Below are 114283 nucleotides of genomic sequence, written 5' to 3'. Positions count from 1 at the left end.
CTACGACCACATGCTCAACGCGCTGGCCAAGCACGCGCTGCTCGACCTGCACGTGAACACGGTCGGTGACCTCGAGATCGACGCGCACCACACCGTCGAGGACACCGCGATCGGCATCGGCCAGGCCTTGAAGGAGGCGCTGGGGGACAAGCGCGGGATCCGCCGGTTCGGCGACGCGACGGTGCCGCTCGACGAGGCGCTCGTACATTGCACGGTGGACCTGTCCGGACGCCCGTACTGCGTGCACACCGGTGAGCCGGACGGACAGGTGTACGCGATCATCGGCGGCGACTACGCCGGGTCACTGACCCGGCACGTGTTCGAGACGCTCGCGTTCAACGCCGCGATCTGCATCCACATCCGGGTGCTGTCCGGCCGGGACCCGCACCACATCGTCGAGACCCAGTTCAAGGCGTTCGCCCGGGCGCTGCGGGCGGCCGCCGAGCCGGATCCGCGGCAGCCGGGGATTCCCTCCACCAAGGGTGCCCTGTGACGAAGAAGGTCGTCCTCTTCGACTACGGCTCCGGCAACATCAGGTCGGGGGAGCGGGCGCTGCAGCGCGTCGGCGCGGACGTCACCGTGACCTCCGACTTCGACGAGGCGCTGAACGCCGACGGACTACTGGTCCCCGGCGTCGGCGCGTTCGAGGCCTGCATGACCGGCCTGAAGGCGGTCCGCGGTGACGTGATCGTCGACCGTCGGCTGAGCGGCGGCCGCCCGGTCCTCGGTATCTGCGTCGGCATGCAGATCCTGTTCGCCCGCGGCATCGAGCACGGCGTCGAGACCGAGGGCTGCGCCCAATGGCCCGGCACCGTCGAGCGCCTCCAGCCCGAGACCGGCGAGCCGGTCCCGCACATGGGCTGGAACACCGTCGACGTCCCGGCCGGCACCACCGTCTTCGAGGGCATCGAGAAGGAACGCTTCTACTTCGTCCACTCGTACGGCGTCCGCAGCTGGCAGCTGACCGACACCCGGGAGTCGGTGACCCCGCTCGTCACCTGGACGACGTACGGCGGTGACCGCTTCGTCGCGGCCGTCGAGAACGGCCCGCTGACCGCGACCCAGTTCCACCCGGAGAAGTCCGGCGACGCGGGCGCCGGCCTGCTGGCCAACTGGGTCCGCTCGCTCTGACCCGGTCGCGGCGACTCATGCGGTGGGGGTGAGGACGGCTCGGGCGCGCTGGTATGGGATGGGTCACGGCGGCACGGACGTGTCGCCGTGATCGAGGGGTGTGGTCGGCGATGGGTGGGATCAGCAGCACCACGGGACGGGCGGCCGTCGATATGGCTGTCACACCGCGGTTCACCAGAGACAGCGTGATGGCGGTCCCCAAGGACCGGATGCCGGATCAGGAGATGCTGCCGCAGTCGGCGTACCAGATCGTCCGGGACGAGGTGATGCTGGACGGCAACGCCCGGTTCAACCTGGCCACATTCGTGACCACGTGGATGGACGACGAGGCGGACCGGCTGTACGCCGAGACGGTCGACAAGAACATGGTCGACAAGGACGAGTACCCGCAGACGGCGGAGATCGAGAGCCGGTGCGTGCTGATGCTCGCCGACCTGTGGAACGCGCCGGACACCGCCGACGCGATCGGGACGTCGACGACGGGCAGCTCCGAGGGCTGCATGCTGGGCGGCCTGGCGCTCAAACGGCGCTGGCAGCACGCCCGGCGCGCCGCGGGCAAACCCTTCGACCGGCCCAACCTCGTGATGGGCCAGAACGTGCAGGTCGTGTGGGAGAAGTTCGCCGAGTACTGGGACGTCGAGCCGCGGTACGTGCCGCTGGAAGGCGACAATCTCTACCTGACTGCCGACCGGGCCCTGAGGTTCGTGGACGAGAACACCATCGGCGTGGTGGCGGTTCTCGGCTCGACGATGGAAGGCAGTTACGAGCCGGTCGCCGAGATCTGCGCCGCCCTGGACGACCTGGAGCAGCGGACCGGGGTGTCCGTGCCGGTCCACGTCGACGCCGCGTCCGGTGGCTTCGTGGCGCCGTTCCTGCAGCCGGACCTGGTGTGGGACTTCCGGCTGCCGCGGGTGGCCTCGATCCAGGCGTCCGGGCACAAGTACGGGCTCGTCTATCCCGGCGTCGGCTGGGTGTTGTGGCGGCACAGCGTGAACCTGCCCGAGGAACTCGTCTTCAGGGTGAACTACCTCGGGGGGAACATGCCGACGTTCGCGCTGAACTTCTCCCGGCCAGGGGCACAGGTGCTGCTGCAGTACTTCCAGTTCCTGCGGCTCGGCCGGGACGGTTACCGGCGCATCCAGCAGACCTGCCAGGACGTCGCCGTCCACCTCAGCGACGCGATCAACAAGATGCCCGAGTTCGAGCTGGTCTCGGACGGACGGGACCTGCCGGTGTTCGCGTTCCGGATGGCCGACGGCATCACCAAGTACACGGTGTACGACGTCTCCCGGAAGCTGCGCGAGCGGGGCTGGCTGGTGCCGGCGTACACGATGCCGCCGAACCGGGAGGATCTGGCCGTCCTGCGGGTGGTCGTGCGCAACGGGTTCAGTCACGACATGGCCGACATGTTCCTGCGTGACCTGCGGGTCGCGGTCGAGTGGCTCGACGGGCTGGTGGCTCCGATGCCGCAGGAGAAGTCGCCGGCCGGCTTCCATCACTGACCACCTGAGCGGCAGCGACCGATGATGTCCTGGGCCGCCGGCTTCCGGGCTCGCCAGTTCGTCCGGCAGAGCCTGTGGGTGGTCCCGCTGCTCGGTGGCGTGATCGGTGCGGTGCTGTCCGATATCGACCGGAGGTTCGAGGACCGGATCACGCTGCCGCCCGGGTGGTCGTACTCCGTGGAGACCGCGAGCAGCGTGTTGTCGGCCGCCGCGGCCGCGATGATCGGGCTGATCGGCTTCGTGGTCACGATCGGCGTGCTGGTCGTGCAGATGGCGACCGGCACGCTGTCGCCCCGCTTCATGCGGTTGTGGTACCGCGACCGGCTGCAGAAGTTCGTCCTCGCGGCGTTCACGGCCACCTTCACCTTCACCTTCTCGCTGCTGCGCCAAGTGGAATCCGAGAGCGTCCCCGACCTGGGCATCACGATCGTCGGGCTGGCCGTCGCCGCCGACCTGATCCTCCTGCTGGTGTACTTCGACCGCTTCGTGCACGCGCTCCGGCCGGTCGCCGTCGCGGCGGCGATGGTCAAGGCCGGTCTCGCGATCGAAGCCGAGCAGGACGGCCTCACCACGACGGCCGACCACTGGGACGGGCGCCGTACGCCGGACGCACGGGTGCCGGCGCCCCGGTCGGGCGCCATCCAGGACATCGACATCCCGGGCCTCGTCCGGTTCGCGGCGGCCCGCGACCAGGTCTGCGTCGTACCGCACACGATCGGTGACTTCGTGACCGTGGGGAGTGTGCTGATGGAGGTCCACGGCACGGCGAGCGAGACCGACCTGCGCCGGCTCGCGGGAATGGTCTCGCTGGGCCGGGAGCGCACGATCGACCAGGACCCGGCGTTCGCGCTGCGCATCCTGGTCGACATCGCCATCCGCGCTCTGTCACCGGCGGTCAACGACCCCACCACGGCGACCCAGATGCTCAACCACATCGGCGCCCTGTTGCTCGGGATCGGATCCTCCGAGCGCGCCTTCCGGGGCACCGCCCTCGACGCCGACGGACGGGTCCGGCTGGTCGTCCGGACCCGCGAGTGGGCGGACTACCTCGACATCGCGGTGACCGAGATCCGTCGGTACGGCGCCACCTCGCCGCAGACCTGCCGCCGGTTGCGCGCCCTGCTCGAGGACCTGCGCGCCGGGGTGCTGCCCGAACGCCGGGCGGCCGTACAAGACCAGCTCGACGCCCTGGACCGGGCCACCGACGCCGCGTTCGCCGACCCGTTCGAGCGGTCGCTGGCCAGGCTCAGCGACCGGCAGGGCCTCGGCACCGCCCGATCCGGCGAGTCCTCCGACGCCCGCCGTTTGATCGGCCCAGCGGGCTGACCGAGGACCTCACCACAGCCCGTCACGACTGGCCAGGCTCCTCGGCCTGGCGGGCGAGTCTGTGGTCGAGGGCGACGGCGATCGCGGGGAAGACCAGGACCGACAGGACGCCGGCGCCCACCAGCGCGGCGGCGTTCTCGGGGAGCATGTGGCCGGTCTCGAGTCCGATCTGGCTGAGGGCGACGAGCAGCGGCAACGCCGTCGACACGATGAAGACGAGTTCGAACCGTCTCGTCCGGGGGAGTGCGGACCGGTACACGACCAGCGTCGGGAGGCCTCGGACGGTCAGCAGCAGGAGGAAGAACAGGAACAACCGCCCCGGGGCGTCGACGATGGACTCCACGTCGAGCCCCATCCCCGACGAGACGAAGAAGATCGGGATGAAGAAGCCGTAGCCGACGGCGTCGAGCTTGTGGTCGAGCGCCCCGAGCTCTCCGGGCGCCCACCGGCGCAGGACGAGGCCGGCCACGAAGGCGCCCAGGACCACGTCGAGCCCGAAGTCGTTGGCGACGACGAGCAGGAGCAGCAGCAACGCGACGGTCCACCGCAGTGTGGTCTGCGATGTCGCGTGCTCTCCCTCGGCCAGGATCCGGGCGATCCGGCCACCCCGCCCCAGCCTGGGCAGCACACTCAGCAGCAGTGCGAGGAGGCCCATCGCCGCGATCGAGATGAGCCCGACGAACCGGCCGTGCGACCCGAGGAAGATCGCGATCGCCACCACCGGCAGGAACTCCCCGACCGCCCCCGCGGCCAGGATGTACGAGCCGAACGACCCGCGCAGCATGTTGTTGTCCCGCAGGATCGGCAACAGCGTGCCGAGCGCCGTCGTCGTCAGCCCGAGGGCGACCGGTACGAACGCCTTCACGACGCCGAGCGCCGCGAGCCCGCCGACGATCGCACAGGCCAGCGTGATCGTGACCAGCCACCCGGAGACGGCGAGCCGGCCGGCCAACTGCCGGAAGACCGTCAGGTCCAGTTCGTAGCCCGCCAGCAGGAACAGGAATCCCAGACCGACGTTCGCGAGCAGTTGGATGCTGCTCGGGTCGGCCAGGTCGAGGACGTGCGGCCCGACGACCACACCGCCGAGAATGAGCACCACGACCTGAGGAACCCGCAGCCGGCCCAGCAACCCGACGAGCACCGGTGTCACGGCTGCCACCACCGCGACCACGAACAGGCTGGTCAGTCCCGAACCGAGATCAGTGCTCATCTGACCAGACTGACCGCGCTTGCGGGCCGCCGACTCCCTCAGGCCGGACGACCGCACCCGGTGGCGGGGTGGGTTCCTGACACGCGTTCTCTTGCTGTTAGTGAGTCGTTTACCGTACGTTCACTGGCGACCACTGCTTGTACCGAAGCTAGGAGGCCGCCCGTGTCCGAACTCCAGTCCAACTCCCTGTCCAGGCGTCAGTTCGTCGGCCGTGCGGCCGCGGCGGGTGTTGCGGTCAGCCTGGCCGGCTCGGTCGAGGCGCTCTACACCGCGCAGCCCGCGCTCGGGACGTCCGGCCCGAAGATCGGCTACGGCCCGCTGATCGAGGACCCGGACGGCATGCTCGACCTGCCGCGCGGGTTCGGCTACAAGATTCTGTCCCGCGAGGGCACGGTCCGGCCCGACGGGCTGAAGATCCCGAGCCGGTTCGACGGCATGGGTGCCTTCGCGGATCGCGACGGCGGGTCCCGCCTGGTCCGCAACCACGAGTGCAGCCCGACCTCGGCGATCAAGGTGGTCGCTCCGGCCGAACGCACGTACGACCCGGCCGGTGCGGGCGGGACCAGCACGCTGGTCGTCGACCGGCACAACGCGGCGACGAAGGAGTTCGTCAGCCTTGGCGGTACGGCGATCAACTGCTCCGGTGGCATCACCCCGTGGCGCACCTGGCTGACCTGTGAGGAGACCGAGCTCAAGGCCGGCGAGAGCGGTTACACCAAGGACCACGGCTTCATCTTCGAGGTCGATCCGTACGACGACCGCCGCAACGTGAACCCGACTCCGCTGAAGCCGATGGGCCGCTTCCAGCACGAGGCGGTTGCCATCGACCCCTCGACCGGCATCGTGTACGAGACCGAGGACGCGTTCGTCGCTCCGCTCGGCGGCTTCTACCGGTTCCTGCCGAACCGCCCGCGCGGCGGCTGGGGCTCGTTGCGGGCCGGTGGGGAACTGCAGGCGATGCACATCCCGGACCTGCCGGACCTGTCCGTGGTCCAGGAGGCCGGCGCGCTGTTCCACGGCGTGCAGTGGGTGAAGGTCCCGGACCCGCTGGCGACGACCGAGTCGGTCCGGGCGCAGGACTACGCCAAGCCGATCACCGGCGGCTACAAGCTCGAGGGCTGCTGGTGGGGCACCCGGGACCGCTGTGTGTACTTCGTCTCGTCGTTCGCCCGGACCGAGCTCGGCCCGAAGGTGGACCACGACGGACAGGTCTGGCGGTACGACCCGCGGAAGCGGACGCTGCGGCTCGAGGTGATCTTCACCCGGCCGGCCCCCGGCTCGGACAACCCGGAGTTCGATGCCCCGGACAACATCACGATGTCGCCGTACGGCGGGCTGATGATGTGCGAGGACGGGCTCGGCGACCAGCACATCCTCGGCACCACCGAGGACGGCCAGGTGTTCAAGTTCGCCCGCAACCGGGTCAACCTCGGCACCCCGGAGGAGCCGGAGTACGGCGAACTGTCCGGGGCCGGGTTCTCCGCCGACGGCCGGACGATGTTCTTCAACGTCTACAACCCCGGCATCACGTACGCCATCACCGGGCCGTGGCGCCGCCGGCGGTAAGCACTACGAGGTGAACGCCCGGCTCGCGATCGGGTCGCGAGCCGGGCCTGCCCTGCTTCCTACTGGGCGACTTTGAACAGGTCGTTCAGCTGGGTGTTGAGTTTCGTCAGCGAGCTGACCGGCGAACTGCCGATGTAGACGGCGTCGAAGCGTGGCGCCATCAGCGCCGCGATGTCGGCCGCGTTCGTCGTCACCGGGAACAGGAACGTCGTCTTGTCCACGACCTGCTGGGTGAACGGCGTGACGTCGAGCTTGCGCTCGGACTTGTTGTAGGCGATCGCCAGTTCGGTCCCGGCCGGCCGGGCCGGGAAGACGACGCCGGACTGGCCGATGATGTTCTGGCATTCCTCGCCGGACAGGAACTTGACCCACTTCGCGGCGTTCTCGGGCTGCTTCGACAGCGTGGTGACCGAGTCGGCCAGGCCGTTGAACATCGACGCTCGCTTGCCGCTCGGCCCGATCGGGGTCGGCGCGAGCCCGATGTCCAGCTTCTTCCCGGCGGAGTCGGTGAGCTTGGTGAAGGTGGAGATCATCCACGACCCGCTGAGACCGAGCGCCGCCGTACCGGACTGGATCTGCTTGTCCGTGCCGATCGCGTTCGCGCCGCCGATCTCCTCGAAGCTGGGCATGTACCCCTTCTGCACCAGGCCGAAGTACCAGCTCAGGGTGTCCTGGAGGGCCGGCTGGTCGAGGTTGAACCTGGTGCCCCAGGGGTTCTTGTCGGTGGCCTCCCAGCCGGCGCTGCCGGTGAACGCCGACCACTGCGTCTGGCCCCAGCCACCGCCGCCGGAGCCCTCGGAGGCGAGACCGTGCGTCTTCACGTCGGACTTGTCGAAGCCCGGCTCGTCACCCCGGACGCCCTTGCCGTCGATGGTGAGATGTGCGACCAGCTTCTCGAACGTGCCGCCGTCCTGGGGATTCCAGGTGAGGTTCTGCAGGTCGGCGGGATCCACGCCGGCCGCCTTGAGCGCCGCTGCGTCGTAGAAGATGGCGATCGTGTCCCAGTCCTTGGGTGCGCCGTACCGCTTGCCGTCCTGGCCCTTCCACAGTTCGGCCAGGCCCTGCTGGTAGTCGTCGTCCTTGATGTCGCTGGTCGGGCCGAGGTCGTCGAGCGGGCGGAGGACCTTCAGGTCGACGTACTGGGCGAACTTCGACAGGTGGTCGGTGAAGACGTCGGGTGCGGTGTCGGCGATGAAGCCGGCGGTGAGCTTGGACCAGTAGGCGTCCCAGCCGTACTGCGAGATGTGGATCTTCAGGCCGGGGTTGGCCTTGGCGAACGCGTCGGCGCACTTCTGATAGCCCGGCTGCTGCGCCGAGTCCCACAGCCAGTACTCGATGCTGCCGTTCGCGCTGCTGCCGGTGGTGCCGCCGCAGGCGGTCAGGGCCGCCGCGGTGAGCAGGGCGACCGCGGTGCGGATCCGGTGCCGGAAGGTGATCATGCCCGCCTCCTCACTTGATCCCGCTGAAGCCGATGGAGTTGACGATGCGCTTCGCGAAGAGCATGAAGAGCACGAGCATCGGAAGGGCGGCGACGAGCGTGGCGGCCATCAGGCCGGACCAGTCCGGGCCGGTCTGCGGCGTCTGGGACTTGAAGACGCCGAGCGCGACGGTGAGGACGCGCGATCTGTCGGTGTAGCTGACCATCAGCGCCCAGAAGTACTCGTTCCAGGCGGCGATGTAGGTGAGGATCGCCAGCGTCGTGATCGGCGCGACCGACATCGGCAGGATCAGGCGGAAGAACACCCGCACCTTGGAGGCGCCGTCCATCAGTGCGGCCTCTTCGACCTCGCGGGAGATGCCGAGGAAGAACTGGCGCAGGAAGAACACCGCGAACGGCGTCATGAACATCGTCGGCAGCGCGATCCCGAGCAGGGTGTCGACCAGACCGAGCTGCTTGACCAGCACGAAGTTCGGCAGCAGCGTGAAGATCGCCGGGATCATCAGGCCGGCCAGGAAGAACGCGAAGAACTTCTCGCGGTGCTTCCACTGCAACCGCGCGAACGCGTACGCCGCCATCGCGGAGAAGAACACCTGGCCCGCGGTGATGAGCGTGGCGACGACGACGGAGTTGAACAGGTAGCGCCAGAAGTTGATCGCCTGCCCGGCGCCACCGGCGTCGATGGCCTCCTGTCCGGTCTGCAGGCCGAAGACCCGCTCGAAGCCGCCGGTCGAGGGCTGCACCGGCAGCAGGTTGTCGGAACCCGCGTAGAGGGCGTTGTTGCTGGACAGCGCGGTGCGCAGCATCCAGTAGAAGGGGAAGAGACTCACGAGGATCACGAGGATCATGAAGGTCCAGGCGAGCGCGCGACCGGCGCTGAACCGGTGCGGCTCGCGCGGGGTGGCCACGCGTTTCGTGACAACTCCGGGTGCCGGGGCGGTGACCTTCGGGGTGGTGTCGGTGGTCATGGTTGCCTCCTCACGCCAGGTCGGAGGACTCGGCGCGGGTGAGCCGGTACTGGAGGAACGTCACGATCACCAGGACGGCGAGCAATGCCACCGACATGGCCGACGCGTAGCCGAACTGGAACCGGCTGAACGCGACGTCGTAGATGTAGTACTGCAGCACCCGGGACGAATCGACCGGTCCGCCGCGGGTCGCGATCGCCACGGTGTCGAAGACCTGGAACGAGCCGACCACGGTGATGATCAGCACCAGCGAGAGGATCGGGCGCAGCAGTGGCACCGTGATGCTGCGGAACATCCGGACCTCGCCCGCGCCGTCGATCCGGCCCGCCTCGTAGACGGTCTCGGGGATCATCTGCAGGCCGGCGAAGATCAGCAGCGCGGTGTAGCCGACATGCCGCCAGACATTGATGAAGGCGATCGTCGGGATGACCCAGGCGCTGTCGGACAGGAACGGGATCCGGTCCAGGCCGATCGCGGCGATGATGGTGTTCCCGATACCGAGCTGGTAGTCGAGGATCCAGAGGAAGACCATCGCGGCCACCACGTTCGAGACCAGGAACGGCGTGAGGACGATGCCGCGCAGCCAGGTCCGTTTGGTCAGCCGCTGCATCATCACCGCGATGACCAGCGCGAACACCGTCTGGAAGCCGATGTTCAGGATCACGTAGTAGAGCGTCACCTTCAGGGCGTTCCAGAACACCGGGTCCTGGACCATCCGGACGTAGTTGTCCAGGCCGTTGAACTCCGGCGGCGTGAGCAGGTTGAACTTCGTGAAACTGAGGTAGATCCCGCGCAGGGTCGGCCAGACGAGAAAGACGCCGAAGCCGATCAGGGCGGGAAGGATGAACAGCAGCGCGAGACGGGTGTCATCGCGCGGACCGCTCCTGGCGCGACCGGTCTTGGCCGGTCGGCTCGTGGTCGTGGTGGACATAGCTCTCCTTTCCCGGGGGACTGCGAGCCGGGTCCAGGGCTATTTCCAGTCAGATTGAAAATAAGCCCATGACGGTCGGTGTGACAAGGGTCACAGGACCACTTTGTAAGCTGGGCGGATGGTGACTGGCACGTCGGAACGACCGGCCGGTGGGCGGGGCCTGACGGCGGGAGAGCTCGCCGTCACCCGCCAGCTGCTGATCCACGGCCCCGCGACCCGGGGGGACCTCGGCGATCGGCTCAACCTCTCCTACGCGTCGATGTCCCGGCTGGCCCGGTCCCTCATCCTCGGCGGCATGGCCACCGAGGACCTCGAGCCCGCGGCCGCGATCGGCCGGCCCCGCCAGATCCTGACCGCGGTGCCCAGTGCCCGGCACGTCGTCGGCGTCAAACTCACCGGCGACACCGCCTACGGCGTGGTCTGCGACATGTTCGGCGAGGTCAAGGCGACCACCAGGGCGGCTCTGCCCCCGCCTGACGAGGACGGTGCCGTGCCGGTTGCGGCCACCGTGAAGCTCGTTGCCCAGCTGGCGACCAGGCTCGCGCCTAAGGTGCCGTCGGTGGATGGCATCGGTGTGGCGGTCGGCGGGGTGATCGCGGGCCGTTCGGTCGTCCGGGAGGGGACGTTCCTGGGCTGGAACGACGTGGACCTCGGTGGATCGCTGCGGGACCGGACCGGCCTGCCGATCATCGTCACCAATGACGTCACCGCGCTGGCTCGCGAGCAGCTGTGGTTCGGTGCCGGCCGCACCCACTCGACCTTCGGCATCGTCACCGTCGGCGCGGGTCTCGGTGTGGGTGTCGTCCGGGAGGGTGTCGCCGTCGAGGAGTTGATCGACAACGGACATCTGCTGGCGCACTCACCCGTCGACAGCAGCGGGCCCCGGTGCGGCCTCGGCCACCGCGGATGTGCGGCGGCCTATCTGAACCGGGAGGATCTCGAGCGCCACGCCTCGGCGGACGCCGGCCACCCGGTCACCCTGGCCGGCCTCGTACGGGCCAGGGCCGGCGATGACCAGGCCGCCACCCGTCGGCTCGACGACGCCGCCCGGGCACTCGGACACATCGTGGCCTCGTTCGCGGGAGCGCTCCAGACGACCTGCATCGTGCTGGGTGGCGAGGACGTCGCCGCCTTCACCGCTTCGCCGGCGCTGCGGGAGACGATCGAGGATCGGCTCCGCCCGGGGCCGTTGGAGACCCAGCGGTGCGCGCTCGAGCTCGTAACCACCCCGCTGACCTTCACGGACTGGGCCCGGGGTGCCGCGGTAGCAGGGATCCAGCACGTCCTCGGCGCCTAGAACGCGGCTCGCGCGCTGTCAGTTCGCCACTGAACGGGCGAGCGCGTCGACATACGTCCAGGCGCCGTTCTCGCGGACGAAGCGGCTGTTCTCCTGCTGGTGGGCGGGGTGACCGTCGACCAGGTAGTTCGCGCGGAACTCGACGGTCCCCTCGGAGTGGAAGGCGCTGCCGCCGGTGCTGCCGAGGATCTCGAGGCCGGTCCACTGGATGCCGTCGTCCAGCCGGAGCTCGGACGGGCGGGTCGTGGAGTGCCAGGTGCGGAGGAGGTACGGCGCGTCGCCGACGACGAAGGCGCTGTACCGCGAGCGCATCAGCTGCTCTGCAGTGGCTGCAGCCGTCCGTCCTTGGTGCAGGCTGCCGCAGCAGTCGGCGTAGGTGGCGTCGAGGCCACACGGGCAGGATCTGGCCATCTCACACCGCGCCGGGGAAGGCGACCGGTGCGCCGCCCCAGGCGATCTGGGCGCGCGCCGATGACAGCAGGCTCTCGATCGCGAAGCTGCGGACGGCCGGCTGCTCGGCCGCCTCCACCAGATCGCCGTAGACGGCTGCCACGCGCCGCTCGATCAGCAGGAGCAGGGCTGTGGCGCTGGCGGCGTTCGTGACCGCCTGCGGCAGGTCGTACGCCGGGTCCGCGGCGACCGGGGTCTCACCGGCGGCGACGACCAGCGCGCTGAGGTGGTCGCGGTTGCTGCGGTGCTGTTCGTAGGACTCCGTCGCGGCCCCGAAGCGGGCGCCACTGAGCTTCCCGCCCGCCACGCCCACGCCGTACAGGGCGGCGTGTTCGCCGGCGAGTGCGGCCTGCAGGGCTTCCAGCTGGTTCACGACGCGTCCTTCTTCTTGGGGGTCAGCGTGGTTGCCAGCTGGGTCTCGGCGGCAGCGATCATCGCCAGGAGCCGGGCCGGGGCGCCGGAGAGTCTGGCCGCCGCGGCCGCGTGGGCGGTCGCCGCGGCCTTCTCCTGCCGGGACAGGGCGACAAGCGCGGCCGACGACGTACTGGGGACGGTTGGCGCCTTGCCGGCCGTCGCCGTGACTCCGGCGGTTTCCTTGAGCTTGGCCAGGTGACTCGCGTGGTACTTCGCGCCGGCCGCGAGCTGGGTGCGGAGCGCGGGGAACTTCCGGCTCAGCGCGGCGAAACCGAGCGACAATTGGGTCACCTGGGTGGCCGCCGTACTGAACGCGGCGACGAACGCCGGGTCGACGGCCGGTGTCTCCTCGGCCGGCCGGTCCGACGAGGAGGGGTTGACGGCACCCGGCGTGCTGCCGGTCGGGTCGTCCTTGCACCCGGCCAGGGTGGTCGCGGCGGGCACCAGGGCCGCGGTCACCAGAACGGCGCGGCGGGTCACGCGGCGGGGCAGGCGGGGTTCGATCGGCACGGCGGAACGATACCTGGTGACGCGCCGGTGACCGCCGTGGGACGAGCCGGTGGCGCGGACACTGCGACCGGCCGGATATGGTGGGCTACTGCCCTTGACCGCACGGCCAGGGGTGGAACGGGTGCACAACTGGAGAGAGGCAGGTCTACCTGTGAGCCGAAAGACTGACCACACGGACACCACGAGCCTCGAGAACTTCCTGCGGCCGATCGTCGAGCAGTTCGGCTGCGACCTGGAGGCCGCCGACATCGCTCCGGCCGGCCGCCGCCGGTTGCTGCGCGTGCTCGTCGACCGCGACGGGGGCATCAGCCTGGACGACGTCGCCGACGTCACCCGGGCGATCTCCAAGGCACTCGACGCCGACGACATCATGGGCGAAGGCGCTTACACACTGGAGGTCTCCAGCCCCGGTGTGGACCGGCCGCTCACCCTGCCCCGGCACTGGCGGCGCAACGTCAGCCGGCTGGTCGCGGTCACGCTGACCGCCGGGGACAAGCTGACCGGCCGGATCAAGTCCGCCTCCGAGGAGGCGGCCGAGCTGGACGTCGACGGCACGCGGCGGACCGTCGCGTACGCCGACGTGGCGAAGGCCAAGATCCAGATCGAGTTCAACCGGGCTGCCGGCAACGACGAAGAGGAAACACCTGCCGACGGCACGGTGGAGGAGAACTGACATGGACATCGACATGGCCGTGCTGCGGTCATTGGAGCGGGAGAAGGACATCGCCCTCGAGGTCGTCGTCGAGGCGATCGAGGCGGCCCTGCTGGTCGCGTACCACCGGACCGAGGGGGCCCAGCAGCACGCTCGCGTCGAGCTGGACCGCAAGACCGGGCACGTGACCGTGTTCGCGCGGGAACTGGCCGAGGACGGCACCCTGGCCCGCGAGTACGACGACACCCCGGCCGACTTCGGCCGGATCGCGGCCACCACGGCCAAGCAGATCATCCTGCAGCGGCTGCGCGACGCCGAGGACGAGGTCCGGTACGGCGAGTTCTCCGGCAAGGAGGGCGACATCGTCTCCGGCGTGGTCCAGCAGGGCCGCGACCCGCGCTCGGTGATGGTCGACCTCGGCAAGATCGAGGCGGTGCTGCCGGCGCCGGAGCAGGTGCCGGGGGAGAAGTACGAGCACGGCTCCCGGCTGCGGGTGTACGTGGTGGGTGTGCGGAAGGGCTTCAAGGGCCCGCAGATCACGGTCAGCCGGACCCACCCGAACCTGGTCAAGAAGCTGTTCGCGCTCGAGGTCCCCGAGATCGCCGACGGCACCGTGGAGATCACCGCGATCGCCCGCGAGGCCGGTCACCGGACCAAGATCGCCGTCCGGACCCTGAACCCGTCGGTGAACGGGAAGGGTGCCTGCATCGGCCCGATGGGCCAGCGCGTGCGCAACATCATGCACGAGCTGCACGGCGAGAAGATCGACATCATCGATCACAGCGACGATCCGGCCACCTTCGTCGGGAATGCGCTGTCCCCGGCGCAGGTTACGTCTGTCGAGGTGGTGGACGCCGCCGCGCGTGCCGCGCGGGTGGTCGTCCCCGACTATCAGCTCTCGCTCGCGATCGGCAAGGAAGGGCAGAACGCCCGCCTGGCCGCCCGGCTGACCGGGTGGCGGATCGACATCCGGCCGGATACCGATGTGACTCGTGAGAACGAGAAGGTAGACTGATCTCTCGGTCGGTCGACTGAGTCGCAACCACACCCTGAGGAACGCGTGACAGTGACTACAGACGCGCGCCCTGGCAGAGCCCGGGAGCGCACCTGTATCGGGTGCCGGAAGCGGTCCGGTCCGGCTGACTTGCTGCGGATGACGGTTTCCGGAGGGCTTGTCCTCCCGGATCCCGATCGTCGGGCACCCGGCCGCGGGGCGCATCTGCACCCGGTGGCCGAGTGTTTCGACCTCGCCGAGCGGCGTAAGGCGTTTCCGCGGGCCTTCAAGATCCCCGGTCCGCTTGACCTGGCGCTCGTGCGGGCACAGGTTGCGCAGCGCAGTACCGAAAGCAGCACCGAAAGTGCGGCCACCAGGCCGCCCGCGACGACCGTCGCGACGACATGAAGGCGGGTCATCGACTCATGACCACTCGATGAGTGTCTACCGATGAGTGCAATGCGATGAGCACGTACGTCAACTAACGGTCCGCGCCCAGGCTCGGACCAGAGGGAGAGTAGTGGCAAAGGTCCGGGTCTACGAGCTCGCGAAGGAGCTCGGAGTTACCAGCAAGGTCGTTCTGACCAGACTGAACGACATGGGCGAGTTCGTCCGGTCGGCATCCTCGACGATCGAGGCACCTGTCGTCCGGCGGTTGGCGGAGGAGTTCGAGAAGAACCCGCCGAAGAAGCGCGCGGCCAAGAAGGCCGCCGCGAGTACGTCTGCCGCGCCGCAGGCGACCGCACCGGTCGCCCCTGCCGAGCCGGCCAGGAAGACCGCACCGAAGGCCCCGGCCGAGCGCACCGCGCCGGCCGCTGAGGCGACCCCGGTGCCAGTCGCAGAATCCCCGAAGGCGGAGGCGCCGGTGGCCCAGAAGGTGGAGTCGGCTCCGGCTCCGGTCAAGTCGGTCCCGACCCCGGGCGTGAAGCCCGGGCCGCGTCCTGGCCCGAAGCCGGCGCCGCGGCAGGAGACCGCTCCGGCCGAGACCGCTCCGGCGGCCAAGGCGGAGACTCCGGCCGCGCCGTCGTTCGAGGCTCCGGCCGCGAAGGCCACGCCGGCCGCTCCGGCGCCGGCCCCGGCGCCCGCTCAGCCGGAGACTCCGGCCGCGCAGCGTCCGGCAGCCGAGACGTCGGCCCGTCCGGGTCCGCGTCCGGGTGGCTCGGGTTCCGGCCCGCGTCCGGGTGCGCCCCGGCCTGGCGGCCAGGGCAGTGCGCCCCGTCCGGGAGCCCCTCGCCCCGGTGCGCCGCGGCCAGGTGGCCAGGGTGGTGCGCCGCGTCCGGGTGCGCCGCGTCCGGGCAACAACCCGTTCAGCTCGACCCAGGGCATGCAGCGCGGTGGCGCTCGCCCCGGTCCGGGCGGTCAGGGTGGCGGATCCGGCCAGGGTGCGAGCCCGGCCGGGATGGCGCCGCGTCCGCCGCAGGCCCGCGGTGGCGACAGCCGTGGCGGTAACGACCGGCCGCGCCCGAGTGGTGTGCCCGGCGCGCCGCGCCCCAACCCGGCGATGATGCCGAAGTCCTCGGCCGGTACGTTCACCGGCCGTCCGTCCGGTCCCGGCGGTGGCGCGGGTGGCGGCGGCGGTGGCCGCGGCCGTCCCGGCGGCGGTCCGGGTGGACCGGGTGCCGGTCCGCGCAGTGGTGGCGGCGGCGGTGGCGGTGGCTTCCGTCCCGGTGGCGGCGGCCCCAGCGGCCCGCCCGGTGGCGGCGGTGGCCGCCCGGGTCCGGGCAACCGCGGTCGTGGCGGAACGCAGGGTGCCTTCGGGCGTCCGGGTGGTCCGGCGCGTCGTGGTCGCAAGTCGAAGCGGGCCAAGCGCCAGGAATTCGACAACATGCAGGCTCCGGCCGTCGGCGGCGTGCGCGTCAAGCACGGTGACGGCGAGGTCGTGCGCCTTGCTCGCGGTGCGTCGCTGACGGACTTCGCCGAGAAGGTCGGAGTCGACCCGGCGTCGCTGGTGCAGGTGCTGTTCCACCTCGGTGAGATGGTGACCGCGACCCAGTCGGTCAACGAGGAGACGCTGCAGCTGCTCGGCACCGAGCTGAACTACGACGTGCAGATCGTGTCCCCGGAGGACGAGGACCGCGAGCTGCTGCAGTCGTTCGACATCGACTTCGGCTCCGACGAAGGCGACGAGGGCGACCTGGTCAAGCGGCCGCCGGTGGTGACCGTGATGGGTCACGTCGACCACGGTAAGACCAAGCTGCTGGACGCGATCCGGATGGCCAACGTGGTCGCCAAGGAAGCCGGTGGCATCACCCAGCACATCGGTGCGTACCAGGTGACGACCGAGGTCGACGGCGAGCAGCGGGCCATCACCTTCGTCGACACCCCGGGTCACGAGGCGTTCACCGCCATGCGTGCCCGTGGTGCGCAGGCCACCGACATCGTCATCCTGGTGGTCGCGGCCGACGACGGCGTGATGCCGCAGACGATCGAGGCGCTGAACCACGCCCGGGCGGCGAACGTCCCGATCGTGGTCGCGGTGAACAAGATCGACGTCCCGAGCGCGGACCCGGCCAAGGTGCGCGGTCAGCTGACCGAGTACGGCCTGGTTCCCGAGGAGTACGGCGGCGACACGATGTTCGTCGACGTGTCGGCGAAGTCCCGGATCAACATCGAGGGGCTGCTCGAAGGCGTCGTACTGACCGCGGACGCGGCACTCGACCTGCGGGCCAACCCGAACATGCCGGCCCAGGGCATCGCGATCGAGGCCAACCTCGACAAGGGCCGTGGTCCGGTGGCGACCGTGCTGGTGCAGCGCGGCACGCTGCGGGTCGGCGACTCGATGGTGGCCGGACCGGCGTACGGCCGGGTCCGGGCCATGCTCGACGAGCACGGCGACCCGGTCGAGGAGGCGACGCCGTCGCGTCCGGTCCTGGTGCTCGGTCTGACCGCCGTACCGGGTGCGGGTGACAAGTTCCTGGTCGTCGACGACGACCGGATGGCCCGGCAGATCGCCGAGAAGCGCGAGGCTCGCGCTCGGGCGGCCGCCAACGCCAAGCGTCGTGCGCGCCGGACCCTCGAGGACTTCATGGCCTCGATGGAGAAGGGCGAGACGCAGGAGCTGCTGCTGATCCTCAAGGGCGACGTGTCCGGTTCGGTCGAGGCCCTGGAAGACGCCCTGGTCCGGATCGAGGTCGGCGACGAGGTCAACCTGCGCGTCATCGACCGCGGCGTCGGTGCGATCAACGAGAACGACGTCAACCTGGCCATCGCGTCGAACGCCGTCATCATCGGCTTCAACGTGCGGCCGGCGGGCAAGGCCGGTGACCTGGCCGAGCGCGAGGGCGTGGATGTCCGGTACTACTCGGTCATCTACGCGGCGATCGACGACATCGAGGCGGCCCTGAAGGGCATGCTGAAGCCGATCTACGAGGAGGCCGTCCTCGGCCAGGCGGAGATCCGCGAGATCTTCCGCTCCTCGAAGGTGGGCAACATCGCCGGTTGCTGGGTGACCAGTGGACTCATCCGCCGCAATGCCAAGGTCCGGTTGATCCGGGACGGCGCGGTGGTGGTCGACAACACCGAGCTGTCGTCGCTGAAGAGGTTCAAGGACGACGCGTCCGAGGTCCGCGAGGGCTTCGAGTGCGGTCTGACGGTGAACGGCTACAACGACATCAAGATCGGTGACATCGTCGAGTCCTTCGAGCTCCGCGAGAAGCCGCGTAACTGACAGCAGTCGGTGCCCGGGTCCTCCGGGCACCGGAGTAACGTCCGGAGAGGCGGTTGTCTCTCCGGACGTTACTTGTGAATGAGGGAGTGAGCCCTGATGGGTGAAGCAAGGGCGAAGCAGCTGGCCGATCGGATCCAGGTGCTCGTCGCCGAGCTGCTCGAGCGCCGGGTCAAGGACCCCCGGCTGGGCTTCGTCACCGTGACGGACGCCCGGCTGACCGGCGACCTGCGCGAGGCCAGTGTCTTCTACACCGTGTACGGCGACGAGCAGGCGCGGGCGTCGACCGCCGCGGCCCTGGAGTCCGCGCGCGGCCTGATCCGCAGCGAGGTCGGCAAGGCCCTCGGCCTGCGGCACAGCCCGAGCGTGGCGTTCTTCCTGGACGCCGTGCCGGAGACCGCCGGGCACATCGAGGAGCTGCTGGCCAAGGCCCGGATGGCCGACGCCGAGGTGGCCAAGTCCGCCGCGGGCGCCAAGCCGGCCGGGGACGCGGACCCGTACAAGCACAAGGACGACGACGAGGACGAGCAGGACTGAGCGCTGCGTTGAGCACTGACTTCACCCCGTCCTCCGACGGCATCGTCGTCGTCGACAAACCGGGCGGGATGACCTCGCACACCGTCGTCGCCCGGATCCGCCGGCTGGCCGGCACCCGCAAGGTCGGCCACGCCGGCACGCTCGACCCGATGGCCACCGGCGTACTCGTCGTGGGCCTGAACCGGGCGACTCGGCTGCTGGGTCATCTCCAGCTGGCGGACAAGTCGTACGACGCGACGATCCGGCTCGGTGCGACCACGACGACGGACGACGCCGAAGGTTCGGTGCTGACCACGGCCTCGGTCGACGGTGTCACGGCCGAGGCGATCTCGTCGGCGGTGGCGGGTTTCCGCGGCGAGATCTCGCAGGTCCCGTCGAAGGTGTCCGCGATCAAGGTCGACGGGCGTCGCGCGTACGAACGCGTCCGGGCGGGCGAAGAGGTCGCCCTGAAGGCGCGAGCCGTCACCGTGTCGCGGTACGACATCCTCGACGTACGGGCGTCTGCCGACGGGATCGACGTGGATGTCTCGGTGGATTGCTCCAGTGGGACGTACATCCGGGCGCTGGCTCGCGACCTCGGGGCCGAGCTCGGTGTCGGTGGTCACCTGACGGCACTTCGGCGTACCCGGGTTGGTGCTTTCGGCCTGGCCGGGGCGCACACGCTCGAGGCGCTGGCCGACGACTTCGCGTGGCTGCCCATCGCGGACGTTGCCGCCGGCACCTTCCCACGGTACGACGCCGACGCCGACCAGGCCGCCGCCATCCGCACCGGGCGGCCGCTACCCGGCCTCAAACTCCAGCCCGGCCAAACCGCGATGTTCGACCCCACCGGGACTTTCCTGGCCCTCTACGAACCCCACGGGCCTCTAGCCAAACCCACGGCTGTTTTCGTCAGCTGAGGTTCGTCCCCTCGCGGTCGGCACGCGCGCTCCTGCGTCGCGTGCTACGCCGTCCGCCCCACCCACCCCCTGACTAGCTCGCGGGCTATCGCCTGCGGGTTGGCGGGCTGCCGCCCGCCGGGTCCGCGGCTGCCGCCGCCGGGTGTCCGGCTGTCGCCCGGAGCTGCGGGCTGCCGCCCGCGGTCAACCACCCGGCGAACCGCGGTTGCGGAGGTGACTGCACTTCCCGGCTCGCGTGGTGAGCCCGTCGCGGCCGGCACGCGCGCTCCTTCGTCGCGTGCTACGCCGTCCGCCCCACCCACCCGCTGGTTAGTTCGCGGGCTATCGCCTGCGGGTTGGCGGGCTCCCGCCCGCCTGGTGCCGGGCTCCCGCCCGGAGTCGCGGGCTGCCGCCCGCCTGGTGCCGGGCTCCCGCCCGGAGTCGCGGGCTGCCGCCCGCCTGGTGCCGGGCTCCCGCCCGGAGTTGCGGGCTGCCGCCCGCGGTCAACCACCGGCGAACCGTGGTTGCCGAGGTGACTGCACTTCGCGGCCGGCGTCGTGACGCCAGTTTTCGGCTGCCGCCGCCGGGTTTCGGGCTGTCGCCCGGAGGTGCAGGCTGCCGCCTGCGGTCGACCTCTCCCGCGGAACGCGGCTGGTGTGAGTCCGCCGGTTTGCGGGGCTGCTCCTGCCGCGGCGCGGCGACTCGAAGGGCGACGCCGGGCCGGGTTGCGGGCTGCCGCCGCCGGCCGTCGCCCGGGTTGCGGGCATCCGCCGGAGTCGACCTCCTCCCACGGACCGCGGTGCTCCGAGCCCTCGGGCCACTGGACGTGGGAGGGGAAGCGTGGGTACTTGAGTTGTATGGGTGTGCGTGGTGGGGATGGCGGGGACGAACAGCGGGCCGAGTTCGGCACAGTCGCGACGTGGACGGCTGACGCTGTGGCGGAGCTAGGTGATGAGTACGCGATCGTCGCCGGATGTCGCGGCAGCGGGGATCCCGCGCTGCTGGACTGGCTCGCCCGGTCCTGCGGCGTTGGACCCGCGGTGTCCCTGGTCGACGTGGGCGCCGGTGTCGGTGGCGCGTCCGCGTGGGCTGCCGCGGAGTACGGCGTACGTCCAGTGCTGGTCGACCCCATGGAAGACGCCTGCCGGGCGGAGCGCCGGATCTTCGGGCGTACGGCGATCTGTGCGAGCGGTGACCACCTCCCGTTCGGCGACGGTGCGTTCGACGTGGCCTGGTGCATCGGAGTGCTCTGCACCGTGCACGACAAGCTCGCGGTGCTTCGGGAGCTTAGAAGGGTCGTGCGGTGGGGTGGTTCGGTCGGCTTGCTGGTCCTGGTGGCTGAGCCTGGACTGCACAGCGAGCTGCCGCGAGGGAATGAGTTCCCAAGCCTGGACGAACTCGGCGATCTGCTCGGGCAGACAGGGCTCAGCGTCCGCGAGTTGACCGAGGCGCTGGGGGGCGAGCCCGCGGAGTGGCGGCAGAAGGCGGAGCGCATCGACGAGGTGCTGACGAAGGCCCACGGTGACGACCCGCGCTGGCAAGAGGCTGAGGAGCAGTCCAGCAGGCTCGCGCACCTGCTGACGACCCGGCAGCTCACCCGGCGGCTCGTTCACGCCGTGAAGTCCTGAATCTTGTCGGTCCGGCGTTCTACCGTCGGGGGATGAGATACGGGTTCGTGATGGCGGCTGGGGATGCGCGGGCGGCGGCCGAGTTGGCTGCGCTGGCTGAGGAGCACGGGTGGGACGGGTTCTTCGTGTGGGAGTCGATCTGGGGGATCGACGCCTGGGTGATGCTCGGGGCGGCGGCGATGACGACCGAGCGGATCCGGTTGGGGACGATGCTGACGCCGTTGCCGCGGCGGAAACCGTGGGATGTGGCGGGGCAGACGTCGACGGTGGACAACCTGAGCAACGGGCGGGTGACGCTGGCGGTCGGGCTCGGGGTGGCGGGGGAGGAGCGGTTCTGGTTGTTCGAGGACGATCCTGGGCGGAAGGTCCGGGCCGAGCTGATGGACGAGTCGCTGGAGATGCTGCAGTACCTGTGGCGCGACGAGCCGTTCGAGTACGCCGGTCAGCACTACCGCTCGAAGAAGATCCCCGAGCTGATGCCGCCGGCCCCGCCGCCACCGGTGCAGCAGCCGCGGATCCCGACCTGGGTGGTCGGCGCCTGGCCGCGACCGAAGTCGATGCGCCGGGCCGCGCTGCAGGACGGCTGGCTGCCGAACTACATCGTTCCGCCCGGCGGTCAGCCCGGCGAACTGACGCCGGAGCTCCTCGCCGAGGGAGTCGCCTGGATCCGCCGCGAACGTGCGGCCCACGGCCTGACGATGGACGGGTACGACGTAGTCGCCGAAGGCACCACCTCCGCCGAAGACCCCAACCCCGCCGACACCGTCCGCCCCTGGTCCAACGCCGGCGCCACCTGGTGGATAGACGCCGACTGGTCCTCAATGGACCCCACCACAGCCCGAGCCACAGCCGAACGCCGCCTAAAAGCCGGCCCACCCCGCATCGAGTGAGCCGGCGCACCACATTGAGTGGGGCGCGGTCCGCGTTGTGTGAGCCGTGGTGCGACATTGAGTGGGGCGTGGCGCGCATTGTGTGAGCCGTGGTGCGACATTGAGTGGGGCGTGGCGCGCATTGTGTGAGCCGGGGTGCCACATTGAGTGGGGGCGCGGCCCGCATTGAGTGAGCCGGGGCGGGCTCGGGCCATCGCTCGCCGGCGGCCGTGCTTGGGCCGGTGCGGGTTTGGCGGGCTGCCGGGGTTGCAACTGGGGGTTAGGAGCCTCGGAGGAGGGCTATTTGGCCGAAGTGGGCGGTGGAGTCGTGTAGTTGGCCGGTCAGGCGTTCCTCGACTGTGTGGGTGTTGCCGAGAGTCGGGCTTGTGACGAGGCGGTGGAGGTCGTCGTCGGAGGCGGACGGCAGGTAGTTCTCGGCGAGGCCGTGGGTGGCGTCGAGGTAGGCGAGGACGACCTCGACCGCCGGGCTGCGGAAAGCGGCGGCCTGCTCGGGTGTGTGGCCGAAGCCGGTGTCTGCTGGATCGGCGGTGCGGTTGAAACGAGCTGCCCAGCCGGCGGAGAGCCACAGCTGTGGGCGATCGACGAGCTCGGACAGGTTGCGGTCTTGGCCTCGGGCGATGTGCCAGGCGAGCCAGCCGACGCTGTTGCAGCCGGGAAGCGGTCGGTCGTCCAGCTGCTCGGGCGTCGCCCCGTCGAGAGCCGTCCGAAGATCGTCGCGCACGAGCCGAAACGACCGGAGCATCATCCCTTGCCATTGCCGTTCCACTCTCGACTCCCTCCGTCGCGGTGTTCGGGCGGACGATAGCTGCCCACCGACTGGCTACCCTGGTGGGGTGCGTTCTCGTCCGACATTGCAGTGGGCTCCCGGGCCCGAGGTGCTGGCGTTGGAGCCTGGTGCGGCGGATGTCCGGCCCGTCGCGGACATCGTGGCCGGTGGAAACGTCGTCGTACTGAGTGGAGCGGGGATCTCCACCGAGTCGGGCATCCCGGACTACCGGGGTGAGACGGGCAGCCTGCGGACGCATACGCCGATGACGTACGGCGACTTCGTGGCGAGCGAGTCCGGACGGCAGCGGTACTGGGCCCGCAGCCACCTCGGCTGGCGCACGATCGCGCGGGCGGCACCCAACGACGGCCACCGGGCGGTCGCGGCGCTTCAGGCCCGCGGTTACCTCAGCGGCGTGATCACCCAGAACGTCGATGGCCTCCACCAGGCCGCCGGCGCCCGCGACGTGATCGAGCTCCACGGGAACCTCGACCGCGTGATGTGCCTCCAGTGCGGGACGACCTCGGCCCGCGAGGTGCTCGACCGTCGCCTCCGCGGCGCGAATCCGGAGTTCGAGGCCGAGGTGACGCGGATCAACCCTGACGGTGATGCGGAGCTCCCCGCGGAGGCGGTCGGTGGCTTCCGGCTGGTCGACTGCACGGCGTGCGGCGGCGTACTGAAGCCCGACGTCGTCTTCTTCGGCGAGAACGTGCCGAAGAACCGGGTCGAGCGCTGCTACCGGCTCATCGACGACGCGGACGCCGTCCTCGTCCTCGGCTCGTCCCTCACCGTCATGTCCGGCTTCCGCTTCGTCCGCCACGCCGCCAAGTCCGGCACCGAGGTCCTGATCATCAACCAGGGCCTGACCCGCGGCGACCCGTACGCCACCCACCGCATCAACCTCCCGTTGGGCCAGGCGCTGACCGAGCTCACCGGGCGGTTGTGAACACCACCGGGCCGAGCCACGCGTGAGGTGGCTCGGCCCGGGGTCCGCCGTACGGATTGGAAAGGGTCAGCGTTGCGCGCTGGTCCGTAGGCGGTTCAGGGAGGCCTCGAGGGCCTGGGGAGAAGCGGAGGCCTGGCGAGCCAGCGCACGGGCGTGCGCGGCCCACTCCGACTGCTCCGCAGCGGTGACGACGGCCGGCTTGCCGACCAGCGTCTTGTAGATCAGGGACGCGACGCCGGCCTGGCCTTCGTAGCGGGGGTGGTAGTTCAGCGCCCGGAGCAGGTTGATGTCCTTGCCCTGGATCCACGCCTGGCCGTCCGGCGCGCAGGCGTCGTGCCCGGTCGACGGGCCGAAGGTGTCGACGTACGTCGCTCCGCCCGCCGCGGCAGCCGCGGACACGGCGGAGTTCAGCGCCTGCTCGATCGAGTAGAGGTAGCCGTAGTCGCCGTCGGCGAAGGGCAGGATCGACGGGCAGGTGCCGTGCTCCGGCGCGATCTTCGGGTAGCCGATCAGCAGGATCGTTGCCTTCGGCGACCTCGCCTTGATGCCCTGGACAACGATCGCGATCCGCGTCTGCGTCTCCGCGATCTTCGCCTTCAGCGTGTCCACGCCGTTGACCGTGAAGTGCGCCTCGCACGGCGCACCGGTCGGATCACTGGCCCGCAACCCCGGACACGTGCCGACGATGTCGCCGAACACGCCGAAGTCGTTGCCGCCGATCCCGAGCGTGACCAGATCCGTGTCCGGCGTCAGCGCGTCGAACTGCGGCGCGGCCGTCCCGATCGGCGTGCTCTGCGGTTGCGTCATGTTCGTCGTGTCGGCCCCACCGCAGCTCACGTCGGTGAACCGGTAGATCCTCAGCGCGGCCGCCAGCATCTTCGGATAGTTGCTGTACGAGCGCGCGCACCCGAGCGACAGCAGGTCCGGCAAGGGGACGAGCGGCGCCGATGTGTACGAGTCGCCGAGCGCGACGTACTTGGTGAACCTGGGCGCGGCGTCGGCCTGAGCGACCGGGAGCCAGCCGGCCAGAACCAGGGACGCGCAGGCGGCGACCAGACGGCGTAGCTTCACAGGACCCTCCCCAGGCTCGGGCGTTGCGGGCCCCACCCTAGGTTGAGTCACCACCCGATCACAAGGGGTGATCGTGGACCTGCTGCGCGGAACGCCACCGCGACATGGAATCCTGCTGTCATGCGTGTCTGGCACGGTTTGGACCAGGTGAGCCCGGAATTCGGGCCGGCGGTCGTCACCATCGGCAACTTCGACGGCGTACACCGAGGGCACCAGGAGGTGCTCGCGCACGCCAAGGCGCGGGCGGCCGAGCTGGGTGGCCTGCCGGTCGTCGCGCTGACGTTCGACCCGCACCCGATGCGGGTCCTGCGGCCGGATCACGCGCCGCTGATGCTCAGCGAGCCCGAGGAGCGGGCCGAGCTGCTCGGCCGGCACGGCGCGGACGCCGTGCTCATCCTCCCGTTCACCAAAGAGGTGTCGGGCTGGTCGCCGGAGGAGTTCATCGAGCGGGTGCTGGTCGGCGCTCTGCACGCGAAGGCGATCGTGGTCGGCGAGAACTTCCGCTTCGGTCACAAGGCCGCCGGCCACGTGGACACGCTGGTCGCGGCCGGCGCCAAGGACGGGTTCCAGGTCGAGGGCCTGAGCCTGGCCGGCGACGCGCAGCCGTGGTCGTCGACGTACATCCGGGAGCGGATCGCCGAGGGTGACGTCGAGGCCGCCGCCGAGGCGCTCGGGCGGCCGCTGCGGGTCACCGGAGTGGTCGTCGAGGGGGACAAGCGGGGTCGCGAGCTCGGCTACCCGACCGCCAACCTCCCCGCCGACCCGACGGCCGCGGTCCCGCTGGACGGCGTGTACGCGGGCTGGCTGACCGTGCTCGAGCCCGCTGCCGGCGGGCCGTCGTACGCCGAACGCCTGCCGGCCGCGATCAGCGTCGGCAGCAACCCCACCTTCGACGGCGTGGACCGGCGGGTGGAGTCGTACGTGCTGGATCGCGACGACCTGGAGCTGTACGGCGCCCGGATCGCGGTGGATTTCGTCGCCCGGCTGCGCGGTACCCAGATCCGTTTCGACAGCATCGACGAGCTGCTGGTCCAGATGAAGGCCGATGTCGACGGCGCGCGCCGCATCCTTACCCAGAATTAGGGTGACGCGTCCACGGACTGATACCCTTGGCGCTGCCGTCTGAACGGCCGCGGACCGAGAGTGCTCGGGTGAAGAATGCCCCGGTGCGCCGCGCAACGGAAATCGAGAGGAACTCCGTGTCATCTGTTGATGCCGCCACGAAGAAGAAGATCATGGGTGAGTACGCCCTGACCGAGGGTGACACCGGGTCCCCCGAGGTCCAGGTCGCGCTGCTGACGCACCGCATCGCGCACCTCACCGAGCACCTCAAGGAGCACAAGCACGACCACCACAGCCGTCGTGGCCTGCTGCTGCTCGTCGGCCAGCGCCGCCGGCTGCTGAACTACCTGGCGAAGAAGGACATCAACCGCTACCGGTCCCTGATCGAGCGGCTCGGCCTTCGCCGATGACGTCGCGAGGAGCGGCCCCCGAGTCCGGGTGGCCGCTCCTGGCGTATCCGCGCCCGGTGCCGAATCATGGGTGCGGGTCACAACTGAACACCGACAACTGAAGACAGAAGCACGCAAGACGTACGAGGCGACGCGAAGCGCGTGGCGGGAGGACGACCGGTCCTCGGTAGTGGCTTTCGGGTGGCGACAAGACACCCGCGGGCCTCGATCGAAGACCGGCACCCCGGAAGCTCGCGCCTCGCAGTCGTCACACTGCTAGAGAGGGGTATCCCGTGTCGGGATCCACAAGCGCGCCCATGGAGGGCGCAGAGTTCGCTGAAGCCGTCATCGACAACGGCAGCTTCGGCACCCGCACCATCCGCTTCGAGACGGGCCGTCTGGCCCAGCAGGCCGCCGGCTCCGCCGCGGCCTACCTCGACGGCGACACGATGGTGCTGTCGGCCACCACGGCCAGCAAGAAGCCCAAGGACCAGTTCGACTTCTTCCCGTTGACGGTGGACGTCGAGGAGCGGATGTACGCCGCCGGCCGGATCCCGGGCTCGTTCTTCCGCCGGGAGGGCCGCCCGTCCGAGGAGGCCATCCTGACCTGCCGGCTGATCGACCGCCCGCTGCGGCCGTCGTTCGTGTCCGGCCTGCGCAACGAGATCCAGGTCGTCATCACCGTCCTGGCCCTGAACCCGGACAAGCTGTACGACGTCCTCGCGATCAACGCCGCGTCGATGTCGACCCAGCTGGCCGGCCTGCCGTTCTCCGGCCCGATCGGCGGCGTCCGCGTCGCGCTGATCGACGGCCAGTGGGTGGCGTTCCCGACCCACACCGAGCTCGAGGACGCGGTCTTCGACATGGTGGTCGCGGGCCGGGTGACCGAGACCGGTGACGTCGCGATCATGATGGTCGAGGCCGAGTCGACCCCGGGCACCTTCGAGAAGGTCGCCTCCGGTGTGCAGGCGCCGACCGAGGAGATCGTGGCCGAGGGCCTCGAGGCCTCCAAGGCGTTCATCAAGACGCTGGTCGAGGCGCAGGCCGACCTGGCCGCGCGGGCCGCGAAGCCGACCGGTGAGTTCCCGGTCTTCCCGGACTACCAGGACGACGCGTTCGCCGCGGTCGAGGCCGCTGCCTCCGAGGAGCTCGCCCAGGCGCTGACCATCGCCGGCAAGCACGAGCGCGAGGACGCCACCGACGCGGTCAAGGCCGCCACGGTGGACAAGCTGGCCGCCGACTTCGAGGGCCGCGAGAAGGAGCTGTCCGCGGCGTTCCGGTCGCTGACCAAGAAGCTGGTCCGCCAGCGCGTGCTCAAGGAGAAGGTCCGCATCGACGGCCGCGGGCTGGCCGACATCCGGCCGCTCAAGGCGCAGGTGCGGGTGCTCCCGCGGGTGCACGGTTCGGCGCTGTTCGAGCGCGGCGAGACCCAGATCCTGGGTGTCACCACGCTGAACATGCTGCGGATGGAGCAGCAGCTGGACACGCTCTCCCCGGAGACGCGCAAGCGCTACATGCACAACTACAACTTCCCGCCGTACTCGACCGGTGAGACCGGCCGGGTGGGTTCGCCGAAGCGCCGCGAGATCGGTCACGGCGCGCTGGCCGAGCGGGCCCTGGTGCCGGTGCTGCCGTCGCGCGAGGACTTCCCGTACGCGCTGCGTCAGGTGTCCGAGGCGCTCGGCTCGAACGGCTCCACCTCGATGGGTTCGGTCTGCGCCTCGACGCTGTCGCTGCTGTCGGCCGGTGTGCCGCTGAAGGCGCCGGTCGCCGGTATCGCGATGGGCCTGATCTCCGGCGAGGTCGACGGTGAGACGCAGTACGTCGCGCTGACCGACATCCTGGGCGCGGAGGACGCGTTCGGCGACATGGACTTCAAGGTCGCCGGCACGAAGGACTTCGTCACCGCCCTGCAGCTGGACACCAAGCTGGACGGCATCCCGGCCAGCGTGCTGGCCGGTGCGCTGACCCAGGCCAAGGACGCCCGCCTGACGATCCTGGACGTGATGGCCAAGGCCATCGACGCGCCGGGTGAGATGAGCGAGTTCGCGCCGCGGGTCATCTCGGTGAAGGTCCCGGTCGACAAGATCGGCGAGGTCATCGGCCCGAAGGGCAAGATGATCAACCAGATCACCGAGGACACCGGCGCCGACATCTCGATCGAGGACGACGGCACCGTCTACATCGGCGCGACCGACGGTCCGTCGGCCGAGGCGGCCCGGGCCGCGATCAACGCGATCGCGAACCCGACCATGCCGGAGAAGGGTGAGCGCTACCTGGGCACGGTCGTGAAGACGACCAACTTCGGTGCGTTCATCAGCCTGCTGCCGGGCAAGGACGGCCTGCTGCACATCAGCAAGCTGCGTCCGCTGGCCGGTGGCAAGCGGGTCGAGGCGGTCGAGGACGTCCTGTCCGTCGGTCAGAAGCTGCAGGTCGAGATCGCCGAGATCGACGACCGCGGCAAGCTCTCGCTGATCCCGGTCATCGAGGGCGATGAAGGGGACAAGAAGGCAGACGACAAGTCAGCAGAGAAGGCTGCCGAGTCCGCCGAGTGATTCGAGCAACCACCAGCACACTGCTGAGCCCGGAGGCGGGCGGTCCGGTGAAACGGACCGTCCTGCCCTCCGGGCTTCGTGTGCTCTCCCAGTCCGTCCCCGGCTTCCGTTCGGTCACGTTCGGAGTCTGGGTCGGCGTCGGCTCCCGGGACGAACCGGAGCAGTTGGCCGGCGCCACGCACTTCCTCGAGCACCTGCTGTTCAAGGGCACCGAGCGCCGTGACGCGCTGGAGATCTCGTCCGCCATCGACGCGGTCGGCGGCGAGATGAACGCGTTCACCGGCAAGGAGTACACCTGCTACTACGCCCGGGTGCTCGACTCCGACCTGCCGCTCGCGGTCGACGTCATCTGCGACATGATCACCTCCGCCACGCTGACCAGCGAGGACGTGGAGAGTGAGCGCGACGTCATCGACGAGGAGATCGCGATGCACGCCGACGAGACGTCGGACCACATCCACGATCTGTTCGCCGAGCAGCTCTGGGGCAGGTCCCCGCTCGGCCGCTCCATCACCGGTACGCCGGAGTCCGTCGCCGGACTGACCCGCCAGCAGGTCGTGGGGTGGTACCGCCGGCGCTACAAGCCGTCCAACATCGTCGTCTCGGTCGCCGGGAACGTCGACCACACCGACGTCGTCCGCCTGGTCCGCAAGGCTTTCGAGCGGCACTGGGTGACAGCCGACGCCGAGCCCGCGCCACTACGAGGTGGTGCCGTCAGAACGATTCCGACGTACGGCGGGGTGCAGGTCCACCGGCGTGACGCCGAGCAGGCGCACCTGGTGCTCGGGATGCCCGGCCTGGTGCGCAACGACGACCGGCGCTACGTCGCCGGTGTGCTGCACGGGATCGTCGGCGGCGGGATGTCGTCCCGGCTGTTCCAGGAGGTCCGGGAGAAGCGCGGCCTGGCGTACTCGGTCTTCACCTTCGGTTCGGCGTACGCCGACTCCGGCATGGTCGGCGTGTACGCCGGCTGCCTGCCGAAGAAGGCCACCGAGGTCCTCGACGTGGTCCGGGCCGAGCTCCAATCGATTGCCAGCGGCAACATCACGCCCGACGAGCTGCTCCGCGGCAAGGGCCAGATGCGCGGCTCGGTCGTGATGGGGCTGGAGGACACCGGCGCCAAGATGACCCGGATCGCCAAGGCCGAGCTCGTCTACGGCGAGCTGCCCAGCGTCGACGACATCCTGCACCGGATCGACGCCGTCACCCTCGACGACGTCAGCCGGCTGGCCGCCGAGCTGTACGCCGGCGCCCCGGCCCTGACCGTGATGGGCCCGTTCGACGAGGACACCGCCGCTTTCACGCTCTGAGCAGGATCGGCAGGGTCTGGTACCCACGCAGGACGAGTCTGTCGCGGCGGGTCGGCTGTCGGCCGGGGTCTGCCGACAGACCGGGGAATCGGTCGAGGAGGCGGGGCAGCGCTACGGCGGCTTCGAGCCGGGCCAGGTTGTTGCCGATGCAGATGTGCGGGCCGGCGCCGAAGCTGAGAGGTTTGCTGCCGGCGCGGCCCGGATCGAAGCGATCGGGATGCGGGAACCGGGCGGGGTCGCGGTTGGCTGCCCCGAGCAACAGCATCACGTCGCTGCCTCGGGGGATGCGGACGTCTTCGGCCGCGAGGCCGTCGGCGCGAGCGACCCGGGTCGTGACCTGCACCGGTGACTCGAACCGCAGGACTTCTTCGACGAAGGCTGCTGTCGTGATCCGGCCGGACCGCAGCCCCGCCGCGAGATCCGGGCGGTCCAGCAGGATCGCGAGACCGTTTCCGAGCAGGTCCGTCGTGGTCTCGAAGCCGGCGACCAGCAGCAGGATCAGATTCGCCAGCAACTCCTGGTCGGACAGGCGGCCGTCCTCCGCGTCGCGTGCTGCCACCAACGCGCTGACGAGGTCGTCGCCCGGCGCCCGGCGACGTTCGCCGATCAGGGGAGTGAAGTACCGTCCGAGCTCGCGGGCCGCCTCGTCGGCGGGACCGTCCGCCTCGCCGGCCAGTTCCAGCGCCGCGGTCAGCTCGGCTGCCAGTGGGCGGAAGCGGGCGCGGTCGGCGGCGGGGATCCCGAGCAGTTCGCAGATGACGGTGACCGGCAACTGGAAGGCGAAGCGGTCCATGAAGTCGACCGTGCGGCCGTCGGCTCCGGCCTCGGCGAGCCGGTCGACCAGCGTGTCGACCGCGGCCACGATCGACGGTTCGAGCGCAGCCACCCGTCGCGGTGTGAACACCTGGGCGATCAACGAGCGCATCCGGCCATGATCCGGTGGGTTGGTCCGCAGAATCGACCGCTCCATCAGGCGCAGCGCGGCGCCGGCGGTCGGGTCGGCGGCCGGTGCGCGCAGCCTGGGGGCCGTGTCCGGCAGGCCGAAGCCAGGGCTCCGGAGCACCTGGTTGACGGCCGCGTAGCCGGCCACGAGGAAGACGCTGTCGGTGACGGCCAGGACCGGGCCGATCCGGTGGGCGGCGGCGTAGAGCGGGAAAGGATCGGCCCGCCCTGTCGGCGACAGCAGGGCCTGGACGATCGTGGCCGCGCTGTCGTCAGGAGTTTCGGCGCCGGACGAAGTCATCAGCCGGCCTGGTCGAGGTTGGTGGTGGCGGCGCGGCCGAGGAGGACGTAGCCGACGGCGTACGCCGTTGCGCCGGCGACTTCGAACAACTGGATGAGCCCGAACCGCGGCCCGGACGTGAAGATGAACAGCCCGCCGATCGTGTAGACGGTGGCACCCACGCCGAGCAGCACTCCGGCCCAGCGCAGGCCGTGCCTGCCGAGGGTGCGGGCGAGCCAGACGTACCCGAGCGGGAAGACGAGCAGGGCCGGGAACACGATGAGCGCTGCGGGCGTGTCGAGGTCGGCCGGCTCGTGCACCAGGCTCGGTGCGTACTCGGCTCGCACCGGGTTGTGCGACCCGTCGAAGACGATCAGGGCGAACCACAGCAGCGTGCCGGTCAGAGCGGCGTACCAGGACCGGAGGTCTCCGCGCCCGGTGATCTGGGTGCCGAGCGCGATCACACTGGCCAGGCAGATGACCTGCAGCAGCAGGCCCGCCGCCTGGATGTCATGCGTGAGGCCGTAGCGCTCGCCGACGGCCGCGATGCTCCACCCGTCCCGGGCCGGATGCAGCAGCGTTCCCAGCCAGAAGACCGGCCCGCCGGTGAACGCGGTCAGTCGCGCTGTGGTGCGGAGGAGCCGGCGTGTGCTGCCGGAGTGCGCAAGGGTTTCGCTCATCGGTCGTGGTTCTCCCAGTCGGTCACAAGTCACTAGAGTGTTCCTCTAGTGGATCACTAGAGGGACACTCTAGTCAACTGATAGGCTGAGGCCATGAACCCCTCGGCCGGCCCGGCCACCTCGAGAGCGGACAAGGCGCGCGCCAACCGGCGCCGGATGCGTGCGGCGGCGCTGACGCTGTTCACTGAGCGCGGGTACGCCGCGACCTCGATGCAGGCCATCGCCGACGAAGCCGGCATGGCGGTGCAGACGCTCTACTTCACGTTCCGCACCAAGAGCGCACTGCTCAAGGAGATCCTCGACGTCGCGGTCGCCGGCGACGAGGAACCCGTGCCGACCCTCGAGCGGCCGAGGGTGCGGGCCGCGATCGCCGGCCCCGATCCGGTGCTGCAACTGCGGGAGCTGGCGCGGCTGTCCCGCGAGATCTACGAACGCGTCGCACCCGTGCTCCAAGTGGTCGCCAGCGCCGCGTCCGCCGACTCCGACCTGGCGGAACTGTGGGAGACGAACAACACCCAGCGCGCCGTGGTCATGGCGGAGTTCATCGGCGCTCTCGCGGCGAGAAATCCACTTCGCGACGGCGTCGACACGGCCACGGCGATCGACATCGCCCTCGCCTTGCAGAGCCCCGAGATGTACCAGTACCTCACCATCCGCCGCGGCTGGAGCCCCAGCCGGTGGGAGCAGTGGACAGCCGACGCACTGATCACGCAGTTGCTCCCCATCACCGGATCCTGAGGACCTCGACAGCCCCCGTGACTCGGGAGCACACTGGCCGGTGACAGCGACCTGGGGGACTCGGGGGCGGGAGCTGGTCATGAGCACTATTACTTCGGAGATTCAGGCACTCGGTGCGGACTTCCGTGGGGAGCTGATCCATCCGGGCGAGCCGACGTACGACGAACACCGGAAGGTCTGGAACGGGTCGATCGACCGCAGGCCGGGGCTGATCGCCCGGTGTACCGGGGTCGCCGATCTCCGGTCGGCGCTGGCGTACGCGCGTCGTACCGGTGGGCCGGTCGCGGTCCGGGGAGGCGGGCACAGTTTCCCCGGCCACTCGACCTGCGACGGCGGCATCCTGCTGGATCTCTCGCTGTTGAAGGGCATCCGGGTCGATCCGGTACGACGTACTGCCCGGGCGCAAGCCGGTGTGCTGCTCGGTGAGCTGGACCGCGAGACCCAGGCATTCGGTCTCGCCACCCCGTCGGGGATCGTGACGCATACCGGTCTGGCCGGTCTGACGCTGGGCGGCGGGATCGGGTGGCTGATGCGCAAATACGGGTTGAGTATCGACAACCTGATCTCGGTCGACGTGGTCACTGCCGAGGGCGAGCTGGTCACCGCGAGCGAAGACGTCAACGCGGACCTGTTCTGGGGCATCCGTGGTGGCGGCGGGAACTTCGGCATCGTCACCGAGTTCGAGTTCCGGCTGCACCCGGTCGGCCCGATCCTGTACGCCGGTCTGGTGGCGTGGCCGATGGAGCGGTCGCCGGAGTTCATGCGCTTCTACCGCGACTGGATCACCGACGTACCCGACGAGCTGACCACCGCGGTGATCCACCGATGGCTGCCTGCCACACCGACGATCCCGACCGAGTTGCAGGGGCGCCCGGTGGTGGCGGTCGTCGCCTGCTACGCCGGACCGGTCGAGGACGGCGAGAAGGCGGTGGCGCCGCTCAAGGCGTTCGCGCCGCCGCTGCTGGACACGGTGACACCGAAGCCGTACCTGGAACTCCAGTCGATGCTCGACCCGAGCTTCCCGCACGGCCGGTGGTACTACATGCGGGCGTGTGACGTCGCCGAGCTGACCGACGACGTGATCGACATCGCGGCCGCCCGCGGTCTCGCGATCGACTCGCCGTACACGGCGTACCCGATCTTCCACCTCGGCGGCGCGATCTCCCGGGGGCCCGCGGACAGCACGGCGTTCGGCGGGCGGGGGAACGGGCACACGATCAACTTCGTCGGGGTCACGCTCGGCCCGGACGGCTTCGAGGAGCAGCGCGAGTGGGTCCGCGACTCGTGGCGCGCGATGGAGCCGCACCAGTCCGGCGTCTACGTCAACTTCCTCACCGACGAGGGCACCGACCGGATCCGCTCCGCCTACGGCGCCGCGACGTACGACCGCCTGCAGACCCTGAAGCGGAAGTACGACCCGGGCAACCTCTTCCACCTGAACCAGAACATCCCGCCCCTGTGAGGGGGTACCGTCGATCTCGTAGTCGCGTCACCACGTGATCTGCCTCTGGATTCCTCGCCGAACGGAATCGCACGCACTTGACGGCCCGACGTGAACCGCGCTGAGACCCTCAGCGCGGCTCCGGCCTGCCTTGCGTGAAAGAGGATCCCCGTGCTGCTTCCGCTTCAGGACGCCGTCCGCACCGCCCGCGATTCCCTGTCCGACGCCGTCCGGGTCACCCCCGGCTGGCTCCTGCGTGGTCACCGAGCTCGAAGCCAGTCAGGCGGCGACGGAACCGATGAGCGGGGTCGCGTCGCCGCCGGTCTGGTCACTGCCTTGCTGTTCGGGGGCGCTCTGCTGGCGCTGGTTGCGGGCGGTGCCTCCGGGGGAGCGGCCGCCGCCGCGGTCGTCGGAACCATCTCCGGACTGAACGCGATTCGCTTGTGTGGTTACGCTTTCGGCTCCATCGTCACCGCGGCACCGCAGGACCGGCGGTACCGTCGCTTCGTCGGCAGTGTCCCGGTGACGCCGCCGCAGCGCGTCGTGCCGGACGTCGAATCCGTTGCCCTCGACAACGTCAGCTTCAGCTATCCGGGCGCGGCCGGGCCGGCGTTGCGCGGAGTCTCGATCGAGGCCCGGCGGGGTGAGATGGTCGCGCTCGTCGGGGTGAACGGCGCGGGGAAGTCCACGGCGGTCAATGTGCTGGTCGGTGGCCTGAGCCCGGATTCCGGTCGGGTGCTGATCGACGGGCGCGACGCGGCTTCGGATCGTGACGTCCGGGCCGCGTTGGCGGACACTTTCGCCGCGGACTTGCGGCTCGACACGCAGTTGGGTCAGCAGTGGGGCGGCACCGGGATCTCCGGTGGGCAGTGGCAGCGGCTCGCGCTGGCCCGGATCCACCTGCGCAACGCCGGCGTCTGGATCCTCGACGAGCCCACCTCGGCCATCGACGCCGAGGCGGAGCGCGAGATCTTCGCCGGGTTGCGCCGTACCAAGGACACCCGCGTCACGATCGTCGTGTCGCACCGGGCCTGGACCTTGCGGGAGATGGACCGGATCTACGTCATCGACGACGCGTCGGTGGTGCGGTGCGGGACGTATCCGGAGCTGATGGCGCAACCGGACGGCCGGTTCGCCCGGCTGTTCGCAGCCCAGGACGCGTCCTGAGTGCGCACTTGTGTGCATACAACAGTTTTGGCCGAAATCTGACCTGACGTCTGATGACTCAGGACGGTTATGTGATTAAGGTAGGCCGGTTCTGCCGCATCGCTGGCTGGTCGTCTGAGGTCTTAGGAAAGTAACGCTCACGTTACGCGCCGCCGCTTTGTGCCTGACAACGTTGACATGCGCAGTTTCGACCAGCCACGATGACGCTTGATCCGCCCGCCTAGCGGCCCTCCCGCCGAGGAAGTTGGTTTGACTGTGCGACGTCTGACTGGGGTTGTGGGGGTGGCACTCGGTCTCGCACTGGTGCTCGCCTCCTGTGGTGACGGGAAGTCCGGAGGTAGCTCCGGCGGTGGTGCGAAGAGCGAGGTGATCGCGATCGCCGCCGACCCGCTGGAGTACATCAACCCGCTGAACGAGAACGGCAGTCCGGGGATCCAGGTCGCGATGGCGATGTTCGCCCCGCTGGTCACCACCGACCCGAACTCGGGCAAGCTCGAGAACGTGATGGCCGACTCGGTCACGCCGGACAAGACCAGCCAGACCTGGACGATCAAGCTCAAGCCCGGCAACACGTTCCAGAACGGCCAGCCACTGACCGCGAAGGACTACGTGGACAGCTGGAACATGACCGCGCAGGGCTCGAACGCCTGGAAGAACAATGGCTTCTTCTCCAAGGTCGAGGGGTACGAGGCGCTGAACCCGCCGACGGCGGACGGTGCCACCCCGAAGCCGACCGCGGTGAAGACGCTGAGCGGCCTGAAGCAGGTCGACGACCTGACCTTCACGGTCAAGCTCAAGGTGCCGTTCTCGCAGTTCGGCCTGACCCTGCAGTACCTCGGCCTGGCCCCGCTGCCGGAGGAGGTGCGGAAGAACCCGGACGCGTACAAGCGCAAGCCGATCGGCAACGGCCCGTACAAGCTGGCCGCCGACTGGAACGCCGGTGACGACATCAAGCTGGCGAAGTGGGACGGCTACAAGGGCCCGAACGCGCCCGAGGCGGACTCGATCACCTACCGGTTCATCCCGAACGCGGACACGGCGTACAACGAGTTCCTGGCCGGCAACGTGGACTTCACCGACGTGCCGTCGACCAAGGTGCAGAGCTTCAAGACCGACGCCCCGGACAAGTGGGTGACCAGTGTCAGCTCCGGCGCGAACTACCTGGTCTTCCCGGCCTGGGACCCGCGCTACAAGAACCCGAAGCTGCGGCACGCGTTCTCTGAGGCGATCGACCGGAAGGCGTTCGCCGACCTGGTCGGCCTGTCCGAGCCGGCCAAGGGCCTGATCGCGCCGGACATCGCCGGCTACCGCGACAACGCCTGCAAGTACTGCGATTTCGACGCGACCAAGGCCAAGCAGCTGCTGCAGGAGGCCGGCGGCTTCTCCGGCACGGTCAACATCAGCTACAGCACCACCTCCGCGACCGGTCAGATCTTCGCCGAGGCGATCGGCAACATGCTGCGGCAGAACCTCGGCCTGACCGTGAAGTACACCGGCAAGCAGGGCTCCGAGATCACCGAGCTGGCCGACACCCGCAAGCTGGACGGTCTGCGGTTCGGCGGCTGGGGTCACGACTACCCGTCGATCGAGGACTACCTGACCCCGATGTTCAAGTCCAACGGTGACGCGAACTTCGCCGGCTACAACAACCCGGCGCTGGACGCGATCCTGGCCAAGGGCGACGCCGAGCCGGACCAGGACAAGGCAATCAAGCTGTACCAGCAGGCCGAGGACATCGCGCTCGAGGACATGCCGCTGATCCCGCTGTACACCAAGTCGAACGCCTACCTGCACTCGGACAAGATCGAGCCCAGGGTGTCGAAGTACGTCGGGGTGTCGGCGCTCTACGCGACGTTCAAGTGATCCGGTTCGTCCTGCGCCGCGTGCTGGCGGCGGTCCCGATCGGGCTGATCGTCACGCTGGGGGTCTTCGCGCTCGTCTTCGCGATGCCCGGAGACCCCCTGCGGGAACTGGCCGGCGACAAGCCGATCCCGGCCGCCGTGCTGGCGGCCAAGCGGGCCCAGTTCCACCTCGACGATCCGTTCATCATCCAGTACCTGCTGAGCATGAAGGACATCCTCACCGGCCATTTCGGGACCACGTTCGCGGGCGCGGACATCGCCGACCAGCTCCGGCTGCGGATCCCGGTGACGCTGAAGCTGACCCTGCTGGCGAACGCGTTCCAGTGGACGCTGGGGCTGTTCTTCGGGATCTACGCCGGCTTCAAGCGGAACGGGCTGATCGACAAGTCGTTGCTGCTGGCAACACTGGTGCTGCTCGCGGTGCCGGGGCTGGTGGCGTACTTCGCCGCGCAGTACCTCTTCGGCGTCGAGCTGAAGTGGTTCCCGGTGTCGGGCGTGCTGGAAGGGTTCCCGCGCTCGTACCTGCTGCCCGCGCTGGTGATCGGCGTCCTCGGGTTCGCCGGTCTGGCCCGGCTGATGCGGACGTCGATCGTGGAGACGGTGAACGCCGACTTCGTGAAGACCGCCCGGGCGAAGGGACTGGGGGAGCAGCGGGTGCTGTGGGCGCACATCCTGCCGAACGCGCTGCTCCCGATCGTCACCTTCATCGGGATCGACCTGGCCGGGATGTTCGGCGGGGCGATCATCACCGAGAGCATCTTCAACCTGCCCGGGCTCGGCCAGTTCATGTTCCAGGCCATCAAGCTGAAGGAGGGTGGCGTCGTGGTGCTGCTGTCGACGCTGGCGTTCATCTCGTTCATCGTGATCAACCTGCTGGTCGACCTCCTGTACGGCGTCCTGGATCCGAGGGTGCGCAATGTCTGAGATCCAAGCTGTTGTCGGTGCCGAAGCCCAGGAGCTCGGCGACGGCCGCACGCTGTCGAACCGGGAGCTGCTGCGGGCGCTGCTGCGCAAGCCGCAGTTCGTCGGCTGCAGCCTGTTGCTGGTGCTGTTCTTCCTGATGGCCGCGGTGCCGAAGCTCTTCACGTCCGCCGATCCGCGCTTCTGCGAGTTGGCGAAGAGCCGGCAGAGCCGGAGCCCGGGACACCCGTTCGGGTTCGACATCCAGGGCTGCGACTACTTCGCCAACGTGATCTACGGCGCCCGCCCGTCCGTGCTGGTCAGCATCTGCGCGAGTTTCGGCGTGTTCCTGCTGGCCGGGACGTTCGGGTTGCTGGCCGGCTACTTCCCGGGCTTCGTCGACGGCCTGATCTCCCGGACCGCCGACGTGCTGTTCGCGGTACCGGGCATCGTGGTGCTGATCGTGATCCTGAACTCGGTCCCGAACCGCAGCATCTGGATCATCGTCGGCGTCATCCTGCTGATCGGCTGGCCGGGCGGCATGCGGTTGATGCGGGCCACGGTGTTCTCGGTCCGCAACCGCGAGTACGTGCTGGCGGCCCGGTCGATCGGCGTACCGCCGGTGCGGATCCTGCGCAAACACGTGTTCCCGAACGCGATGGCGCCGCTGCTGGCGATGACCACCCTGGGCATCGGCGGCATGGTCGGCCTGGAGGCCGCGCTGACCTTCCTCGGCGTCGGGCTGCAACCGCCGTCCATCTCGTGGGGATCGCAGTTTGGCGTCGCGGCGTCGTACCGCGATACGCCGCACCTGTTCATCTGGCCGGCGTTGTTCATCTCCACGATGACGATCTCGTTCATGATCATCGGCGACTCGATCCGGGACGCCCTCGACCCGAAGTTGCTCCGATGACGAAAAACACTGGTGAAGTACTGCTCAAGGTCGACGACCTGACCGTCGAGTTCGAGACGCCGCGCGGCCCGGTGCGGGCCGTGGACGGGGTGTCGTGGCAGGTGCGGGCCGGGGAGACGCTGGCGATCCTGGGGGAGTCGGGGTCGGGCAAGAGCGTGTCGACCCAGGCGCTGACCGGGATCCTGGAGATGCCGCCGGGCCGGATCGTCTCGGGTACGGCGGAGTACCGCGGTGCGGACCTGATCGGGATGACCGTGAAGGAACGGCGCAAGATCGTCGGCGACCGGATCACCATGGTGTTCCAGGACTCGCTGTCGGCGCTCAACCCGGTCCAGTCGGTCGGCACCCAGATCGCCGAGTGCTACCGGGTGCACCGCGGGATGTCCAAGCGGGACGCGCTGAAGCGGGCCGCGGAGATGCTCGACCAGGTCCGGATCCCGGCCGCCGCGAAGCGGGTGCGCGACTTCCCGCACGAGTTCTCCGGCGGGATGCGGCAGCGGGTGATGCTGGCGATGGCGCTCGCTCTCGATCCCGACGTACTGATCGCGGACGAGCCGACCACGGCCCTCGACGTCACCGTGCAGGCGCAGATCCTGGAGCTGATCGCGGAACTGCAGGCCGAGCGGCACATGGGGGTGGTTCTGATCACCCACGACCTCGGCGTGGTGTCGGACGTCGCGGACAACGTGGTCGTGATGTACGCCGGCCACGTGGTCGAGCGGGCGTCCACCGCGGAGGCCCTGGAGTACCCCGTTCATCCTTATACCGAAGGGCTTCTGGGCTCGATGCCGTCGGCGGACCTGAAGGGTCAGGAGCTGCCGACCATCCCCGGTACGCCGCCGTCGCTGCGGGCGATCCCGTCCGGGTGCGCGTTCCGGACCCGGTGCCCGCACGCGATCGACGACTGCGCCCACGAGGTGCCCCCACTGCTGACTGTCGGTCCGGGGCGGGATGCCGCGTGCCTCCGGCGGACGTCGATCGCGGAACGAGAGGCGGTCTGATGGCCGAAGAGTTGCTGGTGGCAACGAATCTGGTCAAGCACTACGACATCAGCCCGGCGCTCAGCTTCGGCACGAAGACGCTGGTCCGGGCGGTCGACGGCGTCGACCTGACACTGCGCAAGGGCGAGTCGCTCGGCATCGTCGGCGAGTCCGGCTGCGGGAAGTCCACGCTGGTCCGGTTGCTGGCCGCGCTGGAGAAACCGACGGCCGGGCAGCTGTCGTACGGCGGTGTCGACGTGAGCAAGCTGAAGGCCCGGGAGCTGCGGCGCTGGCGTCGCAACGTGCAGGTGGTGTTCCAGGACCCGTACTCGAGCCTGAACCCGCGGATGCGGGTCGGCGAGATCGTGGCCGAGCCGCTGGAGGTCCACCCGGACGTCTCCAGGGGTACGGACCACCGGTCCCGGGTGCGCGAGCTGCTCGAGCTGGTCGGACTGCGCGCCGAGGACGAGACGAAGTTCCCGCACCAGTTCTCCGGCGGCCAGCGTCAGCGGATCGGGATCGCGCGGGCGATCGCATTGAACCCGGATGTGCTGCTGTGCGACGAGCCGGTGTCCGCGCTGGACCTGTCCGTCCAGGCCCAGGTCGTGAACCTCCTCATGCGCTTGCAGCGTGAGCTTGGTCTCAGCATCATCTTCGTCGCCCACGACCTGTCCGTGGTCCGGCACGTCGCGGACCGGGTCGCGGTGATGTACCTGGGCAAGGTCGCCGAACTGGGCGAGCACCAGCAGGTGTACGACGTACCCGCGCACCCGTACACGCAGGCGCTGCTGTCCGCCGAGCCGGGCCTGGCCAGGCAGGGCCGGAAGCGGATCGTGCTGGCCGGTGACCCGCCGTCGCCGGTGATGCCGCCGTCCGGTTGCCGGTTCCACACGCGCTGCCTGCGGGCGGAATCCCGCTGCGGCAGCGAGGAGCCGCAGTTGCGCGAGATCCCGTCCGGCCAGACCGTTTCCTGTCACTTCGCGGAGGATGCCCAGGCCGCCTACACGCCAGCCTGGACAGGGTCGGCTGTGGAGTGATGGCCTAGGGTTGCCGCCGTGAGTGCAATCCCGATGACCCCGAAGAACAGGCAGTTCGTGCTGCTGATCGGGGTCATCGTGGTCGCGGGCGGGCTGTCGGCGTGGTGGATCCTGACCGCCGGACGGGCCGCCAACGAGGGTTTCGACATCACCGACGAGGGCTACTATCTGCTCTCCTACCGGTGGTGGGACAGCAATCCGCTGGCGCTGACCGGAGTGCAGTACCTGTACGGCCCGGTGTTCGAGTGGCTCGGGTACGACATCGTCCGGTTGCGGTTGTTCCGGCTGCTGACGGTGGTCGTCGTCCATCTGCTCTTCGGGTTCAGCTTCATGCGCTGGCTGCGCGGCCGGCGGCCCGGGGCGGCGCCGACGAAACTGTGGGAGCTGGCCGGGATGGCGGTCATCCTGGCGGCCGGCGGGATGTGTTACAGCTGGTTGCCGCAGTCACCCGGTTACAACGATGTCGTTCTGCTCGGTGCGCTGACGCTGGTGTCGTGCGTGCTGTGGATGGCGACAGCGGTCGATCGCGGCCGGCCGGTGCCGTTCTGGCTGCCGCTCGCGGCCGGTCTCGTCATCGGTGTGATGGTGCTGGCGAAGTGGACCTCGGTCGTGGTGATCGGCCTGATCGTGGTCACCGCGGTCGTCGTCCTGGCCGGTCAGGGCCTGCGGACCGTTGCCCGGGGCATCCTTTTCGCCGTCGGCGGGCTGGGGCTGGCGGCGCTGGCCGTGCAGTTGTTCGTGGTCCGGCTGAACGTCGCGGTGCCGGGGATCCTGACCGTGAACAGGTTCATCGCGGGAACGTCGTACTCGCCGACGGAACTGCTGCACTTCTACTGGAGCAGTGGTCTGGACCTGCTCGGACGGACGCTGCGCGCTCACGGGCTCCTGCTGATCGCGGTCGCCGTCGCGGTGATCGGCCGCTGGCGCTGGGTGCGCTTCGCCGCCGCCGCGCTCGCGCTGGTCGCCCTCGTCCTGTCGGTACGACGGGTGATTGTCGACGGTGCCGCACTCGGTGGATCACAGCACACCGCGGACTACGCGGTCACGCTGCTGGCCGCCGTACTGGTCGCTGTAGTGGCGGCCGCCGTCGCGGTCGTCGCCGGGCGGGTCGGAGTGACGGATCGCTCGCTGCTGAGCTGTGAGAACGTGCGTGGCTGGGTGATCCTCGGGCTGCTCGTGGTGCTGCCGATGATCCAGGCGTTCGGGACGAACACGCCGCTCTACACGATCGGCTTCAACGCGTTCGCCGCCTGGGCCGCGGTGATGATCGCGGTGGTGACCGGCATCTGGGCGACGCCGGTCCTGGCCCGCGTGACGGTGGGGATCGTCACCGTGGCATCGCTGGTGGCGGCGACCTCGATCGCCTACACCGGTCTGTTCCGCTACCCGTACCGATCGGTCGGGCATGCGGAGCTGACCGCGCCGGCGACCCAACCGGCGTTGAAAGGGCTCTATCTGCTGCCCGCCGCCGAGAGCAACTTCACCGAGCTGGCGACCCGGCTCAAGCCGTACACCGGAACCCCCGGCCGGCCGATCCTCGCCTTCGACAAGATGGCCGGCCTGGTGCTGATGCTGCAGGGCAAGCCGCTCGGCGAGGCGTGGGTCGCGCCGAAGGAGCGGGCCCGGACCGCGGCCGGGATCGAGGAGGTCTGCCGGGACGGCCGGCCGTGGCCCCCGGACCGCCCGCCGGTCATCATCCTCAACCGGCAGATCTCCGACGTCGAGACCACCGCGCTGCAGGCCTGCGGGCTGGACTTCCAGGCCGACTACCGGCTGCTCGCGCCGAAGCAGCAGACGATGGACGTCCAGGTCTGGGTGCCCGCGGGCGAGGGGCCGACGAAGACCCCCTGACCGGATGAGATCCTGGTGCCCTCGATCTCCAATCGGAAGGGTGCGCATGATCAAGGTCGGTGTGCTGGGGGCCAAGGGCAAGATGGGCGCTCAGACGTGCCTCGCCGTGGAGGAGTCCGCCGACTGCGAGCTGGTTGCCCGGCTCGACCAGGGCGACAAGCTCGAGCAGCTGACCGAGGCCGGTGCGCAGGTGGTGGTGGACTTCACCCGCCCCGAGGTGGTGATGGACAACCTGGCCTGGTGCATCGAGCACGGCATCCACGCCGTCGTCGGCACCACCGGCTTCGACGACGAGCGGCTGGCCACGCTGCGCTCGCAGCTGGACGCCAGCCCGGGCACCGGCGTACTGATCGCGCCGAACTTCTCCATCGGTGCCGTCCTGATGATGCAGTTCGCCGCCAAAGCCGCGCGGTACTACGAGTCCGTCGAGATCGTCGAGCTGCACCACCCGGACAAGGTGGACGCTCCGTCCGGGACAGCCCGCCGTACGGCGGAACTGGTCGCCGCCGCCCGCCGGGAGGCCGGGGCCGGCCCGATCCCGGACGCGACCACCACCGCGCTGGACGGCGCGCGAGGTGCGGAGGTCGACGGGATCCGGGTGCACGGGGTCCGGCTGCGCGGCCTGGTCGCGCACCAGGAGGTCCTGTTCGGTGACGAGGGGGAGACGCTGACGATCCGGCACGACTCGATGGCGCGGGTCTCGTTCATGGCCGGCGTCCTGCTCGGCGTCCGCCGGATCGTCGACACGCCCGGCCTGACCGTCGGCCTCGAGCACTTCATGGACCTCGCCTGACATGACCGCGAAGCGTGCGGCGATGGTGCTGGCGGTTGTCTTCGTCGCGTACGCCGTACTGCTCGGGTGGCGTGGGGTGTTGCTGATCGGGACCGGCGATCCGGTCGCGGTCGTGCTCGGGATCGCGGTCCTGGTGATCCCGGTGCTCGGGGCGTACCTGGTCTGGCGCGAGCTACAGTTCGGCCGCCGGACCGAGGCGCTGGCTCACGAACTGGAGGCGGCCGGCGGGCTGCCGGTGGACGATCTTCCGCGCCGCCCGTCCGGCCGGATCGACCGGGCCGCGGCCGACGCTGCCTTCGTCAAGTACAAGGAAGAGGCGGAAGCGGCGCCCGACGACTGGCGGGTCTGGTTCCGGTTGTCGACCGCCTACGACGCGGCCGGGGACCGGCGGAGGGCCCGCGCGACGATGCGGACCGCGATCGCCCACCACGACAATCCGGCGGGCTGAGTGGCTGCGAGTTATCTGGGAGTTGGCTGTGAACCACACTGAGGTAACTGACAACACAGGGCGAAACGGGATAGTTTCAGGGCAAGGCTATGTGGCAGCCGCCACATAGGGGTCGGAGACTGGGTGGAGCCGTCCTGTGCCATCAGACGGGTCTCGCCGCGGCTCGGACGACGTGCAGGGGGCGGGTTTCGGTGGCCTGCTGCGCCGGCACCGGCGTGAGGCCGGGCTGTCGCAGGAGGGGTTGGCCGAACTCGCCGGCTTGAGTGTCGACGCGATCGCGGCGTTGGAGCGGGGTCGTCGGCGCGCGCCGCGCGCACACACCCTGCGCCTGCTCGCGGACGCGCTCCGGCTCGATGACCCGGGCCGGGCGCAGCTCACCGCGGCAGCTCGCCGCGAGTCCGAGAGCGCGCGGCCGCCGATGCGCCAGCCACCCGCCCCGCCGAACCAGCTCATCGGCCGCACGACCGAGCTGACCGCCACCAAACGCCTGCTCGGGCAGCGCATCACTCGCCTGCTGACGCTGACCGGGCCCGGTGGTGTGGGCAAGACGCGTCTCACCATGGCGGTGAGCAGTGAACTCGTGGACAGCTTCCAGGACGGTGTCTGCTGGGTGCCCCTGGCCTCGCTGAACGACCCGGCCGCCGTCCTGCCCGCCGTCGCGGCCTCGACCGGCCTGCACCTGCTGGAGAGCACCCGGCTGGTCGAGGAGATCGCCGAGCAGATCGGCCGCAGCCAGATGCTGCTGGTCTTCGACAACTGCTCGCACGTCGTCGCGACCGTCGGCCAGATCTCCGCCGCCCTCCTGGAGTACTGCCCGAACCTCTCGATCCTCGCCTCCAGCCGCGAGCTCCTCCGGGTCCCGGGCGAGAGCGTGTACGTCGTGCCCGCGCTCGGGCTGCCGCACGACGAGGACCAGCTGGAGTCGTCGGCCGCGATCCGGTTGTTCGTCGAGCGGGCGACCGCCCGCGGCTACGACCCGACCGGGCAGATCGACCAGGTGGCCCGGGTGGTCCGGCGGCTGGAAGGCATGCCGCTCGCGATCGAGCTGGCCGCGGCCCGGACGAACGTGATGACGATCGAGGAGCTGGCGACCGAGCTGGAGACGTCGTTCGGCATCCTGGCCGGCGGCTCCCGGACGGCGTCACCCCGGCAGCAGTCCATGTACGGCGCGATCGAGTGGAGCCACGCCCTGCTCACGCCGGCCGAGCGGGACGTGTTCGCGCACCTCTCGGTGTTCGTCGGTGGCTGGACGCTGAGCGCGGCCGCGACGGTGATGTCAGGCCAGGCGGCGCCGGGTCCGTTGGAGCGGGCCGAGGCGCTCGACCTCACCGGCCGGCTGGTGGACAAGTCGCTGATCCGGGTGACCCGCCGGCACGGCGTCGCGCGGTACTACATGCTCGCGGTGATCCGGGAGTTCGCCGCCGACCGGCTGATGGCGGCCGGGAAGTCGGAGGAGGCCGCCAACCGGCACGCGCAGTACTACATCAGCCTGGCCGAGCAGGCCGAGGGCGAGCTGCGCGGTCCGAACCAGGCGGACTGGCTCGAACGGCTGGACGGCGAGCTGTACAACATGCGCTCCGCCATGGCGTGGGCGTTGCGGACCAGGTCGGTCAGCGAGGCACTGCGACTGTCCGGCGGCCTCTGGCTGTTCTGCTACCTGCGCGGGCACTATGCGGAGGGCAGTCAATGGCTGGAACGCGCCCTGGCCCTCGGGGACTCGGTGCCGGCCGAAGAGATCGACGGTCTGTCCGCTGCGTGTGCGAAGGCCAACCTGGGCGCCGGGATGCTCGCATTCCTGCAGTGCGAGTACGACGCCGCGTCCGTACGGCTGCAGACCGCGCTGAGGCAGTACAAGGAGCTCGAGGACGTCGCTGGTACGGCGCTCGTGCTGCAGCGGCTCGGTGGTGTCGCGCGGGAGCGTGGTGACTACTCGGCCGCGGAAGACCTGTACTGCGAGAGCTACGACCTGTACGAGAGCCTCGGCGACCGGTCCGGGATGGCGTGGGCACACAACCACCTGGGATTCGTGGCCTGGCTGCGCGGCGATCTCGAGATCGGTGCGCGGCGCTGCGGGCGAGCGCGGGACAGCTTCCGGGTGATCGGTGACGGCGAAGGGCTGGCCTGGTCGCTGATCAGCCTCGGCACGATCGCGCAGTACGGCGGGGAGCTGGTCGAGGCCGAGGATCTCCTGCAGGAGAGCCTGGCGTTGTCGCAGCGACTCGGCTACCGCGAAGGTGTGGCCTGGTCGCTGAACCAGCTCGGCATCGTGGAACGTCGTCGCGGGCTGACCGAGCGCGCCGTCCATCTGCTGGACGAGAGCCTGGCCGAGCATCGTGATCTGGGTGATCGGTGGCGGTCGGCCAGTGTGCTCGAGGAGCTCGCCGCCGTCGCCCAGCAGCGCGGCCGGACCGAGTACGCGGCCTTCCTGCTGGGTGCCGCGGACGGCGTCCGGGAGGTCATCGGCGCACCGGTGCCGGAGATCGAGAAGGCCGACTGTCAGGCCACTCGGGCGGCGGTGGAAGCGGCGCTCGAGCGGAGAGCCTTCCGCACGGCCTGGTCGGCCGGGAGAGCGGCTCCGCTGGCGGCAGTTGCCGATGGCTACCCGCCACCGGCTTCGAGTCACAACCCGAACCGCACCGGCGGCCGGCTCTAGCCGACGCACAAAAAGATCCGATCAGCAGTCCACCAGGGCTGCTGATCGGTTCAAGGTGCCTCGCGGAGCACCACGACCTGGGGGATCGACGGTACCCCGCGAGGGATCTGGAAGCGCGGGCCCGAGAATGCGTGACCCGACCGGCTGTGTCTCTGTCTGACCCCCCAGGCAGTCCCCCCACCTCACAGCCGGCCAAGCCACGTCGGCGATGGTCACCGTCGTCGAGCCCTCCCAGTCGACGCCCGGTTCCTCCGCGCTGACTCAAGGTTGTCGAAATCACGCTGTGTCGCACAGGGACGGAACCCTGACATCCCCCTGACAAATTTGTCCTGACAACGAAAGCCCGAGCGGATTTTCGCCGTCGGTGATCAGAATCTGCCCGAGCGTAGGGGGAAATCGGTGGAAATTCACCGGGATTTCGGTCGGTTCAAGCGTTCGCTCGGCGGTCAGTGCAGATATCCCGAGACGGCCTTTGTGAATCCCGCGATCCGGCGCAGCGGCGTGCCCTCGGCGTACCCGTTCCCGGTGCCCTCCTCGAGCTCCGGCGCCGGCATGCTCGGAGCCGGGATGCCCTCGCCGGCGCAGCTGGTGTCCTTGGCCGGCGCGGTCCCGGTGGTGAGGAAGGTGTTGATGATCTTGTCCGCGCACTTGTTCACGCCGCCGTAGACCCCGTGGTCGCCCTCGCGGGTGACGGTGAGCAGACGCGATCCGGCGTACCGCTGGTGGGCCGCGACGGCGAGTCCGTAGTTCGTCGCCGGGTCGTGCACCGACTGCACCATCAACGTGGTCGGCAATCCCTGGCCGGTCGGCGTCGGCATGGTCAGGTTGGGGCGGTCCCAGTAGAAGCACGGGTTCTCGCTCATCGTCCAGCCGAGCAACGGGTAGTGCGGCCCGAGCCGGCCGGCCAGCTGCTCGCCGTACTCGCGTCCTTGTGGCCAAGGTGTGTCGTTGCAGGTGACCGCGGTGAACGTCGCGCTCTCGGCGTCGTCCCCGACGAGCCGGCCGAGTTGGCGCAGGCCGACCGTGCCCCGGTTCGCGCGCTGGACCAGCTCGTGCTGGCGGGCCGGCGACAGCGCGTCCACCTTGCGTTGCGCGGCCTGGGCACCGCCCTTTGTCTGGGTCGCGGAAAGGTCGCGGAGGAATGCCAGATCGATTGCCAGCGAATAGAAGTCGAGCTTTGTATACATATCCCCGGAGACGATGTTGTCCAGGGTGTTCTGGTCGTAGCTGACCTTCACCGAGCCGTCCAGGAACTCCTCGACCGCCGGCTGCCTTTTCAGCGCCGCCCGCAACCGCTCGTAGGTCCGGATGACTGCGGACGGTGACCGGCCGAGGTGCAGCTGGTCGTCGTACTTCGCCGCCCACGGCGCGAAGTCCTCGCGGAACCGGCGCTCGAACGCCTGCGGCTGGGCGGTGAAGGTGGTGATCCAGGGCTGCGTGAAGTCGGTGTTCGAGTCCAGCACGAAGCGTCCGACGTGCTGCGGGAAGTAGGTCTGGTAGTACGCCCCGAGCCAGGTCCCACCGGAGTACCCGACGTAGTCGATCTTGTCGAAGCCGAGCAGCTGCCGGATCAGGTCCATGTCCTGCACGGTCTGCGCGGTGTTCACGTAGGGGAGCAGGCCGCGGGACACGCGGTCGCAGTACGGCTGGCTCAGCCGGGAGGCCTCGGCGATCAGGTCGAGGTTCCACGGGTCCCGGTCGCGCGCGTCCATCGAGTAGCCGGGCGAGCCCTCGCACGTCACGTTAGTGCTGTCACCGGTGCCGCGCGGGTCGAACCCGACGGCGAGGTGGTCCTTGGCCAGCGCCGACTGACTGGCCAGGTACGGCGCCATGCCGAGCCCGGCGCCACCCGGTCCGCCCGGGTTGCCGAACACGACCCGGCTCGGCCTGCCCTTGGCCGGCGCGACCTTGCTGACCGCGATCTGGATGTCGTTGCCGGAGTACTGGTTCGCCCAGTCGCGCGGTGCGGTGATCTTGGCGCAGTACGTCCGCAGCTCCCTGTCCCCGCACTGCGTCCACGCCGGTCTCTGCTTCAGGTACTTGTTGGCCACCGGATGCGCCCGGTCGACCACAGTCGCCTGTTGCATCGAGGCGGTCGCACCAGACCCCGGCACGACGAGAACAGCAGCAACGGAAAGACCGAGGGCTGCTCCGATCATCACCCGCCTACTGCGCGGCGCTCGGTGGGCGCCTCGCCGCACTGGAGAGAAGGTCACGATGCTCCGCATCGAAACCTCCTCTCCAGCACGCCGATGCACTCCACCGAGCACCTGCTCGCGACGGCGGGTGATGATCGGAGCAGCCCTAGACCGACGGTCAGGGTGAGGTACTTCATGCAGACTCCAGCGGATGGCCTTGCGTAATCGGACCGTTGCAATCTGTCATGGGTGCCTGCGACGGTCGAGCACCACCCCCGGCTCGTCGCCGATCCGCTGGATGCTATGGAGTCAGGCCGGGCAGGAAGTACGCGAGGATGCGGACCCGCCGGCTGTCGGCCGGGGGCTCGGTGCGGTTCAGGTAGGGCTTGAGCAGGATCTCGAGGTCGGCCTGGATGGTGTTCAGCTCGTCCGCCGTCACCGACAGTCCGGCGTTGAACAGACCGGCCGCCCGGGCCCAGTCCAGCTCGAGTTGCGGCTCGGTGTTCTCCACCCAGTCGCGCGGCGTCTTCTCGTAGCCGAGCAACATCGCGTTGGCCAGCTCCCGGGCCGCGACCTGGACCTCCTCGGGACCGGACTCGGGCACCTCGAAGTAGATCCCGCGGCCCACGGCCCGCCAGCCGTCGCCGTCCGGCACGACCAGTCCCACCTCGACGAGCTGCTCGACATGCGCATGGGCCGGTTCGGCGTCGATCCCGAGGTGGGCGGCCAGTTCGGCGACGGTCGCCGTACCGTGCCGCGTCAGCCGATCCATCAGCGCGAGCCGCACCGGATCGGCCAGTGCGCGCATCGCCGCCGCCTCGGTGAGCACCATGTCCCCGACGTCGTTCACCTCTACCTGCGTCATGCGGGCAAGAGTGCCATCCGCGGGGGTTGTCCGGTCAGACCTCGAGGCCGGTGTGGGTGCTGATGTGGTCGGGGATCGGGTCGTGCCGGTCGCCGGTGGTGGGGATGCCGGCCGGTTCGATGACCACGATCGAGGCGCCGGCGTCGGAGAACGGCCGGTGGTAAATGCCGCGCGGGACGACGAACACCTGCCCGGGGGACAGGGACACGACCCGTTCGTCCGGGTCGCGGAGGGCGATGCTCAGTTCGCCGTCGAGGACCAGGAAGAACTCATCGGTGGTGTCGTGCACATGCCAGATGTACGAGCCGGCCACCTTGGTGACGCGGACGTCGTAGTCGTTGATGCGCGCGGCGATCCGCGGGCTCCAGAGGTCGTCGAAGGTCTTCAGCACGGCGTGCAGATCGGTCGGTTCAAGGCTCATGCATCCAGTCTTGCCGGGTGCATCGCGAAGGCGTGAGTGCTAGAAATGGCAGATGCCGAAAGAATCCTCGCACCGCGTCGCCGTCCTCGTCGACCACGGCTCGAACCCGTTCGAGCTCGGCGTCGCGACCGAGTTGTTCGGCCTGCGCCGGCCGGAGCTGGACCGGGAGTGGTACGAGTTCACTCTGTGTACGCCGGACCCCGCGGTCCGCATGAGCTCCGGCTTCTTCACGCTGACCGGCGTCGGCGGGCTCGATGAGGCGGAGCGGGCGGACACGCTGATCGTGCCGAACCGTCCCGATCCCGAGGTGCCGCCGTCGGCCGCCGTACTCGATGTCGTACGGCGGGCCGCCGACCGGGGAGCGCGCTTGGTGAGCTTCTGCACGGGGTCGTTCACGCTGGCGGCGGCCGGGGTGCTGGACGGGCGGAGGGCGACGACGCACTGGCGATGGGCCGATCTGTTCCGGCAGATGTACCCACAGGTGGAGCTGCAGCCGGATGTGCTGTTCGTTGACGATGGCAACGTTCTGACCGCGGCCGGGAGTGCGGCGGCGCTCGACCTCGGCCTGCACCTGATCCGGCGCGACCATGGCGCCGAGGTGGCGAACGCGGTCAGCCGGCGCCTGGTGTTCACGGCGCATCGCGACGGCGGGCAGCGGCAGTTCATCGACCAGCCGGTCCCGGTGGTCGGGGACACGTCGCTGGCGCCTTTGCTGGAGTGGGCGCGGGGGCGGCTCGGAAGTCCGCTGACGGTCGCGGACATCGCGTCGTACGCCGCGGTGAGTCAGGCGACGCTGCACCGCCGGTTCCAGGCCGAGTTGGGTACGACGCCCTTGGCCTGGCTGACCGGCGAGCGGGTGGCACTCGCCTGCCGGCTGCTCGAACGCGGCGAGGTCAGGCTCGAGACGATCGCCCGGACCTGCGGCCTGGGGACGGCGGCGAACCTGCGGATCCAGCTGAAGCGCGGGACCGGCCTGACGCCGAGCGACTACCGCCGGCGCTTCGCCTTGAGGTCAGTCAGCTGAGGGTCAGTCAGCTGAACCCGGATCGGTGTGGAGGCGGATCTGCTTGATCCGCACCGACTCGTCGCCGTACAGGTCCAGCTCGCGGTGTGCGCCGTCGGGAGCCCACCCGGCCTCGGTGTAGAACGCGCGCAGTACGTCGTCCGTGGAGTTGACCCACACCGTCACGCGGCTGAACCCGTCGGCGCGGATGGTGTCGACGACCGCGTTCAGCAGCCGCGAGCCGTGACCGGCGCGGGTGGCCTCCGGCTGGATGGCGAGCTCGGCGATCAACGCGTCCCGCTGCGGGTCCGCGTCCGGGTCGTCGGACGCCGTGATCGCGGCGAACCCGACCAGTGTCCGGCCGGCCAGCGCGACCATCACCCGGTTGCGAGCCTCGCCCGGTGCGAGCAGTGCGGCCCGCCACTGGGCCGCGAACTGCGCCGGGTTGAGATCGGCGAGCACGTCCGCCGGCAGCAGACCGGCGTACGACGTCCGCCAGGCCGCGACCTGGATCTCGCCGATCGCGTTCGCCTCGGCCGGCAGCGCGAGCCTCACGCTGGTCTCCGCCACCGGGGTGTCACCAGAGAGATCGGAGAGGTTGGCGGGTTCCGGCACGCCGAAGTCACTCATACCCGCCATCCTCCCAAGTCAGTAGACGAGCCGCCGCAGCAGGGTCTCGGCCGGACCACGGTACGAGCGCCTGCTCATCGCGTAAGCGCCGATCACCGAGACGATCCACACCGCGATCGCGCAGAGGAAGGCGGTGTATGCCGTGCTGCCGAAGCGGAGGTCCAGCGTGAAGGGCGCCAGTAGGACCATCCACGAGACCGACTGGAACAGGTAGCCCGACAGGGATCGCTGACCCAGTGCCGAGATCGCCTTGATCGGCAGCGAGAGTGTGGTGATGCGTGCGGCCAGTAGCCCGAGCAGAGCGACGTACCCGGGTCCGCCGAACATCCCGCTCAGGTGGGACAGGTAGCTCAACGAATCGACCGCGGACTTGTCGACGTGCAGCCAGCCGGCGCCGACCAGTGCGAGCGGCAGTCCGCCGAGGAGGGTGATGCCCAGCCCGACGACCGCGACGCGGGTCAGCAGAGTCTTGTGGGCGCCCGGGTTCTCCAGGATCTGCTGGCGGGCGGCCCAGATGCCCAGCCAGACGACCATGATGAAGCCGACCACGCTGGCCGTGTGCATCGGGTACTCGTGCAGGCGGTCGATCATGCTGGCGCCGTACGACGAGGCGGCCAGCGACGGGTTCGGGTCGTTGGTGAGTGCGTGTGCCGGGCCGGAGCTGTTCAGTACGGCGATGACGGACCGGGCCGCGGTGGCGAGGACGTAGATGAGCTCGAGGGCCCAGATCCCCAGGATGATCCGGTGGACCTTGTCGCCGCGGTTGAGCAGGAACAGCGTGCAGATGATGCCGACGATGCCGTAGGCGCCGAGGAAGTCGCCGAAGTAGAGCAGCGTCGCGTGGACCAGGCCGAAGGCGATCAGCCAGGCGTTGCGTTTGAGCAGGATCCGCCGGACGGCGCAGGTGGTCGCGCCGGACGACCGCTGCCGCCGGGCCAGCTGCACCAGGCTGTAGCCGAACATCACCGCGAACACCGGGTAGGCCCGGGCGTCCACGAAGGTGAGCTTGAGGAAGTTCAGCACGCGTTCCAGGCCGTGCGGTGAGCTTTCGACGCCGGGCTGGCCGGCGAAGGCGAAGTTGGCGCTGTTGGCCAGGCCGATCAGCAGCAGCATCGCGCCGCGGATCAGGTCGGGTGCGAGGGCGCGTTCCTTGCCGGTGACCGGTCCGCGATGGTCGGCGGCCGGGAGGGTCTGCGTGGTCACGGGGAGTCCTTTCGGAAAACTGTGTAAGCCTTGAACTGAATCCTCCCGGCGGGCGCGTCCCGGCCCCAGCGCGTTGCCACCACTTCCGGGGGTGGGGTTAGCACCACCGTCCGACTTTGTGACACTTGCCCGGCGATCTGGACAGAAGGTGTCACATCTCGGCTATGCTGGCCGGCATGGACAGCTTCCAGGCGACCATCGACGCCGACGGCCGGATCGAGCCGCGGGACGCGATGCCGGAGGGGTACCGCAAGACCCTGATCCGGCAGATCGCGCAGCACGCGCACTCCGAGATCATCGGCATGCAGCCGGAGGGCAACTGGATCAGTCGCGCGCCGTCGCTGCGCCGCAAGGCGATCCTGATGGCCAAGGTGCAGGACGAGGCCGGCCACGGGCTGTACCTGTACGCCGCCGCCGAGACCCTCGGCGTGGACCGGGCCGACCTGCTCGACCTGCTGCACAGCGGCCGGCAGAAGTACTCCAGCATCTTCAACTACCCGACCCTGACCTGGGCCGACATCGGCGCGATCGGCTGGCTCGTCGACGGCGCCGCGATCGTGAACCAGGTCCCGCTCTGCCGCTGCTCCTACGGGCCGTACGCGCGGGCGATGGTCCGGGTCTGCAAGGAGGAGTCGTTCCACCAGCGGCAGGGGTTCGAGATCCTGTACACGCTGTGCAACGGCACCCCGGCGCAGAAGGCGATGGCGCAGGACGCGCTGGACCGCTGGTGGTGGCCCTCGCTGATGATGTTCGGTCCGCCGGACTCCGCGTCCACCCACTCCGAGCAGTCGATGGCGTGGGGGATCAAGCGGCACAGCAACGACGAGCTGCGCCAGCGCTTCGTCGACATGACCGTCCCGCAGGCCGACGTCCTCGGCATTCGCGTTCCGGACGACGGCCTGTCCTACGACGAGGAGTCCGGGCACTACCGCTTCACCGAGCCGGACTACACCGAGCTGTACGACGTGGTGAAGGGCAACGGCCCGTGCAACCAGCAGCGGCTCGCGCATCGGGTGAAGGCGCACGAGGACGGCGCATGGGTTCGTGAGGCCGCGGCCGCCTACGCGGCCAAGCAAGCCGCTCGCAAGGAGAGTGCAGCATGATCGAGCCGCTGTGGGAGGTGTTCGTGCGGTCCCGTCGTGGGTTGTCGCACACGCACGTCGGCAGCCTGCACGCGCCCGACGCGACGATGGCACTGCGGAACGCGCGTGACGTCTACACCCGCCGCCAGGAAGGTGTCTCGATCTGGGTGGTGCGGGCCGCGGACATCACCGCGTCCAGTCCGGACGAGAAGGACGAGTTCTTCGACCCGGCCGCCGACAAGGTCTACCGGCACCCGACCTTCTACCAGGTCCCGGAAGGCGTCGAGCACCTGTGAACGACCTGTTCGTCTACACGCTCCGGCTCGGTGACGACGCGCTGATCTCCGCGCAGCGCACCGCCGAGTGGATCGCGGCCGCCCCGCAGCTCGAGGAGGACGTTGCCCTCGGCAACATCGGGCTGGACCAGCTGGGCCAGGCCCGGTCGCTGCTGCAGTACGCCGGAGTCGTCGAAGGGGCCGGTCGCTCGGAGGACGATCTCGCCTACTTCCGCGACGAGCGTGACTTCCTCAACGCGCAGCTGTGCGAGCTGCCCAACGGTGACTTCGCCCATGCGATGGCCCGCCTGCTGTACTTCGCGACGTACCAGCAGTTGCTCTACGAAGAGCTGCTGAAGTCCGCGGACGAGACGCTGTCCGGCGTTGCGGGCAAGGCGGTCAAGGAGGTCGCGTACCACGTCGACCACGCGACCCAGTGGGTGCTGCGACTCGGTGACGGCACCGAGGAGAGCCACCGACGCATGCAGGCCGGTCTGGACGCGCTCTGGCCTTACACCGCCGAGCTCTTCGAGTCCGACGACCTGGTACGTCGTCTGCCGGTCGCAGTGGACCCGTCGACGTTTCAGGACGAGTGGACGCGTCGGGTCACGGCAGTCATCGACGAATCCACGTGCAGCCGGCCGGAGGCGTCGTACCAGCACACGGGTGGTCGGACTGGTCGTCACACGGAACACCTCGGGTATCTGCTGGCCGAGCTGCAGCATGTGGCTCGCTCGCATCCGGGGGCGACATGGTGACGGACACGGCGATCCTCGAAGCGGTCGGTGAGGTCGCCGACCCGGAGGTGCCGGTGCTGACGATCGCGGACCTCGGAGTGCTGCGTGGCGTCCGCCATGACGGCGATGAGGTGGTCGTGACGATCACCCCGACGTACTCCGGCTGTCCGGCGATGGACGTGATTCGCCACGAGGTCGAGCTGACGCTTCAGGCCCTCCACGTGGACGGGAGAGTGGAGACCGTGCTGTCGCCGGCCTGGACGACGGAGTGGATGAGTGAGGCGGGCAAGGCCAAGCTCACCGAGTACGGCATCGCCCCGCCGACCGGTCGTCGCGCTGTGGGTGGGCCCGTCCTGCTGTCGTTGACGATCCGGTGCCCGTTGTGCGGCTCGCCCGACACCACGGAGCTCAGCCGCTTCGGCTCCACTTCCTGCAAGTCGCTCTGGCGGTGCAACTCCTGCCGTGAGCCCTTCGATCATTTCAAGGCGTTGTGATGACGACGACTGTGGCGCCCCGGCGGAGGGCGGTCTTTCATCCGCTGAAGGTGGCCGCGATCGAGGCGATCACCGACGACTCGGTGGCGATCACGTTCGCCGTACCGCCGGAGCTGGCGGGGGAGTACGAGTTCAGCGCGGGTCAGCACCTGACGATCCGCCGTTCGGGTGACGATGTCCGCCGGAGTTACTCGATCTGCTCGCCCGCGGGATCAGGCGTACTCCGGATCGGCGTGAAGCGGATCCCGGGCGGCGAGTTCTCGGCGTACGCCGCGCACGACCTGAAGGTCGGCGACGAGCTCGAGGTGATGACCCCGCTCGGCCGGTTCGGTACGACGTTCGACCCGGCGAACGTGAAGCACTACGCCTTCGTCGCCGCGGGGAGCGGGATCACGCCGGTGCTCTCACTCGTCGCGACGATCCTCGCGGTCGAGCCGTCCAGCCGGGTCACGTTGCTCTACGGCAACCGGACCGCCGGGTCGGTGATGTTCGCCGACGAGCTGGCCGACCTCAAGGACCGGTACGCCGAGCGCCTGCACCTGGTGCACGTGCTGTCGCGGGAGTCGACCGAGGTGGAGCTGTTCAGCGGCCGCATCGACGCGGACCGGTTGCAGCGGATGTTCGCGACGATCCTGCCGCTCGAGACCGTCGACGAGTGGTTCCTGTGTGGGCCGTACGCGATGGTCGTCGGCGCTCAGGAATTGCTGCTGGGGGAGGGCGTGGCACGCGAGCACGTGCATGCCGAGCTCTTCCATGTCGGCGACGAGGCCCCGACCGCTCCGGTCGAGGAGGCTCCCGCCGACGAGAACGCGGCTCAGGTCACGGTGATCCTGGATGGCCGGCGCTCGACGTTCGCCCTGGCCGAGCACTCGAAGGCGGTCCTGGACGCGACTCTCGCCGTACGCAGCGACGCACCGTTCGCCTGCAAGGGCGGCGTCTGCGGCACCTGCCGGGCCAAGGTCCTGGACGGCTCCGTGCGGATGGACACCAACTGGGCCCTCGAGCCGGACGAGATCCGCGCCGGCTACGTCCTCACCTGCCAGTCCCACCCGACCACGCCCGAAGTCACCCTCGACTTCGACGCCTGACAGCGCCCGGCCTCCCCTGAAGGCCGGTCGCTGAACTCAGGGGGATCAGTCCGTGCCGGACTCCATCGCGGCCCGGTCGAGGAGCTCGTCCTCCTCGGTGGCCTCGCCCCGGGAGGCGATCGCGTCGGCGCCGCCGGTCGGCATCGCGCCGATCAGGTCGGTGGACGACGCCAGCGCGGGGTTCGACGTCCCGAACATGCCCAGGCTCGCGTACTGCTCCAGCTTGGAGCGGGAGTCGGCGATGTCCAGGTTCCGCATGGTCAGCTGACCGATCCGGTCGACCGGGCCGAACGCCGAGTCCTCGATCCGCTCCATCGACAGCTTGTCCGGGTGGTAGCTGAGCGACGGGCCGGAGGTGTCCAGGATCGAGTAGTCCTCGCCGCGCCGGAGCCGCAGCGTGACCTGGCCGGTCACCGCCGTACCGACCCAGCGCTGCAGGGACTCCCGCAGCATCAGCGACTGCGGGTCCAGCCAGCGGCCCTCGTACATCAGCCGGCCGAGCTTGCGGCCCTCGTTGTGGTAGCTGGCCAGCGTGTCCTCGTTGTGGATCGCGTTGACCAGCCGCTCGTACCCGGCGTGCAGCAGTGCCATCCCGGGCGCCTCGTAGATGCCCCGGCTCTTGGCCTCGATCACCCGGTTCTCGATCTGGTCCGACATGCCCATGCCGTGCCGGCCGCCGATCGCGTTCGCCTCCAGCACCAGGTCGACCGCGGAGCCGAACTCCTTGCCGTTGATCGTCACCGGCCGGCCCTGCTCGAACCCGATCGTGACGTCCTCGGTCTCGATCACCACCGACGGGTCCCAGTGCTTCACACCCATGATCGGGTCGACGGTCTCGAGCCCGGTGTCGAGGTGCTCCAGCGTCTTCGCCTCGTGGGTCGCGCCCCAGATGTTGGCGTCGGTGGAGTAGGCCTTCTCGGTGCTGTCCCGGTAGGGCAGGTCGTGGGCGACCAGCCACTCCGACATCTCCTTGCGGCCACCCAGCTCGTGCACGAACTGTGCGTCCAGCCACGGCTTGTAGATCCGCAGCTGCGGGTTGGCCAGCAGGCCGTAGCGGTAGAACCGCTCGATGTCGTTGCCCTTGAAGGTCGACCCGTCGCCCCAGATCTGGACGTCGTCGTCGAGCATCGCCCGGACCAGCAGCGTGCCGGTCACGGCCCGCCCGATCGGGGTGGTGTTGAAGTACGTGCGTCCGGCCGAGCGGATGTGGAACGCGCCACAGGCCAGCGCGGCCAGCCCCTCCTCGACCAGCGCGGCCCGGCAGTCGACCAGCCGGGTGATCTCGGCGCCGTACGCCGTGGCGCGGCCCGGGACCGACGCGATGTCGGGCTCGTCGGCCTGACCGAGATCGGCGGTGTAGGTACAGGGCACCGCTCCTTTGTCGCGCATCCACGCGACCGCGACCGACGTGTCGAGACCTCCTGAGAACGCGATCCCGACCCGCTCACCAACCGGCAATGACGTAAGCACCTTGGACACAGGAAAAGTATGCACCCCTCTGCATGATTATGCAAAGCGGGGTGGTGCCAGCGTGGCTGCTGTGACCAGTGGGGTCCGGCTGACAGGATGGGAGCCGGCAGGGAGGGAGTGAGGCGCCGAATGATGGGGCGATCCCACGCGTTGTCCGGATGGTGTGCGGGGCTGGCGGTGGCACCGCTGATCGGGCTGACGTCGGTGGCGGAGGTGGTTCCGTTCGCCGCGGCGACCGCCGGGTACGCGTTGGTGCCGGATCTCGACCATCCGGGCGCGAGTGCCTCCCGGTTGCTCGGACCGCTGACGCGGGCGGTCTCGGCGGTGGTCCGCGCGTTCTCCGGTGTCCTCTACAGCGTGACCAAGGGGCCGCGGGACGAGGACAGCACCGGGAAACACCGGCACGCCACGCACACCCTCGCTGCCGCGATCCTGCTCGGCGTACTCGCGGCCAGTCTCGGCGACCGCGGGAAGTGGGCGGTCCTCGCGGTGGCCGTCACCGGTCTGGTCCTGGCCGCTGATGCGCTCGGCGACTGGATCGTCCTGGCAGTGCTCGGCGCCGCGGGCTGGTCGGTCGCCGGTACGGCACTCCCCGGGACGACGGCGGCCGACGCCGTCCAGGCCGGTCTGACCGAGACCGGCGGCTGGATCGGGATGGCGGTCGGCCTCGGCATGTTCGTCCACTGTCTCGGCGACAGCCTCACCCGCTCCGGCTGCCCGTGGCTCTTCCCGCTCCCGATCCGCGGCGAGACCTGGTACGAGCTCCGCCTGCCGCGAGCCCTCCGCTTCCGCACCGGCGGTTGGGTGGAGAACGCCGTGATCGCTCCCGCTCTGGTGCTCGGCGGGCTGCTCCTGCTACCCGGGGCACTGCCGATCCTGCGGCAGGTGTTCGACGCGATTCTGTCGACCACCTCGGTCTGGATCGCCGGTAGCCAGTGAATCGAACCCCTCGGGACGGCGTCTGGATGGTCAGCCGCGGTGTGCTGCTGAGAGTGGTGGAACCTCGTGGGTGGCTGGCGAGGGGTAAAGGAGGCTCGGCCACCCACGAGGGCTTGTTGGGTCAGCTCCCGGCGTCGGGGGCGACCAGTTCGGGCAGCTTGGCGTCGAAGAGCTGCGCGAACGTCAGGCTCGGCAGGATGTGGCCCTGGTTCGCGGCGCCGGTCACGACGCTGTAGGCCCACTCGGCCGAACGCAGCCGCTGGTTGGGAGTGCCGTGGTGACCGAGATCGGCGAAGTTGCAGTCGCCGATGCCGTAGAAGACCTGGTTGAAGAGCTGCACCCGCTTCCACTGCATGCTGGCGCCGCGCGAGTGGGACAGGAAATAGACACTGAAGGCATCAGCCATCAGCTCGGTACGGCGGGTTGCCTCCGGCCCCGTGAGCGGGGAGTCGAACAGGTTGTCCTCGTACTGCACGTGGTGGCCGAACTCGTGCGCCAGGATCGCCTGCGGTGCGACGTCGCCCAGCCCGATGGCCTGGTAGGCCTGCATGATGCCGTCGCCCATCACGATCTGGTCCGGCAGAGCCGCCAGCGCCGGGTTCGGGTCGCCCACGCCGGTGAACGCGTAGGCGTTCAGGCTGAGCAGCGGGTGGTTGCGGAACTTCGGCTGCTCGGCCCAGGTGGCGAAGAGATTGGCGAAGTACGTGGAGTCGAAGTCGGACCGGTTGTAGATCGTCCGGAAGACCTGGTAGATCGCAGTGCGGTCGGCCAGGATCGCGCTGTGCATCGGCACCATCCCGATGTCGCCGGACCGGATGTCCCAGAAGTTCTTCACGTCGCGGAACGTGTGCGTGACCGCGGTGGTGAACTCCCCGTTCAGCCCGTACGGCGAATCCGCGGGCGTGGCGAGCATGCTGCCGTAGCCGGCCAGGTTCGACAGCGCTGCGGCGAACGCGTAGACCCTGTCCAGGATGGTCCAGTCCGCGATGGTGCCGGCCACCCAGTCCGTGAGCGCGGTGTTGGGCGAGCACGCGTAGTCCTCCGGATCGAGCGCGTTGAGGATCGCCGCCGTCGTGGCCGGCGCATCCCCGAGCCCCAGCCGTTCCGCGTTCGCAGCAGCGGCGTCGGCGACCTCCGGGGTGAGCAGCGCCCGGGCCTGCTCGAGGAGCGAGCCGGACTGTTCGGTGGCGACGACCTGAGCCGTGGTGGTCGCGGTCGAGGCTTGTGCGGGGGCGATCGACAGTGCCGTCAGGCCGAGGGTTGCCAGCGCGACCGGCAACGCGAGGTATTTCTTCATGACGCTCCTAGGGGTTCGCCGGGTGGGACGGCGCGACGAGTGGCGGGGATTTCGATCAGTATTCGCCGAGCTCCGGCCCGGGGTCTCGCGTTCTGGCTGGCATGATCCGGCATGGCAGATTCCTGACGCTGACACCGCTGTGCCGCGACTGCGTGGGTTGTGGACCGAAAATGTCACCGGAGAGTGAGGGTTACACCACGAAAAGTGTTCGCAGAACTTTTTCCGGATTTTTTTCGCGGAAGCTGTAACGATCACTGAGGCAGCCCCGATAGGACGAGTGAGCCTGGTGGCTGCCCGGACCCCCGAGCGGACAGCCACCAGGCCTACTCATTTCTCCTGGGCTGCGGAGCGGTAATCTGACCCCCATGTCCTCGCCAGCTTCTTCCGTCTCGTCAGCGCCGCCGTTCGGGCGGCTGACGACGGCGATGATCACTCCCTTCCGGCCCGACGGATCGCTGGATCTCGACGCCGCGCAGAAGGTCGCCGGCTACTTGGTCGACCGCGGCAACGACGCTCTCATCATCAACGGCACGACCGGTGAGGCGCCGACCACTTCGGACGCCGAGAAGGTCCAGCTGGTGAAGGCGGTGCTCGACGCGGTCGGCGACCGGGCCAAGGTGATCGCCGGCGTCGGCACCAACGACACCGCGCACACGGTCGAGCTCGCGAAGCAGGCCGAGGCCGCCGGGGCCGACGGCCTCCTGGTCGTCACGCCGTACTACAACAAGCCTCCGCAGGACGGGCTGCGCGCGCACTTCACCGCGGTCGCCGACGCCACCGGCCTGCCGAACGTGCTGTACGACATCCCCGGCCGGGCCGGGGTGGAGATCAAGTCCGAGACCCTGATCGCGCTCGCCGCGCACCCGCGGATCGTCGCGGTGAAGGACGCCAAGGGCGACCTGGCCGGCACCACCAAGGTGCTGGCGAACACGGATCTGTTCTACTACTGCGGTGCCGACGAGCTGAACCTCGCCATGCTGGCGATCGGCGCGGTCGGCATCGCCAGTGTCGTCGCGCACGTCGCGAGTCCGGAGTACCGGCGACTGATCGACGCCGTGGTGGCCGGCGACCTCGCCACCGCACAGGAGATCGATCGACGGCTGGTGCCCGCCGTCGAGACGATCATGACCAGGACCCAGGGCGCCATCATGGTGAAGGCCGCGCTCAAGCTGGCCGGCGTCATCGAGCACGCGACACTCCGGTCGCCGTTGGTTGAGGCGACCGCCGAGCAAGTGGACTGGCTCACCACCGACCTCAAGACGGCAGGACTGATTGCATGAGCCATCCTCATCCAGATCTCGACGCGCCCGGACCACTCGCTCCGGGCGCTTTGCGGGTGATCCCGCTGGGCGGCCTCGGTGAGGTCGGCCGCAACATGACGGTGTTCGAGTACGACGGCAAGCTGCTGATCGTGGACTGCGGCGTACTCTTCCCCGACGAGAACCAGCCCGGCGTGGACCTGATCCTGCCGGACTTCCAGCCGATCCGGGACCGCCTCGACGACGTCGTGGCCGTGGTCCTGACGCACGGCCACGAGGACCACATCGGCGGGTTGCCCTACCTGCTGCGTGAGCGGGGCGACATCCCCGTGATCGGCTCGCAGCTCACGCTCGCGCTGCTCGAGGGCAAGCTGAAGGAGCACCGGCACCGCAACGTGCCGCAGCAGACCGTGGTCGAGGGCGAGAAGCTGCAGATCGGGCCGTTCGTCTGCGAGTTCGTCGCGGTCAACCACTCGATCCCGGACGCGCTCGCGGTGGCGATCAAGACGCCGGCCGGCCAGGTGCTGCACACCGGCGACTTCAAGATGGACCAGTTGCCGCTGGACAACCGGATCACCGACCTGCGCGCGTTCGCCCGGCTCGGCGAGGAGGGCGTCGACCTGTTCATGGTCGATTCCACCAACTCCGAGGTGCCCGGCTTCACCACCCACGAGCGCGACATCGCCCCGGTCCTGGACCGGGTCTTCACCAACGCGAAGAACCAGCGCATCATCGTCGCCTGTTTCGCCTCGCACGTGCACCGGGTCCAGCAGGTGATGGACGCCGCGGTGAAGCACCGCCGCAAGGTCGCGTACGTCGGCCGCTCGATGGTCCGCAACATGGGTGTGGCCCGGGATCTCGGCTTCCTGAACGTGCCCGGCGACACGCTGATCGACATGCGCGAGCTGGACAACTACCCGCCGGAGCAGGTCGTGCTGGTGTCGACCGGTTCGCAGGGCGAGCCGATGTCGGCGCTGTCCCGGATCGCGGCCAACGACCACCACGTGGTCCAGATCCAGCCGGGCGACACTGTCGTACTCGCGTCGTCCCTGATCCCGGGCAACGAGAACTCGGTGTACCGGGTGATCAACGGCCTGACCCGGCACGGCGCGAACGTCATCCACAAGGGCAACGCGCTCGTCCATGTCTCCGGGCACGCCAGCGCGGGCGAGCTGCTGTACTGCTACAACATCGTCAAGCCGCGCAACGTGATGCCGGTGCACGGCGAGATCCGGCACCTGCACGCGAACGCCGACCTGGCCATCCAGACCGGCGTACCGCGGGAGAACGTGGTCGTCGTCGAGGACGGCGTGGTGGTCGACCTGATCGACCGTAAGGCGGTCGTGGCAGGCAAGGTGGACTGCGGGTACGTGTTCGTGGACGGGTCGACCGTCGGCGACATCACCGAGACCTCGCTGAAGGACCGCCGGATCCTCGGCGACGAGGGTTTCATCTCGGTCATCGCTGTGATGGACTCCGTTACCGGCAAACTGACGGCCGGGCCGGAGATCCAGGCGCGCGGGTTCGCCGAGGACGACACTGTCTTCGACGACCTGAAGCCGCGGATCGAGGCGGAGATCGAGAAGGCGATCGGCAGCGGGGTGGACGACATGTACCAGCTCCAGCAGGTGATCCGCCGGGTGGTCGGCAAGTGGGTCAGCGACACCCACCGCCGCCGCCCGATGATCATTCCGGTCGTCGTCGAGAGCTGAGCAGGACCACACGGGAGAGAAGGGCCGGCGATGACGATCAGCGGTGTGAACGGTGCGGGCCAGCGCCGGCCCACGATGAAGGAGGTCGCGGCCCGGGCCGGGGTCGCCCTCAAGACCGTGTCCCGGGTGGTGAACGAGGAGCCGAACGTCAGCCCGGAGCTGACCGCCAAGGTCCAGGCCGCGATCAAGGAGCTCAACTACACCCCGAACGAGAGCGCCCGGATGCTGCGCCGCGGCAAGACCGGGACGATCGCCGTGGTGATCCGCGACATCGGCGACCCGTTCTTCGCGTCCCTCGGCCGCGCGGTCGAGCTGTGGGCCCGGTCGTCCGGGTCGGTGGTGATGATCGGCCTGACCGACGAGGACCCGGAGCGCGAGCGGGAGGTCTGCCTGGAGTTCGTCGCCCGCCGGCCGGACGCGCTGATCATGGCGCCGATCGGGGAGACCCAGGAGTACCTCGCGCCGCACGTCGACGCGGGCATGGCCGTCGTCACGATCGACCGGCCGGCCCACGGGATCGAGGCGGACGCCGTACTGGCCGACAACGCGGGCGGTATCGACCAGGCGATCGACCACCTGGTCCGGCAGGGCCACCGGCGGATCGCCTACCTCGGTGACGACGAGCGGATCTTCACCGCCCGCGAGCGCGTGGTCGCCTACCGGGCCGCGATGGCCCGGCACCGGATCGAGGTGGACGAGGACCTGGTCCACCTGTCCGAGCCGACCACGGAGGGCATCGGCATCACGCTGTCCGCCGTACTGGACCGGCCGGAGCCGGCCACGGCGTTGCTGTCGGCAAACAACATGACCACCGCCGAGGTGCTCCGCGGCCTGGCCGGCCGGCGGGACAGGGTCGCGCTGGTGTCCTTCGACGACCTCGCCCTCGGCGACCTGCTCAGCCCGGGCCTGACCGCGGTCGCGCAGTCGGCCGACGTGATGGCCCGGACGGCGATCCAGCTGATGACCGAGCGGCTCCCGGAGCCGCACCGGCCGGGCCGGACCGTGCGCGTGCCGGTCAAACTGACGATTCGGGGCTCAGGCGAGATCCCACCGGCGGGCTGATGGTCCGCAGCTGCGCCGCCAGCGGGCAGTCGAACGGATCGCGCGCCCTCAACCCGACGTTGTTCAGGTAGCCGACGACGATCCGGTACGACGTGAACAGGCCGACCTCGGTGTACTTGATGCCGTGCACGGCGCAGTACTCGCGCACGATCGGCTGGACCGCCTTGAGGGTCGGCCTGGGCATGCTCGGGAACAGATGGTGCTCGATCTGGTAGTTCAGGCCGCCCAGGGCGAAATCGGTCAGGACGCCGCCCCGGATGTTCCGCGACATCAGGACCTGGCGTCGCAGGAAATCGAGTTTCATGCCCGCCGGGACGAGCGGCATCCCCTTGTGATTGGGCGCGAACGCGGCACCGAGGCAGACGCCGAACACCGCGAGCTGCAGGCCGAGGAAGGCGCTGGCCTTACCGACCGGGAGCAGCAGGTAGAGCGCGGCGACGTAGCCGCTGATCCTCGACACCACGACCGCCGCCTCGACCCGTTCCAGCCGGCTCGCGTCGCGGCGCAGCAGGTGCCGCAGGCTCGATGCGTGCAGGCCGATCCCTTCGAGCGTGAGGAGCGGGAAGAAGAGCCAGCCCTGCCGCGCCGCGATCCACCGGCCCAGCGGCCCGCGTTTCGTGACCGCGCCCGGGGTGAACGCGATCGCATCGAGCTGGACGTCGGGATCCTTGTCCACCTGGTTCGGTGCCGCGTGGTGCCGGGAATGCTTGTTCCGCCACCAGCTGACGCTCATGCCGGCGATCGCGCCCGCCAGAATGCGTGCCGTCCAGTCGTTGCGGGCCGCCGAGTCGAAGATCTGCCGGTGTGCGCTGTCGTGACTGAGAAAGGCGACCTGGACGAGGACCAGCGCTAACGCGGCGGCCAGCAACAGCTGGTACCACGAGTCGCCGAGGAGGATCATCCCCGCGGCGACCGCGAGCAGAGCGGTGAGGACGAGGCTGAACCGCGTGACGTAGTAGCCCTGGCGGCGCCGCATCAGGCCGAGTTCGCGCACCGTCCGGAGGAGATCCGTGTAGAGGCTGACGTACCGCTGCTGGGCGCTCACCAGGTCATCATCAAGACCTGGCATGACGCCCCGCGTGCGGTGAGATGGACCGGTGAGGTCGCCTTGGCAAAGTGCTAGCCCCGCAACTGCGCCGCGAGCGGGCACTGGAACGGGTCCCGGGCTTTGAGCCCGACGTTGTTCAGGTAGCCGATGACGATCCGGTACGACGTGAACAGACCGACCTCGGTGTATTCCACCCCGTGGAGCTGGCAGTACTCGCGGACGATCGGCTGAACGCGCCGGAGGGTCGGCCGGGGCATGCTCGGGAACAGGTGGTGCTCGATCTGGTAGTTGAGCCCACCGAGCGCGAAGTCCACCATCACGCCGCCGCGGATGTTGCGGGACATCATGACCTGGCGCCGCAGGAAGTCCAGCTTCATCGTGGCCGGCACGAGCGGCATGCCCTTGTGGTTCGGCGCGAACGAGCCGCCCAGACAGATCCCGAACACGGCCAGCTGCAGCCCGAGGAACGCTCCGGCCTTGCCGATCGGCAACAGGATGAGCAGCACGGCCAGATAGCCGCCGAGCCGGCTCAGCACGATCGCCGCCTCGACGCGCTCGACCGAGCTCGCTCCTTTGCGGAACAGATGACGCAGGCTGGCGATGTACAGGTTCAGGCCCTCCAGCGTGAGCAGCGGGAAGAACAGCCAGCCCTGGCGGCGGGTGAGCCAGCCGCTCAGGCCCTTGCGTCCGGCGAAGTCCGCAGGCGTGAAGGCCACGACGCCGGCGCCGATGTCGGGGTCGTGGTCGAGCTGGTTCGGTGCCTGGTGGTGGCGGCTGTGTTTCGAGCGCCACCAGCTCGCACTCATGCCGACCAGTCCACTGGCCAGCAGGCGCGCGGTCCAGTCGTTCCAGGCCGCGGACTGGAAGATCTGCCGGTGCGCACTGTCGTGGCTGAGAAACGCGACCTGGGTCATGACCAGCGCCAGGGCCCCGGCCATCAGCAGCTGCAGCCAGGAGTTGCCGAGCAGGGCGACGCCGGCCCAGACCCCGGCGAAGGCGGCCGCCACCAGGCCGATGCGGGTCCAGTAGTAGCCGTGCCGCCGGCGGAGCAGGCCGAGCTCGCGGACGGTCCGGGCGAGGTCGGTGTAGAGATTCGTGTACCGCTGCTGCGGTCCCTGCGGATGGTGGTCGTCCGCGACCAGCTGTGACATGACAAGGCCCCATTCCGGAGTGCATCGGGTCGATGCGCTACCAGGTCCGGGGCAGCGCCACGAACAGAGTGGCTAGTGCCCTCAACGGAACCATGCCGGCGTCCCGCAGGCAAGTCGCTAGCGGGTCAGCACCGCCGACGTGTCGAGCGAACCGTCGAGTACGCCGTCCGCGACGACGGCGAGCCGCTGTCCCGTACCTCGTGCGTACGAGCGCATCGCGGTGAACGCCTGCGCCGGAGTCAGGCCGGCGCGCTCGGCCAGCATCCCTTTTGCCTGCTCGATCAGCACTCTGCTGTTCAAGGCGTGCTGGAGCTGCTCGGCCAGCACCTGCTGACCGCGCACCTCTCGCTCGTGCAGGAGCCCGATCGTGGCGATGTCCGCCAGCGCCTGGCCCAGGGTGACGTCCTCCTCGCCGAGTGGCTCGGTGCTGGACCGGAACAGATTGAGCGCGCCGATGACGTGTCCGCGAAGCCGGAGCGGGAGGGCGTGGGCGGAGGCGTAACCGCCGGCGGCCGCCGCTTCGGCGAACTCGGGCCAGCGGCGGATGTCGACGTTGACCACCGGCTGGCCGGTCCGGAAGCACCCCGGGCACGGACCGTCGTCCTGCTGCAGCTCGAAGAGCTCGAGCAGCTCGGCCTGGTCGTCCGACGACGCCATCACCCGGAGGACGCCGTCCTCGTCGGCCAGCATCAGGCCGGCCGCGTCGACATCCAGCAGTTCGACGGTCACCTCGGCCAGGCTGCGGAGGAAGTCGACCAGATCGAACTCCGCCACCAGCGTGTCGGCAAGCTCGATGAAGACCTGCGCGATGCGGTGTTCCCGTCTCATTCCCAGCGTTCCCTCTCGACCCGGCGACTCCTCCCATTGTCCCGCCCACGGGCGATTTGGCACCCAGTTCCCCCGCACGTCACCTGACTGTCATCAGCGGAGCGCACCTTCGGCTCATGAACCTGAGCCGCCGCCAGCTCTTGGCCGCATCCACCGTCGCCGGCGCGACCCTGGCCGTCCCGGGAGTCGCCACCGCGGCCCCCTCCGTGGTCCGTCGGGACCGGCCCGCGCTGCCCTCCGGAATCATGTCCGCGGACGTCACCCCGGGCTCCGCCGTCGTCTGGTCCCGCACCGACCGCCGGGCCCGGCTGGTCGTCGACCTGACCAGCCATGGCCGCTTCGACCGCGCGGTCCGCCTGCGCGGCCCGATCACCGGTCCGGACCAGGACTTCACCGCGCAGCTGCCGCTGAAGGGCCTGCGCCCGGGGCAGCGCTACGACTACCGGATCGCCTTCGAGGACGCCGACGGCCGCCGCGGCGAGTCCCTCGAGGGTTCCTTCAGTACGCCGGGACGCAACCGACCGGTCTCCTTCGTCTTCACCGGTGACACCGCCGGCCAGGGCTACGGCATCAACCCGGACCTCGGCGGCATGATCGCGTACAAGGCGATGCACGACACCCGGCCCGACTTCTTCCTGCACTCCGGCGACAACATCTACGCCGACGGCCCGATCGCGGCCGAGCTGAAGGTTGCCGACGGCACCATCTGGCGGAACGTGGTGACCGAGGAGGTGTCGAAGGTCGCCGAGACCCTGGCCGAGTACCGCGGCCGGTACAAGTACAACCTGCTCGACCACAACGTCCGCGACCTGTACGCCGACGTTCCGCTGGTGGCCCAGTGGGACGACCACGAGACGCTGAACAACTGGTACCCCGGCGAGATCCTCACCGACGACCGCTACACCGAGAAGCGCGTCGACGTACTGGCCGGCCGGGCGAAGCAGGCCTTCCTCGAGTACCTCCCGATGGAGCACGTCGCGGGCCGCAACCGGATCTACCGCAAGGTGAGCTACGGCCCGCTGCTCGACGTCTTCTGCCTGGACATGCGGACCTACCGCGGCCCCAACCCCACGCCCGGCACCGTCGGTCCGGTCGCGATGCTCGGCGCCGAGCAGGCCGCCTGGCTGGTGCGCGAGGTGGCCGCGTCGAAGGCGACCTGGAAGGTGATCGCCAGCGACATGCCGCTCGGCCTGCTCGTGCCGGACGGCCCGTTGATCGAGGCCGTCGCCAACGGAGTCCCCGGTGCGCCCGGCGGCCGCGAGCACGAGATCGCCTGGGTGCTGAGCCAGTTCAAGAAGCGCAAGGTCCGCAACGCGATCTGGCTGACCGCCGACGTGCACTACTGCGCGGCGCACCACTACGACCCGTCCCGCGCGGCGTTCACCGACTTCGACCCGTTCTGGGAGATCGTCGCCGGCCCGGTCAACGCCGGCACGTTCGGTCCGAACGCGCTCGACAGCACCTTCGGACCGGAGGTCGTGTTCTCCAAGGTGGCGGACTTCCCGAGCCAGTCACCCGCGGCCGGCAACCAGTTCTTCGGTCACACCAGCATCGACCCGCGGACCGGTGTCTTCACGGTCTCGCTGCGGAACCTGTTCGGCACGGTCCTGTGGACGAAGGACATCGCCCCGGCCCATCACTGAGGGCCCGTCGTACTCACCTGGCTCCGGCGCCTGTGCGGGATGCCGCCCACCGGAGCCGGTGAGTACGACGCTCAGCGTCCGAGGAACTCGAGCACGTGGCCGGCCACCGCGTCCGGGTGGTCGTCCACGACGAAGTGCCCCGCGCCGGGGATCTCGATCACGTCCCCGAACGTGGCCTTCACCACCCGGTCGTCCGCGCCGATCAGCACGCGGGTCGGAGTCGCCACCTGCTGATCGCGGTACTTCCCGCGCATCGCGCGCAGACCCACCGGCTGGATGAAGGTCCGGTACAACGCCGACCCGGCCCGCGCCCGGGCGGGATCGGCGAACTGGCTCGCGAAGAGCTCGACCAGGTCCTCCGGCATCGACGTCGCGTGCGCCCGCAGCATGTGCCGCGGCAGTCGTCGGGCCCGAAGTGCCCACGGACCCAGGCCCGGCCACGGCAGGATCAGGTTGAACCATCCGTACCGCAGTGCACGGCCCGCGAACCCTCGATCGAACGTGGCGTTCAGCGGCGGAACGGACATCGCCAGATGGTCGCGGAGGCGATCCGGGTGGTTCAGGCAGAGCAGGAATCCGACGATCGAGGACCAGTCGTGCGTCACCAGATGCACCCGGTCGAGGCCGAGTTGGTCGAGCAGCGCGAGTACGTCGGCCTGCAGCTGACCGCTCGTGTAGCCGTCGGGCGGGGCGTCGGTCCAGCCGGCGCCGCGCAGATCCGGGCAGATCACACGGTAGTGCTCAGCGACCGCGGGGATGACGTCTCGCCACTCCCACCAGTGCTGGGGAAAACCGTGGAGCATCAGGACAGCGTCGCCGCTGCCGGCCTCGGTCACGTGCATCCGCAGTCCCGGCAGATCGACGTAGTGGTGAGTCACCCCATCGAGCGTTGGCAGCATGATTCGACGGTACTACGAACGTAGTGGCCTGTCACTATGTTTATAGTGTGCGGGTGACCTCAACGCGGACCCGCGCGCTCGAAGCCGCTGTCGAACTGCTGGGGACCGAGGGCTTGCGAGCGCTCACGCATGCCCGGGTCGACGAGCGGGCCGGCCTGCCGAAGGGCTCGACCTCGAACCACTTCCGCACCCGGCGAGCGCTCCTCACCGGCGTCGTCGACTATCTGGCGGAGGCGGACGCGCAGGTGGTCGGTTCGGCCTTCACCCCGGCCACGGCCGACGAGTTCGTCGACGTGATGTGCGGACTGTTCGACCACATCACCCGGGTCAATCGGGTACGGACCACCGCGCGGCTGGTCCTGTTCCTGGAGGGCAGTCACGATCCCGTGCTGCGGGAGGGGCTGTCCCGCGGACGCGAGGTCCTGGAGACCATCGCCACCGCGGCCCTGGCAGAACTCGGGTCGCTACACCCCCGCGAGGCCGCTCGGGCGATCGCAGCGGCCTCCGAAGGGCTGATCCTGCATCGCATCGCCCGGCACGACGACGTCGATCCGCGTCCGACGTTCGAGCTTCTGCTGAAAGCAGCGTTGGCCGACTAGGTTCGCCGGTTAGGTTTGTCCGCATGACCTATCCGGAGAGCCGCCGCGACGATGTGGTCGAGACGCTGCACGGCCAGCAGATCGCCGATCCGTACCGCTGGCTGGAAGACCCCGACGCACCCGACACCCAGGACTGGGTCCGACGGCAGAACGAGTTCACCCAGGCCGAGCTTTCGGGCTATCCCGAGCGACCGTGGTTCCAGGCCACCATGTCCGCGATTCTCGCGCGTCCCCGCGCCGGAGTCCCCGCGAAGAAGGCCGGTTGGTACCTGGTCGGCCGCAACGACGGCACCCAGGCACAGGACGTGGTGTACGTCGCGGAGTCCCTCGAAGACCTGCTCACCGGTGGCCGGGTGCTGATCGACCCGAACACTCTGTCCGCGGACGGCACTGACTCGCTGGGCTCGTTCACAGTCAGTCCGGACGGCAAGTACTTCGCGTACGGCGTCAACGAGAGCGGCAGCGACTGGACGACGTTCCGGCTGCTCGACATCGCCACGGGCACGCCCGTCGACGACGTGGTGACGGAGGCGAAGTTCTGTGAAGCCACGTGGCTCCCGGACAGTTCGGCGTACCTCTATCTGCACTATCCGGCCAGTGGTCGCAGCGAGGGCACCGAGACCAAGACGCTGACCGGTGGCCGGCTGATGCTGCACAAGGTCGGCACACCGCAGTCCGAGGACGAGCTGGTGCTGAGCTTCCCGGACCAGGACCGGTACTTCATCACGCCGGAGGTGTCCGAGGACGATCGCTACCTCATGGTGCACATCAACGAGGGCACCGATCCTGGCAGCCGGCTCTGGGTCTACCCGATCACCTCCGACGGGTTCGGCGAGCCGGTGAAGGTCGTGGACACGTTCGAGGACGAGATCGGCTTCGTGCGGATGTCCGGCGACCAGTTGGTGCTCCGGACCGACCGGGATGCTCCGCGTGGCCGGGTGGTGCTCGCGTCGCTGGACGGCTCGTTCGTCGACCTCATCCCGGAGGGCGAGGCGACACTGCAGGCTGTCCGCGGCACGGCGGCCGGACTGGCCACGCTGACGCTGGTGGACGCGCAGCCGGTGCTGACCCTGTACGCACTCGACGGGTCGGATGCCCGGGTGATCGACGTACCGGGCGGGGGAGCGGTCGGCTTCAACGCCAGCCCCGAGTACGACGAGCTCTTCATCGGCTTGTCGACCACGACCGATCCCACGGTGTCGTACGTCGTCTCGTCCGACTCCGGCGACGTCCAGGCACTGCCTGAGCTCGTCCGTGGATCGGGCGGATTCACCTCGCCATCGGTCACGGTGACGCGGCGCGTGGAGCTCGGCCGCGAGGTGCCGTACTTCCTGATCACCCGCTCCGACCTGGACTTCTCGCAGCCGCGCCCGACGCTGCTCTACGGGTACGGCGGCTTCCGCATCCCGATCCTGGCCGACTACAAGCCCGGATGGCCGGCCTGGCTCGAGGCCGGCGGCGTGCTGGTGATCGCGAACCTGCGTGGCGGCGGTGAGTACGGCAGCGACTGGCACGACGCCGGCCGGCTCAAGAACAAGCAGAACGTGTTCGACGACTTCATCGCCGTCGCCGAGCACCTGCGGGACACCGGAGTGACCACCTCCGCGCAGCTCGCGATCCACGGTCGCAGCAACGGCGGTCTGCTCGTGGGCGCGGCCATGACCCAGCGTCCGGACCTGTTCGCGGTCGCACTGCCCGGTGTGGGGGTGATGGACATGCTGCGGTTCCACCTGTTCACAGTGGGCGCCGCATGGGCCTCTGACTTCGGCCATCCGGACGACGCATCGCAGTTCGAGGACCTGCTGGCTTACTCACCATTGCATCAGCTGAGCGACGGTACGTCGTACCCGGCGACTCTCGTGGTCACCGGTGACCACGACGACCGGGTGGTGCCGTTGCACAGCCACAAGTTCATCGCCGAGCTGCAGAATGCCCAGTCCTCGTCCGCACCTGTCTTGACCCGGGTCGAGGTCAACACCGGTCACGGCTTCGGCAAGCCCGCCGCGATGGTCGCGGCGGAATGGGCCGACCTACTGGCGTTCGCTGCTCACCACGTAGGTCTCGTACCTCCTGAGCAGTAGGAGGGCCGGCGTTACCAGATGCGCGGAGCCTGCAGGTCCCGCGGGTCGTCGGTGGGCTGACAGCCGTGGTCGGTGTCCTCGTACTCCGACCGCGGTCCACCGGCGGCCAGCGTCCGTACGGCGTTGACGAGACGGTCCACGTGCTCCCGCGTCGTCCCGAGGCCGAGGCTCGCGCGGACCGCCGTACCGTGCTCGGGGGAGTCGGCGAGGAGGTGGCCGACCAGCGGGTGCGCACAGAACTTGCCGTCGCGGACACCGATGCCGTACTCGGCGCTCAGCGCCGCGGACACCAGCGTCGAGCTCAGACCGGCGATGGTGAAGCACACTGTGCCGACCCGGTCCGCGTCCTCACCGAAGATCGAGTACGTCGTGACGCCGGGGACCTGAGCGAGTCCGGTGCGCAGCCGGGCGAGCAGGCTGCGCTCGTGCTGCTCGATCGCGTCCCGGTGCTTGCTGATCGCGGCACACGCCGAGGCGAGGGCGATCGCGCCGATGACGTTGGGGGAGCCGCCTTCGTGCCGCGCCGGGCCAGTCGTCCAGACCACGGTGTCGTTGGTGACCGCGGTGGTCGCGCCTCCGCCGTACAGGTACGGGTCGGCGGCGTCGAGCCAATCGGAGCGGCCGATCAGCGCACCGGCACCGTAGGGCGCGTAGAGCTTGTGGCCGGAGACCGCGACCCAGTCGACATCCAGGGAGGCAATGTCGACCGGGCGGTGCGGGGCCAGTTGCGCGGCATCGAGACAGACCCGCGCGCCATGCGCCCTCGCGACCTTGGCGATCTCCGCGATCGGGAAGATCTCACCGGTCACGTTCGAGGCGCCGGTGATCACTACGAGCAGGGGGCCGTCGGGTGCCGCGCGGAGCGCGTCGGCGACCTTCGTCACGGCGTCGGTCGGGCTCGTCGGTGCCGCCAGGCGAACGGTCCGCTCGCTCGGCCAGGGGAGGAGAGCGGCGTGGTGCTCGGACTCGAAGACGACGACCGTTGCGTCCTGGGGCACTGCGTGGGCCAGGAGGTTCAGTGCGTCGGTGGTCTGGCGGGTGAAGATCACCTGGTCGTCGGCGCGGGCACCGACGAAGGTGTGCACCTCGGCGCGGGCGCGCTCGTACCACTGGGTGGTGATGCGAGACGCGTAGCCGTTGCCGCGGTGCACCGACGCGTACGACGGCAGTGCGGCCTCGACGCTGGCCCGGACCGACTCCAGACACGGCGCACTGGCTCCGTGGTCGAAGTTCGCGTAGTCGGTGACCCGGCCGTCGGCCAGCGGGACCAGCAGGTCCGACCCGACCGTGGCGGGGATGCTGCCGGTGACGAGCCGGGCGACCGTCGGCCGCTGGGTCGTCGTACTGGCCGGCTCGAGGATGGAGAGGATCGACATGCTGCTGCTCCCGGGAAGTCCGCGCTTGCCGAGCGGGGTATCCGCACGGCCTGGTCTTCACCCGGGGCACCCCACCGCGGAGGAGGGTTGCCGGCCAGCAAGCCGGGGCTTCACGCTGACACTCATGACCTGCCGAGAACGGTAACGAACCGGCCACGACCTGCGCCAGCGCCTATCTCATGTGATGAGATAGGCGAACACATCGTGGACACACCCACCGCGATGAGCTTGGCCAATGTGAAGACAGAGGATGAGGATGACCTGGAGAGCACCTGCGGTCGAGCGACCGGACGGTTCGCTGATCGCGCCGGAGCGGGAGTTGCTGCAGGGTTATCTGGATTTCTATCGCACCACGCTGCTGGTCAAGTGCGCGGGCCTGACCGCCGAGCAGTTGGCCGAGCGGCCGTCGTCGCCGTCCAACCTCTCACTGCTCGGTCTGATCCGGCATCTGACCAAGGTGGAGCGGATCTGGTTCCGCATCCACTTCGCGGTGGACCCGGCCGAGCCGGTGTTCCCTCTGGAGCTGGGGAAGGACGCCGACTTCGAGCGCATCGATCCGGCTGAGGCACAGGCGGCGTACGAGGGTTTGATCGCCGAGTGGAAGCTTTCCGACGACGCCGCGGCGGGCCGGTCGCTCGACGATCGCTTCACCTTCGGTGGGACGGAGTCGACGCTGCGGATGATCTACATCCACCTCATCGGCGAGTACGCCCGCCACTGCGGCCACGCCGACCTGGTGCGAGAGCAACTCGACGGAACCACCGGGGCCTGACGAGACCTCCGGCTCTTTTAGGCTCCGGGGCGTGCCGTTCACGCTCGCTCACCCCGCAGCCGTCCTCCCGCTCGTCCGCCGGCCCTTCGTGCCCTCGGCGCTCGTGGCCGGCGCGGTGGCACCCGATCTCCTCTACCTCGACCCGATCTACCGGTTCGCCACCCAGGAGATCGACGGCAACCTCACGCTGACCCTCACGCACAAGTTCTCGTCGGCACTGTGGCTGGACCCGCTGCTGGCTCTAATCCTGCTCGTGGTCTTCAACCTGGTTCTCAAGCGCCCCCTGCTCGCTCTGGCGCCGCCCGCGCTCGCTGCCCGGCTCCAGTCACCCCGGACTCAGCTCCGCCTTCCCTCGCCCTCAGTCCTCCTGTGGACGCTGGTCTCCGCCGCGGTCGGCGCGTTCACCCACGTCCTGTGGGATTTCTTCACGCACCGGGATGCGAGCCGCATCCTCCAGTACGTCAGTACGGTCGCCGGCTGCGTCGTCCTCGCCATCTGGCTCTACCGCTGGTACGGCCGGACCGAACCGCATTCCGTCACTCCCGGTGACCACGTCCCGCCCTGGGCCCGGTACGTCGTACTGGTCGCGGGAGTCGTCCTCGGCGCGACCGGAGTCGTCGTACAGCTGGGCCGGTCCGAGGGCGGTTTCGCGGGCGACGCCGCCGTACGACTGGCCCTGACCGGGCTCGTGTCGGGCGGTCTGGCCACGCTCGGCTGGTACGTCGTCCTGTGGCATGCGGCCCGGTTGCGCAGGAGAGTGGCAGCGCTGTGACGCTACGGATGGGGCAGCGTGATCGGCGTGTGACACGTGGGACTCGAGAGGTAATCGGGGTAGCCTGCTAGACATGGCGACCCGCACGTCTTCCCCGGCGCGGGCGCAGAAGTCGGCAGCCAAACGGCCGGGTACGGCCCGTTCGGCTGCTGGTGGACGCTCCCGTCCGTCAGGCGCCCAGAAGCGTGGGCAGAGCGCGAAGCGCGGTGGATCCACCGCTGCGCGGACCAGCACGCCCAAAAACAGCGGACCGGGCCCGTTCGCGGCCGCCATGATCGCTCTCGGTCGCGGTGTGGTGAAGGTCTGGATCGGTATCGCGCACCTGCTCGGACGGATGGTCCGCGGCATCGGTCACGGTGCCCGCGACCTCGATCCCGAGCACCGCCGCGACGGCGCCGGCCTGTTCCTGATCGGTCTGGCCGTTGTCGTGGCCGCCGCGATCTGGTGGGACCTGCCGGGTGCCGTCGGCAAGGGGATCCGGACCGTCATCGGTGGCAGCGTCGGCGTGCTCGGCTGGGCCGTCCCGCTGATGCTCCTGTTCATCGCGGTGCGCACGCTGCGTCACCCGGACCGCAACGGCCCGGCCGGACGTCAGGTGATCGGCTGGACCGCCGTCGCCCTCGGCGTACTCGGCCTGGTCCACATCGCCAACGGCCTGCCCCGCCCGAGCAACCCGGCCGACGGACCGCTGCAGGACGCCGGCGGCGCCATCGGGTACGTCGTCTCGTCGCTGCTGTCCGACCTGCTGACGGAGTACGTCGCCGCACCGCTGCTGGTGCTGCTCTCGATCTTCGGTGCGCTCGTCATCACGGGGACGCCGGTCTACGCGATCCCACTGCGGTTCCGTGCGGCGTTCGACGTACTGATGGGACGTACGGCGCTGCCCGAGGACGCACCGTCCGTCATGGCCGCGCCGACCGACGACACGGTCCGGCTGACCCGCAAGGAGCGCCGGGCCAAGGCCGCGCTGGACGACGAGGACGGCGAGCCGACGGTCAAGCCGTACGACTCGCCGGTGCTCGAGGGCCGCGAGATCTCCAAGCGCGGGCGCAAGGCCAAGGCCGCGCCGGTGGAGGAGGACGCGTACGACGTCGACGCCTCCGAAGCCGCCGGGGCCGTGGTGCCGCCTGCGGTTCCGGCGAAGTCCGACTCGCCGCCCGAGCCGCCGCCGCACACGCCGCTGCCGCAGCGGGTGGAGCAGCTCAGCCTGTCCGGCGACATCACCTACACGCTGCCCGACGGGCAGATGCTCAAGCCCGGGTCGGTGCACAAGGCAAGGACCAAGGCGTCCGACCAGGTGGTCGACCGGCTGACCGAGGTGTTCGAGCAGTTCGGCATCGACGCCCAGGTCACCGGCTACACGCGGGGCCCGACCGTCACCCGGTACGAGGTCGAGCTCGGCTCGGCGGTGAAGGTCGAGAAGGTCACCGCGCTGTCGAAGAACATCGCCTACGCGGTGGCGTCGGCCGACGTCCGCATCCTGTCGCCGATCCCGGGCAAGTCCGCGATCGGCATCGAGATCCCGAACACCGACAAGGAGATCGTCAGCCTCGGCGACGTGATCCGGTCGGCGACCGCGCGCAACGACCACCACCCGATGGTGGCCGGCCTCGGCAAGGACGTCGAGGGCGGTTTCGTGGTCGCGAACATGGCGAAGATGCCGCACCTGCTGGTCGCGGGTGCGACCGGCTCGGGTAAGTCGTCGTTCGTCAACTCGCTGATCACCTCGATCCTGATGCGGGCCACGCCGGACGAGGTGCGGATGATCCTGGTCGACCCCAAGCGGGTCGAGCTGAACAACTACGAGGGCATCCCGCACCTGATCACGCCGATCATCACCAACGCCAAGAAGGCCGCCGAGGCACTGCAGTGGGTCGTCCGCGAGATGGACATGCGGTACGACGACCTCGCCGCGTTCGGGTTCCGCCACGTCGACGACTTCAACAAGGCGGTCCGGTCGGGCAAGGTGAAGCCACCGCCGGGCAGCGAGCGCGTCCTCACGCCGTACCCGTATCTGCTGGTGATCGTCGACGAGCTCGCCGACCTGATGATGGTCGCCCCGCGCGACGTCGAGGACTCGATCGTCCGGATCACCCAGCTCGCCCGAGCGGCCGGAATCCACCTGGTGCTCGCGACCCAGCGGCCCTCGGTGGACGTCGTCACCGGTCTGATCAAGGCGAACGTGCCGTCCCGGCTGGCGTTCGCGACGTCGTCGCTGGCCGACAGCCGGGTCATCCTGGACCAGCCGGGTGCGGAGAAGCTGGTCGGCCAGGGTGACGGCCTGTTCCTGCCGATGGGCGCGAGCAAGCCGATGCGTATCCAGGGCGCCTGGGTCACGGAGTCGGAGATCCGTGGCGTCGTCGAACACTGCAAGACGCAGCTGCAGCCGACGTACCGCGAGGACGTCACTGCCGTGGCCGGCCCGAGCAAGGACCTCGACGACGAGATCGGCGACGACCTCGACCTCGTCGTGCAGGCGGCCGAGCTGATCGTCTCCACCCAGTTCGGCTCGACCTCGATGCTGCAGCGTAAGCTGCGCGTCGGTTTCGCGAAGGCCGGCCGGCTGATGGACATCCTGGAGAGCCGCGGCGTCGTCGGTCCCAGTGAAGGTTCGAAGGCCCGTGACGTCCTGGTGAAACCGGACGACCTAGAGGACTTCATCACCACCCTCCGAGGAGAGTGACCCGTGACCGCCGCGAGCGCACTGCCCAGGCAGGACCGTTTCGACGTCGACCCCAAGCCCACACCGTTCACCGTCCGCGCCTCCCAGCGGGTGCACGGCGGGCTCGCGGTGGGGGCCGCTCTGGTCGCGGTCGGCTTCGCCACGTCCGCGTCCAGCAGTCCCACCGGCGTACTGCGCTGGATCGTGGCGGCGGCGTTCGCCGTACTCGCGGTGATCTGCGCGCGGGCCCTCACCGTCGGGGACATGCTGGTCGCCGACCACGTCGGGATCCGGTTGCGGATCGGCAACGAATGGATCGGGACACGCTGGGAGGACATCGACGAGGTGACGGTGCTGCAGCGCCGCCATCTGCTGGACGACGGCCGGATTGCCGTTCATTTGCTGGATCCTGGGCCGGTGCTGGGAGCGATGCCGAGTTCGACTCTCAAGACGACCGACGCGAACCGGCGGCTGACGGGGTCCTCGCTCGCGGTACCGTTCGGGTTGACGGCGCGACCGTCGAACGGGGAAGTGGTGCAGGCACTGCACATGCTGGCGGATGCCAGGTGTCCGGTGAGGGAACAACCCTGACTCTTCCGTGACCCCGTCGTACCACGGCCGTTGACTTGATGTCGGCGGTCCCACTGCCGGCTTGACGATGCCGGCAGTCCGCGGAGAAACGCCGGGCGATGGAGAGGATGGTGGGGACGTGAGCATCGGCAGCGAGCTCACGGCGGCCCGCGAACGGGCCGACATGACGATCGAGCAGCTGAGCGCCGCGACCCGGATCAGAACCGGGCTGCTCGTCGCCATGGAGGCCGACGACTTCTCCCGCTGCGGCGGGAACTTCTACGCCCGTGGGCATATCCGCTCGATCGCCCGCGTGGTCAAGGCCGATCCGGCGCCACTGCTCGCCAGCTTCGACGCCGAGCACGCCGCCGAGGAGGAGAAGTCCCGCCGCGAGGAACGTGCCGCGGTCAAGGGCCCGACCCTGCACCCGGCCCGCCCACGCTGGGCCGTCGTGGTCGGCGCGATCCTGGTCAGTCTGATGGGCTGGGGGATGGTCCGCCTGTTCACGCTCCCGAGCGACATCGAGGCCAACGCCTCGAAGACCGCGACCACCACCGCGACCGTCACCACCCCCACCCCGAAGGCGACACCGCAGCCGTCAGCCCGTCCCACCCGCACGCCGTCGAAGAAGCCCCCGGTCCTGAAGACCGAGCTCACGTTGACCGCGAAGGGCGACGGCACCTATCTCACGGTCCGCGACAAGAAGAACAAGCGACTCTTCCAGGGGCACCTCAGCCCCGGCATCGCCCAGTCCGTCACCAGCACCGGCGACATCCGCATCACCGTCGGCAACCCCGCCAACCTGATCGTCACCCTCAACGGCAAGCGCCTCAACACCAACCTCTACCGCTTCGTAGCCCACCCCAACGGCACCCTCACCAAAACCCAGCCCTCGTAGGAGCCCACCCCGCGCCCCACCCGCCGGCTCCCTGGACGGTGCGTTTCCCCCGGCACGTCCCCATCCGCCGGTTCCCGGCCGACGCGTTCCTCGCGGCATGCTCTCTACCCGCCGGTTCCCCGGCCCGCGCCTCCGCCGGCGGTGCGTTCTCCACCAGCCCGTTCCCCACCCGCCGTCGGCGCCACCCGTGTCCCCGCTTGCCCGTTCGACCACCTCGCGGCGTACGCGGTGGTTGAGCAAGCTCACGTGTGAGGTGTGTTGGTGAGTTAGGTCGCGGACTGCACCGCGAGTCATACTCGTGGTGATGACTACGCCACCCACCACCGTCGCCCTGGTCACGCTGGGCTGTGCCCGCAACGATGTCGACTCCGAGGAACTGGCCGGCCGGCTCGAAGCCGGCGGGTTCCGGCTGGTCGAGGACGCCGCCGACGCGGACACCGTGGTGGTGAACACCTGCGGGTTCGTCGAAGCCGCGAAGAAGGACTCCGTCGACACCCTCCTCGCCGCCGCCGACTACAAGGATTCCGGCCGCACCCAGGCCGTCGTCGCGGTCGGCTGCCTCGCCGAGCGGTACGGCGAACAACTCGCCGAGGCCCTCCCCGAGACCGACGCGGTCCTCAGCTTCGACGACTACGCCGACATCTCCGACCGCCTCCGCTCGATCCTCGCCGGCACCAAGCACCAGCCCCACGTCCCCCGCGACCGCCGCAAACTGCTCCCCCTGGCCCCCGCCGCCCGAGCCACCACCACCGGCATAGCCATCCCGGGCCACGGCGACCACACCCCGGACCACGCCCACGGCGACACCGCCGACCGGGCTCAGGGGGTTCCCGCCCAGCAGGCCCACGGCGCGCCAGCGGCCGCTGACCAGGCTGACGGCGATCACGCGGAGCAGATGCGGGGCCGCGGCAACCGCGCATCCGCCGGCGCACCCGTCCTCGGTGACCACATCCCCGAGCAGCTCCGGCCGACACAAGACGCGTCTGCAGACGGCACCTCAACCGACGGCCCCGCCCTCAAGGGCCGCTTCGCCACAGGTCGCCCGGAAGAGCTGACGATCGACGCCCCCGACCTCGCCTCGGCCCCGGCCAGCGGCCCCCGCGTCGTGCGGCGCCGGCTCGACGGCGGCCCGATGGCCCCGCTCAAGCTCGCCTCCGGCTGCGACCGCCGCTGTGCGTTCTGCGCGATCCCGATGTTCCGCGGCGCGTTCGTCTCCCGCCGCCCCGCCGAGGTCCTCCGCGAAGCCGAGTGGCTCGCGGAGAACGGCGTACGCGAACTCTTCCTCGTCTCCGAGAACTCCACCTCCTACGGCAAGGACCTCGGCGACCTCCGCCTGCTCGAGACCCTGGTCGGCGAGATCGCCGCGGTCTCCGGCATCACCCGCGTACGCGTCTCCTACCTCCAGCCCGCGGAGATGCGCCCGACCCTGATCGCCGCGATGACATCGACCCCCGGCGTCGTCCCGTACTTCGATCTCTCCTTCCAGCACGCCTCCGGCCCGCTCCTGCGCCGCATGCGCCGCTTCGGCGACTCCGAGCGCTTCCTGGAACTCATCGCCCAAGTCCGCGCGACCGCCCCCACCGCAGGCATCCGCAGCAACGTCATCGTGGGCTTCCCCGGCGAGACCGAGGAAGACGTCGACATCCTCTGCGACTTCCTCTCCCGCGCAGGCCTCGACGCGATCGGCGTCTTCGGCTACTCCGACGAGGACGGCACCGAAGCGGAGACCTACGACGGCAAGCTCGACGAAGACACCATCGCCGCCCGCCTCGACCGCGTCACCCGCCTGGCCGAAGACCTCACCTCCGCCCGGGCCGAATCCCGCATCGGCGAACTCCTCGAAGTCCTCGTGGAGTCCATGGATGCCCCTTCCGACTCCTCCGATGACGCTCGGACGGGGGAGGGGCGGGCTGCCCATCAGGGCCCGGAGGTGGACGGTTCGACGACGGTGATCGGGCTTCCGGAGGGAGTTCGGGTCGGCGATCTGGTGTCCGCGAAGGTGGTCGGGAGCGACGGGGTCGACCTGATCGCCGAGTTCGCGGCACTCGTGGGACACCAGGACGGCCGTCCGGCGGCTAACCTGACCGCGTGACCAACCCTCCGACGAACCCGGCGCCGCGCGCCGGCCAGCTCCACGCGCCCAGCGCGTGGAACGTGCCGAACGCGCTCACCGTCCTGCGGCTCGTCCTGGTCCCGCTCTTCGTCTGGCTGCTGCTCCGCGATGGCGGCACCACCGACGGCAACCGCCTGCTCGCGACCGCCGCGTTCGTCGTCGCGATCGTCACCGACCGCTTCGACGGAGACATCGCCCGCCGCTGGAACCTGGTCACGAACTTCGGCAAGATCGCCGACCCGATCGCCGACAAGGCGCTCACCGGCGCCGCCTTCATCGGCCTCTCCTACCTGGGCGAACTCCCCTGGTGGGTCACCATCGTGGTCCTGGTCCGCGAGTGGGGCGTCACTGCCCTCCGCTTCTGGGTCATCCGCCACGGCGTCATGCCCGCAAGCCGAGGCGGCAAACTCAAAACCGTCCTCCAGGCCATCGCCCTAGGCCTGTACCTCCTCCCATGGCAGTCCTTCGCCCCCCTCCACTGGACCGCCGTAGCCTTCATGGCCGCCGCCGTCCTCGTCACGATCATCACCGGCATCGACTACGTAGGCCGAGCCCTCCGCCTCCGAGCCGCCGCCAAACGCCCCCTCCCATAACCCCACCCGCCCGCACCCCCGCAGCCAACCCGCGCTCGCGCCCTCCCGCGGTCCACTCCTAGGTGGCTGCATCAGCCGTACGCCGACCTGGCAATCCGCGCCCGCCGTCCCGTGCCCCGCGCCACCCCGCCTCCGCGTCCGACGCCGCCTGCTGTGACCCCGCCTCGCCTTTTCACTCATCGGTGGAATGCACCCGCGAACGCCGATCTGTGGTGAGGTTGGGTTTGTTTGTGACTGCGGAGGTGACTGGGTGGGTGCTGGGGACGCAGGGCTCGAAGCGGTGCTGGGGCGCCTAGTGGGGGTGTTGAAGGAGCGGGGAGAGACGGTTGCGACGGCTGAGTCGTTGACCGGCGGCATGGTCGGAGCCGCGCTGACAGATGTGCCGGGAGTGTCGGCGGTGTACCGCGGCGGTGTGGTCGTGTACGCGACAGACCTGAAGGCCAAGCTTGCGGGCGTACCTGAGGACCTGCTGGCTGCTGTGGGTCCAGTACACCCGGATACAGCCGCCGCCCTCGCCACCGGCGTCCGAGAGCGCCTGGACGCCACCTACGGACTGGCGACGACCGGTGTGGCCGGTCCGGACCCGCAGGCGGGCATTGCGGCCGGCACGGTGTACGTCGCCGCGGCCGGACCGGGGTCGGTACAGGTGCGCAAACTGCAGTTGACCGGTGACCGAGCGAGCATCCGGCAGGCGAGCGTACTGGCCGTTCTGGAACTCGGAGCAGCTTTGGTGGCGGAAGAACTCGACTGATCGGCGTGTTGAGACCAGCATGGGGACAGGTAGGGCAGACTGGCGCGGCGCACCGAAGGTGGACATTGCGAGGAGCAGTGACCCAGCAACGGGTACCGTTGGTTCCTACGGTCGCGCTACCGTGCGAGTAGAGACGACCGGACAGGCGGAAGGGAGAAACCTCATGGTGCTGGTTCGTGGCCTGCTGGGCGACGTCCTGCGGCGTAAGCGGCTGCGCCAAGGGCGCACCCTCCGCGAGGTATCCGCCGACGCTCGTGTGAGCCTCGGATACCTGTCCGAGGTGGAGCGCGGCCAGAAGGAGGCCTCCAGCGAACTGCTGGCCGCCATCTGCATGGCCCTGGACGTCCCGCTGTCGACCGTCTTCGCCGAAGTCAGCGAAGACCTAGCCCGCGAAGAGGCCCTCGTCCTCGCCCACCCCACAACCATCGAGCCCGAGGTAGTAGCCTCCGCCGCCTAACCCCGGCCACCCTCACCTCCGGCACCACAGCCCGCGCGCACGGCTCCTGTGCGACCTCTGTCCGCGGAGTCGACCTCGCTGCAGCCCTTTCTGGCTCCCTGTGTTTCCGCCTGCTTCCACCTGCAGCGCGACCGGTTCGTGGTGCATGCCGCCGCCCCGGCGTCCCCGGATCACCCGTCTGCCGCTGAGCTTGCGTTATGAGTGGCGCTTCAGCTTGCGCGGCTTAGGGAGAACTGGCAGCAGCTGAGGGCAGCTGTGGTGGCGGTCGCGCTGGCCTCAAGTAGGGGGAGGCGGACGTGTGCGGTGGGGATCCTGCCCTGGGCGGCGAGTACGGCCTTGATGACCGCTGGGTTGGGCTCGGCGAAGAGGGCTTGGGCTAGCGGCACCAACTGGTTGTTGAGGCGGCGTGCCTCGTCGAGCGGGCCGTCGTGCCAGGCGGCGAGCAGGTCGGCGTAGGCACGAGGCGCCACATTGGCGCAGGCCAGAATTGCCCCGTGCGCGCCGAGAGCCAGCAACGGTCCGGCGTGGAGGTCGTCACCGGCTAGAACCGCGACGTCTGCTGGCAAGTCGCTCATGAACGCGACGGTTGCATCGTCGATGCCGCCTACTGCGTGCTTGAAGCCGGCGACGTTCGACAGGAGGGCGAGCCGGCGGAGGGTGTCGGCTGTCAGTGGCCTGCCCGTGCGGTGGGGGACGTTGTAGACGAGCAACGGCACGGGACTCGCGGCGGCGAGTCGGCGGAAGTGCTCAACGACGCCTTCCTCCGACGGTCGGGTGTAGTACGGAACGACGGCGAGGGCCGCGGTGGCGCGAGGATTGAGCTCCCCGAGCACGCCGATTGAGCCGTCGGTTGAGTTCGAGCCGGCGCCGACGATCAGGTCCGCGCCGCGCTCCACGCAGACTCCGGCGCAGATGTCGACGACCTTGCGGCGCTCGGCCGACGTCAGCGTCGCCGGTTCGCCTGTGGTCCCCAGGGCGACGATGCCGGCCGCCCCATCGTCGAGCACGGCATGGGCGAGCGACTCCAGGGCGTCCGAGGCGAGTTCATCGGCTTCGGTGAAGGGCGTGACCAGTGGAACGAAGAGACCGGTGAGCGACATGGCTCGACGATCGCTGACCTTGCTCTACAGGTCTAGTTCGCATTTCTGTAGCCGAGCGTAAGGTGTGCTTATGCTTGACGTGCGCAAGCTCCGGCTGCTCCGTGAGTTGGCCCATCGTGGAACGATCGCGGCCGTCGCCGAGGCGCTCATGTACACCCCGTCGGCGGTCTCGCAACAACTCAGCGCTCTCGAACGCGAAGCCGGCGTCCAATTGCTCGAACGCACCGGCCGACGGGTGACGCTGACCCCAGCGGCACGTGGTCTCGTCGAACGCACTGAGTCGATCCTCGAGATCCTCCAGGAGGCCGCCGCCGAACTGGCGTCGACCGCCACCGCCCTCACCGGAACGCTGCGCATCGGTGTCTTCCCGACGGCAGTCCCGACGATCCTGACGCCCGCCGTCGTTGCCCTCAGCACCGAGCATCCGGGCCTGGACCTGATGGTCACCGAACTGGATCCGGCGTCAGTGCCCGACGCCCTCCGCGAGGAAAGCCTCGACATCGCATTGGTCCAGGAATACGACTACGTGCCGCTCACCTCCCATTCGGGGCTGCAAACCGAACCACTGCTGCAAGAGACCGTCCACCTCGCCGCACTGACTGCCGGACCCTTGGTTGACCGGCATGATTCCCCGTGGATAGCTGGCACCCCCGGCACCCTCTGTCACGCGCTGACCATCAGGGCGTGTGAGGCTGCCGGATTCACGCCGCGGATCCGCCACCACGCCGACGACTTCGGCGCCGTACTCGCCCTGGTGGCTGCCGGCCAAGGCGTCGCCTTCGTCCCCGACCTAGGCGCCGTCTCACCGCCGTCCGCCGTCGTACTGACGCCCCTCGCCATCCGCCGCACAACCCACCTGGCGTACCGCCGCGGCACCGGCGCCCACCCCGCGATCGCGGCCGCCCGCACCGCTCTGCACACAGCCAGCATTCGCGCGGAAGAGACGCCCGGCAGCAGCACGCGCCGCTGACCCAGACCGGCAAGGGCAGCCGGAGCCTCCAGTCGCGGCCTGACAGCGTGCGACCCGGGGGAACTGCCTCGGCTCACGGAGTTGGTTGCTGGTGGGGCGACTGCTTTGGTCCGGGGTTGGCGGAGTGGGCGGACGAGTGGGTGGTGTTGGCGGGATGGAGCGAGGCGGGCCGCCGTCAGTTGACGCGGTGGGTTAGTCGGGGCCGGTGAGGCGACACGGGCGGAGGTTAGCTGGCAGCGTGCGCCCAGTGGTGGCTCGTTGTGGGTCGGTCGACCAAGTGGGTAGGGGAGATGGCCTCGGGATTGTGGCCTCGGTCTGGTGTTCAGGTTGCGCTGCCTCGCTGGCGGGGTGGGTTAGTCGGGGGTGGGGTGCGGGGTGGTGGGTTGGATCAGGGCGACTCGGGTTGGCCAGAGGAGTTGGAGGGCTGGGAGGGGAGGGTCGTTGGGTTGGCGGAACATGTGGTTGGCGGTGAAGAGGTGGGTGGCGGAGTCGGGGAAGCGGAGGAGTTCCGCGGATTCTGGGGGTGGGAAGTACTCCGACAGGTCGTCGCCCTCGTCGAAGACGGCGCCGTCCATCACGGCCCAGGCCAGGGGTTTGAGTCCGAGGTAGACCCAGGCGGGGTCGGGATCGAACACGATGATCTCCGGGTGCCGGTACAGGCTGAGCCCGAGGCTGAAGCCGAAGGCGGGGTTGCGGGCGCCGTCGCCCTCGACGTACTGCATGGTCCAGCCGTAGGTCTGGATGTTGCGTTCGATCTGTTCTGCGTACTGCTTGTTGGTCAAGCCACCGCACCTGTCGCACATCACCGTCTCCTCTCTGATCGAACAAATGTTCGATGCGTCAGAGAAGATATCCGTGTCCCACCCCGATCCTGGCGTTGTCCACAGGTCAGTTCTCGGGCTGGCAGGCCGGGCACCAATAGGTGACGCGGTCGCGGGGTGGCTCGCCGAGTGAGGCGGTCAGGATCGTCGTACCGCAGCGACGGCACGATTTGCCGGCGCGTTCGAACACCCAGGACCGCTGGCCAGGCCGGTCGACGCCAGTGCTCACCTGCGTGCCATTGCGTACGTTCGCCTTCATCAGCCGGCGGCTGAGATCGACCGCGACGGGTACGTCGACGGCCGAGACCGGTCGCCATGGGTGGAGACCGAGGAGGAAGCAGATCTCGGTGCGATAGAAGTTCCCGATCCCGGCGAGATTCCGCTGATCCAGCAACGCCTCGCTGATGGTCCGCTCCGGCTCAGCCTCGACGTTGGCGATTGCCAACGCGCGGTCGAAGGACGGCGACAGCAGGTCCGGCCCGAGGTGGCCGACAACGGTGTCCTCGGCGTCCGTCGCGACGAGATCGAGCACCGGCAGCCGGTAGCCGACGGCCGTCCAGGCAGCAGTCTCGAGGACGGCGCGGATCTGGTGATCGGGTCCGCCATGCCAACGCTCGCCGGGCCGGTACAGATGCCAGCTCCCGTCCATCCGGAAATGACTGTGCACCGTCACCCCGCCGGACACCCGCATCAGCAAATGCTTGCCGCGCGCAACGACCTCGAGCATCGTCCGCCCGCTCAGGTCGGTCGTCGCGAGCGATGGCACGCGGAAGTCGGTCCGGAGCAGCTCCTGCCCACCAAGGGCCTGGTTCAGCCGCTTGCAAGCCCTCCAGACGGTATCTCCCTCAGGCATCGCTCAAGCCAGCCAGCCACTCAGGCCCGGAGCCGCAAGCCCCGCGGCGTCGCATGGAAGCCCGCTTTCGCCAACGCGTCACCGAACGCCGTGTGCCGGACCTGCTCACCGTCAGCGGTCTCCACACTGAGCTTGCCCAACTGGCCATCCCGGATCGCCAAGGCCAGTGCATCAACCGCAGGCTGCAACAGATCAGAGTCCTCGGTGAAACTCAGCACGGTCCGCCCGCCACGCTCGACATACACGATCAACTGCCCGTCCACCATCACGACCAACGCCCCGGCCTTCCGCCCAGGCCGGTGTCCGCCCGCGCTCTCCCGCTCGGGCCACGGCAGGGCAGCGCCGTACGGGTTCGCGGGGTCGGAAGCCGCGAGTACGACGGCCCGCGCGGTCAGCTCCGCGTCGCGGCGACCACCGGCCGTAGATCGAGGGGTTCCAGTGGGCAACTCGGCCAAGGCCCGTAGTCGATCGACCGCACCTGGTAGGGCGAACTGCGCAGCCCCCAGCCCAGCGACGAAGTACCCACGCCGACACCGCCCCGACTCCTCGAAGGCACTCAGCACCTTGTACACGGCTGCGAACCCACCCGGTGTCCGCTCGGTGATCACCGACCCCCGCGTGACGATCCCGTACCGATCGAGCAGCGTCTCCGCCGCAGCGTGCGCCCGCCGGGTCGCATCCTCACTACGGGCCGGAAGCAACGACCACCGTCCGCCGGCCGTCGGCGGCCCACTACGAGCCGGCATCGCCGGCCGGCGCGGACGTCCCGGCCGCGGACGAGGCGTCGTACGTCGAACCCGATGACTACCCCGCCCACCGCCGACCAGTGAGCGCACCGGAGCAAGAGTGTCGTTGGTCAGATGTCCGGCCCACACAAGATCCCACAGCACCCCGACCATCGTCTCGTCATCCACCACACCCGCCGCAGCCCCGACGACGTCACTCAACTGCCGGAAGAAGAAGGCGCCACCACCCGACAACGCGTCCAGCACCGCCTGATGGGTGTCGCCAAGCTCGAACGCAGGATCCGGATCAGGCAGCGTCAAGTCAGAGTTGTCCGCAAGGTGCAGAGACACCCACCCATCCGTCCCGGGCAGCGAACCCGAACCTGCCCACACCACCTCACCCGTCGCTGTCAGCTCGTCCAGCATCGACGGCTGATACCCCGGCACCCGTGACGGCAGCACGATCGACTCCAGCGCCGAGGCCGGTACGGCGCAGCCGGCCAACTGCTCGACCGCGCCGAGAAGTACGTCGTACCCACGCCCTCGGCTGCTCGTGATCCCTTGCCACGCAGGCAGGAACCGGGCGAGCGCAGACGGATCGACCGGCTCGACCTCCTTGCGCAACGCGGCCAGCGATCGACGCCGAAGCAACCGCAGGATCTCGCTGTCACACCACTCGAGAGCGATCCCGCCAGGCAAGAACTCACCCTCGACGACCCGCCCCGCCGCACCCAGTCGCCGCAGCGCATCGGTGACAACCGCAACGCCGATCCCCAGATGAGTTGCGAGATCGATAGCCCGGAACGGCCCGTGCGTCCGCGCGTACCGAGAGACCAGATCGCCCAGCGGATCGGCAACCGGCTCCGCATGCGCCTCCGCGACGCCGGGTGGGAGCGGCACGCCGAGGGCGTCACGCAACCGGGCCACGTCCTCGACCACGGCCCACCGATGCTCACCGGCGACCCGAACCCGGACGACCCGCCGAGCAGAAGCCAACGACGTCAACCACGACTCGGCATCGGCACCATCGACGCAACGCTGCGAGGCCTCGGACAACGACAACGGACCAACCATCCGCAGTACGTCGAACAGCCCCTCAGCATCACGTGCCCGGCGGTCCTCCGCGAGCCGTTGCAGCTCAGCCTCGGTCCGCAACACGACCTCAGCATCGAGCAACTCCCGCAGCTCGGTCCGCCCGAGCAACTCGGCAAGCAAGCTCTGATCCAACGCCAGCGCGGCAGCCCGTTTCTCCGCGAGCGGACTGTCGCCCTCGTACATGAACGCGCCCACATACCCGAACAGCAACGACTTCGCGAACGGCGAAGCCTCCGGTGTCTCCACCTCGACCACCGAGATCCGCCGCTCGCTGATCCCGGTGAGCAGATCCTTCAACGCCGGCAGGTCGTAGACGTCCTGCAGCACCTCGCGCAGCGTCTCGAGCACGATCGGGAACGAGCCATACTTACTTGCCACCGACAACAACTGCGCCGACCGCTGACGCTGCTGCCACAACGGCGACCGCCGCCCCGGATTCCGCCGCGGCAACAGCAACGCTCGCGCCGCACACTCGCGGAACCGTGCGGCGAACAACGCCGAGCCGCCGACCTCGGCGGTCACCAAGTCCTCGATCTCCGCCGGATCGAACAGCACCAGATCCGCACCCGGTGGCGGCTCGTCCGTCTCCGGCAGCCGCAACACGATCCCGTCATCACCGGACACCGACTGCGCGTCCATCCCGTACCGCTCGCGCAGCCGCGCCGCGATCGCCAGTGCCCACGGTCCGTGCACCTGACCGCCGTACGGCGAATGCACGCAGACCCGCCAGTCGCCCAGCTCGTCCCGGAACCGCTCGACCACGACGGTCACGTCATCCGGCACCCGGCTGGTCGCGTCGCGCTGCTCGGCCAGGTACGAGACGAGGTTGTTCGCGGCGTACTCGTCCAGGCCGGCCGTCCGCGCTCGCTCGACCGCCTTGGCCGCGGGCAAAGAAGCCATCTTCCGGACGAAGGCGCCCGTGGCCGCACCGAGCTCGGCCGGCCGCCCGACCGCATCGCCCTTCCAGAACGGCAATCGCCCCGGCTGTCCGGGCGCGGGGGAGACCAGGACCCGATCGTGAGTGATGTCCTCGATCCGCCAACTCGACGCCCCGAGGGTGAACACGTCGCCGACCCGCGATTCGTACACCATCTCCTCGTCGAGCTCGCCGACCCGGTGGTTGGTCGACTCGCCGACCAGGAAGACGCCGAACAGCCCGCGATCCGGGATCGTCCCGCCACTCGTCACCGCGAGGCGCTGTGCTCCTGGCCGCCCGGAGATCTCACCGCTGACCCGGTCGAACACGATCCGCGGTCGCAACTCCGCGAACTCGTCCGAGGGGTACCGGCCCGACAGCATGTCCAGGACTCCGTCGTACGCCGACCTCGGCAAGGTCGCGAACGGCGCACAGCGTCGTACCAGCGCGAACAGCTCGTCGACATCGACCGTGTCCAGCGAAACGATCGACACGATCTGCTGGGCCAGCACATCGAGCGGATTGGCAGGGATGTGCAGGCTCTCGATCAGCCCGTCGCGCATCCGCTGCACGACGACGGCCGTGTCGATCAGGTCGCCGCGGAACTTGGGGAACAGCACCCCTCGCGACACCGCTCCGACCTGGTGACCGGCGCGGCCGACGCGCTGCAGTCCGCTGGCGACCGACGGCGGCGCCTCGACCTGGATGACCAGATCGACCGCACCCATGTCGATGCCCAGCTCGAGGCTGCTCGTGGCCACCACACACGGCAGGCGGCCGGACTTCAGGTCAGCCTCGATGAGCGCCCGTTGCTCCTTACTGACCGAGCCGTGGTGCGCCCGCGCGATCAAGGGTGGCGCGGCGAGCGAGGCGCCCGATTGGGCCATCACCTGAGCCGGCGAACCCTGCTCGGCCAGCTCGAGCTCGGCCCGCTCGGCGGCGATCTCGTTCAGCCTGGCGGTGAGGCGCTCGGCCAGGCGGCGCGAGTTCGCGAAGACGATCGTGGAGTTGTGTTGGCCGATCAGGTCGAAGACCTGCTCCTCGACGTGCGGCCAGATGGACGCGTGCTGAGGTGGTCCGGCGGCGGAACCGGAGGTCTCCAGCTCCGTGCTCGCCAGCTCGGCCATGTCCTCGACCGGCACGACGACGCTCAGATCCCACTGCTTGGTGAACTTCGGCTGCACGACGGTCACGGGCCGCTCGCCGCCGAGGAAGCGCGCGACCTCCTCGACCGGCCGCACCGTGGCCGACAGGCCGATCCGCTGCGCCGGCTTCGGCAGCAACCCGTCGAGGCGCTCGAGCGTGAGCGCCAGATGTGCACCGCGCTTGGTCCCCGCGACCGCGTGCACCTCGTCGACGATCACGGTCTCCACGCCACGCAGCGATTCGCGCCCCTGCGATGTCAGCAAGAGGAACAGTGATTCAGGGGTGGTGATGAGTACGTCGGAAGGCCGCGAGGCGAACCGTCGTCGCTCGCCGGCCGGCGTATCGCCGGAACGGACCGCCACCTCGATGTCGAGCGGCGCCTCGCCCAGCCGTCGCGCGGTCTCCCGGATCCCGATCAGCGGCGCACGGAGGTTGCGCTCGACATCGACCGCGAGCGCCTTCAGCGGCGACACGTACAACACCCGGCAGCGCAGCTTCGGGTCGTCCGGCGGAGGTGTCGTGGCCAGCCGGTCGAGCGCCCAGAGGAAGGCAGCCAGCGTCTTGCCTGAACCCGTCGGTGCGACCACCAGCGCATCCCGGCCCGCGGTGATGGCGTCCCAAGCCTCGAGCTGGGCCGGGGTGGCCGCCTCGAAGACGTCGCCGAACCACGCCCGGGTCGCGGGCGAGAACCGGCTCAACGCGCTGGTCTTCTTCACGCCGACCATCTTGCCGGGTCCCTCCGACAGTTTTCATCCTCGGCTCATCGCCCGCTGTGAGCAGGCGCTTTCGGTCCGGTGCGAATCTTGTCCCTGTGGTCTGGAATGATCGGCGACATGATCAACCGCGTACGTGCAGCGCTCGTCGTCGTGGCGTGCCTGGTCGCCCTGACCGGGTGCGTGAAGGTCGACGCAGATCTCAAGGTCGGGTCGAACGAGACCGTCTCGGGGAACATGCAGATCGGGGTCGACAAGCAGTTGCTGCAGTCCAGCGGCCAGTCGCTCGACACGATCCGGCAGCGCATCGACGACGCGATCAAGGAGACCACGACCGAGGGCGTCACGTGCAAGCCGTTCGACGACGACAAGTACGTCGGTTCGGCCTGTGACTTCGAGAGCGTGCCGTTCGACAAGATGGGCAGCTCGAGCGGCGACGGGGTCAGCTTCCGCAAGGACGGCGACAAGATCACCGTCTCGGTGAACTCGAGCCTCGGGCAGGTCCCGTCCGGCAGCCAGCCGGAGGTGAACTTCAAGATCACCATGCCGGGCAAGATCCTGGAGCACGACGACGGTGCGAAGATCGACGGCCGCACGGCGACGTACGACAGTCTGGACAAACTCGGCAAGGTCTCACTGACGTCCGAGGCCGGCAGCAGCTTCCCGAACTGGTTGCTCATCCTCATCGTCGTTCTGGTGCTGCTGGTCGTCGCCGCGGTCGTGTTCTTCGTGCTGCGCAGTCGCAAGGCCAAGGCCCAGCAGGGGTACGGGCAGTACGGTCCGTATCCGGGGCAGGCTGGTCAGTACCCGGGCTACGGTCAGCAGCCTGGCTACGGTCCGCCGGGTCAGTACCCAGGGCAGCCTGGTCAGTACGGCGGACAGCCCGGTCCGTACGGCGGTCAGCCGGGGCAGTACCCAGGCCAGCCTGGTCAGTACCCGGGTCAGCCGGGACAGGCGCCGTACCCGGGACCCTCTGGGCAGCCGCAGTACCCTGGACAGCCTCAGCCGCAGCAGGGCCAGCCAGGGCAGGGGCAGTGGGGTCCGCAAGGACCGCAGCAGGGGCAGCCGCCGCAGCAAGGGCAGGGAGGCTGGGGACCGCAGCCGGGTCAGCCGCAGCAGGGCGCGCCGTATGGTCCGCCGCCGCAGCAGGGTGGCCAACCGCCTCAACAGGGCGGTTGGGGTCCGCCGCAGCAAGGTGGGCCGTCGGCGCCTCAGCAGGGCCGGCCGGAAGGACAGGACGGGTGGGGACCGCCACCGAAGGACGACAACGGTAGGCATGAGACTGACGGAGTTCTGGGCACGGATGGATCAGCATCTCGGTCCGGCCTACGCACGGACCTGGGCGGAGACCCAGGTCGTCCAAGGGCTCGGCGGCCGCACGGTCGTCGAGGCTTTGGCCGACGGCGAGCACGCCAAGACCGTCTGGCGCGCCGTCTGGGCGCACCTCCAACTACCACCCAGCGAGCGCTGATCAGGTCTTGGTGAGCGTCGCCTCGGCCTCAGGAAGGTTGTCAGCCGGCTCGGGGTCACGCTTCTTGGCCAGTTGACTCGGCCACCACAGGTGCCGCCCGATGTCGAGGTTCAGCGCTGTGACCAGCACGGACCGGACCACGATGGTGTCGAGCAGTACGCCGAGCGCGACCGCGATCCCGATCTCCGCGAACGCCACCACCGGCAGCGTCGCCAGGACCGCGAACGTGCCGGCCAGCACCAGACCGGCCGAGGTGATCACGCCACCGGTCGCGGCCACGCCGATCAGCGCACCGCGCCGAGTGCCGTGCACCTTCGACTCCTCATGCACACGGGTCATCAGGAAGATGTTGTAGTCGATGCCCAAGGCCACTAAGAAGACGAAGACGAACAGCGGCAGCGAGGTGTCCGCGCCCTCGAACCCGAGCGCGTTGAACACCAGCGAGCTGATCCCGAGCGCCGCACCGAACGACAGCACGACGGTTGCCACCAACAGCACCGGCGCGACCAGTGCGCGCAGCAGCAGCGCGAGGATGGCGAGCACGACCGCAAGCACCACCGGGATGATCACCTTGTTGTCGTGATCGGCCGCCCGCTGGGTGTCCAGCAGGATCGCGGCACCCCCACCGGCCAGCGCGTTGGCATCCGGTACGGCGTGCACCGAGGCCCGCACGCGGTCGACCGTGTCCTTCGCGGCTTGCGTGTCCACTGCGTCGGTCATGGTCGCCTCGAGATACGCCAACCCACCGGCGACCCGTGGCTCGGCCACTTCGGCGATGCCCTGCGTCGAGGACATCGCCGTACGGACCTCGGTGGCCTTGTCGGCGTTGCTGATCACGACCAGTGGGTTGCCTGCGCCGGCCGGGAAGTGGGCCGCGACGACCTTCTCGCCGACCACGGAGTCCGGCGTACCGACGAAGGACTCCTCGTTGGTCAGTCCGCCGGCGTTCAGGGTCAGGATGCCGAGTGACGCGATGCCCAAGATGACCGAGGTGACGATCCATGTCAGCCGCGGCCGTACGGCGATCCGTCGGCCGATGCGGCCCCACACGCTCGTCTCGGTGTGGTCATCGGATCCGTACGTCGGACGCAGAGGCCAGAACACCCAACGCCCACAGATGACGAGCAGTGCGGGCAGCAGGGTCAGCATGGCGAGCAATGCGACCACGATGCCGACCGCAGCGACCGGACCGAGGCCGCGAGTGGAGTTCATCGACGCGAACAGCAGACAGAGCATGCCCGCCACCACTGTGGACCCGGAGGCGATGATGGCCGGACCGGACCGGTGCAGGGCGAACGCCATCGCCTCATGCCGGTCCTCATGTCTCCTGAGTTCCTCGCGATAGCGAGCCACCAGCAGCAGGGCATAGTCCGTCCCAGCGCCGAACACCAGCACTGTGAGGATGCCTGCGCTCTGGGCGTTGACAGTCAGGTCTGCTTCGGTCGCCAAGAAGTAGACGACGGCCTGTGCGGCAAAGAGTGCGACACCTGCGGAGATCAGTGGCAGCAGCCAGAGCACAGGGCTGCGGTAGGTCAGTAGCAGGATCACGATCACTACAGCGGCAGCGGAGTAGAGGAGCTTGCCGTCGATCCCTGCGAAGGCCTCCTGCGAGTCGGCCGCGAAGCCGCCCGGACCGGTCACGTGGAACGACAGTCCGTCCGGACGGTCCGCCGCGACGTGCCTGATGTCTTCGGCGCGCGCACCGATCGTCTCCCAGCCTCCGGTGCCGGCGTTGATCGGCACGAGGACCTGGAGTGCCTTGCGGTCCTCGGAGGGGATCGGCCCGATGACGTCGCGGTCGACGTCCTGCAGATCGGCGTACTGCTTCACGTGGTCCGCGACCGCTTGCATGTCGGCCGGGGTGATTCCGGACGTGCGCTCGTACACCAGCACTGCCGGGATCTCGTCGGGGGACGAGAACTGCTCGGATGCCTTCAAGACCTCGGTGGACTCGGCCTTACCGGGTAGCCAGGAGACGGCGTCGTTCTCCTGCGCACCGGTCAGTTTGCCCGCTGGACTGAAGCATGCCGCCATCGCGACGATCCACAGCGCCAGCACGATCCACTTGGACACCTTGCCGCACGGCAACGCCGCCAGCCGTCCCGCTCCCGCCACCCGAACCACGCCCCCTGGAGGGACATCCGCCCGCACGTCGGGCCGATCACGACGCCCCTCGGTCAAGCCTGCGGGCTGGACCAAACCGGGTCAACGACCGCGCAGTAGTACTGCGCTCACCCTGAGTCCCCTCGCCCGAACGGGCAGTCAGACAGTCCATCCTGTGCGGGCGGCCCACTCCTCGGCCGGCAGATAGATCAAATCGCAGACCGGATCCTTCAGATCGGTGTAGTCCGCTTCGCTGACCTGGAGTGCGGCGGCGTGGCGTTTGAAGGCGCCGTACGCCGCTGCTGTCTCCGGATGACTGCGCAGATAGTCGCGGAAGAGTAGTGCGTACCGCTGGTTCGCCCGACCGGCCACTCGGACGTGCAGGTTCACCCGCCGGCGGTACATCGGCTCCCGCACGATGCGCTTCACCCACTGCAGGTCGTCGGCGGGCAGACCGGGCACCGGATGATCCCGTCGGGGCGGGCGGACCTCCCAGTCCGCTGCCACCATCCGCTCGACCACATCATCGAGCTCGGGCTCGGTCCCGACCGTCACCTGCATGTCGAGGATGTCCTTGGCCGGCAGGCCCGGTACCGAGGTCGATCCGATGTGATCGATCCGCAGTGCGAGTTCTCCGAGCAGTCCGCCGACCGCGTGCGCGGTCTTCTCGTACTGCGCCGGCCAACTGTCGTCCGGTCGCGCGATGACGATCCCAGTCATGCCGAGATCATCCCAGGAGTGCGCCTGCGGACCCAGTGCTTTCGTCAGACCGGCTTGACCCGGAAGGCGCTGCTGTTCAGGAGCGCACCGGCTTCGTACGCCGCCTTGCGGATGCCCTTGCGTTCGTCGAAGAACCCGCCGACCACTCCGACTGCGGGAAGCTTGCCGATGAACCGGGCGCCGATACTGCCCCGCGGGCGCTCCTGGAAGACTTCACCGAGTCCACCGAAGAGCTTGCTGATCCGCCACACCAGCCGTACCCCCTTGCGCAGACCGGCCTCCTCGGACTCATCACCTAGACCCAGTTGCTTCGCTACGTCCTGGCCCGCCGCGACCGGGTCGTCGTACTTGAGTACGTCGTCCGGAGTGATCGGGCGGTCCGTGAGTACGCGTGCGATGACCGCCGTACGGTCGGCATGCGCCTCGACGCCGTACTCGCGGCAGACCGCGCCGATCACCATCGCCTGGACGGCCGCGCCGAGGGTGTCCTTGACCGGCAGCCGGTCGGCGGCCGCACCGCTGATCCGGGGGAGACCCGCGACCACGGCGGCGAATCCACCGAGGCGCTCGACCCACCAGTCGCAGCGCTCGGCCAGCGGCAGCGTCGGCCACTCGATATGTCCGGGCACCCGCATCTTCAGGAGCCGGTCGATCGCCAGGATCAGGCCCTTCTCGGCCAGGTTGGGTCGGTCCTGGGCGGAGTACTCGGTCAGGATGCTGCGGATGCCGAAGGGGTCCTGGGTGCGCAGCGAGTCGAGGACGGCGTCGACGCCGAACTCGACCCGGCTGAGCGCGAGGACGACAGCGGCGTCGGGCACGTCGGGGCGGTCTGTCACGACGGTCAGGGTAGGGAGTCGGAGGTCCAGGATGGTTGCCCGACAGACTTCGGCGTGTCAGTTGCGATTCGAACAGGTGTTCGGGATAGTTTGGTGTCCTGAAGGTGTGTCGGGCGGCCGATGTTGTCCACAGATTCGAAGTGGCGACGAAAACTGTCCGACGTGATGGATACCTTCTCTGGCGACACGAGAAGTCCTCCGGGCCGCTGAGACAGCGGCCCCGATAATCAGATGGGTCAGGTGGCAATCACATGGCGGGTGCAGCGAGTGCGGAGCGCGCGGTGGCCGATCGCGAGAAGGCGCTCGCGACCGCGCTGACGCAGATCGAGCGACAGTGCGGCAAGGGTTCGGTGATGCGCCTGGGGGAGCAGAACAGGCCGCCGATCGAGGTCATCCCGACCGGGTCGATCGCGCTCGACATCGCCCTCGGGATCGGCGGTCTGCCGCGCGGTCGCGTGGTGGAGATCTACGGTCCGGAATCCTCCGGTAAGACGACGGTCGCCCTGCACGCGGTCGCGAACGCTCAGCGGGCCGGCGGGATCGCGGCGTTCATCGACGCCGAGCACGCCCTCGACCCGGAGTACGCGCGGAAGCTGGGCGTCGACACCGACGCGCTGCTGGTCTCGCAGCCCGACTCCGGTGAGCAGGCGCTGGAGATCGCCGACATGCTGGTTCGCTCCGGCGCGATCGACATCGTTGTGATCGACTCGGTGGCCGCGCTGGTGCCGCGCGCCGAGATCGAGGGCGAGATGGGTGACAGCCACGTCGGTCTGCAGGCCCGGCTGATGAGCCAGGCGCTGCGGAAGATGACCGGTGCGGTCAGCGGGACGAACACCACCGCGATCTTCATCAACCAGCTGCGCGAGAAGATCGGCGTCATGTTCGGCTCCCCGGAGACGACGACCGGTGGTAAGGCGCTGAAGTTCTACGCCTCGGTGCGGTTGGACGTGCGCCGGATCGAGTCGCTGAAGGACGGCACCGACGTCGTCGGTAACCGGACCCGCGTCAAGGTCGTGAAGAACAAGGTGGCCCCGCCGTTCAAGCAGGCCGAGTTCGACATCATCTACGGCCAGGGCATCAGCCGCGAGGGCAGCCTGCTCGACCTCGGCGTGGAGCAAGGCTTCGTCCGCAAGGCCGGCGCCTGGTTCACCTACGAGAGCGACCAGCTCGGCCAGGGCCGGGAGAACGCGCGGAACTTCCTGCGCGACAACCCCGATCTGGCCAACGAGCTGGAGAAGAAGATCAAGGAGAAGATGGGCATCGGCCCGACCCTGGACGCACCGGCCGACAAGGCCGCCACGGCCGAGGTCGATGTCGACTTCTGATCGACCCCCCGCGGGCGGCAGCGTCCCTCGGCCCCCAGCCGACGACGCTGCCCCCGCGGCTCTGTCCCTACCCCACGCCGAACGCCTGGCCCTGGCCCGAGAACTCCTGGCCCGCGGCGAGGCCGGCGCCGGCGCACCCTCTCGCGGCCCTGCGAGCGCACCCTCCAGCGGCGCAGCGAGCGCATCACCCCGCGGTCCAGCGACGCCTGTCTCAAGCGCGCCGCCAGCCGAAGACGCACCTGCTGCGGACGCGACACTCAGCCGAGGCGCGGTGCCATCCGCTTCCGGCGTACCCGGGGACGGCTCGGCAAGCGCCCGCCGATCCGCGTCCGCATCCGGCCGAGCAACAACACCCGGCTCTGCCCCCGAGTCCCGTCCAAGGACCACCGGCCGCACCTCGGCCCGACGTACCCCCAGCCGCCCCGCATCACCCGGCGACCGCGAGCCCACCAGCCGCGTCGCGGCCGCATGGCCGGACGCCGCAACCGATGACGGCTCGTTGGACGCGAAGCCGTCCCACCCCCGCGCCGGGAGACTCGGGCGAGCCGCCGGGACCGAGGACCCGTGGGCAGAGGATGACACGTCGGAGGCGACGTCGTCCCGCCCGCGCGCGGGCAGGATCAGGCGAATCCCCGGAGCCGAGGACCCGTGGGCCGACCACTCGGCAGACGATGGTTCATCGGACCGTTCGCGATCCCAGTCCCGCGGACGTGGAACCAAGCGGACACGTGCGACCGAGGATCCGTGGGCGGAGGATTCCGCGAACGACGGCTTGGCGGACGTGACGCCGTCCCGGCCGCGGGCGGGCAGGATCGTGCCGACTGCCGGGACCGAAGACCCCTGGGCTGATCACGCGGCTGACGACGGCTCGTCGGGCGGGTCGCAGTCGGACGCCCGCGCCCGCGGACGTGGAAGCAAGCGCACAGGTGCGACCGAGGATCCGTGGGCGGAGGATTCCACGGACGACGGCTTGGCAGACGTGGCGTCGTCCCGGCCGCGGGCGGGCAGGATCGTGCGGACCGCTGGGGCAGATGATCCCTGGGGTGAGCAGGATGACGCGTCCGCGCGAGCCTTTGAGGAGAAGGCCGCTGAGCGGTTGGCGGCGGCGCGGGCGTTTGCGTCTGACATGCCGGAGACGAGCCCGGGGCGAGGTGGTCGCGAACGGATTGCCGGACCTAAGAAGTCGGAGGACGCGGGCGGAACGCCGGACGAGCTAGCACCGGACGAGCTAGCGCCGGACAAGCAAGCGCCGGACAAGCAGCAGGTCGACAGCACTCCAGGGATGGGGCGGGGCTCGGGTGCGGCCGATCCGTGGTCTGGTGGTGCGTCTGGGCGGGGGCCGAGTTCGGCTCCGGCTGCGGCCGCGGGTGACTTGAGTGAGGCGGAGCATGCCGTCGCCGGCTCGGTGGAGCCGGGCGGAGTTCGCGTGGGTGGCACGGACGGCGATCGCGAGGCGAGTGGCGGTCGTCGTACGAACGATGGTCGGGGTGTGAACGACGCGGGTGGGAGCGACGGTCGTCGTACGAACGATGGTCGGGGTGCGAACGACCGGGGTGGGAGTGGCAGCCGTCGTACGAACGACGGTTGGGGTACGAGCGATGACTGGCGCGGAAACGACAGTCGGGGAATGGGCGTCGGCCGGGATGCCGGTGACGGGGCGGGTGTTGACGACGGGCGTGTTGCGAGCGCAGGTCTCGGCTCGGATGCCGGTGACGGTGCGGGTGTTGACGACCGGCGTGCTGTGGGCGAGGGGCGTGTTGCGGGCGACGGGCGGGGTGGGGATGGAGGGTGGCGTTCGGACGCCGGCGGGGGGTCGGGTTCGGGTGGGCGCGGTGTTGTGGCTGGTGGGGTTGAGGGTGGGAGGCGGCGGAAGACTGTTCGGCGGGGGTTTGGGGGTGGGCGTCGGAGTACGGGGGAGGCGCCTGAGGTGGTTGATGGTGGGGTGGATCCGGAGGCAGATCCGTACGGGGTGGCTCGGACGATCTTGCTGGACAAGTTGACGGGGCAGCCTCGGACTCGGGCTGAGTTGGCGGATTTGCTGGCTGAGCGGGAGATTCCGGATGAGGTGGCTGAGGAAGTACTGGACCGGTTTACCGAGGTCGGGCTGATTGATGATGCGGCCTTCGCGAACGCGTGGGTCGAGTCTCGGCATCGGGGGCGTGGGCTGGGGAAGCGGGCGCTGGCGCAGGAGTTGCGGCGGCGTGGGGTGGATGACGAGCTCGCGCGGGATGCGTTGGAGGAGCTGGATCCTGAGCAGGAGGAGGAGACTGCTCGGACGCTCGTACGGCGGAAGCTTCGGTCGATGCGGTCGCTCGAGCGTGAGGTGGCGATGCGGCGGCTGCTCGGGATGCTTGCTCGGAAGGGGTATCCGGGTGGGCTGGCGATGACGGTCGTGAAGCAGGAGCTTGATGCGAGTCATGAAGAGCTTCCGTTGTTGGATTCCTCCGGCCTGGAAGCAGACTGACCTACACGCAGGTCTGTGGCGAGGCGCGGCGAGTGGGCTCCGGATGTGCTGAGACAGGTCCAGTCGGCCGACGAAGGGGATGGGTGCTCGAGGCCGTCTGCCGGTGACCGGACCGGGGCGGTGGGTTGGGTGGGGATCGCCGTGGGCTGGGCGGGCTTGCCCGGGTGCGGCGCAGGTCGTTCCGCACCAGGAGCGTGGCACCCGTCATCGACTCTGACGACGAAGTGACCAGGCGAGCGCCCCATCGCCTGGTCACACCGGCACGAACATCCCGTCCTTTTGTTCAAGTCGAGTGGGAGACCCGCGGAGTAGCGTGACCGCCATGGCGACCCTGGACGACGTGGAGCGGCTGATCGCGGCGCTGCCGGAGACCGTGGAGACGACGCGGCACGGGACCCGCACCTGGGCGGTCGGCGGGAAGGCGTACGCGTGGGAACGCCCGTTCAGCAAGGCGGATCTGAAGCGTTTCGGCGACGAGACGCCGCCGGCTGATCCGATTCTCGCGATCCGGGTGGAGGATCTCGCGGAGAAGGAAGCGGTGCTCGCCGCGCGGGTGAACGACGGATTCTTCACGATCCCGCATTTCGACAACTATGCCGCCGTTCTCGTCGAGCTGGACAAGGTGCCGGAGTCCGCGTTGCGCGAAGCGCTGCTCGACGCATGGCTGGTGTTCGCGCCCGCGGACGTGGCGAAAGCGCACCTGGAGTCCGGTGTATGACGGAGAGTGAGCGGAATCGGGAGGCGGCTCGCGGCGAGGGGCGTTGACGGGTGGGGGATGACGGTGTGTTATCCGAAGTAGGACCGGTGTTTGGTCCGGTCCGTAGGCTGGGATTTTCCGTCGATCCGCCCCTGACACCGCGGAGGGTGCAATGAACGATTTCCAGGAACAGGCGAAGAACTGGCTCCGGAATGTCGTCAAGCAGAACCCGGACAAGATCAAGGCCGGTGTGGAGAAGGCCGGCGATCTGATCGACAAGCAGACCGGGGGGAAGTACGCGGAGAAGGTCGACACGGTCCAGCAGAAGGTCGGCGGGTACGTCGATTCCCACGCGACCGAGGACGAACAGGCGGCGAGCGACGGGACTGCCGAAGCCGCCAACTCGGGCGGTCCAGAGGTAGTCGGTGGCGAGACGCCGGACGCCGGCCCGGCAAGTTCGGCAGGGTCCAGCCCCGAGGGCGCGGTCACCGGCGGGACTGCCACTGGTGCCACCGAGCCGCCAGTCGAGTCCGAGGGCGGACTCCCGGGCCCCCGTCAGTAAAGCGAAAGCAAACGACCGAGTCGCCCCGGGTCGAGTCATGCCCGGGGTGACTTGTTGTGGAGTAGACCAGCGCGGAGGGTGGTCTAAAGCCTGAGGCTCGTGCTGATCGGCCGGGCGGCCAGTGAGTGTCCGTCTTGACCGGCCGGTAGGGCACGCCTAGCCTCGGAATCAGGAAGGGATCACCACTCCACCTGACGGTGGCGGACATAGCACCGGCGGGCCGGTTGATCCGGCCACACCGGCCGGAACGAAGACACGAAACCACGCTCGACCGAGCTGAAGGAAGGACGACGGCGGCTCGCAGCGCCGTCGGATAGACGGCACCGCGACGGACGGATCCGGCGGTGGCAGCGGCCAGAAGAACCGAACCTGGGTGACGCACACCCAAGCGAGGGCCCCGGCAGCGGCCACGATCGGCACCGGACGGCGTGTGCACCGCCCGTGCAGCGGTAGCAGCGAGCGGTACTGCTCTAGCGGAGGGACGACGGCACCGCCGTACGACGGTGGTGCGTTCGGCCGTACCGTTTTCCTCGACCGTTGACAGTGGCGAACTCCCTTCGACCGACGCCAAAGTCCCACCCAGGACTCGAAGAAGAGGGGAGAAGCCGATGTCACTAGCGGCCATGCCAGCTGCGACGTCCCTCGGGCTGACCCTGATCGGACTGCTGATCGCCGGATTGCTGGCCTGGATCGGCTTGACCCTCTCCCGCCGCAAAGCCGCCGACAGTTCCGCGGCGGCCGCGAGCGCACAGCTCGAGGCCGCTCACATCGCCGCCGGCGCGAAGTCCGCGGCCGAGCTGGTCCGCCGGCAGGCCGAGGAGGAGGCGGCCGTCCTCCGGGTCCGCGCGGAGACGGCCGAGCAGCGGGCCGAGGAGATCCGCCGCGCCGCGGAGGACCGGGCCTCGGAGGTACGGCGGGAGGCCGAGCAGCGGGCGTCCGACGTACGTCGGGAAGCCGAGGCCGAGGCGCAGTCGATCCGCGACGACCTCCGCGAGCAGCGCCTGGAGATGGAGCGCCGGGACCACCGGCTGACCGAGCGTGAGGAGCGGCTCGACGAGCAGCACCGCGCGAACGAGGAACGCCAGACCGAGCTGACCGCGCAGCTCGCGGAGCTCGATCGCCGCAAGGCCGAGATCAAGGACCTCGAGACCGAGCGCCGCCGGATCCTCGAAGGCGTCGCGAACCTGACCAGCGAGCAGGCCAAGGCCGAGCTGGTCGCGGCGATCGAGGCGGAGGCGAAGCGGCACGCGCACACGATCGTCCGCGACATCGAGCGGCAGGCGCTCGACGAGGGCGAGACGAAGGCGCGCAAGATCATCACCGGCGCCGTGCAGCGGCTGGCCTCGGAGCAGACCAGCGAGTCGGTCGTGTCCGTCGTCCATCTGCCGAGCGACGACATGAAGGGCCGGATCATCGGCCGCGAGGGCCGCAACATCCGGTCGTTCGAGCAGACCACCGGGGTCAACCTGATCATCGACGACACCCCGGAGGCGGTGCTGCTCTCCTGCTTCGATCCGGTACGGCGGGAGACCGCGCGGCTGACCCTGGACTCGCTCGTGCTCGACGGCCGGATCCACCCGAGCCGGATCGAGGAGATCTACGAACGCAGCAAGACCGAGGTGGCCGAGCTGTGCGAGCGGGCCGCCGAGGACGCGATGGCCGAGGTCGGCATCACCGACCTGCACCCGGAGCTGATGCGGACGATGGGGCTGCTGCGCTACCGGACGTCGTACGGGCAGAACGTGCTCAAGCACCTGGTCGAGTCGGCGCACATCGCCGGGATGATGGCGGCCGAGCTCGGGCTGGATCCGAAGCTCTGCAAGCGCGGCGCGTTCCTGCACGACATCGGCAAGGCGCTCACGCACGAGTCCGAGGGCAGTCACGCGATCGTGGGTGCCGAGCTCGCTCGCAAGTACGGCGAGAACGACGACGTCGTGCACTGCATCGAGGCGCACCACAACGAGGTCGAGGTCCGCACGGTCGAGGCGGTACTGACGCAGGCCGCGGATGCCGTCAGCGGCGGGCGGCCGGGTGCGCGGCGCGAGTCGCTGGAGGCCTATGTGCAGCGGCTCGAACGGCTCGAAGAGATCGCGATGCACCACGACGGTGTGGAGAAGGTGTTCGCGATGCAGGCCGGCCGGGAGATCCGGGTGATGGTGCTGCCGGACGCGGTCGACGACATCGCCGCGCAGGTGATGGCGCGCGACATCGCCAAGCAGGTCGAGGAGGAGCTCACCTACCCCGGCCAGATCCGGGTGACGGTGGTCCGCGAGTCCCGCGCTACCGAGGTGGCTAAGTAGCGTACTTCGCTCTCCAGGCGGGCGCCTCGAACGGGGCGCCGTAGATCCGGGTCTCGCGCGCGATCCGGCCGTTCTCGAACTCGACGACGTTCGCGACGTAGTAGATGTCGCCGCCGTAGTCCGACCGGCCGAGGACGACGAAGTGGTCGCCGGCGCCGGTGATGCGCAGGATCTGGATCGACGGCGGCGCCGGGTACTCCTGTTGCATCGCGCGCATCTTGTCCCGTCCGACGATGCGTTCGCCGGACTGGGGCATCTCCAGCACGTAGTCGTCGGCACGCAGTTCGTGCTCGGCCTCGGCCGACAGCGCCAGCTGATCGTCGGTCGGCCACAGCCGCTCCAGCAACTCCCGATTCCGGTCCATAGCTCACCGTCCCATGCGACCTTCAGCCAGGCCTAAGGACTATGTGTCTTTGTCGCGCAGATGCGTCGGCGTGACGTCGATCGGGTCGTCGGCCACCTGCTCCGGCGGTGCGGTGCGGTACTGCTTCTCGACCTCCGGGTCGATGACGCTGACATCCCCGCGCCGGCGCGGGTTGGCGAGCCGGTAGGAGACCCAGATCCCGGCGGCTCCACCCAGCATGATGATGATCCCGAGGGCGGTCAGGTTCAGCGTGTCGGACGTGTCCCGTACGGCGAAGGCGATGATGGCGCCGACGACGATGAGGGCGATTCCGGCCCCGATCCGCATACCTGCTCCTTCCGGACACTCGGAGTAACGGTCTTCACCTCCTGTGCCCAGAGTGCGCCGGCAGCATGCGCCGCCGGTCAGCGGAACGCGGCGTGGCCGGTCAGCGCCTGTCCGATCACGAGCTGGTGCACCTCCGAGGTGCCCTCGTAGGTGAGGACCGACTCGAGGTTGTTCGCGTGCCGCATGATCGGGTACTCGCCGCTGATCCCGTTCGCGGCCAGGATCGTCCGGCACTCCCGCGCGATCGCGATCGCCTCGCGGACGTTGTTGAGCTTGCCGACCGAGACCTGCTCCGGCCGGAGGGTGCCCTTCTCCTTCAATCGGCCGAGGTGCACGGCGAGCAGGATGCCCTTGTTCAGCTCGACCGCCATGTCGGCGATCTTCGCCTGGGTCAGCTGGTAGCCGGACAACGGCTTGTCGAACACGATCCGCTCACCGGCGTACCCGATCGCCGTCTCCAGGCAGTCGCGCGCCGCGCCCATCGCGCCGAAGATGATCCCGAACCGGGCCTCGTTCAGGCAGCCGAGCGGCCCGGACAGCCCCTGCGCTTCGGGGAGCTGGGCCGACGCCGGCAGCCGGACGTCCTCGAGCACCAACTCGGACGTGACCGAGGCCCGCAGCGACATCTTCCGCGTGATCTCCGGCGCCGAGAACCCAGGAGTGGAGGTCGGTACGACGAAGCCGCGCACGCCCTCGTCCGTCCGGGCCCAGACCACGGCGACGTCGGCGACCGAGCCGTTGGTGATCCACATCTTCGAGCCGTTCAGCACCCAGTCGTCCCCGTCGCGGCGGGCGTTCGTCCGCATGCCGGCCGGGTTCGACCCGAAGTCGGGCTCGGTCAGGCCGAAGCAGCCGATCGCCTCGCCCGCGGACATCCGCGGCAGCCACTCGTTCTTCTGGTCCTCGCTGCCGTACTTCCAGATCGCGTACATCGCGAGCGACCCCTGCACGGAGACCAGCGAGCGCATCCCGGAGTCTGCCGCCTCAATCTCCAGGCACGCCAGCCCGTAGGCGACCGGTCCGAGCCCGGCGCAGCCGTACCCGGTCAGGTGCATCCCGAGGAACCCGAGCGAGCCGAGCTCCTTCGCCAGCTCCCGGGCCGGAATGGACGCGGACTCGAACCACTCCGGCAACGACGGCCGCAACCGCTCGTCGGCGAACCGCCGCGCGGTCGCACGGACGTCGACCTCTTCCTCGGTGAGCAGCGAGTCGACATCGACGAGATCCAGCGAAACGGTCATGCCCAAACGCTAACCGCAATCAGGCCTGTGCATCACTTCCGGTACCAAGGCCACCACCAGTGGCGCTTGCGCGGATGGCGTACGACGAACGAGCTGTGCTTCGCGCGACCGGTCACCCGCAGGTGGACGCCGTTCGGAGTGGCGGCGGTCGTCTTGTTCTTGGACGAGCCGTGCGACAGCTCCACGTCGTCGATGGAGACCAGCCAGCCCTCCGGCACGATCATCACCATCGAGCTGTGCTGGATGTCGGCGCGCACCTCGACCTCGGGCCACCGGATCACCGCGTCGGTGAAGTCGAGCCGGAGCGACGAGTGCTCCGCCGCCGCGACCACGCGTTCCGGCACCTGCCACGCGCCCTCACGCTTCTGGGCACTGTGGGACGCGCGAATGGTGACCTCGACCGCGTTGCTGCCGGAGCGGACCGGGACCAGGTCGGCGGTCACGTCGCGCAGCTCGAGCTGGGTCTTCGCGGAGTAGATCTGGGTCAGCCGTTCGTCCAGCTCCTCGAAGTCCAACCGTCCGTCGCCATGTGCTTCCTGGACCACGGCGGCGGCACGTTCGCGGTCGTTGTCGGACGCCCGATGCCCAGGCGGCGGCTGCTCCAGACTCATGCCCCCAAAGGTAGCGCCGACTCAGCTCGCGCCGTCCAAGAACCGGCCGAACATCGCCGACCAGGTCTGCTCGAGTTCCGCGTCGTACTTCTCGGCCTCGGCGAACACGGTCTCGGGATCGAACCCGAGGAACCGCAGCCGCTCGGGGTCCCAGCGTCGTACGCGGTCGGCGCCGACCTCCGGATGGAACTGGACACCCCAGCTGCGTCCGATCCGCAGCATCTGATGCGGACAGCGCTCGCTGGACATCAGCCGGACCGCATCGGCCGGCAGCCGGGTGATCTGGTCCTGATGGCTCTCGATCGCGCGCACGGTCGGCGGCAGACCGGCCAGCAGCGGGTCATCGACAGCACCGGGCAGCAGGGTCAGCTCGGTCACGCCCTTCTCCGGCAGGCCGTACTGCCCGCGGACCTCACCGCCGAACGTGTGCGCCAGCAACTGTCCGCCCAGACAGATCCCCAGAGCCGGCACGCGCTCCTGCTCGGTCGTGATCCGCAAGAGTTCGCGCTCGGCCTTCAGCCACGCGGAGGTGTCGTCGGCGTCGGGCAGCAGCCCGCCGCCGAGCAGGATGAGGGCCGCGTGGTCGTCGGCGCGGTTCGGGATCGGCTCGTCGGCCCAGGCGCGCACGATGACGGGCGAGAACCCCCGCGCGTCGAGCCAGTCGAGCAACCGGCCCGGGCCGCTGCCGGGATCGTTCTCGATGATCAGGACGGTTGTCATGGGCGCCAAGGTAGCGGCAGCGCGGCACACCGTGTTCCGCCGTACCGGAGTGGCGGTTCCGCGATACTGAATCCCTGGGGGTGCCTATGGAGCCGACCAGCGGATTCGTGCGGGCTGTGGTGGGGGATGTCGCGTTCGTCTTCGGCAAAGGCATGGTGAGTGCCTACTTGCTGGCGCGCCGCAAGGACCGCTCCCGGCCGCCGCGGCTGGACGTCCTGGTGCGGTCGCACGGCCAGTACGTGCCGCTGTCGATCCCCGCTGGGACCATGGCGGCCGTCGACCGGCTGGTCGGGCTCGAAGAGGTCCGTCCGGCCCCATTGCTGACAGTGGAGTTCACTCCCGGCGACACCGGGGCCGAGGCGCACCTCACCGCCCACAACCCGGTCCTGATCACGATCACCGATGTCAGTCACCGCGAGTACGACGCTCTGGTGCTGACCACGTCGCTCGGCGGGGCGGCGTACGTGCAACTGCCCCCTGGCTACTACCACGTGTCCGCGGTGGTCATCGACGAGCACGACGACGTCCTGCAGGGATACGGCGCTCAGCACAACCTGCACGTGGACAAGGGCGACGACCTGATCGTCTCGCTGCCGATCCACACCGCTGGGGTCGCGGAGATCGCGTCGGCACTGGAGGCCGGGCCGCAGCCGGTGCTGGTCGGGCCGGAGGGCGACGTAGTACCGCTCCTGGACCTGGCGCGGATCGGGCGGGCGCCGGACTGCGATCTGATCCTGGACCGTCCGGAGGTGAGCCGGCACCACGCGGAGCTGCTCCGGATCGACCCGGCCACCTACGAGGTGCGCGATCTCGGCTCGACCAACGGGACCCGGGTGAACGGCGTACCGGTCCGGACGGCCATGGTCGGTGACGGTGACGAGATCCGGCTCGGGAGCCTGCCGCTGCGCCTGTACCTGTCGTGATCGCACCGGATCGTCACCATGGGTGCACACCTGGAACAATGGCGCCGTGAACCCGCGTACCGTCGTCATCCTCGGCTCGACCGGCTCGGTCGGTACCCAGGCGCTCGAGCTGATCGGGCGTAACCGGGACCGGTTCCACGTGCTCGCGCTCTCGGCCGGCGGCGACAACGTCGCACTGCTGGCGGAGCAGGCGCTGGAGTTCGGTGTCGAGGTGGTCGCGGTGGCGAAGGCCACCGTGGCCCAGGACCTGCAGCTCGCGTTCTACGCCGAGGCACAGCGCAAGGGCTACGCGCAGGGCGAGTTCAGGATCCCGAAGATCATCACCGGGCCGGACGCCTCCAGCGAGCTGGCGGCCATGCCGTGTGACGTGGTTCTCAACGGCATCACCGGCTCGGTCGGGCTGCGGCCGACGCTCGCGGCGCTCGACGCGGGAACGACGTTGGCGCTGGCGAACAAGGAGTCGCTGGTGATCGGCGGCCCGATCGTCACCCGCCGGGTGAAGCCGGGCCAGATCGTGCCGGTCGACTCCGAGCACAGCGCGATCGCCCAGTGCCTGCGCAGCGGTACGGCGGACGAGGTCAAGCGGCTCGTGGTCACCGCGAGCGGCGGGCCGTTCCGGGGCCGGTCGCGCGCCGAGATGGCCGACGTCACCCCGGAGCAGGCGATGAACCACCCGACCTGGGACATGGGTCCGGTGATCACGATCAACTCGGCCAACCTGGTGAACAAGGGCCTCGAGGTGATCGAGGCACACCTGCTCTACGGCCTGCCGATGGACCGGATCGAGGTGGTCGTGCACCCGCAGTCGATCGTGCACTCGATGGTGGAGTTCGTGGACGGCTCGACCGTGGCGCAGGCCTCGCCGCCGGACATGCGGCTGCCGATCGCGCTCGCCCTCGGCTGGCCCGACCGGATTCCGGACGCCGCGGCGGCCTGCGACTGGACCACCGCGAGCACCTGGGAGTTCGAGCCGCTCGACGACGAGGCGTTCCCGGCGGTGCAGCTGGCCCGCGAGGTCGGGACCCGCGGCGGGACCGCGCCGGCCGTTTACAACGCCGCCAACGAGGTCTGCGTGCAGGCGTTCCGGGACGGGCGGCTGCCCTTCCTGGCGATCGTCGACACCGTGGCCCGGGTGGTGACCGAACACGACGTACCCTCGTATGAGGAACTGTCCATCGACGACGTACTCGCCGCGGACGGCTGGGCCCGCGCGCGGGCCCGCGAGCTCACCGGCTTACAGGAGACCACGAAGGCATGACCGCGCTTCTCACCATCCTCGGCATCGTGCTGTTCGTCGCCGGGATCCTGATCTCGGTGGCCCTGCACGAGCTGGGTCACATGGTGCCCGCCAAGGCCTTCGGCATGAAGGTGACGCAGTTCTTCGTCGGCTTCGGCCGGACCGTGTGGTCCACCAAGCGCGGCGAGACCGAGTACGGCTTCAAGCTGATCCCGGCCGGTGGCTTCGTCCGGATCATCGGGATGATGCCGCCGTCGAAGGGTGAGGACCCGACGAAGGTGCGCAAGGCGAACACCGGCCCGATCCAGTCGATGGTGGAGAACGCGCGGTCCGCGGAGTACGAGACGATCGCGCCCGAGGACGACGGCCGGCTCTTCTACCAGAAGGTGTGGTGGAAGAAGCTGATCGTGATGGCGTCCGGGCCGATGGTCAACATCGTGATCGCGTTCGTCCTGTTCGGCGGCCTGTTCATGCTGTACGGCGCCAACGTCGCGCAGACGAGTGTGGCCACGGTCACCGACTGCGTGATCCCGGCGTCGCAGGCGACCGCCGACCGCAAGTGCACCGACGCCGACAAGATCTCGCCGGCCAAGCAGGCCGGGTTCCAGGTCGGCGATCGGATCGAGTCCTTCAACGGCACGCAGATCACCAGCTGGGACCAGCTCACCCCGCTGATCCGGGCGAACACCGACAAGGCCGCCACGATCGTTGTCGAGCGCAACGGCCAGCAGGTGACCCTGCAGACCAACACGATCGTCAACCAGGTGCCCGACGAGGCCGGTTCGGACAAGATCGTCTCGGTCGGGTTCCTCGGCGTCTCGCCGGAGATGAAGCTCGAGCGGCAGGACTTCGGGTTCGTCGTCAACAAGATGGGCGAGCTGACCGTCGCCACGGTCAAGGCGATCGGGAACTTCCCGGAGAAGCTGGTCGGCGTGGCCAAGTCGATCGTCGGCGGCAACCGCGACGAGGACAGCCCGATGAGCGTCGTCGGCGCCAGCCGGGTGGCCGGCGAGATCGCCTCGAACCAGTCGCTCACCGGCGGCGAGCGGATCGCCTTCCTGGTCTCGCTGCTCGCCTCGCTGAACCTGTTCCTTGCCCTGTTCAACTTCATCCCGCTGCTGCCGCTGGACGGCGGCCACATGATCGGCGCGATCTGGGAAGGGATCCGGCGTGGTTTCGCGAAGCTGCGCGGCCGGCCCGACCCCGGGTACGTCGACGTCGCCAAGCTGCTGCCGATCGCGTACGTCGCGGCCAGTGTCATCGTGGTGATGGGCGTGCTGCTCGTCATCGCCGACATCGTCAACCCGATCAAGCTCTTCAACGGCTGACCCTCCTCACCAACGGTTAAGGACTCATGAGCATCAACCTGGGCATGCCCGCGCTGCCGCCGCCGACCCTGGCCCCGCGCCGCAAGACCCGCCAGATCAAGGTGGGCAAGGTGCTGGTCGGTGGCGACGCGCCGATCTCGGTGCAGTCGATGACGACGACACTGACCGCGGACGTCAACACCACGCTGCAGCAGATCGCCGAGCTGACCGCGGCCGGCTGCGACATCGTCCGGGTGGCCTGCCCGTCGCAGGACGACGCGGACGCGCTGCCGGAGATCGCGAAGCACTCGCAGATCCCGGTGATCGCGGACATCCACTTCCAGCCCAAGTACGTGTTCGCCGCGATCGAGGCGGGCTGTGCGGCGGTCCGGGTGAACCCGGGCAACATCCGCAAGTTCGACGACCAGGTGAAGGAGATCGCGGCCGCCGCGAAGGACCACGGGACGTCGATCCGGATCGGTGTGAACGCGGGGTCGCTGGATCCGCGGCTGCTGCAGAAGTACGGGAAGGCGACGCCGGAGGCGCTGGTCGAGTCGGCCGTCTGGGAGGCGTCGCTGTTCGAGGAGCACGACTTCCACGACTTCAAGATCTCGGTCAAGCACAACGACCCGGTCGTCATGGTCCGCGCGTACGAACTGCTCTCCGAGCGGGGCGACTGGCCGCTGCACCTCGGCGTGACCGAGGCCGGGCCGGCCTTCCAGGGCACGATCAAGTCGTCGGTCGCGTTCGGCGCGCTGCTGTCGAAGGGCATCGGCGACACCATCCGGGTCTCGCTGTCCGCGCCGCCGGTCGAGGAGGTCAAGGTCGGCCTGCAGATCCTGCAGTCGCTGAACCTGCGCGAGCGCAAGCTCGAGATCGTCTCCTGCCCGTCCTGCGGCCGCGCCCAGGTGGACGTCTACACCCTGGCCGAGCAGGTCACCGCCGGCCTCGAAGGCATGGAGGTCCCGCTCCGCGTCGCCGTCATGGGCTGCGTCGTGAACGGCCCCGGCGAGGCCCGCGAGGCCGACCTCGGTGTCGCCTCCGGCAACGGCAAGGGCCAGATCTTCGTCAAGGGTGAGGTCATCAAGACCGTCCCGGAATCCGCCATCGTCGAAACCCTCATCGAAGAAGCCCTCCGCATCGCCGAACAAATGGGCGAGTTAGCCGGCTCAGGCGACCCCACTGTCACCGTCAGCTGACCTGCACCAAGATCTCACCGATCTTGGTGCACTGATGCGGCTCCAGTTGGTGCCATAGATTGGCATTGGCTGGTGTATTGTCGATGTCATGACGCGCATCTCCGTGGACGTGAACGACGAGTGGCTCGAGGCCGCGCGCGCCGAGCTGGGCACTGACAGCAAGGTCGAGACGATCAACGCCGCCCTCCGCGAGTTCGCCGATCGCAGGCGGGCGAAGGAGCTGATCGAGACGCTCGACGAGGTGGACCTGGACTTCAGCCAGTCCCCGGACGGATGGCGGTACGGCGGTGGGCGTGACCTGAGCCGGCTGGAGAAGGACGCCCGGGAGGCGCGCTCCGCATGATGGCCGGCGCCGCTTACCTGGCGGACACGACGGTCTTCGTCCTCCGTGGCCGTCACGACGACGTGAAGAAGAGGTTCGACAGCCTGCTGATCGAGGGGCGGCTGGCGTTCTGCCAGATGGTGCTCCTCGAGTGCCTGAACAACGCTCCCGACCCCAAGTCGTATGAGCGGCTGTGGGCGACGCTGCACGGACAGCGGTGGGTGGACGTCACGGCCGAGGCGATGGACCGTGCGCTGGACGTCCACCGGTCACTTGCCAAGAAGAGTCACCGTCGGAACTTCAAACTGCCGGACCTGGTCATCGCGGCGACCGCCGAGTTGGCGGGGCTGACGGTGCTGCATTACGACGAGGACTATGACCGGATCGCGAAGATCACGGGGCAGCCGGTCGAGTGGGTCGTGCCGAAGGGATCGCTCTGAGGTGACCGAGTACCTGGTGGTGAGTGCTGTTGCCGGGGAGGCTCGGTATGTGCCGGAGGGGGTGCCGGTGATCGTTACTGGGGTGGGGAAGACTGCGGCGGCGGTGGCGGTTAGTCGGGCGTTGGTGGGGCGGGATACGGCTGACCTGGTGGTGCTGAATGTTGGGACTACCGGCGCGCTCAGGGATGGGTTGGCGGGGTTGTACTTGCCGAGCACTGTCATCAACCACGATGTGAATGCGGAGGCGATTCGGGCGATCGGCCTGGACCCGCAGGACGAGCTGCACGTCGAAGGTGGGGACGGGACGGTGCTTGCGTCGGGGGACGTGTTCGTGACGGATCCCGTCGTACGGGCGCGGTTGGCGGAGCGGGCGGATCTGGTGGACATGGAGGCGTACGGCGTCGTCTACGCGTGCCGTGAGTTCGGTGTGCCGGTGCGGGTCGTGAAGCATGTGTCGGACTCGGCCGACGAGGCGGCGCTGGACTGGCCGGCGCTCGTCGACGCCAGCGCGAAGGTGCTGGGGGAGTGGGTCAGCGACTTCGTGCGCTGAGCCACTCGAGCACGGCGGTCTCCCGCACCAGCCAGCGCATCACCCCGACACCGCTCGCCAGCACCCGGCGGTTCGCGGCCAGCGCCTCGTCCACCTCCACCCACGAAGGTGTCAGCTCCAGGTCGGCCTCGTAGCCCTCGAGTTGCTGGTCTCCGGCTGGCGATCCGCCGGAGCACACGAAGTAGTACGAGGTCATGCCGAAGATGTCGTACTCCGGCTCGGCCGCAGGCACCTCCTCCCGGGTCGTGCCGAGTTCCTCGCCGACCACCACGTCGGCGTACCCGCACTCCTCGCGGAACTCGCGGCGCAACGCCGATTCGAACGACTCGCCGGGCTCGACACCGCCGCCGGGGAACTTGTAGTCGCCGTGGCGCGAGGCGAGCAGCAGCAACTCGCGCCCGCGGAAGAGCACACCGCGGACCGCGGTCCGCTCGACCAGCCGTCCGCCGGACGGGAGTCCCGGCGAACGAAAGATCCCCAGCAGCATGCGGTCTATGCTGACCTGGCCTTGGGGTCAAGGTTCATCGTCTTTCCCATGGAGGTCCGCATGACCGGCTCGTCGCCCTT

104 protein-coding genes, 1 pseudogene and 1 riboswitch (2 of these 106 only partly in view) are annotated in these 114283 nt (G+C 69.3%); of the genes and pseudogenes, 69 read left to right on the top strand and 36 right to left on the bottom strand.

The window, feature by feature from the left end:
• From hisB to ACZ6O0_RS19325, 4 genes are all read left to right on the top strand, one after another.
• On the top strand, positions 1-493 hold the 3' portion of the coding sequence (gene hisB, locus ACZ6O0_RS19340) for an imidazoleglycerol-phosphate dehydratase HisB (protein ID WP_465766286.1). Its footprint begins 107 nt before the window's first position; only the last 493 of its 600 coding nucleotides appear in the window; the start codon falls outside the window, past its left edge; its stop codon occupies positions 491-493.
• Complete coding sequence (gene hisH, locus ACZ6O0_RS19335) at positions 490-1131, top strand: imidazole glycerol phosphate synthase subunit HisH (protein ID WP_465766285.1); 642 nt, start codon at positions 490-492, stop codon at positions 1129-1131. Before hisB ends, hisH begins: the two co-directional genes overlap by 4 nt.
• 188 nt (positions 1132-1319) lie before the next feature.
• Entirely contained in the window at positions 1320-2633 is a 1314-nt protein-coding gene (locus tag ACZ6O0_RS19330; RefSeq protein WP_465766284.1) for a glutamate decarboxylase, read from the top strand.
• 21 nt (positions 2634-2654) lie between these two features.
• Positions 2655-3959, top strand: coding sequence for a DUF2254 domain-containing protein (locus tag ACZ6O0_RS19325; RefSeq protein WP_465766283.1), 1305 nt, complete (start codon positions 2655-2657; stop codon positions 3957-3959).
• A 22-nt stretch (positions 3960-3981) separates the two neighbouring features.
• On the opposite strand, the gene ACZ6O0_RS19320 is transcribed toward ACZ6O0_RS19325, so the two are convergent.
• The gene (locus ACZ6O0_RS19320) at positions 3982-5169 is read right to left on the bottom strand and encodes a cation:proton antiporter (RefSeq protein ID WP_465766282.1); all 1188 of its coding nucleotides are present in this window, start codon (positions 5167-5169) and stop codon (positions 3982-3984) included.
• 162 nt (positions 5170-5331) lie between these two features.
• Between ACZ6O0_RS19320 and ACZ6O0_RS19315 the strand changes: the two genes are divergently transcribed.
• Positions 5332-6735, top strand: coding sequence for an alkaline phosphatase PhoX (locus ACZ6O0_RS19315; protein ID WP_465766281.1), 1404 nt, complete (start codon positions 5332-5334; stop codon positions 6733-6735).
• Positions 6736-6794: 59 nt separating this feature from the next.
• Here the strand turns inward: ACZ6O0_RS19315 and ACZ6O0_RS19310 are convergent, their stop codons facing one another.
• The 3 genes from ACZ6O0_RS19310 to ACZ6O0_RS19300 are packed head-to-tail and all read right to left on the bottom strand — an operon-like array spanning position 6795 to position 10072.
• Complete coding sequence (locus tag ACZ6O0_RS19310; RefSeq protein WP_465766280.1) at positions 6795-8174, bottom strand: ABC transporter substrate-binding protein; 1380 nt, start codon at positions 8172-8174, stop codon at positions 6795-6797.
• A 10-nt stretch (positions 8175-8184) separates the two neighbouring features.
• The gene (locus ACZ6O0_RS19305; protein WP_465766279.1) at positions 8185-9141 is read right to left on the bottom strand and encodes a carbohydrate ABC transporter permease; all 957 of its coding nucleotides are present in this window, start codon (positions 9139-9141) and stop codon (positions 8185-8187) included.
• A 10-nt stretch (positions 9142-9151) separates the two neighbouring features.
• On the bottom strand, positions 9152-10072 hold the full coding sequence (locus ACZ6O0_RS19300; RefSeq protein ID WP_465766278.1) for a carbohydrate ABC transporter permease: 921 nt from the start codon (positions 10070-10072) through the stop codon (positions 9152-9154).
• Between the two features lie 118 nt (positions 10073-10190).
• On the opposite strand from ACZ6O0_RS19300, the gene ACZ6O0_RS19295 reads away from it, so the two are divergent.
• On the top strand, positions 10191-11369 hold the full coding sequence (locus ACZ6O0_RS19295) for an ROK family transcriptional regulator (protein WP_465766277.1): 1179 nt from the start codon (positions 10191-10193) through the stop codon (positions 11367-11369).
• A gap of 18 nt (positions 11370-11387) precedes the next feature.
• On the opposite strand, the gene ACZ6O0_RS19290 is transcribed toward ACZ6O0_RS19295, so the two are convergent.
• Genes ACZ6O0_RS19290 through ACZ6O0_RS19280 form a run of 3 tightly spaced genes read right to left on the bottom strand, consistent with a single transcriptional unit; the run spans position 11388 to position 12743 of the window.
• Positions 11388-11780, bottom strand: coding sequence for a YchJ family protein (locus ACZ6O0_RS19290; protein ID WP_465766276.1), 393 nt, complete (start codon positions 11778-11780; stop codon positions 11388-11390).
• Position 11781: 1 nt separating this feature from the next.
• Complete coding sequence (locus ACZ6O0_RS19285) at positions 11782-12192, bottom strand: ferritin-like domain-containing protein (RefSeq protein WP_465766275.1); 411 nt, start codon at positions 12190-12192, stop codon at positions 11782-11784.
• Positions 12189-12743 carry a cell division protein FtsK gene (locus tag ACZ6O0_RS19280; protein WP_465766274.1) on the bottom strand — a complete coding sequence of 185 codons (555 nt, stop codon included), beginning with the start codon at positions 12741-12743 and terminating at the stop codon, positions 12189-12191. Before ACZ6O0_RS19280 ends, ACZ6O0_RS19285 begins: the two co-directional genes overlap by 4 nt.
• A gap of 151 nt (positions 12744-12894) precedes the next feature.
• Between ACZ6O0_RS19280 and rimP the strand changes: the two genes are divergently transcribed.
• From rimP to ACZ6O0_RS19240, 8 genes are all read left to right on the top strand, one after another.
• Positions 12895-13416 carry a ribosome maturation factor RimP gene (rimP, locus tag ACZ6O0_RS19275; protein ID WP_465766273.1) on the top strand — a complete coding sequence of 174 codons (522 nt, stop codon included), beginning with the start codon at positions 12895-12897 and terminating at the stop codon, positions 13414-13416.
• Between the two features lies 1 nt (position 13417).
• Positions 13418-14410 (top strand): transcription termination factor NusA, encoded by a 993-nt coding sequence (gene nusA, locus ACZ6O0_RS19270; RefSeq protein WP_465766272.1) that lies wholly within the window; start codon positions 13418-13420, stop codon positions 14408-14410.
• A 45-nt stretch (positions 14411-14455) separates the two neighbouring features.
• Positions 14456-14797 (top strand): YlxR family protein, encoded by a 342-nt coding sequence (locus tag ACZ6O0_RS19265; protein ID WP_465766271.1) that lies wholly within the window; start codon positions 14456-14458, stop codon positions 14795-14797.
• Between the two features lie 112 nt (positions 14798-14909).
• The gene (infB, locus tag ACZ6O0_RS19260; protein WP_465766270.1) at positions 14910-18056 is read left to right on the top strand and encodes a translation initiation factor IF-2; all 3147 of its coding nucleotides are present in this window, start codon (positions 14910-14912) and stop codon (positions 18054-18056) included.
• A 96-nt stretch (positions 18057-18152) separates the two neighbouring features.
• Positions 18153-18590, top strand: coding sequence for a 30S ribosome-binding factor RbfA (gene rbfA / locus ACZ6O0_RS19255; RefSeq protein WP_465766269.1), 438 nt, complete (start codon positions 18153-18155; stop codon positions 18588-18590).
• Positions 18591-18598: 8 nt separating this feature from the next.
• Positions 18599-19489, top strand: a complete 891-nt coding sequence (gene truB / locus ACZ6O0_RS19250; protein ID WP_465766268.1) for a tRNA pseudouridine(55) synthase TruB — start codon at positions 18599-18601, stop codon at positions 19487-19489.
• Positions 19490-20325: 836 nt separating this feature from the next.
• On the top strand, positions 20326-21096 hold the full coding sequence (locus ACZ6O0_RS19245) for a class I SAM-dependent methyltransferase (RefSeq protein WP_465766267.1): 771 nt from the start codon (positions 20326-20328) through the stop codon (positions 21094-21096).
• 32 nt (positions 21097-21128) lie between these two features.
• Positions 21129-21986, top strand: a complete 858-nt coding sequence (locus ACZ6O0_RS19240; RefSeq protein ID WP_465766266.1) for an LLM class flavin-dependent oxidoreductase — start codon at positions 21129-21131, stop codon at positions 21984-21986.
• 259 nt (positions 21987-22245) lie between these two features.
• Here the strand turns inward: ACZ6O0_RS19240 and ACZ6O0_RS19235 are convergent, their stop codons facing one another.
• Positions 22246-22707, bottom strand: coding sequence for a DinB family protein (locus ACZ6O0_RS19235; RefSeq protein ID WP_465766265.1), 462 nt, complete (start codon positions 22705-22707; stop codon positions 22246-22248).
• Between the two features lie 112 nt (positions 22708-22819).
• Here ACZ6O0_RS19235 and ACZ6O0_RS19230 point away from each other — a divergent pair, with 112 nt between their 5' ends.
• Positions 22820-23698 (top strand): NAD-dependent protein deacetylase, encoded by an 879-nt coding sequence (locus tag ACZ6O0_RS19230; RefSeq protein WP_465766264.1) that lies wholly within the window; start codon positions 22820-22822, stop codon positions 23696-23698.
• 66 nt (positions 23699-23764) lie between these two features.
• On the opposite strand, the gene ACZ6O0_RS19225 is transcribed toward ACZ6O0_RS19230, so the two are convergent.
• Positions 23765-24769, bottom strand: a complete 1005-nt coding sequence (locus tag ACZ6O0_RS19225) for an SGNH/GDSL hydrolase family protein (RefSeq protein ID WP_465766263.1) — start codon at positions 24767-24769, stop codon at positions 23765-23767.
• Between the two features lie 120 nt (positions 24770-24889).
• On the opposite strand from ACZ6O0_RS19225, the gene ACZ6O0_RS19220 reads away from it, so the two are divergent.
• The 4 genes from ACZ6O0_RS19220 to ACZ6O0_RS19205 all read left to right on the top strand — a co-directional run bounded on the left by ACZ6O0_RS19220 (position 24890) and on the right by ACZ6O0_RS19205 (position 30085).
• Positions 24890-25852 carry a bifunctional riboflavin kinase/FAD synthetase gene (locus tag ACZ6O0_RS19220; RefSeq protein ID WP_465766262.1) on the top strand — a complete coding sequence of 321 codons (963 nt, stop codon included), beginning with the start codon at positions 24890-24892 and terminating at the stop codon, positions 25850-25852.
• A 116-nt stretch (positions 25853-25968) separates the two neighbouring features.
• Positions 25969-26241, top strand: a complete 273-nt coding sequence (gene rpsO / locus ACZ6O0_RS19215) for a 30S ribosomal protein S15 (RefSeq protein ID WP_130379758.1) — start codon at positions 25969-25971, stop codon at positions 26239-26241.
• A 296-nt stretch (positions 26242-26537) separates the two neighbouring features.
• A complete protein-coding gene (locus tag ACZ6O0_RS19210; protein WP_465766261.1) occupies positions 26538-28775 on the top strand; it encodes a polyribonucleotide nucleotidyltransferase in 2238 nt (745 codons plus the stop codon).
• On the top strand, positions 28772-30085 hold the full coding sequence (locus ACZ6O0_RS19205) for a M16 family metallopeptidase (protein WP_465766260.1): 1314 nt from the start codon (positions 28772-28774) through the stop codon (positions 30083-30085). The genes ACZ6O0_RS19210 and ACZ6O0_RS19205 overlap by 4 nt, the downstream gene beginning before the upstream one ends.
• Here ACZ6O0_RS19205 and ACZ6O0_RS19200 read toward each other — a convergent pair.
• Entirely contained in the window at positions 30075-31328 is a 1254-nt protein-coding gene (locus ACZ6O0_RS19200; protein ID WP_465766259.1) for a cytochrome P450, read from the bottom strand. The two genes, ACZ6O0_RS19205 and ACZ6O0_RS19200, sit on opposite strands and share 11 nt — an antisense overlap.
• On the bottom strand, positions 31328-31987 hold the full coding sequence (locus tag ACZ6O0_RS19195) for a hypothetical protein (RefSeq protein ID WP_465766258.1): 660 nt from the start codon (positions 31985-31987) through the stop codon (positions 31328-31330). The genes ACZ6O0_RS19200 and ACZ6O0_RS19195 overlap by 1 nt, the downstream gene beginning before the upstream one ends.
• Before the next feature lie 93 nt (positions 31988-32080).
• On the opposite strand from ACZ6O0_RS19195, the gene ACZ6O0_RS19190 reads away from it, so the two are divergent.
• From ACZ6O0_RS19190 to ACZ6O0_RS19135, 12 genes are all read left to right on the top strand, one after another.
• Entirely contained in the window at positions 32081-32725 is a 645-nt protein-coding gene (locus tag ACZ6O0_RS19190; protein WP_465766257.1) for a TetR/AcrR family transcriptional regulator, read from the top strand.
• Positions 32726-32804: 79 nt separating this feature from the next.
• A complete protein-coding gene (locus ACZ6O0_RS19185) occupies positions 32805-34187 on the top strand; it encodes an FAD-binding oxidoreductase (protein WP_465766256.1) in 1383 nt (460 codons plus the stop codon).
• 150 nt (positions 34188-34337) lie between these two features.
• Entirely contained in the window at positions 34338-35333 is a 996-nt protein-coding gene (locus ACZ6O0_RS19180; RefSeq protein WP_465766255.1) for an ATP-binding cassette domain-containing protein, read from the top strand.
• Positions 35334-35615: 282 nt separating this feature from the next.
• Complete coding sequence (locus ACZ6O0_RS19175; protein WP_465766254.1) at positions 35616-37196, top strand: peptide ABC transporter substrate-binding protein; 1581 nt, start codon at positions 35616-35618, stop codon at positions 37194-37196.
• Positions 37193-38119, top strand: a complete 927-nt coding sequence (locus tag ACZ6O0_RS19170) for an ABC transporter permease (RefSeq protein WP_465766253.1) — start codon at positions 37193-37195, stop codon at positions 38117-38119. Before ACZ6O0_RS19175 ends, ACZ6O0_RS19170 begins: the two co-directional genes overlap by 4 nt.
• Positions 38112-39008, top strand: a complete 897-nt coding sequence (locus ACZ6O0_RS19165) for an ABC transporter permease (RefSeq protein ID WP_465766252.1) — start codon at positions 38112-38114, stop codon at positions 39006-39008. Before ACZ6O0_RS19170 ends, ACZ6O0_RS19165 begins: the two co-directional genes overlap by 8 nt.
• Positions 39005-40009, top strand: a complete 1005-nt coding sequence (locus ACZ6O0_RS19160; protein WP_465766251.1) for an ABC transporter ATP-binding protein — start codon at positions 39005-39007, stop codon at positions 40007-40009. Before ACZ6O0_RS19165 ends, ACZ6O0_RS19160 begins: the two co-directional genes overlap by 4 nt.
• The gene (locus ACZ6O0_RS19155; RefSeq protein WP_465766250.1) at positions 40009-41025 is read left to right on the top strand and encodes an ABC transporter ATP-binding protein; all 1017 of its coding nucleotides are present in this window, start codon (positions 40009-40011) and stop codon (positions 41023-41025) included. The genes ACZ6O0_RS19160 and ACZ6O0_RS19155 overlap by 1 nt, the downstream gene beginning before the upstream one ends.
• Positions 41026-41043: 18 nt before the next feature.
• Positions 41044-42876 (top strand): hypothetical protein, encoded by a 1833-nt coding sequence (locus ACZ6O0_RS19150; RefSeq protein ID WP_465766249.1) that lies wholly within the window; start codon positions 41044-41046, stop codon positions 42874-42876.
• A 46-nt stretch (positions 42877-42922) separates the two neighbouring features.
• On the top strand, positions 42923-43669 hold the full coding sequence (gene dapB / locus ACZ6O0_RS19145) for a 4-hydroxy-tetrahydrodipicolinate reductase (RefSeq protein ID WP_465766433.1): 747 nt from the start codon (positions 42923-42925) through the stop codon (positions 43667-43669).
• Between the two features lies 1 nt (position 43670).
• The gene (locus ACZ6O0_RS19140) at positions 43671-44117 is read left to right on the top strand and encodes a hypothetical protein (RefSeq protein ID WP_465766248.1); all 447 of its coding nucleotides are present in this window, start codon (positions 43671-43673) and stop codon (positions 44115-44117) included.
• A gap of 136 nt (positions 44118-44253) precedes the next feature.
• On the top strand, positions 44254-46770 hold the full coding sequence (locus tag ACZ6O0_RS19135; RefSeq protein ID WP_465766247.1) for an ATP-binding protein: 2517 nt from the start codon (positions 44254-44256) through the stop codon (positions 46768-46770).
• A 446-nt stretch (positions 46771-47216) separates the two neighbouring features.
• Here the strand turns inward: ACZ6O0_RS19135 and ACZ6O0_RS19130 are convergent, their stop codons facing one another.
• The 3 genes from ACZ6O0_RS19130 to ACZ6O0_RS19120 all read right to left on the bottom strand — a co-directional run bounded on the left by ACZ6O0_RS19130 (position 47217) and on the right by ACZ6O0_RS19120 (position 50194).
• Positions 47217-48998: an alpha/beta hydrolase gene (locus ACZ6O0_RS19130; protein WP_465766246.1), complete on the bottom strand. Its 1782-nt coding sequence runs from the start codon at positions 48996-48998 to the stop codon at positions 47217-47219.
• A gap of 211 nt (positions 48999-49209) precedes the next feature.
• Positions 49210-49773 carry a winged helix-turn-helix domain-containing protein gene (locus ACZ6O0_RS19125; RefSeq protein ID WP_465766245.1) on the bottom strand — a complete coding sequence of 188 codons (564 nt, stop codon included), beginning with the start codon at positions 49771-49773 and terminating at the stop codon, positions 49210-49212.
• A gap of 34 nt (positions 49774-49807) precedes the next feature.
• The gene (locus tag ACZ6O0_RS19120) at positions 49808-50194 is read right to left on the bottom strand and encodes a cupin domain-containing protein (protein ID WP_465766244.1); all 387 of its coding nucleotides are present in this window, start codon (positions 50192-50194) and stop codon (positions 49808-49810) included.
• Between the two features lie 52 nt (positions 50195-50246).
• Here ACZ6O0_RS19120 and ACZ6O0_RS19115 point away from each other — a divergent pair, with 52 nt between their 5' ends.
• The gene (locus ACZ6O0_RS19115; RefSeq protein ID WP_465766243.1) at positions 50247-51218 is read left to right on the top strand and encodes a GlxA family transcriptional regulator; all 972 of its coding nucleotides are present in this window, start codon (positions 50247-50249) and stop codon (positions 51216-51218) included.
• A gap of 3 nt (positions 51219-51221) precedes the next feature.
• Here ACZ6O0_RS19115 and ACZ6O0_RS19110 read toward each other — a convergent pair whose 3' ends face one another.
• Both ACZ6O0_RS19110 and ACZ6O0_RS19105 read right to left on the bottom strand, forming a co-directional pair.
• Complete coding sequence (locus ACZ6O0_RS19110) at positions 51222-51827, bottom strand: GNAT family N-acetyltransferase (RefSeq protein ID WP_465766242.1); 606 nt, start codon at positions 51825-51827, stop codon at positions 51222-51224.
• Positions 51828-51845: 18 nt separating this feature from the next.
• Positions 51846-53030: a DUF418 domain-containing protein gene (locus ACZ6O0_RS19105; RefSeq protein ID WP_465766241.1), complete on the bottom strand. Its 1185-nt coding sequence runs from the start codon at positions 53028-53030 to the stop codon at positions 51846-51848.
• Positions 53031-53206: 176 nt separating this feature from the next.
• Between ACZ6O0_RS19105 and paaA the strand changes: the two genes are divergently transcribed.
• From paaA to paaE, 5 genes are read left to right on the top strand one after another with little or no spacing between them, the layout of a single operon-like run.
• The gene (paaA, locus tag ACZ6O0_RS19100) at positions 53207-54133 is read left to right on the top strand and encodes a 1,2-phenylacetyl-CoA epoxidase subunit PaaA (RefSeq protein WP_465766240.1); all 927 of its coding nucleotides are present in this window, start codon (positions 53207-53209) and stop codon (positions 54131-54133) included.
• Positions 54130-54408: a 1,2-phenylacetyl-CoA epoxidase subunit PaaB gene (gene paaB, locus ACZ6O0_RS19095; protein WP_465766239.1), complete on the top strand. Its 279-nt coding sequence runs from the start codon at positions 54130-54132 to the stop codon at positions 54406-54408. The genes paaA and paaB overlap by 4 nt, the downstream gene beginning before the upstream one ends.
• On the top strand, positions 54405-55145 hold the full coding sequence (gene paaC, locus ACZ6O0_RS19090; RefSeq protein WP_465766238.1) for a 1,2-phenylacetyl-CoA epoxidase subunit PaaC: 741 nt from the start codon (positions 54405-54407) through the stop codon (positions 55143-55145). The genes paaB and paaC overlap by 4 nt, the downstream gene beginning before the upstream one ends.
• Entirely contained in the window at positions 55139-55618 is a 480-nt protein-coding gene (gene paaD, locus ACZ6O0_RS19085; protein WP_465766237.1) for a 1,2-phenylacetyl-CoA epoxidase subunit PaaD, read from the top strand. Before paaC ends, paaD begins: the two co-directional genes overlap by 7 nt.
• Positions 55618-56706 carry a 1,2-phenylacetyl-CoA epoxidase subunit PaaE gene (paaE, locus tag ACZ6O0_RS19080; protein WP_465766236.1) on the top strand — a complete coding sequence of 363 codons (1089 nt, stop codon included), beginning with the start codon at positions 55618-55620 and terminating at the stop codon, positions 56704-56706. Before paaD ends, paaE begins: the two co-directional genes overlap by 1 nt.
• Before the next feature lie 45 nt (positions 56707-56751).
• On the opposite strand, the gene argG is transcribed toward paaE, so the two are convergent.
• Complete coding sequence (argG, locus tag ACZ6O0_RS19075) at positions 56752-58185, bottom strand: argininosuccinate synthase (protein ID WP_465766235.1); 1434 nt, start codon at positions 58183-58185, stop codon at positions 56752-56754.
• Positions 58186-58305: 120 nt separating this feature from the next.
• Between argG and ACZ6O0_RS19070 the strand changes: the two genes are divergently transcribed.
• Positions 58306-59115 carry a metal-dependent hydrolase gene (locus ACZ6O0_RS19070; protein WP_465766234.1) on the top strand — a complete coding sequence of 270 codons (810 nt, stop codon included), beginning with the start codon at positions 58306-58308 and terminating at the stop codon, positions 59113-59115.
• A 121-nt stretch (positions 59116-59236) separates the two neighbouring features.
• Here ACZ6O0_RS19070 and ACZ6O0_RS19065 read toward each other — a convergent pair whose 3' ends face one another.
• Entirely contained in the window at positions 59237-60412 is a 1176-nt protein-coding gene (locus ACZ6O0_RS19065) for a hypothetical protein (protein WP_465766233.1), read from the bottom strand.
• A 365-nt stretch (positions 60413-60777) separates the two neighbouring features.
• Between ACZ6O0_RS19065 and dapA (ACZ6O0_RS19060) the strand changes: the two genes are divergently transcribed.
• Genes dapA (ACZ6O0_RS19060) through ACZ6O0_RS19050 form a run of 3 tightly spaced genes read left to right on the top strand, consistent with a single transcriptional unit; the run spans position 60778 to position 64445 of the window.
• Positions 60778-61692: a 4-hydroxy-tetrahydrodipicolinate synthase gene (dapA, locus tag ACZ6O0_RS19060; RefSeq protein WP_465766232.1), complete on the top strand. Its 915-nt coding sequence runs from the start codon at positions 60778-60780 to the stop codon at positions 61690-61692.
• Entirely contained in the window at positions 61689-63383 is a 1695-nt protein-coding gene (locus ACZ6O0_RS19055) for a ribonuclease J (RefSeq protein ID WP_465766231.1), read from the top strand. Before dapA (ACZ6O0_RS19060) ends, ACZ6O0_RS19055 begins: the two co-directional genes overlap by 4 nt.
• Positions 63384-63413: 30 nt before the next feature.
• On the top strand, positions 63414-64445 hold the full coding sequence (locus tag ACZ6O0_RS19050; protein WP_465766230.1) for a LacI family DNA-binding transcriptional regulator: 1032 nt from the start codon (positions 63414-63416) through the stop codon (positions 64443-64445).
• Here the strand turns inward: ACZ6O0_RS19050 and ACZ6O0_RS19045 are convergent.
• From ACZ6O0_RS19045 to ACZ6O0_RS19035, 3 genes are all read right to left on the bottom strand, one after another.
• Positions 64399-65490 carry a fatty acid desaturase family protein gene (locus ACZ6O0_RS19045; RefSeq protein WP_465766229.1) on the bottom strand — a complete coding sequence of 364 codons (1092 nt, stop codon included), beginning with the start codon at positions 65488-65490 and terminating at the stop codon, positions 64399-64401. The two genes, ACZ6O0_RS19050 and ACZ6O0_RS19045, sit on opposite strands and share 47 nt — an antisense overlap.
• Positions 65491-65564: 74 nt before the next feature.
• A complete protein-coding gene (locus tag ACZ6O0_RS19040; protein ID WP_465766228.1) occupies positions 65565-66644 on the bottom strand; it encodes a fatty acid desaturase family protein in 1080 nt (359 codons plus the stop codon).
• Between the two features lie 117 nt (positions 66645-66761).
• A complete protein-coding gene (locus tag ACZ6O0_RS19035) occupies positions 66762-67472 on the bottom strand; it encodes a GAF and ANTAR domain-containing protein (protein ID WP_465766227.1) in 711 nt (236 codons plus the stop codon).
• A gap of 116 nt (positions 67473-67588) precedes the next feature.
• Between ACZ6O0_RS19035 and ACZ6O0_RS19030 the strand changes: the two genes are divergently transcribed.
• Positions 67589-69115, top strand: coding sequence for an alkaline phosphatase D family protein (locus ACZ6O0_RS19030; RefSeq protein WP_465766226.1), 1527 nt, complete (start codon positions 67589-67591; stop codon positions 69113-69115).
• Positions 69116-69186: 71 nt separating this feature from the next.
• Here the strand turns inward: ACZ6O0_RS19030 and ACZ6O0_RS19025 are convergent, their stop codons facing one another.
• Positions 69187-70014: an alpha/beta fold hydrolase gene (locus ACZ6O0_RS19025; protein WP_465766225.1), complete on the bottom strand. Its 828-nt coding sequence runs from the start codon at positions 70012-70014 to the stop codon at positions 69187-69189.
• A 53-nt stretch (positions 70015-70067) separates the two neighbouring features.
• Between ACZ6O0_RS19025 and ACZ6O0_RS19020 the strand changes: the two genes are divergently transcribed.
• On the top strand, positions 70068-70613 hold the full coding sequence (locus ACZ6O0_RS19020) for a TetR/AcrR family transcriptional regulator (RefSeq protein WP_465766224.1): 546 nt from the start codon (positions 70068-70070) through the stop codon (positions 70611-70613).
• Positions 70614-70636: 23 nt separating this feature from the next.
• Positions 70637-72694 (top strand): prolyl oligopeptidase family serine peptidase, encoded by a 2058-nt coding sequence (locus tag ACZ6O0_RS19015; protein WP_465766223.1) that lies wholly within the window; start codon positions 70637-70639, stop codon positions 72692-72694.
• An 11-nt stretch (positions 72695-72705) separates the two neighbouring features.
• Here the strand turns inward: ACZ6O0_RS19015 and ACZ6O0_RS19010 are convergent, their stop codons facing one another.
• Positions 72706-74070 (bottom strand): aminotransferase class V-fold PLP-dependent enzyme, encoded by a 1365-nt coding sequence (locus ACZ6O0_RS19010; protein WP_465766222.1) that lies wholly within the window; start codon positions 74068-74070, stop codon positions 72706-72708.
• Between the two features lie 16 nt (positions 74071-74086).
• Positions 74087-74200: riboswitch (SAM riboswitch) on the bottom strand.
• A gap of 126 nt (positions 74201-74326) precedes the next feature.
• Between ACZ6O0_RS19010 and ACZ6O0_RS19005 the strand changes: the two genes are divergently transcribed.
• The 9 genes from ACZ6O0_RS19005 to ACZ6O0_RS18965 all read left to right on the top strand — a co-directional run bounded on the left by ACZ6O0_RS19005 (position 74327) and on the right by ACZ6O0_RS18965 (position 83658).
• Positions 74327-74842: a DinB family protein gene (locus ACZ6O0_RS19005; RefSeq protein ID WP_465766221.1), complete on the top strand. Its 516-nt coding sequence runs from the start codon at positions 74327-74329 to the stop codon at positions 74840-74842.
• Positions 74843-74873: 31 nt separating this feature from the next.
• On the top strand, positions 74874-75614 hold the full coding sequence (locus tag ACZ6O0_RS19000; protein WP_465766220.1) for a DUF4184 family protein: 741 nt from the start codon (positions 74874-74876) through the stop codon (positions 75612-75614).
• Positions 75615-75885: 271 nt separating this feature from the next.
• Entirely contained in the window at positions 75886-78297 is a 2412-nt protein-coding gene (locus tag ACZ6O0_RS18995; protein ID WP_465766432.1) for an FtsK/SpoIIIE family DNA translocase, read from the top strand.
• A 3-nt stretch (positions 78298-78300) separates the two neighbouring features.
• Positions 78301-78867 (top strand): hypothetical protein, encoded by a 567-nt coding sequence (locus ACZ6O0_RS18990; protein WP_465766219.1) that lies wholly within the window; start codon positions 78301-78303, stop codon positions 78865-78867.
• 118 nt (positions 78868-78985) lie between these two features.
• On the top strand, positions 78986-79744 hold the full coding sequence (locus ACZ6O0_RS18985) for a helix-turn-helix domain-containing protein (protein ID WP_465766218.1): 759 nt from the start codon (positions 78986-78988) through the stop codon (positions 79742-79744).
• A gap of 304 nt (positions 79745-80048) precedes the next feature.
• Entirely contained in the window at positions 80049-81836 is a 1788-nt protein-coding gene (locus ACZ6O0_RS18980; protein WP_465766217.1) for a MiaB/RimO family radical SAM methylthiotransferase, read from the top strand.
• Positions 81833-82450 (top strand): CDP-diacylglycerol--glycerol-3-phosphate 3-phosphatidyltransferase, encoded by a 618-nt coding sequence (pgsA, locus tag ACZ6O0_RS18975; protein WP_465766216.1) that lies wholly within the window; start codon positions 81833-81835, stop codon positions 82448-82450. The genes ACZ6O0_RS18980 and pgsA overlap by 4 nt, the downstream gene beginning before the upstream one ends.
• A gap of 250 nt (positions 82451-82700) precedes the next feature.
• Complete coding sequence (locus ACZ6O0_RS18970; protein WP_465766215.1) at positions 82701-83201, top strand: CinA family protein; 501 nt, start codon at positions 82701-82703, stop codon at positions 83199-83201.
• Between the two features lie 163 nt (positions 83202-83364).
• A complete protein-coding gene (locus ACZ6O0_RS18965) occupies positions 83365-83658 on the top strand; it encodes a helix-turn-helix domain-containing protein (protein ID WP_465766214.1) in 294 nt (97 codons plus the stop codon).
• Positions 83659-83867: 209 nt separating this feature from the next.
• On the opposite strand, the gene dapA (ACZ6O0_RS18960) is transcribed toward ACZ6O0_RS18965, so the two are convergent.
• Complete coding sequence (gene dapA, locus ACZ6O0_RS18960; RefSeq protein ID WP_465766213.1) at positions 83868-84758, bottom strand: 4-hydroxy-tetrahydrodipicolinate synthase; 891 nt, start codon at positions 84756-84758, stop codon at positions 83868-83870.
• Between the two features lie 70 nt (positions 84759-84828).
• Between dapA (ACZ6O0_RS18960) and ACZ6O0_RS18955 the strand changes: the two genes are divergently transcribed.
• Entirely contained in the window at positions 84829-85728 is a 900-nt protein-coding gene (locus ACZ6O0_RS18955) for a LysR family transcriptional regulator (protein ID WP_465766212.1), read from the top strand.
• A 353-nt stretch (positions 85729-86081) separates the two neighbouring features.
• Here ACZ6O0_RS18955 and ACZ6O0_RS18950 read toward each other — a convergent pair whose 3' ends face one another.
• The 3 genes from ACZ6O0_RS18950 to ACZ6O0_RS18940 all read right to left on the bottom strand — a co-directional run bounded on the left by ACZ6O0_RS18950 (position 86082) and on the right by ACZ6O0_RS18940 (position 92009).
• Entirely contained in the window at positions 86082-86510 is a 429-nt protein-coding gene (locus ACZ6O0_RS18950; protein ID WP_465766211.1) for a DUF4262 domain-containing protein, read from the bottom strand.
• Between the two features lie 106 nt (positions 86511-86616).
• A complete protein-coding gene (locus ACZ6O0_RS18945; protein WP_465766210.1) occupies positions 86617-87402 on the bottom strand; it encodes an Fpg/Nei family DNA glycosylase in 786 nt (261 codons plus the stop codon).
• Between the two features lie 20 nt (positions 87403-87422).
• Complete coding sequence (locus ACZ6O0_RS18940) at positions 87423-92009, bottom strand: ATP-dependent helicase (protein WP_465766209.1); 4587 nt, start codon at positions 92007-92009, stop codon at positions 87423-87425.
• 96 nt (positions 92010-92105) lie between these two features.
• Here ACZ6O0_RS18940 and ACZ6O0_RS18935 point away from each other — a divergent pair.
• Together ACZ6O0_RS18935 and ACZ6O0_RS18930 are read left to right on the top strand one after the other, a co-directional pair.
• Positions 92106-92603 (top strand): annotated as a pseudogene (locus ACZ6O0_RS18935) (LppM family (lipo)protein); the annotation flags it as partial.
• A gap of 670 nt (positions 92604-93273) precedes the next feature.
• On the top strand, positions 93274-93468 hold the full coding sequence (locus tag ACZ6O0_RS18930; RefSeq protein ID WP_360371088.1) for a DUF3046 domain-containing protein: 195 nt from the start codon (positions 93274-93276) through the stop codon (positions 93466-93468).
• On the opposite strand, the gene ACZ6O0_RS18925 is transcribed toward ACZ6O0_RS18930, so the two are convergent.
• The 3 genes from ACZ6O0_RS18925 to ACZ6O0_RS18915 all read right to left on the bottom strand — a co-directional run bounded on the left by ACZ6O0_RS18925 (position 93469) and on the right by ACZ6O0_RS18915 (position 97127).
• Complete coding sequence (locus tag ACZ6O0_RS18925) at positions 93469-95583, bottom strand: MMPL family transporter (RefSeq protein WP_465766208.1); 2115 nt, start codon at positions 95581-95583, stop codon at positions 93469-93471.
• 147 nt (positions 95584-95730) lie between these two features.
• The gene (locus ACZ6O0_RS18920; RefSeq protein WP_465766207.1) at positions 95731-96291 is read right to left on the bottom strand and encodes a GrpB family protein; all 561 of its coding nucleotides are present in this window, start codon (positions 96289-96291) and stop codon (positions 95731-95733) included.
• A 44-nt stretch (positions 96292-96335) separates the two neighbouring features.
• On the bottom strand, positions 96336-97127 hold the full coding sequence (locus tag ACZ6O0_RS18915) for a hypothetical protein (protein WP_465766206.1): 792 nt from the start codon (positions 97125-97127) through the stop codon (positions 96336-96338).
• Between the two features lie 251 nt (positions 97128-97378).
• On the opposite strand from ACZ6O0_RS18915, the gene recA reads away from it, so the two are divergent.
• From recA to rny, 5 genes are all read left to right on the top strand, one after another.
• Complete coding sequence (recA, locus tag ACZ6O0_RS18910; RefSeq protein WP_465766205.1) at positions 97379-98452, top strand: recombinase RecA; 1074 nt, start codon at positions 97379-97381, stop codon at positions 98450-98452.
• Positions 98453-100421: 1969 nt separating this feature from the next.
• Positions 100422-100916, top strand: coding sequence for a regulatory protein RecX (locus ACZ6O0_RS18905; RefSeq protein ID WP_465766431.1), 495 nt, complete (start codon positions 100422-100424; stop codon positions 100914-100916).
• 322 nt (positions 100917-101238) lie between these two features.
• A complete protein-coding gene (locus ACZ6O0_RS18900; RefSeq protein WP_465766204.1) occupies positions 101239-101634 on the top strand; it encodes an MmcQ/YjbR family DNA-binding protein in 396 nt (131 codons plus the stop codon).
• Positions 101635-101785: 151 nt separating this feature from the next.
• The gene (locus ACZ6O0_RS18895; protein ID WP_465766203.1) at positions 101786-102175 is read left to right on the top strand and encodes an antitoxin; all 390 of its coding nucleotides are present in this window, start codon (positions 101786-101788) and stop codon (positions 102173-102175) included.
• Positions 102176-102798: 623 nt separating this feature from the next.
• Positions 102799-104475, top strand: a complete 1677-nt coding sequence (gene rny / locus ACZ6O0_RS18890) for a ribonuclease Y (RefSeq protein WP_465766202.1) — start codon at positions 102799-102801, stop codon at positions 104473-104475.
• On the opposite strand, the gene ACZ6O0_RS18885 is transcribed toward rny, so the two are convergent.
• From ACZ6O0_RS18885 to ACZ6O0_RS18865, 5 genes are all read right to left on the bottom strand, one after another.
• Entirely contained in the window at positions 104468-104839 is a 372-nt protein-coding gene (locus ACZ6O0_RS18885; RefSeq protein WP_465766201.1) for a nuclear transport factor 2 family protein, read from the bottom strand. The two genes, rny and ACZ6O0_RS18885, sit on opposite strands and share 8 nt — an antisense overlap.
• Before the next feature lie 39 nt (positions 104840-104878).
• Entirely contained in the window at positions 104879-105166 is a 288-nt protein-coding gene (locus tag ACZ6O0_RS18880) for a DUF6458 family protein (RefSeq protein ID WP_465766200.1), read from the bottom strand.
• A gap of 77 nt (positions 105167-105243) precedes the next feature.
• Positions 105244-106407 (bottom strand): acyl-CoA dehydrogenase family protein, encoded by a 1164-nt coding sequence (locus ACZ6O0_RS18875; RefSeq protein WP_465766199.1) that lies wholly within the window; start codon positions 106405-106407, stop codon positions 105244-105246.
• Positions 106408-106439: 32 nt separating this feature from the next.
• The gene (locus tag ACZ6O0_RS18870; RefSeq protein WP_465766198.1) at positions 106440-107018 is read right to left on the bottom strand and encodes a DUF1707 SHOCT-like domain-containing protein; all 579 of its coding nucleotides are present in this window, start codon (positions 107016-107018) and stop codon (positions 106440-106442) included.
• A gap of 21 nt (positions 107019-107039) precedes the next feature.
• Positions 107040-107738, bottom strand: a complete 699-nt coding sequence (locus ACZ6O0_RS18865; protein ID WP_465766197.1) for a type 1 glutamine amidotransferase — start codon at positions 107736-107738, stop codon at positions 107040-107042.
• An 86-nt stretch (positions 107739-107824) separates the two neighbouring features.
• On the opposite strand from ACZ6O0_RS18865, the gene ACZ6O0_RS18860 reads away from it, so the two are divergent.
• From ACZ6O0_RS18860 to ACZ6O0_RS18830, 7 genes are all read left to right on the top strand, one after another.
• Complete coding sequence (locus ACZ6O0_RS18860) at positions 107825-108661, top strand: FHA domain-containing protein (RefSeq protein WP_465766196.1); 837 nt, start codon at positions 107825-107827, stop codon at positions 108659-108661.
• Between the two features lie 46 nt (positions 108662-108707).
• On the top strand, positions 108708-109919 hold the full coding sequence (gene dxr / locus ACZ6O0_RS18855; RefSeq protein ID WP_465766195.1) for a 1-deoxy-D-xylulose-5-phosphate reductoisomerase: 1212 nt from the start codon (positions 108708-108710) through the stop codon (positions 109917-109919).
• Positions 109916-111226 carry a M50 family metallopeptidase gene (locus tag ACZ6O0_RS18850; RefSeq protein ID WP_465766194.1) on the top strand — a complete coding sequence of 437 codons (1311 nt, stop codon included), beginning with the start codon at positions 109916-109918 and terminating at the stop codon, positions 111224-111226. The genes dxr and ACZ6O0_RS18850 overlap by 4 nt, the downstream gene beginning before the upstream one ends.
• A 26-nt stretch (positions 111227-111252) precedes the next feature.
• A complete protein-coding gene (gene ispG / locus ACZ6O0_RS18845; protein ID WP_465766193.1) occupies positions 111253-112404 on the top strand; it encodes a flavodoxin-dependent (E)-4-hydroxy-3-methylbut-2-enyl-diphosphate synthase in 1152 nt (383 codons plus the stop codon).
• 88 nt (positions 112405-112492) lie between these two features.
• Positions 112493-112747, top strand: a complete 255-nt coding sequence (locus ACZ6O0_RS18840) for a type II toxin-antitoxin system VapB family antitoxin (RefSeq protein ID WP_465766192.1) — start codon at positions 112493-112495, stop codon at positions 112745-112747.
• Positions 112744-113166, top strand: coding sequence for a PIN domain-containing protein (locus ACZ6O0_RS18835; protein ID WP_465766191.1), 423 nt, complete (start codon positions 112744-112746; stop codon positions 113164-113166). The genes ACZ6O0_RS18840 and ACZ6O0_RS18835 overlap by 4 nt, the downstream gene beginning before the upstream one ends.
• A complete protein-coding gene (locus tag ACZ6O0_RS18830) occupies positions 113102-113716 on the top strand; it encodes a nucleosidase (protein WP_465766190.1) in 615 nt (204 codons plus the stop codon). Before ACZ6O0_RS18835 ends, ACZ6O0_RS18830 begins: the two co-directional genes overlap by 65 nt.
• On the opposite strand, the gene ACZ6O0_RS18825 is transcribed toward ACZ6O0_RS18830, so the two are convergent.
• The gene (locus ACZ6O0_RS18825; protein WP_465766189.1) at positions 113697-114203 is read right to left on the bottom strand and encodes an NUDIX domain-containing protein; all 507 of its coding nucleotides are present in this window, start codon (positions 114201-114203) and stop codon (positions 113697-113699) included. The two genes, ACZ6O0_RS18830 and ACZ6O0_RS18825, sit on opposite strands and share 20 nt — an antisense overlap.
• 60 nt (positions 114204-114263) lie before the next feature.
• Between ACZ6O0_RS18825 and ACZ6O0_RS18820 the strand changes: the two genes are divergently transcribed.
• Positions 114264-114283, top strand: the 5' portion of a protein-coding gene (locus tag ACZ6O0_RS18820; RefSeq protein ID WP_465766188.1) for a cyclase family protein. It continues 766 nt past the right edge of the window; 20 of the gene's 786 nt are visible here — the first part of the coding sequence; the start codon lies at positions 114264-114266; the stop codon falls past the right edge of the window.

The organism is Kribbella sp. NPDC048837, assembly GCF_055586945.1.
The sequence above is the reverse complement of the archived record's forward strand: the minus strand, read 5'-3'. Positions and strand labels throughout refer to the sequence as shown.

Bases quoted from the DNA above. Each gene is read 5' to 3' on its own strand.
- ACZ6O0_RS19320 (WP_465766282.1), bottom strand. From the start codon at position 5,169: ATGAGCACTGATCTCGGTTCGGGACTGACCAGCCTGTTCGTGGTCGCG.
- ACZ6O0_RS19310 (WP_465766280.1), bottom strand. From the start codon at position 8,174: ATGATCACCTTCCGGCACCGGATCCGCACCGCGGTCGCCCTGCTCACC.
- paaA (WP_465766240.1), top strand. From the start codon at position 53,207: ATGGACAGCTTCCAGGCGACCATCGACGCCGACGGCCGGATCGAGCCG.
- paaB (WP_465766239.1), top strand. From the start codon at position 54,130: ATGATCGAGCCGCTGTGGGAGGTGTTCGTGCGGTCCCGTCGTGGGTTG.
- ACZ6O0_RS18980 (WP_465766217.1), top strand. From the start codon at position 80,049: ATGACTACGCCACCCACCACCGTCGCCCTGGTCACGCTGGGCTGTGCC.
- ACZ6O0_RS19190 (WP_465766257.1), top strand. From the start codon at position 32,081: ATGAACCCCTCGGCCGGCCCGGCCACCTCGAGAGCGGACAAGGCGCGC.
- ACZ6O0_RS18825 (WP_465766189.1), bottom strand. From the start codon at position 114,203: ATGCTGCTGGGGATCTTTCGTTCGCCGGGACTCCCGTCCGGCGGACGG.
- ACZ6O0_RS19030 (WP_465766226.1), top strand. From the start codon at position 67,589: ATGAACCTGAGCCGCCGCCAGCTCTTGGCCGCATCCACCGTCGCCGGC.
- ACZ6O0_RS19165 (WP_465766252.1), top strand. From the start codon at position 38,112: ATGTCTGAGATCCAAGCTGTTGTCGGTGCCGAAGCCCAGGAGCTCGGC.
- ACZ6O0_RS19295 (WP_465766277.1), top strand. From the start codon at position 10,191: ATGGTGACTGGCACGTCGGAACGACCGGCCGGTGGGCGGGGCCTGACG.
- ACZ6O0_RS19065 (WP_465766233.1), bottom strand. From the start codon at position 60,412: ATGAAGAAATACCTCGCGTTGCCGGTCGCGCTGGCAACCCTCGGCCTG.
- rbfA (WP_465766269.1), top strand. From the start codon at position 18,153: ATGGGTGAAGCAAGGGCGAAGCAGCTGGCCGATCGGATCCAGGTGCTC.
- ACZ6O0_RS19130 (WP_465766246.1), bottom strand. From the start codon at position 48,998: ATGCGGAGCATCGTGACCTTCTCTCCAGTGCGGCGAGGCGCCCACCGA.
- ACZ6O0_RS18900 (WP_465766204.1), top strand. From the start codon at position 101,239: ATGGCGACCCTGGACGACGTGGAGCGGCTGATCGCGGCGCTGCCGGAG.
- paaE (WP_465766236.1), top strand. From the start codon at position 55,618: ATGACGACGACTGTGGCGCCCCGGCGGAGGGCGGTCTTTCATCCGCTG.
- ACZ6O0_RS19220 (WP_465766262.1), top strand. From the start codon at position 24,890: ATGCGTGTCTGGCACGGTTTGGACCAGGTGAGCCCGGAATTCGGGCCG.
- ACZ6O0_RS18865 (WP_465766197.1), bottom strand. From the start codon at position 107,738: ATGACAACCGTCCTGATCATCGAGAACGATCCCGGCAGCGGCCCGGGC.
- ACZ6O0_RS18860 (WP_465766196.1), top strand. From the start codon at position 107,825: ATGGAGCCGACCAGCGGATTCGTGCGGGCTGTGGTGGGGGATGTCGCG.
- ACZ6O0_RS18850 (WP_465766194.1), top strand. From the start codon at position 109,916: ATGACCGCGCTTCTCACCATCCTCGGCATCGTGCTGTTCGTCGCCGGG.
- ACZ6O0_RS19125 (WP_465766245.1), bottom strand. From the start codon at position 49,773: ATGACGCAGGTAGAGGTGAACGACGTCGGGGACATGGTGCTCACCGAG.
- ACZ6O0_RS19120 (WP_465766244.1), bottom strand. From the start codon at position 50,194: ATGAGCCTTGAACCGACCGATCTGCACGCCGTGCTGAAGACCTTCGAC.
- dapA (WP_465766232.1), top strand. From the start codon at position 60,778: ATGTCCTCGCCAGCTTCTTCCGTCTCGTCAGCGCCGCCGTTCGGGCGG.
- ACZ6O0_RS19155 (WP_465766250.1), top strand. From the start codon at position 40,009: ATGGCCGAAGAGTTGCTGGTGGCAACGAATCTGGTCAAGCACTACGAC.
- ispG (WP_465766193.1), top strand. From the start codon at position 111,253: ATGAGCATCAACCTGGGCATGCCCGCGCTGCCGCCGCCGACCCTGGCC.
- ACZ6O0_RS18930 (WP_360371088.1), top strand. From the start codon at position 93,274: ATGAGACTGACGGAGTTCTGGGCACGGATGGATCAGCATCTCGGTCCG.
- ACZ6O0_RS18895 (WP_465766203.1), top strand. From the start codon at position 101,786: ATGAACGATTTCCAGGAACAGGCGAAGAACTGGCTCCGGAATGTCGTC.
- ACZ6O0_RS18885 (WP_465766201.1), bottom strand. From the start codon at position 104,839: ATGGACCGGAATCGGGAGTTGCTGGAGCGGCTGTGGCCGACCGACGAT.
- ACZ6O0_RS18945 (WP_465766210.1), bottom strand. From the start codon at position 87,402: ATGCCTGAGGGAGATACCGTCTGGAGGGCTTGCAAGCGGCTGAACCAG.
- ACZ6O0_RS18840 (WP_465766192.1), top strand. From the start codon at position 112,493: ATGACGCGCATCTCCGTGGACGTGAACGACGAGTGGCTCGAGGCCGCG.
- nusA (WP_465766272.1), top strand. From the start codon at position 13,418: ATGGACATCGACATGGCCGTGCTGCGGTCATTGGAGCGGGAGAAGGAC.
- ACZ6O0_RS19195 (WP_465766258.1), bottom strand. From the start codon at position 31,987: ATGAGCGAAACCCTTGCGCACTCCGGCAGCACACGCCGGCTCCTCCGC.
- ACZ6O0_RS19115 (WP_465766243.1), top strand. From the start codon at position 50,247: ATGCCGAAAGAATCCTCGCACCGCGTCGCCGTCCTCGTCGACCACGGC.
- ACZ6O0_RS19245 (WP_465766267.1), top strand. From the start codon at position 20,326: ATGGGTGTGCGTGGTGGGGATGGCGGGGACGAACAGCGGGCCGAGTTC.
- ACZ6O0_RS19325 (WP_465766283.1), top strand. From the start codon at position 2,655: ATGATGTCCTGGGCCGCCGGCTTCCGGGCTCGCCAGTTCGTCCGGCAG.
- ACZ6O0_RS18835 (WP_465766191.1), top strand. From the start codon at position 112,744: ATGATGGCCGGCGCCGCTTACCTGGCGGACACGACGGTCTTCGTCCTC.
- ACZ6O0_RS18880 (WP_465766200.1), bottom strand. From the start codon at position 105,166: ATGCGGATCGGGGCCGGAATCGCCCTCATCGTCGTCGGCGCCATCATC.
- ACZ6O0_RS19290 (WP_465766276.1), bottom strand. From the start codon at position 11,780: ATGGCCAGATCCTGCCCGTGTGGCCTCGACGCCACCTACGCCGACTGC.
- ACZ6O0_RS19305 (WP_465766279.1), bottom strand. From the start codon at position 9,141: ATGACCACCGACACCACCCCGAAGGTCACCGCCCCGGCACCCGGAGTT.
- ACZ6O0_RS19070 (WP_465766234.1), top strand. From the start codon at position 58,306: ATGATGGGGCGATCCCACGCGTTGTCCGGATGGTGTGCGGGGCTGGCG.
- ACZ6O0_RS18830 (WP_465766190.1), top strand. From the start codon at position 113,102: ATGACCGGATCGCGAAGATCACGGGGCAGCCGGTCGAGTGGGTCGTGC.
- ACZ6O0_RS18875 (WP_465766199.1), bottom strand. From the start codon at position 106,407: ATGACCGTTTCGCTGGATCTCGTCGATGTCGACTCGCTGCTCACCGAG.
- ACZ6O0_RS19035 (WP_465766227.1), bottom strand. From the start codon at position 67,472: ATGAGACGGGAACACCGCATCGCGCAGGTCTTCATCGAGCTTGCCGAC.
- paaD (WP_465766237.1), top strand. From the start codon at position 55,139: ATGGTGACGGACACGGCGATCCTCGAAGCGGTCGGTGAGGTCGCCGAC.
- ACZ6O0_RS19185 (WP_465766256.1), top strand. From the start codon at position 32,805: ATGAGCACTATTACTTCGGAGATTCAGGCACTCGGTGCGGACTTCCGT.
- ACZ6O0_RS19040 (WP_465766228.1), bottom strand. From the start codon at position 66,644: ATGTCACAGCTGGTCGCGGACGACCACCATCCGCAGGGACCGCAGCAG.
- ACZ6O0_RS19050 (WP_465766230.1), top strand. From the start codon at position 63,414: ATGACGATCAGCGGTGTGAACGGTGCGGGCCAGCGCCGGCCCACGATG.
- ACZ6O0_RS19005 (WP_465766221.1), top strand. From the start codon at position 74,327: ATGACCTGGAGAGCACCTGCGGTCGAGCGACCGGACGGTTCGCTGATC.
- ACZ6O0_RS19300 (WP_465766278.1), bottom strand. From the start codon at position 10,072: ATGTCCACCACGACCACGAGCCGACCGGCCAAGACCGGTCGCGCCAGG.
- dapA (WP_465766213.1), bottom strand. From the start codon at position 84,758: ATGTCGCTCACCGGTCTCTTCGTTCCACTGGTCACGCCCTTCACCGAA.
- ACZ6O0_RS19240 (WP_465766266.1), top strand. From the start codon at position 21,129: ATGAGATACGGGTTCGTGATGGCGGCTGGGGATGCGCGGGCGGCGGCC.
- ACZ6O0_RS19110 (WP_465766242.1), bottom strand. From the start codon at position 51,827: ATGAGTGACTTCGGCGTGCCGGAACCCGCCAACCTCTCCGATCTCTCT.
- ACZ6O0_RS18920 (WP_465766207.1), bottom strand. From the start codon at position 96,291: ATGACTGGGATCGTCATCGCGCGACCGGACGACAGTTGGCCGGCGCAG.
- ACZ6O0_RS19015 (WP_465766223.1), top strand. From the start codon at position 70,637: ATGACCTATCCGGAGAGCCGCCGCGACGATGTGGTCGAGACGCTGCAC.
- ACZ6O0_RS19140 (WP_465766248.1), top strand. From the start codon at position 43,671: ATGACCGCGAAGCGTGCGGCGATGGTGCTGGCGGTTGTCTTCGTCGCG.
- ACZ6O0_RS18965 (WP_465766214.1), top strand. From the start codon at position 83,365: ATGGTGCTGGTTCGTGGCCTGCTGGGCGACGTCCTGCGGCGTAAGCGG.
- ACZ6O0_RS18955 (WP_465766212.1), top strand. From the start codon at position 84,829: ATGCTTGACGTGCGCAAGCTCCGGCTGCTCCGTGAGTTGGCCCATCGT.
- recA (WP_465766205.1), top strand. From the start codon at position 97,379: ATGGCGGGTGCAGCGAGTGCGGAGCGCGCGGTGGCCGATCGCGAGAAG.
- ACZ6O0_RS19010 (WP_465766222.1), bottom strand. From the start codon at position 74,070: ATGTCGATCCTCTCCATCCTCGAGCCGGCCAGTACGACGACCCAGCGG.
- ACZ6O0_RS18940 (WP_465766209.1), bottom strand. From the start codon at position 92,009: ATGGTCGGCGTGAAGAAGACCAGCGCGTTGAGCCGGTTCTCGCCCGCG.
- rny (WP_465766202.1), top strand. From the start codon at position 102,799: ATGCCAGCTGCGACGTCCCTCGGGCTGACCCTGATCGGACTGCTGATC.
- ACZ6O0_RS19210 (WP_465766261.1), top strand. From the start codon at position 26,538: ATGGAGGGCGCAGAGTTCGCTGAAGCCGTCATCGACAACGGCAGCTTC.
- ACZ6O0_RS19160 (WP_465766251.1), top strand. From the start codon at position 39,005: ATGACGAAAAACACTGGTGAAGTACTGCTCAAGGTCGACGACCTGACC.
- ACZ6O0_RS19055 (WP_465766231.1), top strand. From the start codon at position 61,689: ATGAGCCATCCTCATCCAGATCTCGACGCGCCCGGACCACTCGCTCCG.
- ACZ6O0_RS19330 (WP_465766284.1), top strand. From the start codon at position 1,320: ATGGCGGTCCCCAAGGACCGGATGCCGGATCAGGAGATGCTGCCGCAG.
- ACZ6O0_RS19025 (WP_465766225.1), bottom strand. From the start codon at position 70,014: ATGCTGCCAACGCTCGATGGGGTGACTCACCACTACGTCGATCTGCCG.
- ACZ6O0_RS18995 (WP_465766432.1), top strand. From the start codon at position 75,886: ATGATCGCTCTCGGTCGCGGTGTGGTGAAGGTCTGGATCGGTATCGCG.
- ACZ6O0_RS18870 (WP_465766198.1), bottom strand. From the start codon at position 107,018: ATGAGTCTGGAGCAGCCGCCGCCTGGGCATCGGGCGTCCGACAACGAC.
- dapB (WP_465766433.1), top strand. From the start codon at position 42,923: ATGATCAAGGTCGGTGTGCTGGGGGCCAAGGGCAAGATGGGCGCTCAG.
- ACZ6O0_RS19200 (WP_465766259.1), bottom strand. From the start codon at position 31,328: ATGACTTCGTCCGGCGCCGAAACTCCTGACGACAGCGCGGCCACGATC.